97 protein-coding genes, 2 tRNA genes, 1 other RNA gene and 2 pseudogenes (2 of these 102 running past the window's edge) are annotated in these 114236 nt (G+C 65.1%); 51 read left to right on the top strand and 51 right to left on the bottom strand.

Features of this window, described 5'->3' with window-relative positions:
• A protein-coding gene (locus LPB260_RS08410; protein WP_208708241.1) for an amino acid synthesis family protein crosses the window boundary here: on the bottom strand, nt 1-26 show its start. The gene continues 565 nt to the left of window position 1, outside the view; only the first 26 of its 591 coding nucleotides appear in the window; it begins with the start codon at nt 24-26; its stop codon lies off the left edge, out of view.
• Nucleotides 27-447: 421 nt separating this feature from the next.
• On the opposite strand from LPB260_RS08410, the gene LPB260_RS08415 reads away from it, so the two are divergent.
• Nucleotides 448-1962 (top strand): BCCT family transporter, encoded by a 1515-nt coding sequence (locus tag LPB260_RS08415; RefSeq protein WP_256625550.1) that lies wholly within the window; start codon nt 448-450, stop codon nt 1960-1962.
• Between the two features lie 210 nt (nt 1963-2172).
• Nucleotides 2173-2946 carry a TSUP family transporter gene (locus tag LPB260_RS08420; RefSeq protein WP_208708242.1) on the top strand — a complete coding sequence of 258 codons (774 nt, stop codon included), beginning with the start codon at nt 2173-2175 and terminating at the stop codon, nt 2944-2946.
• Between the two features lie 7 nt (nt 2947-2953).
• Here the strand turns inward: LPB260_RS08420 and ada are convergent.
• The 3 genes and pseudogenes from ada to LPB260_RS08435 all read right to left on the bottom strand — a co-directional run bounded on the left by ada (nt 2954) and on the right by LPB260_RS08435 (nt 5051).
• Nucleotides 2954-3984: pseudogene (ada, locus tag LPB260_RS08425) on the bottom strand (bifunctional DNA-binding transcriptional regulator/O6-methylguanine-DNA methyltransferase Ada).
• Between the two features lie 90 nt (nt 3985-4074).
• Entirely contained in the window at nt 4075-4356 is a 282-nt protein-coding gene (locus LPB260_RS08430; protein ID WP_208708243.1) for a DUF2218 domain-containing protein, read from the bottom strand.
• A gap of 53 nt (nt 4357-4409) precedes the next feature.
• Nucleotides 4410-5051, bottom strand: a complete 642-nt coding sequence (locus LPB260_RS08435) for an NAD(P)-dependent oxidoreductase (protein ID WP_208708244.1) — start codon at nt 5049-5051, stop codon at nt 4410-4412.
• 102 nt (nt 5052-5153) lie between these two features.
• Between LPB260_RS08435 and LPB260_RS08440 the strand changes: the two genes are divergently transcribed.
• Together LPB260_RS08440 and LPB260_RS08445 are read left to right on the top strand one after the other, a co-directional pair.
• Nucleotides 5154-6044: a LysR family transcriptional regulator gene (locus LPB260_RS08440; protein ID WP_208708245.1), complete on the top strand. Its 891-nt coding sequence runs from the start codon at nt 5154-5156 to the stop codon at nt 6042-6044.
• Between the two features lie 108 nt (nt 6045-6152).
• Complete coding sequence (locus tag LPB260_RS08445; protein ID WP_208708246.1) at nt 6153-7040, top strand: PA4780 family RIO1-like protein kinase; 888 nt, start codon at nt 6153-6155, stop codon at nt 7038-7040.
• A gap of 46 nt (nt 7041-7086) precedes the next feature.
• Here the strand turns inward: LPB260_RS08445 and LPB260_RS08450 are convergent, their stop codons facing one another.
• A complete protein-coding gene (locus tag LPB260_RS08450) occupies nt 7087-8007 on the bottom strand; it encodes a LysR family transcriptional regulator (protein ID WP_208708247.1) in 921 nt (306 codons plus the stop codon).
• Nucleotides 8008-8130: 123 nt separating this feature from the next.
• Here LPB260_RS08450 and LPB260_RS08455 point away from each other — a divergent pair, with 123 nt between their 5' ends.
• From LPB260_RS08455 to LPB260_RS08465, 3 genes are all read left to right on the top strand, one after another.
• Nucleotides 8131-9477 carry an aspartate aminotransferase family protein gene (locus tag LPB260_RS08455; RefSeq protein ID WP_208708248.1) on the top strand — a complete coding sequence of 449 codons (1347 nt, stop codon included), beginning with the start codon at nt 8131-8133 and terminating at the stop codon, nt 9475-9477.
• A gap of 92 nt (nt 9478-9569) precedes the next feature.
• Nucleotides 9570-11066, top strand: coding sequence for a CoA-acylating methylmalonate-semialdehyde dehydrogenase (locus LPB260_RS08460; RefSeq protein WP_208708249.1), 1497 nt, complete (start codon nt 9570-9572; stop codon nt 11064-11066).
• 533 nt (nt 11067-11599) lie between these two features.
• Nucleotides 11600-12259, top strand: a complete 660-nt coding sequence (locus LPB260_RS08465) for a c-type cytochrome (RefSeq protein WP_208708250.1) — start codon at nt 11600-11602, stop codon at nt 12257-12259.
• Here LPB260_RS08465 and LPB260_RS08470 read toward each other — a convergent pair.
• A complete protein-coding gene (locus tag LPB260_RS08470; RefSeq protein ID WP_208708251.1) occupies nt 12234-13109 on the bottom strand; it encodes an alpha/beta fold hydrolase in 876 nt (291 codons plus the stop codon). The two genes, LPB260_RS08465 and LPB260_RS08470, sit on opposite strands and share 26 nt — an antisense overlap.
• Before the next feature lie 206 nt (nt 13110-13315).
• Here LPB260_RS08470 and pnuC point away from each other — a divergent pair, with 206 nt between their 5' ends.
• Both pnuC and LPB260_RS08480 read left to right on the top strand, forming a co-directional pair.
• Entirely contained in the window at nt 13316-13882 is a 567-nt protein-coding gene (gene pnuC, locus LPB260_RS08475) for a nicotinamide riboside transporter PnuC (protein ID WP_208708252.1), read from the top strand.
• A complete protein-coding gene (locus LPB260_RS08480; protein ID WP_208708253.1) occupies nt 13879-14421 on the top strand; it encodes an AAA family ATPase in 543 nt (180 codons plus the stop codon). The genes pnuC and LPB260_RS08480 overlap by 4 nt, the downstream gene beginning before the upstream one ends.
• A 163-nt stretch (nt 14422-14584) precedes the next feature.
• Here LPB260_RS08480 and LPB260_RS08485 read toward each other — a convergent pair whose 3' ends face one another.
• Nucleotides 14585-15403: an NYN domain-containing protein gene (locus LPB260_RS08485; protein WP_208708254.1), complete on the bottom strand. Its 819-nt coding sequence runs from the start codon at nt 15401-15403 to the stop codon at nt 14585-14587.
• 310 nt (nt 15404-15713) lie between these two features.
• Here LPB260_RS08485 and LPB260_RS08490 point away from each other — a divergent pair, with 310 nt between their 5' ends.
• Nucleotides 15714-17696: a diguanylate cyclase gene (locus LPB260_RS08490; protein WP_208708255.1), complete on the top strand. Its 1983-nt coding sequence runs from the start codon at nt 15714-15716 to the stop codon at nt 17694-17696.
• A 49-nt stretch (nt 17697-17745) separates the two neighbouring features.
• Here the strand turns inward: LPB260_RS08490 and LPB260_RS08495 are convergent, their stop codons facing one another.
• The 6 genes from LPB260_RS08495 to LPB260_RS08520 form a co-directional block, all read right to left on the bottom strand.
• Nucleotides 17746-18483, bottom strand: coding sequence for an ABC transporter substrate-binding protein (locus LPB260_RS08495; protein ID WP_208708256.1), 738 nt, complete (start codon nt 18481-18483; stop codon nt 17746-17748).
• Between the two features lie 126 nt (nt 18484-18609).
• The gene (locus LPB260_RS08500) at nt 18610-19335 is read right to left on the bottom strand and encodes an endonuclease (RefSeq protein WP_208708257.1); all 726 of its coding nucleotides are present in this window, start codon (nt 19333-19335) and stop codon (nt 18610-18612) included.
• A 130-nt stretch (nt 19336-19465) separates the two neighbouring features.
• The gene (locus LPB260_RS08505; RefSeq protein ID WP_208708258.1) at nt 19466-19810 is read right to left on the bottom strand and encodes a zinc ribbon domain-containing protein YjdM; all 345 of its coding nucleotides are present in this window, start codon (nt 19808-19810) and stop codon (nt 19466-19468) included.
• 97 nt (nt 19811-19907) lie between these two features.
• Nucleotides 19908-20282: a hypothetical protein gene (locus LPB260_RS08510; RefSeq protein ID WP_208708259.1), complete on the bottom strand. Its 375-nt coding sequence runs from the start codon at nt 20280-20282 to the stop codon at nt 19908-19910.
• A 120-nt stretch (nt 20283-20402) separates the two neighbouring features.
• Nucleotides 20403-21173 (bottom strand): phytanoyl-CoA dioxygenase family protein, encoded by a 771-nt coding sequence (locus LPB260_RS08515; RefSeq protein WP_208708260.1) that lies wholly within the window; start codon nt 21171-21173, stop codon nt 20403-20405.
• Between the two features lie 37 nt (nt 21174-21210).
• Nucleotides 21211-21840, bottom strand: a complete 630-nt coding sequence (locus LPB260_RS08520; protein ID WP_208708261.1) for a glutaredoxin — start codon at nt 21838-21840, stop codon at nt 21211-21213.
• Nucleotides 21841-22010: 170 nt separating this feature from the next.
• On the opposite strand from LPB260_RS08520, the gene LPB260_RS08525 reads away from it, so the two are divergent.
• Nucleotides 22011-22976 (top strand): mechanosensitive ion channel family protein, encoded by a 966-nt coding sequence (locus LPB260_RS08525; RefSeq protein ID WP_218281511.1) that lies wholly within the window; start codon nt 22011-22013, stop codon nt 22974-22976.
• A gap of 951 nt (nt 22977-23927) precedes the next feature.
• Here LPB260_RS08525 and LPB260_RS08530 read toward each other — a convergent pair.
• The 7 genes from LPB260_RS08530 to LPB260_RS08560 form a co-directional block, all read right to left on the bottom strand.
• Entirely contained in the window at nt 23928-24407 is a 480-nt protein-coding gene (locus LPB260_RS08530; protein ID WP_208708262.1) for an LEA type 2 family protein, read from the bottom strand.
• 59 nt (nt 24408-24466) lie between these two features.
• Nucleotides 24467-25309, bottom strand: coding sequence for a DMT family transporter (locus LPB260_RS08535; protein ID WP_208708263.1), 843 nt, complete (start codon nt 25307-25309; stop codon nt 24467-24469).
• Nucleotides 25310-25809: 500 nt separating this feature from the next.
• The gene (locus LPB260_RS08540; RefSeq protein WP_208708264.1) at nt 25810-27699 is read right to left on the bottom strand and encodes an AAA family ATPase; all 1890 of its coding nucleotides are present in this window, start codon (nt 27697-27699) and stop codon (nt 25810-25812) included.
• On the bottom strand, nt 27674-28186 hold the full coding sequence (locus tag LPB260_RS08545; protein ID WP_208708265.1) for an ABC-three component system middle component 5: 513 nt from the start codon (nt 28184-28186) through the stop codon (nt 27674-27676). The genes LPB260_RS08540 and LPB260_RS08545 overlap by 26 nt, the downstream gene beginning before the upstream one ends.
• Nucleotides 28186-28737: an ABC-three component system protein gene (locus LPB260_RS08550; RefSeq protein WP_208708266.1), complete on the bottom strand. Its 552-nt coding sequence runs from the start codon at nt 28735-28737 to the stop codon at nt 28186-28188. Before LPB260_RS08550 ends, LPB260_RS08545 begins: the two co-directional genes overlap by 1 nt.
• Complete coding sequence (locus LPB260_RS08555; RefSeq protein WP_208708267.1) at nt 28703-28888, bottom strand: hypothetical protein; 186 nt, start codon at nt 28886-28888, stop codon at nt 28703-28705. Before LPB260_RS08555 ends, LPB260_RS08550 begins: the two co-directional genes overlap by 35 nt.
• A gap of 77 nt (nt 28889-28965) precedes the next feature.
• A complete protein-coding gene (locus LPB260_RS08560; RefSeq protein ID WP_371926126.1) occupies nt 28966-29340 on the bottom strand; it encodes a DNA-binding protein in 375 nt (124 codons plus the stop codon).
• A gap of 15 nt (nt 29341-29355) precedes the next feature.
• Here LPB260_RS08560 and LPB260_RS08565 point away from each other — a divergent pair, with 15 nt between their 5' ends.
• The 7 genes from LPB260_RS08565 (at nt 29356) to LPB260_RS08595 (ending at nt 33423) form a co-directional block, all read left to right on the top strand.
• Complete coding sequence (locus tag LPB260_RS08565) at nt 29356-29574, top strand: DNA-binding protein (protein ID WP_208708268.1); 219 nt, start codon at nt 29356-29358, stop codon at nt 29572-29574.
• On the top strand, nt 29571-29735 hold the full coding sequence (locus LPB260_RS08570) for an Arc family DNA-binding protein (protein WP_208708269.1): 165 nt from the start codon (nt 29571-29573) through the stop codon (nt 29733-29735). Before LPB260_RS08565 ends, LPB260_RS08570 begins: the two co-directional genes overlap by 4 nt.
• Entirely contained in the window at nt 29732-29947 is a 216-nt protein-coding gene (locus tag LPB260_RS08575) for a hypothetical protein (RefSeq protein WP_208708270.1), read from the top strand. The genes LPB260_RS08570 and LPB260_RS08575 overlap by 4 nt, the downstream gene beginning before the upstream one ends.
• The gene (locus tag LPB260_RS08580) at nt 29940-30287 is read left to right on the top strand and encodes a hypothetical protein (RefSeq protein WP_208708271.1); all 348 of its coding nucleotides are present in this window, start codon (nt 29940-29942) and stop codon (nt 30285-30287) included. Before LPB260_RS08575 ends, LPB260_RS08580 begins: the two co-directional genes overlap by 8 nt.
• The gene (locus LPB260_RS08585; RefSeq protein ID WP_208708272.1) at nt 30280-30669 is read left to right on the top strand and encodes a hypothetical protein; all 390 of its coding nucleotides are present in this window, start codon (nt 30280-30282) and stop codon (nt 30667-30669) included. The genes LPB260_RS08580 and LPB260_RS08585 overlap by 8 nt, the downstream gene beginning before the upstream one ends.
• Nucleotides 30670-31114: 445 nt before the next feature.
• Nucleotides 31115-32398 (top strand): hypothetical protein, encoded by a 1284-nt coding sequence (locus LPB260_RS08590; protein WP_208708273.1) that lies wholly within the window; start codon nt 31115-31117, stop codon nt 32396-32398.
• Complete coding sequence (locus tag LPB260_RS08595; protein WP_208708274.1) at nt 32395-33423, top strand: tyrosine-type recombinase/integrase; 1029 nt, start codon at nt 32395-32397, stop codon at nt 33421-33423. The genes LPB260_RS08590 and LPB260_RS08595 overlap by 4 nt, the downstream gene beginning before the upstream one ends.
• Before the next feature lie 39 nt (nt 33424-33462).
• Here the strand turns inward: LPB260_RS08595 and ssrA are convergent.
• Nucleotides 33463-33819, bottom strand: a transfer-messenger RNA (tmRNA) gene (gene ssrA, locus LPB260_RS08600).
• Nucleotides 33820-33967: 148 nt separating this feature from the next.
• On the opposite strand from ssrA, the gene LPB260_RS08605 reads away from it, so the two are divergent.
• Entirely contained in the window at nt 33968-36499 is a 2532-nt protein-coding gene (locus LPB260_RS08605) for an ATP-binding protein (RefSeq protein ID WP_208708275.1), read from the top strand.
• Nucleotides 36500-36557: 58 nt separating this feature from the next.
• Here the strand turns inward: LPB260_RS08605 and LPB260_RS08610 are convergent, their stop codons facing one another.
• The 6 genes from LPB260_RS08610 to LPB260_RS08635 all read right to left on the bottom strand — a co-directional run bounded on the left by LPB260_RS08610 (nt 36558) and on the right by LPB260_RS08635 (nt 44626).
• A complete protein-coding gene (locus tag LPB260_RS08610) occupies nt 36558-36803 on the bottom strand; it encodes a hypothetical protein (RefSeq protein ID WP_208708276.1) in 246 nt (81 codons plus the stop codon).
• 146 nt (nt 36804-36949) lie between these two features.
• Nucleotides 36950-39757 carry an FAD-binding and (Fe-S)-binding domain-containing protein gene (locus tag LPB260_RS08615; protein WP_208708277.1) on the bottom strand — a complete coding sequence of 936 codons (2808 nt, stop codon included), beginning with the start codon at nt 39755-39757 and terminating at the stop codon, nt 36950-36952.
• On the bottom strand, nt 39754-40425 hold the full coding sequence (locus LPB260_RS08620; RefSeq protein WP_208708278.1) for a lactate utilization protein C: 672 nt from the start codon (nt 40423-40425) through the stop codon (nt 39754-39756). The genes LPB260_RS08615 and LPB260_RS08620 overlap by 4 nt, the downstream gene beginning before the upstream one ends.
• 103 nt (nt 40426-40528) lie before the next feature.
• Nucleotides 40529-41989 carry a LutB/LldF family L-lactate oxidation iron-sulfur protein gene (locus LPB260_RS08625; protein WP_208708279.1) on the bottom strand — a complete coding sequence of 487 codons (1461 nt, stop codon included), beginning with the start codon at nt 41987-41989 and terminating at the stop codon, nt 40529-40531.
• Nucleotides 41986-42810, bottom strand: coding sequence for a (Fe-S)-binding protein (locus LPB260_RS08630; RefSeq protein ID WP_208708280.1), 825 nt, complete (start codon nt 42808-42810; stop codon nt 41986-41988). The genes LPB260_RS08625 and LPB260_RS08630 overlap by 4 nt, the downstream gene beginning before the upstream one ends.
• Before the next feature lie 121 nt (nt 42811-42931).
• Entirely contained in the window at nt 42932-44626 is a 1695-nt protein-coding gene (locus tag LPB260_RS08635) for an L-lactate permease (RefSeq protein ID WP_208708281.1), read from the bottom strand.
• Nucleotides 44627-44928: 302 nt separating this feature from the next.
• On the opposite strand from LPB260_RS08635, the gene LPB260_RS08640 reads away from it, so the two are divergent.
• Complete coding sequence (locus LPB260_RS08640; RefSeq protein WP_208708282.1) at nt 44929-45696, top strand: FCD domain-containing protein; 768 nt, start codon at nt 44929-44931, stop codon at nt 45694-45696.
• A gap of 40 nt (nt 45697-45736) precedes the next feature.
• Here the strand turns inward: LPB260_RS08640 and smpB are convergent, their stop codons facing one another.
• Nucleotides 45737-46219 (bottom strand): SsrA-binding protein SmpB, encoded by a 483-nt coding sequence (gene smpB, locus LPB260_RS08645; RefSeq protein WP_208708283.1) that lies wholly within the window; start codon nt 46217-46219, stop codon nt 45737-45739.
• Between the two features lie 157 nt (nt 46220-46376).
• On the opposite strand from smpB, the gene LPB260_RS08650 reads away from it, so the two are divergent.
• From LPB260_RS08650 to LPB260_RS08660, 3 genes are read left to right on the top strand one after another with little or no spacing between them, the layout of a single operon-like run.
• A complete protein-coding gene (locus tag LPB260_RS08650) occupies nt 46377-47780 on the top strand; it encodes a sodium-dependent transporter (protein WP_208708284.1) in 1404 nt (467 codons plus the stop codon).
• 34 nt (nt 47781-47814) lie between these two features.
• Nucleotides 47815-48249, top strand: a complete 435-nt coding sequence (locus LPB260_RS08655) for a type II toxin-antitoxin system RatA family toxin (RefSeq protein WP_208708285.1) — start codon at nt 47815-47817, stop codon at nt 48247-48249.
• Nucleotides 48242-48562, top strand: coding sequence for an RnfH family protein (locus tag LPB260_RS08660; RefSeq protein WP_208708286.1), 321 nt, complete (start codon nt 48242-48244; stop codon nt 48560-48562). The genes LPB260_RS08655 and LPB260_RS08660 overlap by 8 nt, the downstream gene beginning before the upstream one ends.
• 61 nt (nt 48563-48623) lie before the next feature.
• Here the strand turns inward: LPB260_RS08660 and LPB260_RS08665 are convergent, their stop codons facing one another.
• Complete coding sequence (locus LPB260_RS08665; protein WP_208708287.1) at nt 48624-49142, bottom strand: outer membrane protein assembly factor BamE; 519 nt, start codon at nt 49140-49142, stop codon at nt 48624-48626.
• A 97-nt stretch (nt 49143-49239) separates the two neighbouring features.
• Here LPB260_RS08665 and fur point away from each other — a divergent pair, with 97 nt between their 5' ends.
• Nucleotides 49240-49644 (top strand): ferric iron uptake transcriptional regulator, encoded by a 405-nt coding sequence (gene fur / locus LPB260_RS08670; RefSeq protein WP_208708288.1) that lies wholly within the window; start codon nt 49240-49242, stop codon nt 49642-49644.
• A gap of 70 nt (nt 49645-49714) precedes the next feature.
• On the opposite strand, the gene recN is transcribed toward fur, so the two are convergent.
• Nucleotides 49715-51388: a DNA repair protein RecN gene (recN, locus tag LPB260_RS08675; RefSeq protein ID WP_208708289.1), complete on the bottom strand. Its 1674-nt coding sequence runs from the start codon at nt 51386-51388 to the stop codon at nt 49715-49717.
• 152 nt (nt 51389-51540) lie between these two features.
• Between recN and grpE the strand changes: the two are divergent.
• From grpE to LPB260_RS08715, 8 genes and pseudogenes are all read left to right on the top strand, one after another.
• Nucleotides 51541-52110: pseudogene (gene grpE / locus LPB260_RS08680) on the top strand (nucleotide exchange factor GrpE); the annotation flags it as partial.
• Nucleotides 52111-52210: 100 nt separating this feature from the next.
• Nucleotides 52211-54127, top strand: a complete 1917-nt coding sequence (gene dnaK, locus LPB260_RS08685) for a molecular chaperone DnaK (RefSeq protein WP_208708291.1) — start codon at nt 52211-52213, stop codon at nt 54125-54127.
• Between the two features lie 123 nt (nt 54128-54250).
• Nucleotides 54251-55378, top strand: coding sequence for a molecular chaperone DnaJ (gene dnaJ, locus LPB260_RS08690; RefSeq protein WP_208708292.1), 1128 nt, complete (start codon nt 54251-54253; stop codon nt 55376-55378).
• 89 nt (nt 55379-55467) lie between these two features.
• Nucleotides 55468-56271 (top strand): 4-hydroxy-tetrahydrodipicolinate reductase, encoded by an 804-nt coding sequence (gene dapB, locus LPB260_RS08695; protein WP_208708293.1) that lies wholly within the window; start codon nt 55468-55470, stop codon nt 56269-56271.
• Between the two features lie 193 nt (nt 56272-56464).
• A complete protein-coding gene (carA, locus tag LPB260_RS08700) occupies nt 56465-57601 on the top strand; it encodes a glutamine-hydrolyzing carbamoyl-phosphate synthase small subunit (RefSeq protein WP_208708294.1) in 1137 nt (378 codons plus the stop codon).
• A 36-nt stretch (nt 57602-57637) separates the two neighbouring features.
• Nucleotides 57638-60859: a carbamoyl-phosphate synthase large subunit gene (gene carB, locus LPB260_RS08705; RefSeq protein WP_208708295.1), complete on the top strand. Its 3222-nt coding sequence runs from the start codon at nt 57638-57640 to the stop codon at nt 60857-60859.
• A complete protein-coding gene (gene greA, locus LPB260_RS08710; protein ID WP_208708296.1) occupies nt 60856-61332 on the top strand; it encodes a transcription elongation factor GreA in 477 nt (158 codons plus the stop codon). The genes carB and greA overlap by 4 nt, the downstream gene beginning before the upstream one ends.
• A 10-nt stretch (nt 61333-61342) precedes the next feature.
• Nucleotides 61343-61741: a DUF4149 domain-containing protein gene (locus tag LPB260_RS08715; protein ID WP_208710141.1), complete on the top strand. Its 399-nt coding sequence runs from the start codon at nt 61343-61345 to the stop codon at nt 61739-61741.
• Between the two features lie 46 nt (nt 61742-61787).
• On the opposite strand, the gene yhbY is transcribed toward LPB260_RS08715, so the two are convergent.
• The gene (yhbY, locus tag LPB260_RS08720) at nt 61788-62099 is read right to left on the bottom strand and encodes a ribosome assembly RNA-binding protein YhbY (protein ID WP_208708297.1); all 312 of its coding nucleotides are present in this window, start codon (nt 62097-62099) and stop codon (nt 61788-61790) included.
• A 102-nt stretch (nt 62100-62201) separates the two neighbouring features.
• Here yhbY and rlmE point away from each other — a divergent pair, with 102 nt between their 5' ends.
• The 16 genes from rlmE to LPB260_RS08800 all read left to right on the top strand — a co-directional run bounded on the left by rlmE (nt 62202) and on the right by LPB260_RS08800 (nt 78997).
• Entirely contained in the window at nt 62202-62825 is a 624-nt protein-coding gene (gene rlmE / locus LPB260_RS08725; RefSeq protein WP_208708298.1) for a 23S rRNA (uridine(2552)-2'-O)-methyltransferase RlmE, read from the top strand.
• Nucleotides 62826-63032: 207 nt separating this feature from the next.
• The gene (gene ftsH / locus LPB260_RS08730; protein WP_208708299.1) at nt 63033-64946 is read left to right on the top strand and encodes an ATP-dependent zinc metalloprotease FtsH; all 1914 of its coding nucleotides are present in this window, start codon (nt 63033-63035) and stop codon (nt 64944-64946) included.
• A gap of 8 nt (nt 64947-64954) precedes the next feature.
• Nucleotides 64955-65806 carry a dihydropteroate synthase gene (gene folP, locus LPB260_RS08735; protein ID WP_208708300.1) on the top strand — a complete coding sequence of 284 codons (852 nt, stop codon included), beginning with the start codon at nt 64955-64957 and terminating at the stop codon, nt 65804-65806.
• A 19-nt stretch (nt 65807-65825) separates the two neighbouring features.
• Nucleotides 65826-67163, top strand: coding sequence for a phosphoglucosamine mutase (glmM, locus tag LPB260_RS08740; protein ID WP_208708301.1), 1338 nt, complete (start codon nt 65826-65828; stop codon nt 67161-67163).
• Nucleotides 67164-67228: 65 nt separating this feature from the next.
• Complete coding sequence (tpiA, locus tag LPB260_RS08745) at nt 67229-67984, top strand: triose-phosphate isomerase (protein WP_208708302.1); 756 nt, start codon at nt 67229-67231, stop codon at nt 67982-67984.
• A 4-nt stretch (nt 67985-67988) separates the two neighbouring features.
• Nucleotides 67989-68372, top strand: a complete 384-nt coding sequence (gene secG / locus LPB260_RS08750) for a preprotein translocase subunit SecG (protein ID WP_208708303.1) — start codon at nt 67989-67991, stop codon at nt 68370-68372.
• Nucleotides 68373-68398: 26 nt separating this feature from the next.
• A tRNA-Leu gene (locus LPB260_RS08755) sits at nt 68399-68484 on the top strand.
• A gap of 97 nt (nt 68485-68581) precedes the next feature.
• Nucleotides 68582-68658, top strand: a tRNA-Met gene (locus tag LPB260_RS08760).
• 129 nt (nt 68659-68787) lie between these two features.
• A complete protein-coding gene (rimP, locus tag LPB260_RS08765; protein ID WP_208708304.1) occupies nt 68788-69246 on the top strand; it encodes a ribosome maturation factor RimP in 459 nt (152 codons plus the stop codon).
• 47 nt (nt 69247-69293) lie between these two features.
• The gene (gene nusA, locus LPB260_RS08770) at nt 69294-70775 is read left to right on the top strand and encodes a transcription termination factor NusA (RefSeq protein WP_208708305.1); all 1482 of its coding nucleotides are present in this window, start codon (nt 69294-69296) and stop codon (nt 70773-70775) included.
• A 26-nt stretch (nt 70776-70801) separates the two neighbouring features.
• On the top strand, nt 70802-73285 hold the full coding sequence (infB, locus tag LPB260_RS08775) for a translation initiation factor IF-2 (RefSeq protein WP_208708306.1): 2484 nt from the start codon (nt 70802-70804) through the stop codon (nt 73283-73285).
• A 111-nt stretch (nt 73286-73396) separates the two neighbouring features.
• Nucleotides 73397-73789, top strand: a complete 393-nt coding sequence (rbfA, locus tag LPB260_RS08780; protein WP_208708307.1) for a 30S ribosome-binding factor RbfA — start codon at nt 73397-73399, stop codon at nt 73787-73789.
• Between the two features lie 4 nt (nt 73790-73793).
• The gene (truB, locus tag LPB260_RS08785) at nt 73794-74711 is read left to right on the top strand and encodes a tRNA pseudouridine(55) synthase TruB (protein WP_208708308.1); all 918 of its coding nucleotides are present in this window, start codon (nt 73794-73796) and stop codon (nt 74709-74711) included.
• 155 nt (nt 74712-74866) lie between these two features.
• Nucleotides 74867-75136 (top strand): 30S ribosomal protein S15, encoded by a 270-nt coding sequence (rpsO, locus tag LPB260_RS08790; protein ID WP_208708309.1) that lies wholly within the window; start codon nt 74867-74869, stop codon nt 75134-75136.
• Nucleotides 75137-75310: 174 nt separating this feature from the next.
• Nucleotides 75311-77416, top strand: a complete 2106-nt coding sequence (gene pnp / locus LPB260_RS08795; RefSeq protein ID WP_208708310.1) for a polyribonucleotide nucleotidyltransferase — start codon at nt 75311-75313, stop codon at nt 77414-77416.
• Between the two features lie 165 nt (nt 77417-77581).
• Complete coding sequence (locus tag LPB260_RS08800; RefSeq protein ID WP_208708311.1) at nt 77582-78997, top strand: hypothetical protein; 1416 nt, start codon at nt 77582-77584, stop codon at nt 78995-78997.
• A 75-nt stretch (nt 78998-79072) separates the two neighbouring features.
• Here the strand turns inward: LPB260_RS08800 and LPB260_RS08805 are convergent, their stop codons facing one another.
• From LPB260_RS08805 to LPB260_RS08895, 19 genes are all read right to left on the bottom strand, one after another.
• Nucleotides 79073-80527: a rhomboid family intramembrane serine protease gene (locus tag LPB260_RS08805; protein ID WP_208708312.1), complete on the bottom strand. Its 1455-nt coding sequence runs from the start codon at nt 80525-80527 to the stop codon at nt 79073-79075.
• A 21-nt stretch (nt 80528-80548) separates the two neighbouring features.
• Nucleotides 80549-80836 (bottom strand): DUF2845 domain-containing protein, encoded by a 288-nt coding sequence (locus LPB260_RS08810; protein ID WP_208708313.1) that lies wholly within the window; start codon nt 80834-80836, stop codon nt 80549-80551.
• A gap of 63 nt (nt 80837-80899) precedes the next feature.
• Complete coding sequence (locus LPB260_RS08815) at nt 80900-81199, bottom strand: DUF2845 domain-containing protein (RefSeq protein WP_208708314.1); 300 nt, start codon at nt 81197-81199, stop codon at nt 80900-80902.
• A 55-nt stretch (nt 81200-81254) separates the two neighbouring features.
• Entirely contained in the window at nt 81255-81542 is a 288-nt protein-coding gene (locus LPB260_RS08820; RefSeq protein ID WP_371926127.1) for a DUF2845 domain-containing protein, read from the bottom strand.
• 18 nt (nt 81543-81560) lie between these two features.
• Entirely contained in the window at nt 81561-84446 is a 2886-nt protein-coding gene (locus LPB260_RS08825; RefSeq protein ID WP_208708316.1) for a DUF748 domain-containing protein, read from the bottom strand.
• Nucleotides 84447-84550: 104 nt separating this feature from the next.
• Nucleotides 84551-85567: a class I SAM-dependent rRNA methyltransferase gene (locus tag LPB260_RS08830; RefSeq protein ID WP_208708317.1), complete on the bottom strand. Its 1017-nt coding sequence runs from the start codon at nt 85565-85567 to the stop codon at nt 84551-84553.
• 99 nt (nt 85568-85666) lie between these two features.
• On the bottom strand, nt 85667-86845 hold the full coding sequence (locus LPB260_RS08835; RefSeq protein WP_208708318.1) for an acetyl-CoA C-acetyltransferase: 1179 nt from the start codon (nt 86843-86845) through the stop codon (nt 85667-85669).
• A 227-nt stretch (nt 86846-87072) separates the two neighbouring features.
• Nucleotides 87073-88905, bottom strand: a complete 1833-nt coding sequence (locus LPB260_RS08840; protein ID WP_208708319.1) for a tetratricopeptide repeat protein — start codon at nt 88903-88905, stop codon at nt 87073-87075.
• A gap of 151 nt (nt 88906-89056) precedes the next feature.
• A complete protein-coding gene (locus tag LPB260_RS08845; protein ID WP_208708320.1) occupies nt 89057-92803 on the bottom strand; it encodes a hypothetical protein in 3747 nt (1248 codons plus the stop codon).
• A gap of 488 nt (nt 92804-93291) precedes the next feature.
• On the bottom strand, nt 93292-95229 hold the full coding sequence (acs, locus tag LPB260_RS08850) for an acetate--CoA ligase (protein ID WP_208708321.1): 1938 nt from the start codon (nt 95227-95229) through the stop codon (nt 93292-93294).
• Between the two features lie 121 nt (nt 95230-95350).
• Complete coding sequence (pgi, locus tag LPB260_RS08855; RefSeq protein WP_208708322.1) at nt 95351-97015, bottom strand: glucose-6-phosphate isomerase; 1665 nt, start codon at nt 97013-97015, stop codon at nt 95351-95353.
• 108 nt (nt 97016-97123) lie between these two features.
• On the bottom strand, nt 97124-97504 hold the full coding sequence (gene panD, locus LPB260_RS08860; protein ID WP_208708323.1) for an aspartate 1-decarboxylase: 381 nt from the start codon (nt 97502-97504) through the stop codon (nt 97124-97126).
• An 82-nt stretch (nt 97505-97586) separates the two neighbouring features.
• Nucleotides 97587-98447, bottom strand: coding sequence for a pantoate--beta-alanine ligase (gene panC / locus LPB260_RS08865; RefSeq protein WP_208708324.1), 861 nt, complete (start codon nt 98445-98447; stop codon nt 97587-97589).
• Nucleotides 98444-99244, bottom strand: a complete 801-nt coding sequence (panB, locus tag LPB260_RS08870; RefSeq protein ID WP_208708325.1) for a 3-methyl-2-oxobutanoate hydroxymethyltransferase — start codon at nt 99242-99244, stop codon at nt 98444-98446. Before panB ends, panC begins: the two co-directional genes overlap by 4 nt.
• A gap of 251 nt (nt 99245-99495) precedes the next feature.
• Nucleotides 99496-99978 carry a 2-amino-4-hydroxy-6-hydroxymethyldihydropteridine diphosphokinase gene (gene folK / locus LPB260_RS08875; protein WP_208708326.1) on the bottom strand — a complete coding sequence of 161 codons (483 nt, stop codon included), beginning with the start codon at nt 99976-99978 and terminating at the stop codon, nt 99496-99498.
• Nucleotides 99978-101378, bottom strand: a complete 1401-nt coding sequence (locus LPB260_RS08880) for a polynucleotide adenylyltransferase PcnB (protein ID WP_208708327.1) — start codon at nt 101376-101378, stop codon at nt 99978-99980. The genes folK and LPB260_RS08880 overlap by 1 nt, the downstream gene beginning before the upstream one ends.
• Nucleotides 101379-102074: 696 nt before the next feature.
• Complete coding sequence (locus LPB260_RS08885) at nt 102075-103499, bottom strand: sigma-54 dependent transcriptional regulator (RefSeq protein ID WP_208708328.1); 1425 nt, start codon at nt 103497-103499, stop codon at nt 102075-102077.
• A gap of 34 nt (nt 103500-103533) precedes the next feature.
• Nucleotides 103534-106488, bottom strand: coding sequence for a sensor histidine kinase (locus LPB260_RS08890; protein WP_208708329.1), 2955 nt, complete (start codon nt 106486-106488; stop codon nt 103534-103536).
• Between the two features lie 57 nt (nt 106489-106545).
• Nucleotides 106546-106722 (bottom strand): hypothetical protein, encoded by a 177-nt coding sequence (locus LPB260_RS08895; RefSeq protein ID WP_208708330.1) that lies wholly within the window; start codon nt 106720-106722, stop codon nt 106546-106548.
• A gap of 221 nt (nt 106723-106943) precedes the next feature.
• Between LPB260_RS08895 and LPB260_RS08900 the strand changes: the two genes are divergently transcribed.
• Genes LPB260_RS08900 through LPB260_RS08910 form a run of 3 tightly spaced genes read left to right on the top strand, consistent with a single transcriptional unit; the run spans nt 106944 to nt 113660 of the window.
• Nucleotides 106944-110234, top strand: a complete 3291-nt coding sequence (locus LPB260_RS08900) for a DUF2126 domain-containing protein (RefSeq protein WP_208708331.1) — start codon at nt 106944-106946, stop codon at nt 110232-110234.
• 25 nt (nt 110235-110259) lie between these two features.
• Entirely contained in the window at nt 110260-112752 is a 2493-nt protein-coding gene (locus tag LPB260_RS08905) for a circularly permuted type 2 ATP-grasp protein (RefSeq protein WP_208708332.1), read from the top strand.
• Nucleotides 112749-113660 (top strand): transglutaminase family protein, encoded by a 912-nt coding sequence (locus tag LPB260_RS08910; RefSeq protein ID WP_208708333.1) that lies wholly within the window; start codon nt 112749-112751, stop codon nt 113658-113660. The genes LPB260_RS08905 and LPB260_RS08910 overlap by 4 nt, the downstream gene beginning before the upstream one ends.
• A 6-nt stretch (nt 113661-113666) precedes the next feature.
• On the opposite strand, the gene LPB260_RS08915 is transcribed toward LPB260_RS08910, so the two are convergent.
• Nucleotides 113667-114236 carry the 3' portion of a TIGR00730 family Rossman fold protein gene (locus tag LPB260_RS08915; RefSeq protein ID WP_208708334.1) on the bottom strand. The gene runs 18 nt beyond the window's last position, so the window shows 570 of its 588 coding nt (coding positions 19-588); its start codon lies off the right edge, out of view — the gene reads right to left on this strand; it ends in the stop codon at nt 113667-113669.

Here is a 114236-nt window from a genome sequence, read left to right on the forward strand (position 1 = left end):
ACGATCTTGCGGATTTCAAAGCTCATGAGGCTCTCCTGGGCTGCGGATGGGGCGTAATCGCCGTAGTCGTATTATGGTATACCATAAGACCATTATGGCAAGTCAAGTGATCCGGTGGCCCTGCGCCGCCGGTGGCTTGGCTGGAAGCGGGAGCGATCAATGAGCGCTGATTTTTCTCAGGCCAAGTGCTTTGCTTCTGTATTCCGGTCTATGGTATACCATATGACAAGCGAATGTTGCTGCATCCACTGCGGTCGCATTCGGGCGCTGCCGGAGTGACCGAGGACGACTGCCATCGTCTGAGGAAACTCATCGCCCGAGCGATTGCTGGCGACATTGGCGACAAACACTTCGGTGTGTCCCATACAAAAATAAGGAGGAGGCGCGCTCGTGAGCGAACATCCTATGCAAGGCTCTCAACGTCTGTTCGCAGGCGTAAATCCGACGATGGCCATTTCATCCCTGGTGATGGTGCTGGTCTTCGTGCTGTTCACCGTGACCTACAGCGAGCTGGCCAACAGTCTCTACACCGGCGCCAAGCAGTGGATCGAAGGGTCCCTGGGCTGGTACTACGTGGCGGTGGTCAGTGCGGTGCTGTTCTTCACCTTCTGGGTCGGCCTCAGCCGTTTCGGCAACCTGCGTCTGGGCCGCGACGACGAGCGTCCCGAGTTCAGCAACTTCTCCTGGTTCGCCATGCTGTTCAGCGCCGCGGTCGGTACCGGCCTGCTGTTCTGGAGCATCGCCGAGCCGCTGATGCACATGCAGGGCAATCCCTTCATGGACATGGCCGGCGTCGCCGCCAATACCCCGGAAGCGGCGCAGATCGCCCTGCGCGTGACCATGTTCCATTGGGGCCTGCACGGCTGGAGCATCTACATCATCGTCGGCCTGATCCTGGCCTACTTCACCTATCGGCATAACCTGCCGCTGACCGTGCGTTCGGCGCTGTATCCGCTGATCGGTGAGCGCATCTATGGCCCGATCGGTCATGCGGTCGACCTGCTGGCGATCTTCAGCACCCTGTTCGGCACCGCCACCACCCTCGGCCTGGGCGTGTCGCAGATGAACGCCGGCCTGAACTACATGTTCGGCATCGAGATCTCCACCACCAACCAGCTGATCCTGATCTCCGCCACCGCGGTGGTCGCCACCCTGTCGGCCGTGTCCGGGGTGCGCAAGGGCATCCTCTGGCTCAGCGAGTGGAACATCCGCCTGAGCAGCATTCTGTTCCTGTTCCTGCTGCTGGCCGGGCCGACCGTGTTCCTGCTGGGCCTCTACGCCACCAGCCTGGGCGACTACCTGGCCACCTTCATCCCCATGGGCATGTGGACCGACTCCAACCCCGAGCGTCAGTGGCAGGGCTGGTGGACCATCTTCTACTGGGGCTGGTGGCTGTCCTGGGGCCCGTTCGTCGGCATGTTCATCGCCCGCATCTCCCGTGGCCGCACCGTGCGCCAGGTGGTGCTCGGCGGCATGCTCGCCTCGACCCTGGGCGCCTTCCTGTGGATCGTGATCATGGGCGGTACCGGCGTGTCGCTGCAGCTGTCCGGCGCCATCGACCTGAATGCCGTGGCCAACTCCGACGTGACCATGGTGCTGTACAAGACCATCGAGGGCCTGAACGTGTCCTGGGCGACCATGGCCATGGCCGGCCTGGCCACCCTGATGATCGTCAGCTGGTTCGTCACCTCGGCCGACTCGGCCACTCTGGTGATCTGCACCATCCTGTCCATGGGCAACCAGAACCCGCCGCAGCGCTTCCGCATCATCTGGGGCCTGGGTCTGGGCGCGCTGGCCGGCGTGTTGCTGCTGGCCGGCGGCCTCAAGGGGCTGCAGGCGGCCACCATCGCCGCGGCGCTGCCGTTCTCCGTGGTGCTGCTGGTGATCTGCTACAGCCTGGTGCGTGCACTGCACCAGGAAGAGCGCGAGTCGCTCTGCGTGCGGGAGGCCCAGGGCGCCTAAGTCCCGGAGTCTGTCGCGGTCGGCGCTAGGCTGACACTGGCGGCGCACGGCGTCACCGATCCTCGATCGATGGCACCGTGCGCCGCTTCGTTTGTGCGCCGTCCATGCTGCTGCGGCGCACACGTCTGAAAGAGGTAGGCCGGTGATTGCGATGCGCCCGCTCCGAGAATGCCAGCCAGCTAATCCTGCGACTCCGACGAGGACGCCGGCATGAGCCTGCAGCTCCACCTGCTGTTTCTTCTCTGCGTGGCCCTGGCCACCTTCGCCCAGTGCCTGACCGGCTTCGCCTTCGGCCTGATTCTCATCGGCCTGGTGGCGATCCTGGAGCTGATACCCCTCGGCGAAGTCGCGGTGGTGATCAGCATCCTCACCCTGGGCAATGCCCTGGTCACGGTGGCGGGGCCCAAGCCGCAGCTGGACCGCTCGATACTCGCCCCCCTGTTGATCAGCAGCCTGCTTGGCGTGTGCCTGGGCATCTGGAGCCTCGGTGCCCTGGATGGCCGGCAGATCGCCTGGCTGCGCCTGCTGCTGGGCGGCGTGATCATCCTCGCCAGCCTGATGCTGGTGGTGCAGAGCGAACCGCGCGCGCAGGTCTCTTCATCGTCGGCGTTCTGGCTGGCCGGAGGTCTCTGCGGGCTGCTCAACGGCCTGTTCTCCAGTGGCGGGCCGCCGATCGTCTATCACCTGTATCGCCAGCCCCTGGGCTACGAGTTGATCCGCAATACCCTGATCACCGTATTCGCCTGCAACGCGGCCATGCGCCTGGGCCTGGTGGCGGTGCAGGGGCAACTGACGCTGGATATCCTGTGGCTCAGCGCTGAAGCACTGCCATTGGTCATGCTGCTCAGCTGGCTGGTGCGTCGCTACCCGCCGAAGCTCTCGCTGCGCACGGTGCGCTGGCTGGTGTTCGTCCTGCTGCTGCTGGCCGGGACCAGCCTGATCGCCGAAGCTGTGCCGCAGCTGCTGGCCCTGTATCGGGGCTGAGCGCCGCTCAGTCCTCCCCGCGTTCGCGGCTCAGCAGCGCCGCCTTGCGTTCCACGCCCCAGCGGTAGCCGCCCAAGGCGCCGTTGGCGCTCACCACTCGGTGGCACGGCACCAGCAGGCCCAGGGGGTTGCTGGCGCAGGCCCGGGCCACGGCGCGCGGGTGGCTGCCGAGGGCGGCAGCCAGTTCGCCATAGCCACGGGTCTGGCCGGGGGGATCTGCCGCAGTGCGCGCCAGACCCGTTGCTGGTAGGCGGTGCCGCGCAGGTCCAGGGGCAGCTGGGCGGCGCGTTCGGGTTCATCGATCTGCCGCAGCACCTGTTGCAGCCAGTCGCCCAGGCCGGCGTCGTCGCGCTGCAGGCAGGCGGTGGCGAAGCGTTGGCGCAGTTCGTCCTCCAGCTGCGCCGACTCGTCGCCGAGCAGCACGGCGCAGACCCCCTTGGCGCTGCTGGCCAGCAGCAACTGGCCGAGCGGGCAGGGCGCGGTGGTGAAGCGCAGGGTTTCGCCGGCGCCGCCGCGGCGGCGTTGCGTCGGGCTCAGTCCATCGTCCTGTTCGTACAGCGCGCGGGTGCCGGAGTAGCCAGCGCTCAGGGCCGCCTGCAGCACCGAGTCGGCCGCGGGCAGGTGCGCCTCCAGCGCGGCGCGGCGGCGGGCCTGAAGCCAGGCCTTGGGCGTCAGCCCGGTGCGCGCCTTGAACGCGCGCACCAGGTGCGAGGAGGACAGGCCGATGCGTGCGGCGAGCTGTGCCAGGGTCGGCGTCGGTTCCAGCTCATCGAGCAGGCGACAGGCCGATGCCACCAATGCGTCGAGCTGCTCGGCCGGGCTGGCACCCTGGGGCGCGCAGCGCCGACAGGCACGGTAGCCGGCGGCCTCGGCGCTGGCCGGGTCGGCATGGTAGCTGACGTTGTCGCGTCGCGGCCGCCGCGCCGGGCAGCTCGGCCGGCAGTAGATGCCGGTGGAGCGCACGGCGAAGACGAACCGGCCGTCATAGGCGCCATCGCGGGTGCAGACGGCTTGCCAGCAGAGGTCAGGGTCGAGCATGGCGCGGCTCCGTGGGGTGATGCCTCGATTGTCGGCCCTTGGGCGCGCGCCGCCAATCCGAATCGCGCTTTCAAATCGCCTGCGGGTCGCTCACTGCCAGTCGAGCGTCAGCGCCTCCTGCCAGGCGAAGCGTTCGAAGTGGCTGGCCACCACGTGCTGGAGCTTGGCCAGCTGCTCCTGTTCCTCGGCGTGCACGCTCAGGCGCAGGCCATCGTCTTCGGCGGCGAGCAGCGCCAAGCCGAAGGCGAACTCGATACGACCCTGCTGTTGGTCGAAGCTGACCGGGATCTTGTGGGCGAAGTGCTTGCACAGGCGGCTGATATAGCGGGCCGGCGTGGCGGTGACGACATGGGTGGTGGCGGTCAGGGTCATGGGGTCTCCAGGTGTGGGCGGGACAGGCGCGCGGGGCCGCGCCTGTCGGGAAGTCAGTAGCCGACGGTAAAGCGTTGGCGGATGTGCTGTGGCTGTTCCAGTTCGTCGATGATGGCCACGGCCAGGTCGGCCACGCTGATGCTCGCCGGCGCCTCGCCGTTCATCAGCAACTGGTCGCCGCCGATGCGGAACTGGCCGCTGCGCGCGCCCGGTTGCAGCAGCGCTGGCGGCGAGATGAAGCTCCAGTCCAGCGCAGTTTCCGCCCGGATCAGCTCGAGGGCCTGGCGCGCGCCCTCGGCGCCTTCCTTGTATTCGGCGGGGAAGTCCGGGGTGTCGATCAGCTGCAGGCCCGGTGCGACATACAGGCTGCCAGCGCCGCCGACCACCAGCAGGCGCTGGATGTCGGCTTGCTGGGTCGCCGCATAGATCGCCCGGGTGCCCTGGACGAACCGTTCGCGAATGTTCGCCTGGCCCCAACCGGGGTTGAAGGCATGGACCACTGCATCATGGCCGCGCAGGGCCGCGGCCAGCGCCTCGGTGTCATAGGCATCGGCAGCCACGGCATTCAGCGCCGGGTGCGCGGGCAGATTCTGCGGCTGGCGGACCAGGCCGGTGACCAGGTGGCCCCGGTTCAGGGCTTCCCGCAGAACGGCGGCGCCGACGAAGCCGCTGGCGCCGATCAGGGCGATATTCATGGCTGTTTCCTCGGGTGATTTTCGTCGAGGGAGATAATCGCAGCTGGATAAAGGTCGGAAAAATCGGTTAAAAGCGCTTTAACTATTAAGCAGGGCTAATTAATGGAGCAGCTCAAACGTATGGCGATCTTCGCCACGGTGGTCGAGCGCGGTTCCATGGTCGCCGCCGCCGAGGTGCTCGGCATGACCCCCTCGGCGGTCAGCCAGCAGATCCGCAAGCTGGAGGACGGCACCCAGGTCAGCCTGCTGCACCGCACCACCCGCAAGCTGACCCTGACCGAGGCCGGCGCCGCCTTCTACCAGAGTTGTGCCCAGGTGCTGGCCCTGGCTCAGGAGGCCGAGCAGCGCCTGGCCGAGCTGCGTGATGCGCCGGTCGGCGAGCTGCGCATCGCCGCCCCGGTGGGCTTCGCCGGCGCCCCGATCTGCGCGGCCCTGGCGCCGCTGTTGCAGGCACACAGCGGGTTGAGCCTGCAGCTGTTCTTTCACGATGAGCCGATCGACCTGGTCGAACAGCGCATCGACCTGGCGATCCGCGCCGGCAGTCAGCCGGACTCCAGCCTGGTGGCGCGGCATATCGGCGACTCGCGCATGCTGCTGTGCGCGGCGCCGAGCTACCTGGCGCGGCGGGCGCCCATAAGCCTGCCCGCCGAGCTGATCGGCCTCGACTGGCTGACCTTGAACACCGACGCTCGCTTCAACACCCTCAGCCTGCAGGGGCCGGCGGGCGAGCAGGAGAAGTTGCGCATCGAAAGCCGGGTCGGCTGCAACAACATCCTGGCCGTACGCCAGTTCACCCTGGCCGGGATGGGCGTGTCGCTGCAGCCGGCACACGAGGTGCGCGAGGAGCTGGCGGCAGGTAGGCTGCGCGATGTGCTGCCGGGCTGGCGTTTGCCGCCCCTGGGGATCTACCTGGTCACCCCGCGCCGCGATGCCCAGCCGGCCAAGGTGCGCTATGCCCTCGAGGCACTGCGCCAGCATCTGTTGCGAGATTGAGCATGCGCGGCCGGGTAATGGTCGCCCCAGGGTGGGTTATGGACGCCGATTGCCGTATAACGGGCGGCACACGCGAATTGGGCAACACAGGACCCGCGATCAAAGCCGATGAAGACACCAAAACGTATTGAACCCCTGGTCGAGGATGGTCTGGTCGACGAGGTCATACGCCCGCTGATGAGCGGCAAGGAGGCCGCGGTGTTCGTGGTGCGCTGTGGCGAGGAGCTGCGTTGCGCCAAGGTCTACAAGGAGGCCAACAAGCGTGGCTTTCGCCAGTCCGTGGAGTACCAGGAAGGGCGCAAGGTGCGTAACAGCCGCGACGCCCGCGCCATGGCCCGGGGCTCGAAGTACGGCCGCAAGGGCCAGGAGGACGCCTGGCAGAACGCCGAGGTGGCGGCGCTGTTCCGCCTGGCCAACGCCGGGGTGCGGGTGCCCAAGCCCTATGACTTCCTCGAGGGTGTGCTGCTGATGGAGCTGGTCGACGACGGCGAGGGCGGCGTGGCGCCACGGCTCAACGACGTCGACCTGCACCCGGAGGACGCCCGCGAGTTCCACGCCTTCATGATCCAGGAAGTGGTGAAGATGCTCTGCGCCGGCCTGGTGCATGGCGACCTGTCCGAGTTCAACGTGCTGCTCGGTCCCGAGGGGCCGGTGATCATCGACCTGCCCCAGGCGGTGGATGCGGCCGGCAACAACCACGCGTTCAAGATGCTCGAGCGCGACGTCGGCAACATGGCCGCCTACTTCGGCCAGTTCGCCCCGGAGTTGAAGTACACCAAGTACGCCAAGGAGATGTGGGCGCTGTACGAGGAGGGCAAGCTGACTCCGGAGAGCCAGCTGACCGGCGAGTTCGCCGACCCGGAGGACGCCGCCGATGTCGACGCGGTGATGCGCGAGATCAAGGCCGCCCTGGCCGAGGAAGCGCGCCGCCAGGCCCTGCTCAATGCCGAGGATGCGCCGCGCGGCGAGGAACCGCCGCCGCCCTGGATGCAGTAATCCCCACCCCGCGCCCCGATGTCCGTCGGGGCGCGCTTTGCCTTGCTCAGCCGGTTGCCGCCAGGGCCTCGAGAAAACTCTCCAGCACCAGGTGTGGCCGGCGGCCCTTGCGCGTCACCGCCGCCAGGCTGAGGTCGTAGTAGCGCGTGCCGGCCTTCAGCGCGCGCAGGCGACCCTGCTGCACCCAGGCCGCGGCGTAGTGATCGGGCAGGTAGCCGATGTAGCGCCCGGTGAGGATCAGGAAGGCCATGCCCTCGCGGTCCGAGGCGCTGGCCGTGCAGTTGAGCTGCTGATACTGGCCCTGGACCTCCGGCGGCAGGCGGAAGGTCGGCGCGATGGCGTCCTGGGCGTCCAGGCGCGCGTCGGCCAGTTGCTGATCGTCGACATAGAACAGCGGGTGACCCACCGCGCAGTACAGCAGCGAGCGTTCGTCGTACAGGCTCTGGTACTCCAGCCCGGACAGCGCGCCGGCCTGGGGCACCACGCCGATGTGCAGGCGACCGTCCAGCACCCCCTGCTCGACCTCGCTGGGTGGCGTCATGCGGATATGGATGCGCACGTCCGGGCCGCGCTCCTTGAGCCGCGCCAGGGCGTTGGTGATGCGCATGTGCGGCACCGTCACCAGGTTGTCGGTGAGGCCGATGTTCAGCTCGCCGCGCAGGTTCTGGTGCAGGCCGTTGACCTCGGTGCGAAAGCTCTCCAGCGCCGCCAGCAGTTGCTGGGTCGACTGGTACACCTCGCGGCCTTCCTCGGTCAGGGCGAAGCCGGCGCGGCCGCGCTGGCACAGGCGCAGGCCCAGGCGCTGCTCCAGGTCGCTCATCTGCTGGCTGATGGCCGAGCGGCCGATGCCCAGCACGCTTTCCGCGGCGGAGAAGCCGCCGCACTCCACCACGCTGCGAAACAGCTTGAGCAGGCGGATTTCGAAGTCGCTGACCTGGGCCAGGGGTTCGGCGCGGCGTGTGCTCATTGTTTAGTTATCCATTAACTAAAGATAAGTAAAGTCGTGTTTTTGTGAATCTATCCCCGTGGCACCTTTACTGGCAACTGCTTATCCAAGCTAGAACCCGCCCTGCCACGCGAGGCCGCCCCCATGAACATGCAGCAGACCGCCCCCCTGCCAGTGGCCAGCCAGCTCAAGCTGGACGCTCACTGGATGCCGTTTTCCGCCAACCGCAACTTCCAGCGCGACCCGCGTCTGATCGTTGCCGCCGAAGGCAGCTGGCTCACCGATGATCGGGGCCGCAAGATCTACGACGGCCTGTCCGGCCTGTGGACTTGCGGCGCCGGCCATTCGCGCAAGGAAATCCAGGAGGCGGTGGCCAAGCAGCTCGGCACCCTCGACTATTCGCCGGGCTTCCAGTACGGCCACCCGCTGTCGTTCCAGCTGGCCGAGCAGATCGCCGACCTGATGCCGGGCGAGCTCAACCATGTGTTCTTCACCAGCTCCGGCTCCGAGTGCGCCGACACCTCGGTGAAGATGGCCAAGGCCTACTGGCGCCTGAAGGGCCAGCCGGCCAAGACCAAGTTCATCGGCCGCGCCCGTGGCTACCACGGCGTCAATATCGCCGGCACCAGCCTCGGCGGCATCGGCGGCAACCGCAAGATGTACGGCCAGTTCATGGACGTCGACCACCTGCCGCACACCCTGCAGCCGCACCTGGCCTACACCCCGGGCATGGCCGAGACCGGCGGCGTCGAGCTGGCCAACGAGCTGCTCAAGCTGATCGAACTGCACGACGCCTCGAACATCGCCGCGGTGATCGTCGAGCCGATGTCCGGTTCGGCCGGGGTGCTGGTGCCGCCGGTCGGCTACCTGCAGCGCCTGCGCGAGATCTGCGACCAGCACAACATCCTGCTGATCTTCGACGAGGTGATCACCGCCTTCGGCCGCATGGGCAAGTGGAGCGGTGCCGAGTACTTCGGCGTCACCCCGGACATCATGAACACCGCCAAGCAGATCACCAACGGCGCCGTGCCCCTGGGCGCGGTGATCGCCAGCCGCGAGATCTACCAGACCTTCATGAACCAGCCGTCGCCCGAGCACATGATCGAGTTCACCCACGGCTATACCTATTCGGCCCACCCGGTGGCCTGTGCCGCCGGCCTGGCTTCGCTGGAGCTGCTCAAGCGCGACAACCTGGTGCAGCAGGCCGCCGAGCTGGCGCCGCAGTTCGAGAAGGCCCTGCATGGCCTGAAAGGCGCCAAGCACATCCTCGACATCCGCAACTGCGGCCTGGCCGGCGCCCTGCAGATCGCCCCGCGCGACGGCGATCCGGTGATCCGCCCGTTCGAGGCCGGCATGGCCCTGTGGAAGGCCGGCTTCTACGTGCGCTTCGGCGGCGACACCCTGCAGTTCGGGCCGACCTTCAACGCCCGGATCGACGACCTCGAGCGAATGTTCGACGCCGTCGGCGAAACCCTCAACCAGCTCGACTGACCCGCTGGGTGGCCTGCGCCATCGCCCCCCATATCCCAGGTGGATGAGCTTCGCGCCATCCACCCTACGAATTCGATTGACGGAGAGATCCCATGACCAGCATCCCGCACCTGATCAACGGCGAGCGCATCAAGGGCCAAGGCCGCAGCGCCGACGTCTTCAACCCGGCCACCGGCGAGGTGACCAAGCAGGTCGCCCTGGCCGACCGCGACGTCATCCAGCAGGCCATCGACGCCGCCAAGGCCGCCTTCCCGGCCTGGCGCAAGACCCCGGCGGCCAAGCGCGCCCAGGTTATGTTCCGCTTCAAGCAGTTGCTCGAGCAGCACGAGGCAGAGATTGCCAAGCTGATCAGCGAGGAGCACGGCAAGACCCTGGAAGACGCCGCCGGCGAGCTCAAGCGTGGCATAGAGAACGTCGAGTTCGCCTGTGGCGCGCCGCAGATCCTCAAGGGTGAGTACAGCCGCAACGTCGGCCCGGACATCGACGCCTGGAGCGACCTGCAGCCGGTCGGCGTGGTTGCCGGCATCACCCCGTTCAACTTCCCGGCCATGGTGCCGTTGTGGATGTACCCGCTGGCCATCGTCTGCGGCAACTGCTTCATCCTCAAGCCCTCCGAGCGCGACCCCAGCTCCACCCTGTACATCGCCGAACTGCTGCACGAGGCCGGCCTGCCCAAGGGCGTGCTGAACGTGGTGCACGGCGACAAGGAAGCGGTCGATGCGCTGATCGAGGCGCCCCAGGTCAAGGCCCTGAGCTTCGTCGGCTCGACCCCGATCGCCGAGTACATCTACAGCGAAGGCACCAAGCGCGGCAAGCGCGTGCAGGCTCTGGGCGGGGCGAAGAACCACGCCGTGCTGATGCCCGACGCCGACCTCAACAACGCCGTCAGCGCGCTGATGGGCGCGGCCTACGGCTCCTGCGGCGAGCGCTGCATGGCCATCTCGGTGGCGGTGTGCGTAGGTGACCAGATCGCCGATGCCCTGGTGCAGAAGATCACCCCGCAGATCCAGGAACTGAAGATCGGCGCCGGCACCAGCTGTGGCCTGGACATGGGCCCGCTGGTTACCGCCGCCGCCAAGGAGCGGGTCACCGGCTACATCGACGCGGGCGTGGCCGCCGGTGCCGAACTGGTGGTCGACGGCCGTGGCCTGCAGGTGGCCGGCTGTGACAATGGCTATTTCGTCGGCGGCACCCTGTTCGACAAGGTCACGCCCGAGATGAGCATCTACAGCGACGAGATCTTCGGCCCGGTGCTGTGCATCGTGCGGGTCGACAGCCTGGAAGAGGCCATGCAGCTGATCAACGACCACGAGTACGGCAACGGCACCTGCATCTTCACCCGCGACGGTGAAGCGGCGCGCCTGTTCGTCGACGAGATCGAGGTGGGCATGGTCGGGGTCAACGTACCGCTGCCGGTGCCGGTGAGCTACCACAGCTTCGGCGGCTGGAAGCGCTCGCTGTTCGGTGACCTGCACGCCTACGGCCCGGACGGCGTGCGCTTCTACACCCGCAAGAAGGCCGTCACCCAGCGCTGGCCGCAGCGCGCCAGCCACGAGGCGGCGCAGTTCGCCTTCCCCAGCAATGGCTGAGCTTTGCTAGGGCGGTAACGAAAAAGGCCAGTCGTGAGACTGGCCTTTTTGTTTGCGGGCCGTGCTGGTCGTGGTCAGCGGGTAGGGTGGAGAACTGCGCAGCGTTTCCACCGCGTGTACCCGTGCGACTTGCCTCTCCTGGGCATCGCGTTTCGCTTTTGCGGCGAGTACCTTTTGCACTGCCCGGGTGAGCCTCCTTTAGGCTCGCCAGCGAAGGGCTTCGCGAAGCGAGGGCCCGTCGCAAGGGCGAATAACGATACGTCAAGGCAAGGTTAGTTTCGCGAGGTCGATGGTGGACAAGCTTCGCGTTGTCCACCCTACGGATACCCAGGCTACTTGCTCAGTCCTTGAACGGTACGTGTCCCGAACATACTGCGGATGCTGTCACGGCGCCATATGGAGCCTGTGGTTGCGGCGATCGATCGGCGGAATCTGCACTTTGCTTGATCTGTGTCGGGGTTTGCCCTGGCGCGGGGGCCTATAGTCCGGCGCTTAAATTTCAGCCCGGTATCAACGAGAAAAGGACTTCCCTCATGCGTGCGCTCGCCCTCGTACTGTTCTGTTGCCTCGCCGGCCTGGCCAAGGCCAGCAACGAGGCAATGCAGCGCTTCACCCAGCTCAATGCCGACCCGGTGCTGCGCCAGCAGGCCTACGAGGCCGGCCACGAACGCATCCGTTTCTGCGGCAATTGCCACGGCGAGAACGGCAACAGCCGGCGCCCGCACATCCCCAATCTGGCCCAGCAGAACCCGGTGTATCTGTTCAATGCCTTCGAGAAGTTCGCCAGCGGCGAGCGCAGCGACTATGTGATGTCCAAGCTGGCGCCAAACCTGAGCCTCGAGGATAGGGTCAACGTGGCCATCTATTTCGGCCAGCAGCAGTTGCAAGGGCATGAGGCGGCGGTCGACCCGGCGCTGCGCCAGGACGGCGAGGCGACCTTCAAGACGCTATGCACGGGCTGCCACGGGATGAACGCCGAAGGCCGCGACAATACCCCGCGCCTAGCCGGCCAGCCGGCCGAGTACCTGCGCCGTGCCCTGACCCGTTTTCGCGACAAGGATCCGCGCCGTGCCGGCTCGGTGATGATGAGCATCGCCGACGGCTTCAGCGACCGGCGCATCGCCGCGCTGGCCGCCTATCTGCAGCAGTTGCAGCCCCAGGCCGAGCTCAGCCTGGGGGAAGTACGCCGATAGCGCGCAGGCCCCGTTCGATCAGCAGGTGACAGCCGGCGGGATTTTCCAGCGGCAGCAGGTGGCCGTGCTGCAGATCTTCCAGGAACCGGGTCTGCGGGCAGCGCCGTTGCCATTCCTGCCACAGCTGCTCGCTGAAGAACACCGAGGGCTTGCCGCGGATCGCCACGCAGGGCATCGCCAGCTGTTGCAACTGCGCCATCACGTTCGGCGGCTGGGTGTAGTTGTGCGCCTCCCAGTGCTTGGGGAAGGCCAGTTGCAGCTGGCCGTCGGCGCCCTCCACCACGGCGTGCCGGGCCAGCGCCTGCAGGGCTTCGGCGCCGAAGCGCTTGTAGCCGCGGGCGTTCTGGCACTGCCGCAGGAATGCCTCACGGCTGGGCCAGCGGTCGGCCTTGCGCAGGGTGCTTCGGGCCGGGTCGGTGCGGTTCATCAGCGCCTTGGGCAGCCAGCGCACCAGCCGCGCCAGTGTCGGGGAGACCATGGCCGGCTCGATCAGCACCAGGGCCTTGAACAGCTCCGGACGTTTGGCGGCGGCGAGGATGGTGCAGGTGGCGCCCAGGGAGTGGCCGATGCCGACGATCGGCTGCTGGTATTCCTGCTCGATGAAGGCGATCAGGTCGTCGGCATACAGCTGCCAGTCGCGCCGACGCGGCGGCGGGCCAATGTCCGGCCAGGTCGCGCGGCAGGCCAGGCCACTGAGTGCCAGGCTGCCGCTCAGGCGCTCGAGCAGGGGCTCGTAGACCCGCAGCGGGAAACCGTTGGCGTGGTAGAAGTGCGCCGGCACGCCCTGGTCGCTGCAGTGCAGCCATTGCGCGTTGGCCGGCAGGCGCGCGGTAGTGCGGGTGCGCGTCATGATCTTCCTCATGGTCTGGCGAATCGTCCGGATTACAGTAGGGATTGGCCGAGGCCGAGGCAAAGGGCGATCGCGCCACAATGCAGGGGCAACTGCCCGGGCGCGGCGATTCGGCGGCCGGTCTGCGCCGGTGCCTTCGATTGGGTACAATTCGCCGCTCTTTTTTATCCGCGCCACGCCCGGCGCGCCGCACACCGAGGTTGTCCATGTCCCTCCTTGAACTCATCGCCGCCACCCTCGGGGTGATCGCCGTCTGGCTGACGGTCAGGCAGAACATCTGGTGCTGGCCCATCGGCCTGGTAATGGTGTCGATGTACAGCTGGATCTTCTTCGAGGTGAAGCTGTATTCGGACATGCTCCTGCAGCTGGTCTACGCCGTGCTGCAGCTGTATGGCTGGTGGCAGTGGAAGCGCGGCGGCGAGCGCCATCAGGGCCGCGAGGTCACGCGCCTGAGCGCCTATGGCCTGGCCCTGAGCCTGGCCATAGGCGGCGCCGGCAGCCTCGGCCTGGGCTATGCGATGGCCACCTACACCGACGCCGCGGCGCCCTGGCTGGATGCCGCCCTGACCGGCTTCAGCCTGGTGGCCCAGGTGTGGATGGCGCAGAAGCGCCTGGAATGCTGGCCGCTGTGGTTCACCCTGGACGTGCTGTTCGTCGGCCTGTTCGTGCACAAGGAGCTGTACCTCACCGCCGGCCTCTACGGCCTGTTCTGCCTGCTGGCGCTGCACGGCTGGCAGAGCTGGCGCCGCGCCCCGGAACTGGCCCGCGCATGAAGGTGCTGGTGCTGACCGGCCCGGAGTCGAGCGGCAAGAGCCGCCTGGCCGAGGCCCTTCAGGCGCGCTTCGGCGGCCTGCTGGTCGGTGAGTACGTGCGTCACTTCATCGAGCAGCAGGGCCGCGACACCTGCTACGCCGACATCGAGGCGATCGCCCGCGGCCAGCTGCAGTGGGAGGATGCGGCCCGCGCGGCGGCGCCGCCGCTGCTGATCCTCGACACCCACCTGCTGAGCAACCTGCTGTGGAGCCGGACGTTGTTCGGCGACTGCCCGGCCTGGATCGAGCAGGCCCTGCTGGCGCGCCGCTACGACCTGCACCTGCTGCTCGACCCGCACGGCGTGCCCTGGGTCGACGATGGCCAGCGCTGTCAGCCGCAGCTGGACGAGCGTCTGCGTTTTCACCAGGCCTGCCGCGATTGGCTGCAGACCCACCAGCAGCCGCTGCGTCAGCTGGGCGGCGACTGGGCGCAGCGCGAGCGGTGGGCCCTGGAATATATTGCTGAGTGGCTGACTGAGCCCCCGCATCGCGACCGTTGATCGATGCCTGGGTTGCCTGCTGCCGATAAGCGAATCGAGAAAGGCCAGTCCTGCGACTGGCCTTTTCGTTGAATGCACCGCCAGGCTTCCATCTGACCTGCGGGGTGTGCACGGGCAGAGGCGCTGAGGGCAGCGTCCGGTCTGGTGAGCGCTGCCGCTCGGCCTATTTGCCCGCCTTGCGATTGCGCACATACAGCGCCTCGCCGCCGGTGGCACTGCTGCCGCGCACCTGCAGTTCGAAACGCTTGGCCTGGCCCTTGATCAGCTCGCTGAGCTTCTTGAAACCATAGAGGCGGGCGTCGAAGGCCGGGCGCAGCTTGCTGATGTTCTGCCCGAGCACACCGAGTTCGACCCAGCCGTCCTCGTCGTCGATGTCGTCGATCAGCTTGGCGATAAAGTCCACCGGCACCTTCTGCGGCTTCTTCCTGGCCGTTGCCTTGGCCGGCTCGGCGGGGGGGCTGTCGCCGGCGGCGGCCTTGTTCTTGTCGCCGTTGCCGGGCTGCTCGTCCGTCGCGTCTGCCGCGTCGGCACGGAGGATCTCGGTGTAGATGAACTTGTCGCAGGCCGAGACGAAGGGCGAGGGCGTCTTCTCCTCGCCGAAGCCGTACACGGTCAGGCCTTCCTCGCGCAGGCGCGCGGCCAGGCGGGTGAAGTCGCTGTCGCTGGAGACCAGGCAGAAGCCGTCGAAACGCCGGGTGTAGAGCAGGTCCATGGCGTCGATGATCAGCGCGCTGTCGGTGGCGTTCTTGCCGCGGGTGTAGGCGAATTGCTGGATCGGCTGGATGCTGTGGTCGAGCAGCACCTGTTTCCATTTGCCCAGGTTGGGCTGGGTCCAGTCGCCGTAGATGCGCTTGACGCTGGCCACGCCGAACTTGGCGATCTCCTCGAACAGCCCCTCGACGATGGCGGCCGAGGCGTTGTCGGCGTCGATCAGTACGGCGAGCAGCTTCTGTTGCCGGGTTGAGCTGGGTTTAGTGGCCATGGCTCGTCCTTGATCTGAAGGTGCCTCGACCATACTGCGGATGCCACCTCGGCGCCAGGGCCGGGCGGGCGTGCACCTGGTCGGCTGGCGTGGCGAACAGTGGAACGGCCCGGCTGGCGGGGCTTGCGCCCTTTCCGGGTTGATGGCTAACTGCTTGCAATGTCGGCTTTCGTCCGCGTCCTGCGGCAGCGGCGCGTCTCGATGGGCCCCTGACAACCGAACTGCTGTCCGCGATGGATTTCCGATAGCCAATGCTGCGCCGGCATCGAGGCGAGATCCGAACCTGTGGCGATATAGCCGAGACACCCCGATGACCGTCGACAAAGCCACTGGCGTGCCTGCGCGAACCTCCCTGCGAACCCAGATCATCGTGCGCGGCGCCCTGCGCAGCCTGGTGATCGCCGCGCTGTTGTGCCTGGCCAGCTACTACCATGTGGCGGGCATGCTCGAGGACGGCGTGGTCGAGCAGCTCGAGCAGTTCATCGCCGAACGTGGCCGGCGCGATTCGGAGCCGTTCCTGCAGACCGAACGCCACCATCGGGCCGTCGAGCAGGCCTTGCTCGAACAGCTGCAGTCGGTGCCGCTGGCGACCGGTGCGGCATTGTTCGATGACTATTTCGAGCCCTGGCCCGACGGTACCTGGCGCACCCGGACCGGCTGGTACGAGGGGCAACTGTTCAAGGATGGTCTGCAGCACCGCGGCTTCACCGGCTTCATCGGCCGCGACGTCGAACTGACGCCCCAGTTGCGCCACCGCGCGGCGCTGATCGCGGCGCTGCTGGACTGGTATGGCAGCGCCTGGACGTCCACGGGCCAGTACATCAACTACTTCGTCTCGGCGCCGGAAAACCTGCTGGTCGGCGAATTCATCGGCGTCCCCTATCTGCACCAGGTACCGGCCGACACCTATTTCCCCGATGAAATCTTCGTCGCCCGCGCCAACGAAGCGCAGAACCCCGAGCGGCAAGCGGTCTGGACCCATTTCTATTTCGACGCCACCGCCAAGATGTGGATGCTCAGCAGCCTCAAACCGGTCTATCTGCAGGACCGCCTGGTGGCCACGCTGGGCCAGGACATCCTGCTCGACGACTTCATGCAGCGCACCCTCAAGGATGCCCTGGACGGCACCGAGAACATCGCCTTCAGTGCCGACGGCAGCCTGATCGCCTACGAGCCGTTGTTGGCGCAGATCCAGGCCGCTGGCGGCACGCTGAAAATCGACGGCGACCAGCCGCAGTTGCAGGGCATCTTCGCTGCCGTCACCGGGCAGCAGCGCCGCAGCGGCGTGACCGAGACCGACGAGGCCTTTCTTGCCTACACCCGCATCGACGGCCCGGACTGGTACCTGGTCAACATCTACCCCAAGCAGTTGCTGCAGAACAAGGCCATGGCAGCCGCCACGATCATCCTCGGCATCGCCCTGCTTGGCCTGCTGTCGGAGTTCGCCGTGCTCTGGCTGCTGATCGAGCAGTATGTGCTGGCGCCGCTGCGGCGCTTCATCCGGGTCACCGAAAAGGTCGGCGAGGAAGGCCTGAGCGCGCTGCAGGGCAGCGAGCTGCCGCGCCGGCGCGACGAGTTCGGCCGGCTGGCCAGCCGCTTTCGCGAGACGGCGAGCGAGCTCGAGGCCTCGCGCCAGGCATTGCTGGCGGCCAACCGCGACCTCGATGCCCAGGTGGCGGCGCGCACCGAGGCGCTGACCCAGGCCAACCAGCGCCTGGCCACCCTGGCGATCACCGACGAGCTCTCGGGGCTGCACAACCGCCGGCAATTCCAGTTGGTGGTGCCGCAGGAGCTGGCGCGCCTCGCCCGCCTGCAGTCGACGCCGCTGTGGGCGACTCTGGCGGTTCTCGATATCGATCATTTCAAGCAGATCAACGACCGTTATGGCCATGCGGTCGGCGATCAGGCGATTCGCCAGCTCGGCGCGTGCCTTTCTGCGCTGCATCGGCGCGCCGGGGATCATTGCTTTCGCCTGGGCGGCGAGGAGTTCGCCCTGTTCGCCAGCGCCGAGCAGGTCGACGGCGGCAAGCTGCAGGCCTTCGCCGCTCACCTGCTCGAGGCGGTGCGCAGCCTGGCCATCGAGGTTTCGCAGCCGGAGCAGACGGGGCGCCTGACCGTGTCGGTCGGCATCGCCTGCGTCCAGGCCGGCGCCGCGCTGAGCCTGGAAAGCCTGTACAAGCTGGCCGACGACGCGCTCTACCTCGCCAAGCAGAGTGGCCGCGACCAGGCCAGGATAGTCCTGCTCAGCGGCAGCGGCGAGCAGGCGACAACGCTCGAGCTGAGCGTGCACTGAGCGACAACAGGCGTCTACGCTCGGACTGCGGTCGATAGAGGTGGCGCCTTCAACTTTGCGGCGGCTGCCCCCAGCGCTGATAGATCGCCTCCAGCCTGCCGAGGCGCTGCAGGAGGTGCAGCGCCGCGGCGAAGCGTGCCGCGCGCTCCTGGTCGTTCTTGGCGAAGGCGACGAAGCGCGGCATGTGCGCCAGTGGCCGCGGCAGGATGCGGACCTTATCTTCGGCCCCGAGCTCGCGGGCGTAATGCAGCAATTGAACCCGGTCGCCGACGATCAGGTCGACGCGTCCGGCCAGCAGCATGGACACCAGCTGCCGCGGGCTCTGCGCGCTGCTGTCGCGCTTCAGCGGGGCCTGGTCGTAGTCCGTGTCGTAGGCGTAGCCCTTCACCTGGCCGATTACGTAGGGCTCCAGATCGCTGAGTTGCTGCCAGTCGCCCAGTGCGCTCTTGTGGGCTGCCATGAACACGGTGGAGCCGGTGCGGATCGGGCCGACCAGCAGGTATTGGGCGTGGCGTTCGGCGGTGCCGGCGAACTGGAAGGCCATGTCGACGCCGCCCTGTTCGAGCATGCGCTTGACCCGCTGCCAGGGGTACAGGCGCAGCTCGTAGTCGATCCCGGCGGCCTGCAGCACCGTGCTGACCAGTTCGACATCCAGACCCTGGGGCGTGGCATCGTGGCTCGCGGCGAAACTGTAGGGGGCGAACTGTTCGTCGCCGACCACCTTCCATGGCTCGGCCATTGTTGCCGGGCCGAGGGTCAGGAGCAGGCATAGCAGCAGATAGCGCATGGGGTGTTCCGTTTGAGCTTGGAGTGCAGCATGGCACCTGGAGGGTGACTAGGCAAACGCCGGAACGGGGGCTCGATGGGCGGTAGCGATGGGCTCGAAACCTAGTCCCTTGCCGCCTGCCGAGGCTCAGCCGCTGCTCGGTCGCGCGCCGCCGGCACGCTGCTGGATTGGGCAGGCCTGGCGATCGAGCTTCTCGACATAGGGATTGCCATGGCCCATGACGCAGCCGACCTGCTGGTTGCGCCAGCGCTCCCACTGGCTGACCGGGTACTGGCGGTGCCAGGCCTCGTAGGTGCGGCGATCCTGACGCGACAGGCGCAGCCGATAATGATCGGCCATGTACAGGTAGATGCGCGCCGCGGCGCCACGCGCCTGCTCAGGCGGCATGGCGGTCCTGGCCTTGAAATCGACGCGCATCGGGCAGGCTCCATACTGTGCGGGCGCGGCGGGGAGCATGCCGAGGGCGTAGTTGGAGCGGTCGCCATTGAGCTCGCCGATGCTCGGCACCAGGTTGTGCAGGTCGGCTTCGGCGGCGCGGAACACCGGGTCGTTGCGGCTGCAGTTCTTGCGCCCGCCGTGCTGCCAGCACTGGCGCTGATGGCCGATCACCCAGGCCGGCACCACATGCTCCCACTCCAAACGTTGCGCACGACGCAGCTGCTTGCGCGGCTTGTAGCCGCAACTGGCCAGATCCACCTGCTTGCCCTGGTAGGCACAGCCGCAATAGAAGGTGGTCTGCCGCTGGGCATAGAGCTTCCAGGCGACCTTCTTGGCGGCGGCAAAGGACTGCGGGGCGTCGGCGTGGGCGGGCAGGGCGAATAGCAGGCACAGCAGGGCAAGCAGGCGGGACATGGGCGGCTCGGGCAAAAAGCCGCGCATGATAGCCGTTTTGGAGGGCCTGAGGGTGCGCCTATTGCGCAATTTTTACTTATGGTTCAATGGCTTGCGCGGACGACCAGGAAAAGCCAGGAGCCCGGCTGGATCAGACCTTCCTGACGAACTCGGACTTGAGCTTCATCGCGCCGATGCCATCGATCCTGCAATCGATGTCGTGGTCGCCGTCGACCAGGCGGATGCCCTTGACCTTGGTGCCGACCTTGACCACCAGCGACGAACCCTTGACCTTGAGGTCCTTGATCACGCTGACGCTGTCGCCGTCTTGCAGGGTGTTGCCTACCGCATCCTTGATCACCTTGGCCTCGTCGCCGGCGCCGGGCGCCTCGGCGTTGGCGGACCATTCATGGGCGCATTCCGGGCAGACCAGCAGCTGGCCGTCCTGGTAACTGTATGGGGAATGACATTGGGGACAGGGTGGCAGGGTGCTCACTGAGGCTCCTCGGCGACGTTCGGGCGAAAGGCCGCGCAGTGTATAGGGATTGCCGCCCGTGCGGGCACGCCTCGGTCGGGCGCGCCCGCGCTGGCGGCTACCAGCGCGGCTCGTAATGGCCGTGATGGTGATGGCGGCGGTAGTGCTTGTGATGGCGATGCTTGTAGTGGTGCGGGCGATGGAAATGGTGCGGCACCAGCACCGGCTGATACGGCCGGTAGTAAACCGGCGGTGGCGAGTAGTAGCGCGAATGGGGCTGCTGGTAGTAGATGACGCGCGGCGGTGGCGGACCGATCTCGACATACAGCGGTGCATGCTCGTAGCGGCTGTTGGCGACGATCGCGCCGCCGATCACCGCGCCGACCAGCACCCCGGCGATCGCGGCATCACGCCGGGAGCCGTCTGCCGAGGCGGCGCCGCTCAGCATCAGGCTGGCGATCAGCGCGCTCAATAGAGTAATGCGGCCAAGCATGGTCAACCTCCTTCCGCGGAACGCTCGGGTCTGGTTATTTTTTGACCATGCCTGGCGCCGGATATCCGCGGCACCGAGGTAAAACTTGTGTAAAGGCGCCGCTGTTTACTGGCCGGCGGCTCAGTCGTACTCCGCCTCCTGGTGTTCGCCCAGCAGGCGCCGCTGGCGCGGGGTGCAGGCGGCCAGCACGGCGGGATTGAAGCGCCAGGCCAGGTAGGGCGAGAACTTCTGCGCGACCATGCGCCGGCCGTAGTGCACCTGCAGCAGGTAGCGGCAGCGATCGTTGCTGCGGTTGCGGCTGCCGGCGTGCCACAGCTCGCTGCGAAACATCAGCACATCGCCGGCCTGGCACAGCACCGGCTGCGCGGGCCGGCCCTGCCAGCTGCGCTCGCCCGCTCGCGGCGCGCGTCCGGCGCGGTGGCTGCCGGGCACCACCAGGGTGGGGCAGAGGTCGGCGTCGACGTCGTCGAGGTAGAGGTGGGCGGTGCAGATCTGCATGGGCAGCTCGAACGCCGGGTCGGCCAGCAGCGAGCTCGGCAGCGGCATCACCAGATAGTCCAGATGCAGCTCGGCGCCGACGAAGCCGGGGTGGCAGCGCCAGGCGGTCTGGCCGATGACATGGCAGTCGCTGCCGAGGGCCGCCTCGGCCAGCTCGATCACCCCTGGCGGGTCGAGGTAGGGCAGCCACAGCGGGTCGCGGTTGAACACGCACTTGTACTGGTCGAGCAGGCCGCTGTAGTCCCAGTGCTGCGCTTGCAGGCGGTCGATGGCTTCGCGCAGCTCGGCGACCTGCGGCGGCGCCAGCACGCCGGGCAGCAGGACGAAGCCGTGCTCGTGCAGCGCGCGCAGCTGCACGGCCGTGATGGCGGGATCGACTCGGTGTTGCGGCATGCGGGCGATCCTCGGGTTGCGCCGTTTGCCGTCCGCCTCAATGGCGGCGGGTCAGGTCATGGAGCCCCAGGGACGACTGGCCGCGCTCGGGGTTGGGGTCCACCGCGCTGTGCAGGCGCGCGCTCAACTGGTCGGCGCCGCCGATGTACTGGCCGTCCAGCCAGATCTGCGGCACGGTGATCGGCGTGCTCGGTCCCACCAGCGGTTTGACCCGGGCCAGCATCTCGTAGAGAGCACGGGCGTCCTTGACCACATCGTGATAGCGGAAGTCGATGCCGGCGTGCCCGAGGTAGTCCTTGGCGCGCTGGCAATGGGGGCAGCTGGCCTTGCCGAACAGGTGGTTGCCGCTGACCGGACTGCGCCCGGCGTGGTGGGCGATCACCGCTTCGGTCAGCACCCCGCGGTTGAGCGCGTTGCCCTGACTGATCACCCGCCCCTCGACCATGACGATGGGGGCGTGCCAGCCGCCCTTGAGCAGCGGCTGCCACCACTGGCTCAGCCAGTCGCGTAGCTGCAGCTCCACGGGGATGCCCGCCAGCTCGTTGGCCAGGGTGTCCTCGATCACATCGCGGGTCAGGGCGCACTCGCCGCAGGGGATCTTGATCCTCAGCGGGCCGAAGCGGCCGGCCCAGCGGTAGAGGGTGATACGAACCACGGCCGTGCTCATGGGCCTCCTGATAACTCGGGGTAGGGCTTGTCCTTGAGCATAGTAAAGCCGCTGCCGCGACCGCCCCGTGCGTCGACGGCCTGGAAGAAGGTGGCGGACGGCTATTCTCAACAAGGCGATGACGGCCCGGGCCGTGATCCGCGACCCTACCCGCAGCACAGGCGCCGAGCATGGAACTGGACAAGCTTACCGACGACATCCTCGAAACCCTGTGGCGCTGGGCGACCACGCCCTGGCTGCAGATCGGCGAGACCGACCTGCACCTGGCGCGCCTGATCGGCCTGGGGCTGATCCTGTTCTTCGCCTGGTGGTTCTCCTCCCTGCTCGAGCACGGCCTGCACAACGTGGCGGCGCGCGGCAAGGGCACCCATATGAACTCCTCGGGGATGTATGCCCTGACCCGCATCATCCGTTATGCGGTGTGGATCATCGGCACCCTGGTGGGGCTGCGCTACCTGGGCCTGGATCTGACCAACATCGCCCTGGTCGGTGGCGCCATCGGCGTGGGCATCGGCCTGGGCCTGCAGAACATCTTCAGCAATTTCATCTCCGGGCTGATCCTGCTGCTGGAGAAGACCCTCAAGGTCGGCGATTTCGTCGACCTGCAGTCCGGGGTGATGGGCCGGGTCACCGAGATCGGCATGCGCTACACGCGCATCACCACCAACGACCTGGTCGACATCATCGTGCCCAACTCCGAGTTCGTGAACGGCCGGGTGACCAATTGGAGCTTCGACGAGAAGTACCGGCGCATCCACGTGCCCTTCGGCGTGGCCTACGGCAGCGACAAGCACAAGGTCAAGGCAGCGGTACTCAAATCGGTGGAGGCCGTGCCGGGGTGCATCACCAGCCTGCCCGGGCGCCAGCCGGACGTATGGTTGACCCGCTTCGGCGACAGCAGCCTGGAGTTCGAGCTGGTGGTGTGGGTCGAGCACGACCTGATGGTCTCCCCCGGTGCCACCCAGGCGCGCTTCATGTGGGCCATCGAGGACCAGCTGCGCCTGGCCGAGGTGGAGATTCCCTTTCCCCAGCGCGACCTGCACCTGCGTTCTGGCAGCCTGCGCCTGGATCTGGGCGAGGACCCGCGCCTGGCGGTGGGCGAGCCCCGCCCGCGGCAACCCGACCCCGAGGGCTAATTGCGCTGGCGGGGCCGGTTTCGCCCGAGGGCTGGCGCGTGCTAATGCGGCGAACGGGTCAGCACGTTATGGCCGTCCAGCCTTGAGGGCGAGGATGCGCCCAGTTGCGCCGCAAGGCGCCTGCACCTGTCGGCGCTGCGCTTGATTCGCCGATGGAGCCGGGCGGCTGCTGGCCCAATCAGGGGCGCGCCCTGCAGATGTACGGCATTACTTATTTGCTATAAGGGCCGCGGTGTATTTCTTATGTTTTTTAAATTCGCTTAATTTCAATGGCTTACTGGTGGAAGAGGCCATTGTCTGCCGATTGTCGGAGTCTTGACGTTCGCCGGTGGCGCAACTAAACCAATAAAACGGTAGGGGTGTTGGCAGCTGTGCTTGCGTCCACCGTTGGCGGAGAAGAAGCGGCATCGGCTGGGAAGCCTGAGCATGAGAGTGGTCGCCTTGTCGGCGATCCGATGGTTCTCACGACAGGGCGGGACGAGTGATGGACAGCAAGAGCAGTACCGGGATGCCGGCAGGCTATCCACGATCGTCACGGGCGATGCCCAGTCGCTATCCGGGGGACGATGCTACGCACTGGTGCGATGCCGATGCGCCGGTGATTGCCGCGAACTACCTGGCCCGCCTGCTGCAGTCCCAGGGCAATTCCGGCAAGGCCCCGCTCGACAGGGGAACGGGCCGCGGCGCTCGGCATTGGTCATCCGGTCTGGCCGCTTACCGCATTTCCTTATCGGCGAAACTGCGCTGCGCTTGGCTCGCGCTCAAGCGCCACGCTTCCGGCTCCACCCGCCACCTGTTCCCATCCTGGGGCAGCGTTGCGCCCCTCAAGCGCCCGAGCGTCGGGCCGAGCAGACGCGGCCCCAGGCCGCGCTGAGGCAGCGGGTCGAAAGACCAACACGTGGGTGCGGGGTCGCGGAACCTGCAGTCGGTGTCTCCAAAGCAGGGTGGCCTTCAGCGTGCGGTCGAGGGTTCCGGCCAGTTCAGCACGCCTTGATCCTTGAAACGCATGGTTCCGAACAGTCCTCCCGCCAGCTTGCCACTCAGCTCATAGGGCAGGCCCTGGCCGGGCCGGTAGCCGGCGGCGCCCCAGGCCTGACGAATTGCCGAAAAGGCGGAAATACTCACCGGCACGTTGAGCAGCGCCTCGCCGAAGCGCGGCACCTGACCGCGCTGATCACTCACCCCGCTGGCCAGTGGCTGGCCATTGACCTCCAGCTCCAGGGCCACGCCGTTATAGTCGAACGGGGCGTCGTTCGGGTTCTGCACACGCAGCTTCAGCGCAAAACGCATTTCTAGCTCCTGGCCGGGTAGCGGCTCCAGGCCGACCAGGTCGATACGCAATGGGTCGCGCAGGCTGGCGCACGCGGCGAGTCCGCAGGCCAGCAGGAGGACGGACAGCGGGCGCAGAAGCAGGCGTGAACGCGAAGGCATGGTTCGATATTCCGTGGCGGACTCCAGGTAGAGGATAGAAGACCAGCGGGCGATGACCTCTAGCGTCCGTGCTGCCTGGCGCCCAGCACCAGGGCAATGCCACCGAGCACGGCCGCCGCGCTCAGCGCCAGGCGCAGGCTCAATGCTTCATCGAGCAGCAGGCTGCCGGCCAGGGCGGCGAGGATCGGCACGCTGAGCTGCACCGTGGCCGCCTGGAAGGATTGAAGGCCGCGCAAGGCGGTGTACCAGATGGCATAGCCGATACCGGAGGTGAGCGCGCCGGACAGCACGGCATAGATCAGCCCCGGCAGGTCCCAGCTGGCCTGGCCCAGCAGCACTGCGCTGATCAGCAACGCCAGGGGCGTGGCGCGCAGGAAGTTGCCGGTGGTGGCCGCCAGCGGATCGGTGACGCCGCGACCGAGCAGGGAATAGGCGCCCCAGGCGGCGCCTGCCAGTAACATCAGCAAGGCTCCGCCCAGCGGTGGCGCGCTGGCGCCCGGCAACAGCAGCGCCAGCAGGCCGCCGATCGCCAGCAGCAGGCCGGCGCTGGCCTTGCGGCCGAAGCGCTCGCCGCGCCACAGGCCCCAGCCGATCATGCTCAGCTGCACCGCACCGAACAGCAGCAACGCGCCGACCCCGGCATCCAGGCTCAGGTAGGCGAAGGAAAACGCGGCGGCATAGACCAGCAGCGCCACGGCGGCGAACCAGTTGCCGGTCGCAGCGGCGTTGGTCGGACGCAGGCGCAGCAGCAGCCACAAGGTCAGGGCGCCGGAGAAGAGACGCAGACTGGTGAAACTGGCGGCGTCGATCTCCGTCTCGCGCAGCGCCAGGCGGCAGAGCAACGAATTACCGGCGAAGGCGAGCATGGCCAGGGCGGTCAGCAGCAGGGTTCGAGTGGTCATGGTCTATCCGCAGCGGTGGGCAGTGGCCAGTCTAGGCGCGGCTGGGCGGCAACTCACTATGTCCGGCGCGGCGGGCCGTGCGCCGATGCCCGAACAGTGCCCGGAAAAGGGGACTGTGCGCGGGAAAGCGCTTTGCTCCACGCCATTCAGGTCGATGGCATTGCTTGACCAGCTCGTCGGCGGTTTCGGTATTCCAAGAATTACCAGTGAATGAGCTGGAGTACTGCTTGGAATACCAAACTGCGTAGATATCGACTGCAGCATCGTGGGCGCCGGTGGCGCTGAAAGTCCCGTACTTACTGGATTTCAGGCACAAAAAAAGACGTCCGAGGACGTCTTTAGATGTTTGTTTGGGGGCCGGGGGGATTTGAACCCGTCACATGCTCTCTGCAAAACATGGCAATTTTCAGCTTTTGTATATAAAACAACAATTTGTCGAGCAGGCTACCACGCAATGTTCTGCTAGTCACAGCAATGCTTGTGACACTAAATTGGCATTCCTACATCTTTAAGCTCTTTGCTTCTTTGGTGAAGTGATCGCCTACCCTTACTTCTGGATTGTTTAAGTCTGGATGGATGGTTTTTGTGGCAATAATTATTTGGTGCTCCGCCTGCTCTTCTGCGAAGTAATTTTTTATGCTCATTTGAAAATTTTGTGAGCGCTGGTCTTCTAATCCAAAGTTTTCAATGCCGTCTAATATGAGAAGCCTTGGGAAACGAGCATAGTCCTTGGCTAGAGATAGTTTTAGTAGGGCAAGGTGGAAGGCGTTGTTTAAGTATGAGATAGAGCTTTCTGAGAAGTATGTCTTTCCGTTTACAGAGACTCTGCTGGCGGCAAAGTCATACTCTATCTCGCTTGCTTCTTGGAACTCCTTTTCACTCCCTGAGTCGGACTTTAAGAATGATACGACGCATTCGGATATTATCTTGTGGACTTCGCCGGGGCGAATTCTGGCAAGACTTTCTTTTAGTTCTATTGAATTTTTAAGTGCAGAGACTTTGTCTTGGATTTCTTGTCGCCTTGTAGATAAGGCGTTTATTGCATTCCTTAACTCTTCTGTGCGCTCGAGGTCGGCTATCTTTTGTTCTAATTCGCCAGTTTTTGTGTAAAGTGCAAAGAGCTCCTTTTCCCTCTGGCTGTTCTGTACGGCCACGGTTGCTACTGTTTTAGTTATGCTCTTTCTAAGCTCTGTTTCGAGCTCTTTCTTTTTCTTTCCGATATCGTCTAGTGTTTGTGACTTTCTTTCGTAAATCTTATGTGATTCTTTTAGTTGTATGCTTATCTCGTTTTTCATTCTAAGCATGTTGGTGTTTCTACGTTCTAGATAGTCGCTGCTGCCGCAGAGCGAGCATGCACCTTCAGTCGACTCAGGTAGCTCGGAAAAGCAGCAGGGGCAAACTTTAAATGCTATGGATGATAGGGCGTTTCCAGCATCCATAGAATCATTAATTTCTTGTAGCTTTTGATTTAATTCGCTTAGGAAGAGCCGGATGTCTTCTACTTCAAATTCAAGGTCACGTTGTGTTACTTCAGTGTCGTAGAGGGATTCTTTGATCTTAGTGATATCGTTGGCGGATTGGTTTGTTGCCTGTTTTTCTTCTTTGTAGGTTGCTCGATTTTCTTCCTGTTTAGCCATTATCTCAGCTTTTATGGACTTAATTTCATCGAGATATGAGTTTCGAAGTTGGTCGGTGGTGAATAGCTCTGAGGATATTTCGGTCTTCCCTAGTATGTTTGTAATTGCTCTTATTTCGGTGATTATTTTGTCTAGGGATTTTTCACTAGTGCTGAGTTCTATTTTTTCGTTGTAGAGATCGTTGTCATAGAGGCCGCACAGATATTTTCCTATTGCCTCTCTTTTGAAGGCAGAGTCAAATGCTTCTATGTTAAATATGCTCGAAGGTGGGTTTGCTTGGTTGCTATATATGAGCCTTAACAGTTGATGCATTGTTAAGTTCTCACTTGCGTCGAGCTTTACCTCTGGTATTCCTAATATTTCAAATAGCTTTTGTGAGAAGCTTTCTTTAGTGCCGGTGTTGTAAGGGTACGAGAACCATTCGCCTCGGCCGGCCTTTAGCCCTGCATCTAGGTTGCCATAATAGAGTTGCATGCTAGCTCTTTGAGTTTGCAGTGCACGATTCAGCGTCACGCTTTGTCCGTTTAATGAGCATTCAACGAATACCTCGTCACAAGAGCCTGCCTCTTCCTTCCAGTTTTGGACTTCATATCCAAGCCCATAGACAAGCAGCTGTATAACGGATGTTTTTCCCCCGCCATTGCAGCCGGAAAGAATGTTTAGACCTGTGTGAAACCTTTCGTCATATACAAGGTTGCCTGACTTTGCCGCAAGGAGGCGGTTAATCTTAATTGTCGGCTTGCGGATAATCATATTTATAATCCATTAGTTTACTTGCCGCTTTGAGTCCTGTTTTTCCAAGTATAGGCATCTTTGAAAGATGACCTATTTCAAAGTCTAAGGCTTCCCTGGATATGCTGCTGACTTCGGCGCGTGTGATGGAGTTTAGCTCAGTGGGGATGAGTTCTTTGTTTAGTTGAATCGTGCCATTGTCTTGTACATGTAAGAATCCAATATTTTCTGCCATTTGAAGCGAGGCAAAAAATGTTGGATTCATTCTGTTGAATAATGTGTACGGTTCAAAGTTGTTGTAAGGGGATCGATACTTCTTGAACTTGTTCTTTGCTTGCAGTAGCTCTCGAGGCAAGGGCATGTCCGCAATGTGGGCAGGAAAGGCAAGCAGAAAATTGAAAATTTGCAGTCGCTCTAATTCTATCTGATCGGTACGGCTGTTTTGGCAAATTGCTGCCAGTCGGAGTATGGTGTGGATTGGATCAAATGCCTTGTTATATAAGAGCATTACTTCCACTCCAAATGGCAGTTTCCAGTTAAGAAAAAAAGCATTCCTTTTATCTGTCGATTATAAATTTCTAGTACGTTTTCACCCAGGTGCTTGCGTACTTCTGTTTCTAGATGCTGTGAAATTAGCTGCTCTGCTGCTGCTCTTGTTATGTCGCAGGTTATATGTGGCTTGATTTTGCTATTGAAGATGCTTGCCACTTCGTCCAGTAATAGAGTAATAATTTTCTGTGCTGATTTGTAGTTTTGATTTTTTAAAATCAGCATTGATATTAGCTGTTTGAGCTCTTCGGCGTCTTTTATTAGTTCTTCTAGATTTACTTCGGTCAGCTTTGTCTCTAGATTTCTGATTTCGTATTTTTTGCTGTTGTAGTGCATAAGCTCGTCGATTAGGCTTTGCACTTCTTTCCCGTTTTTGACCTCGTCTTTATATACGTCGATCAGCAAGTCCATTTGTGTGGGTTTGGGTAGGATGTTTTGATTGATAATATCTCGGCCTGCATATGGGCCAAAGAAATTAGCGTTCCGTATCTTGTTTAGAATCCATCCCACGGTTATCCCTCCCCGCATACGGCCCATGAATGGTGACATTCTTAAGGTTGTTCTTAGTGCCACCTTTATAGTTTATAGCTATTTTTACCCCTAGTCCGGCTATTGCGAGTGCTCCTAAAGCAATAAGCCCATAAATGGCAAGATCATTCATTTTAATTTCCTATGGCGAGTGAAACTATTCATCCTTGTTTCGGGCATACCAGCGCCTAGTTGCTTCCTGAGTGATCGCTATCCCGCGTTGGGTTGGCTCAAGTTTCGGTTGGCCTCGTCGTAGGCCGGGCTGGTTTGGCCGATCTCCGGTGCGATCTGGCCGCTAGCCAGCCATAGGGCGTACTGAGGGTAAATTTTCACCAGCACGTCTATTTCCTCAGCGCCTACTCGTACAGCGCCTTTGCTGACGTTTCTCCAGCGTTCGTAAGCACCGCCTTCTTCGCTTGCTCTCTTTGGACCCACCAGCTTGATCAATGTGCGTGCTCTATCAGCAGTGCTTGCCATATAGAAAATATTTCCTGAGTAGTAATTGCTCCATTGTGGGGAATGGGTAACAATCACTCCATGGGTATCTATTACCCATTCTGTTGGTTGGTAATCACTGCTGAACATAGTGGATTAAAGCTTATGGATACGGAAGGTCTCGACCCGCAAAAGCTGCACGGCGCCCCGCCCTTGATGCCGTGGCAGAAGTTCGCCGAGTGGATCGGCATGGGTAATGAACCCATCGTGGTTCGCACTTGGGTGGAACGGAACTACCTGCCTTCGCAGAAGGTGGGCAAACGCACCATGGTCAACGTTGCCCTGCTGACCCAGCAGCTGCTTGAGCAGGAGTGGACGCTGTGAGCCGAACTGACCCGCAATTCAAGCTGCGCGTGCCGCCCAAGCTGCGCTCCAAGATCGAACAGTCCGCCTTCGCGGCCCGCCGTTCGATGAATTCGGAAGTCGTCATTCGCCTGGAAGCGAGCTATGCCCAGGAGAAAACTGCCAAGGAGGGCAACCAATGAGCACCACTGACGAAAGCCTGGACCTCTGTAGCGTCATCACCTTCGCCGAGATGAGCGGCATATCGGTTGAAGAGGCCATCGACTGGGTGGACAACGGCACCATTCCCAGCCTGCGCTTGGCGGACTTTCGCATGGTCAATCTCGCTCGCCTGCGCGCGGACCTGGAGAAGGGCAAGACCGAGTTCAAGGAAGGAGATTACGCCCATGTCTAGCCTGGCTCCCTCGTTCGATCCGATCACCGCTATCAGCTACATCGGCCGAACTGTCCTCGTCGAACTGTGCTGGGACGACGACAACGAAATGCTCTGGCGCTGCTACCACGTGATTGGCGTCGTATTACCGGTGCCGGGCGTATTTGAAGACGGCTACTTCCTCACCGTGCCCTTCGGCGGTAGCGACGACTTCCCGGTCGAAATCTACTTCGACAGCATCAATACCATCCGGGCCATTCGCGACCGTAGCGCAGCCAGCAAGGTGCTGGGCAGCCTGCCACTGCCTCATCTGATCCAGAGCCAAGTCGGACCCAAGGAAGGAGAGCGCCGCCATGCGTAAGCCTCGTATCGCAATCGATGCCGCCAAGGCCCTGAGCTATGTCGGCCAGACCGTCTTGATCGAAATGGCCTGGGATGCTGAGCCGGAGTCCTTCTGGCAATGCACGCACATCGTTGGCGTTCTCCTGCCCACGGCGGACATGAAAGGCTCGCCGTATTTCTTGGGCGTGGAGCTCAGTTCCAGCACGCGCACTCCCAACGAAATCTACTTCGACGATATTTGCACTATCAGGGCTATGCGGTACCGCGACCGGCAGGGTTCCGGCAACGTACTGGGCCGCATGACTCTGACCCATTCGGAAGGGTCAGGGGCCGCGCTCCCGGCTCATCGTGACGGCTGTTTTGTCGCGATGAACGGAAGCACGGGCGAAGCGCACCCTTGACCCCGCGCCATGATGAGCAGCCTGACCGCGGGAGAGTGGGGCAGCTTCACCGCCCCGCGCTCCCGAGCCCTCGGCGGCAAGAGCGGGATGACAAGGGCAGAGCCCTTGGTGTGCATAGCTTCTGCCCACCACCCGCGCCAAGCCACTGCTTGCCTTGCTGATCCTTCCCGCCTGCTGCATCTGCCGGTCGTGCCGGATGCTCGTCCAGTCCTGCTCGGGCTCCTTCTGCTACTGACCCTCGCCGCGCCCTGGAGTGAACCAGTGGCCAGCCATAAACCGGAAAAACCTCAATTGAGTGGTTGGCCCTACGACGCGGCGGCCTGCGCACGCGAAAGCGCGGCTCGGTTCAGAGCGCCCTCGCGCGCGCAGGCCGCCGCGCGACGTCCCTGTAACACGTCAGATAAAAGCCAAGAAACTTCCGCATTAATCGGCAATAGGTGAAGAAATGACAAAAGCAATTGACCATATGCGTTTGGATGCTTTGACCGCAGTGGAAGACAAACGCGGTCGCTTGTTTGTCGATCCGGGTAACTACACGTTCACCGACCTGTCGAAGGTCCGCCTGCTGCGCTGTGGCGTCGATACGGTGCGTCAGCTGTACCGGGGCATGATCCGCCCGGAAGTGATGGCGCTGTTCGAGACTCCGGGCGTCATGGTCGACTTCGCCGGCCAGCGCTGGCACTCGGGACGAGTAGGGCGCGACTCGGGCTACCAGTACAAGCTGCAAAACGCTGACTTGGGCCTGATTCTGCTCATCAAGAACTTCAACGCCAAGATCGACAGCATCGGCCCGCACCTGAAAATCGAGGTGTCACCGCATGCCATCGACGCGCTGTCGCCGGAGCGGCTGCAAGAGCACCTGGATCACTACGCCGACGCCGTGTTGACCCACCTGGAAATCAACCAGTGTGCGGTCCATCTGGCGTTGGACCTGCAAGGCTGGACGCCTCCCAGCGACCTGGTGGCGCGCATGCACTGCAAGGCCCGTACACACCGGGATATTTCCGGCATCAATGAGATTTCCTGGGCGAGCAAGTCCAGTGTCTACGGCCGGGGCGAAACCTCGATGTTCGGTTCGGCTGCTGGCGTACAGCTGGCCATCTACAACAAGACCGAACAGGCCCGCGCCACCGACAAGCTCGACTACTGGGAAAGCGTCTGGAAACGGCGCGATAGCTTCGACGCAGCGGACTCGGACAACTACGACCCGACGCAAGACGTGTGGCGGGTGGAGCTGCGCTATCACCACTCGATAATCCAGCAGTTCGCTAGCGGCTCAATTGACGTGAAGACGGGTGAGGCCATCGACACCCGGTCGTTTGCCGCATTCTCGGGCCATCTGGACGGCCTGTGGCGTTATGGCCTGGGTCAATTCAAGCTGCTAGTCCGTCCCGGTCATTTTGAGCCTATCTGGACCCTGATTCGTGAAGATGTGCGGGTCGATCTGCCGGTGGACTCCCTGCTGGATCAGACCGAATACAAGCGCTACTACAAGACCTCGCGGGGCTTCTCGGGCAAGAACGTGGAGCTGTTCCTGGGAAACTTCGTAAGCCTGCTGGCAAGGGAGCGGGTGGGCGCAAAAAAGGCGTTCTCCACCCTAAAACAATGGGACTGTTGGCCCGTTATACGGGATCACTACGCGGCCAAGGAAAAGACTGAGCGGGACATCTACCGGCACATCAAAGACCTGTTGGAAGAACGGCAGGTCAGGTGGGGCAGGGCGGTATGACAGTAAAGAAGCGCCCTGATGGCCGTTGGCTTGCAGATGTTCAGCCAATCCGTGGTCAGCGTTTCCGTAAGCTGTTCTCGACCAAGGCGGAAGCCCTGCGCTACGAACAGTACATCATCACCAACAAGGCGGCCGACCCTGCCTGGAACCCCAAGGCCAAGGATCGGCGTCGACTTTCGGAGCTGGTTGGGCTCTGGTTCGACCTGCATGGTCACATGCTCAAGGATGGCGAGCGAAGAAAGGCCAAGCTCGACGCCCTGTGCGTGCGCCTGCGTGACCCCATCGCGATGAAGCTCGACCCGGCCAGCTATGCCCATGACCGCCGCTTGCGCGCTGAGTCAGGCATCACGCCCAAGACGTTGAACAACGAACTGGGCTACATCCGTGCCGTGTTCAATGAGCTGCGAGGCTTGGGTCAGATCGACTATGCCAACCCGCTGGAGCTGATGAAGCTCTACAGGATTGAGGAACGGGAACTGTCCTGGCTGACCCAGGAACAGATAGCCCATCTGCTGACTGCCATTCGTGAAGGCTGCGACAACCCGCACGTCGAACCTATAGTGCTGCTCTGTCTGGCCACTGGTGCTCGATGGTCGGAAGCGGAAGGACTCATGCCGGCGCGATTGCGGAACGGCGCTGTCACGTACAGCAAAACCAAGTCGAGCAAGGTTAGGACGGTGCCAATTTCGGCAGAGCTGGAAACGTTGATCCGCAACCACTGGAAGCAGCATGGCCCCTTCACTGGGGCGATAACGTCATTCCGGCGTGCATTGAAGCGGTCAGGCATCGAGCTGCCCAAAGGGCAGGCCAGCCACGCGCTGCGCCACACCTTCGCCAGCCACTTCATGCAGAAGGGCGGCAACATCCTCACGTTGCAGAAAATTCTGGGGCACTCGAGCTTGGCCATGACGATGCGCTATGCACACCTTGCGCCCGAGCATCTGGTCGAGGCGGTCAAGCTGAGCCCGTTGGCAGGTGTGACACTTTCGGGACAGTTGATGCCCCTAGAAAGCAAAAACCCTTGAAAATCTCTAGGATTATCAAGGGTTTAGGCTGTTTTCATTTGGTGGAGCCGGGGGATTTGAACCCCCGTCCGCCAGTTCTCCGCTATCGGTTCTACATGCTTAGCCATCTCTATTGAGTTAACTCATCGCGGCCCGAGTGGCAGGGCGCTTTGAGCGAGCTGTATGAGTTTTAGCCGTTACGTCTACAGCGAACTTGGCGGCGATCCTGTTCTATATGACTGACCAAATCTTCGGGTTTACAGGCATCCCCTAGGGTCAGCTAGCGGCACTTAGGCGGCTAGAGCGTAGTTGTCGTCGTTGGCAACTATAAGTTTGCAGCAGCGAATTTACGAGTTCTGCTACCAGCTCGGCATGCCCCTCAAGTTTTGCTACCGGCGTCGAATCCTAATCGGCCCCAAAACTGTCATGGGTGAAGCTAGGCCGAAGTGTACGGCATCGGCTGCCTGGCGTCGACCTTGCAATCTCGGCGCGGACGCCGGGCGCGGAGTGCGGCTATGATTAGACACCTGAGCTGCAGTCATGTCTTTGGGACGAGACCTTTTCTATGTCGCGCACGTCGCGTTACCCCCTGCGTCAGTGGATCTGGCGCGCCTTTGTACAGAGTGCGTTGATTCCGCTGATTCTCGTCGAGTCGGTGCTGATTACCGTCTACCTGCTGAGTAACGCGGCGATTCGCGATGCGCAGATCGGCTATCTGCAGCGCAGCGCGCTGGGCGATTTGTCGGCGGCGGTGGCTCGTGAGGGGCAGGTGATCGACAGCCGCCTGCGTGCCGTCGAGGCGCAGGTGCAGATTTTCCGCGACGCGACGCTGCAGGCACTGCAGAACACCGAGTTCCAGCCCGATCAGCTGGAGCGCCAGCGCCATGCCGCCACCCCCAGCGGGGTGTACTACACGCGCAGCGACGATGGTCGCGCGGCATCCTTCTACGCCAACAGCACGCCGCCCGAGCGTCAGGACCGTGCCAAGGCGCTGCGTCTGTCGCAGGTCGATCCGCTGATGCGTTCGATCCGCGCGGCCAATCCGCTGGTAGCGGCGGTCTACTTCAACAGCTGGGACAGCTACAACCGCATCTACCCGTTCTTCATGACTCCCGAGCAGTATCCCCACGACATGGTGATACCCGATTACAACTTCTATTACCTGGCCGACGCCAAGCACAACCCGCAGCGCAAGGTGGCCTGGACCGATGTCTACCTGGATCCGGCCGGGCTCGGCTGGATGATGTCTGCCGTCGCCCCGGTGTACCGCGATGACTTCCTCGAGGGCGTTGTCGGCCTGGATATCACCGTCGGCCAGATGCTCACGGAGATCGGTGAGCTGGATGTACCCTGGCAGGGCTATGCCATGCTGGTCAGCCGCGACCACAACATCATGGCCCTGCCGCAGGCCGGCGAGCGCGATTTCGGCCTGCGCGAGCTGACCGAGTACTCCTATGCCGAGGCGGTGCGCCGCGAGGTGCTCAAGCCGGAAGATTTCCGCCTGGACAAGTACGCCGATATGCAGCCCCTGCTGCAGGCCATGGCGGCCGGGCAGGGCAATGTGCAGGAGGTCCAGCTGGGCGGGCGCAATCGCCTGGTGGCCTGGAGCGAGATTCCACAAACCGGCTGGCGTCTGCTGCTGGTGGTGGACGAGGAGCAGATCTTCAGCGAAACCAATCGTCTGGCCGAACGCTACCTGCAGATCGGCTACCTGCTGATCGCCGGTCTGGCGCTGTTCTATCTGCTGTTCTTCGCCTGGATGTGGATGCGCTCGCGGCAGCTGAGCGACCAGCTGGCGCAACCCATCGCCGGTATCGGCGGCATGATGCGGCGGATCGGTCAGGGGGATTTCCATCCCAGCGCGCCGACCAGCCAGATCGCCGAGCTGACCTCCATGGCGCAGGCGGTGCAGCACACCGGCGAGCAGTTGCAGGCGAGCGAGACCGAGCGCCGCGAGGCCCAGCGGATTCTCGACCTGGTGCTGGAGAGCACCACGGAGAGCCTGTGGGAGGTGGACTCGCCGAATGCCACCATCAAGCTCAGTGGCCGCTTCCTCAAACGCTTCGGCCTGGCCCGGGAGTGCATGAGCCTGAGCGAGTTCAACCAGCGCATGCACCCCAATGATCTGGAGCGCATTCGCCACCTGCGCGAACAGTTCGTCACCAGCGGCGAGGACCAGTTCGAGGCCGAGTACCGCTATGCCGACGCGCGCGGCGAGTACGCCTGGCTGCTCAGCCGCGGCAAGGTGCTCGAGCGCGATGCGGCCGGCCGCGTGCTGCGCATCGCCGGCACCCATGTCGATATCACCCGGCTCAAACAGGCCCAGGAGGAGCTGCGCCGCGCCAGTCTGGAGGCCCAGGCGGCCAGCCAGGCGAAGAGCCGTTTCCTCTCGAGCATGAGCCACGAGCTGCGTACGCCGCTGAACGCGATCTATGGCTTCGGCCAGTTGATCGAGATGGAGGCGCAGGACAAGCCCGACGCCCAGCAGGAGGCGGACTACGCGCGGGAGATCGTCAACGCCAGTCGTCACCTGACTTCCCTGGTCGACGATATCCTCGACCTGTCGAGTATCGAGAGTCGCCGTCAGCAGCTGCAGCTGCAACCGGTCGCGATCGGCGAGCTGCTCGCCAGCTGTGCCGAGCTGGTGCAGCCGGAAGTGCAGCAGCGGCACCTGCAGCTGGAGGTGCAGGCGGAGCTCGAGGCGCCGCTCTATGTGCAGGCGGACCTGCGCCGTGTACGCCAGGTGATGCTCAACCTGCTGTCCAACGCCATCAAGTACAACAGCCCCCGGGGCGTCATCCGCATGGGCTATGAGCTGCTCCCTGGCGGCGTGCGCCTGTGGGTCGAGGACAATGGTTCGGGGCTGACCGAGGAGCAGCAGGCCCAGCTGTTCCAGCCGTTCCAGCGTCTCGGTCGGGAGAACTCCAGTACCCCCGGCACCGGCATCGGCCTGGTGCTGTGCCGCGAGCTGGCCAGCCTGATGGGCGGCGAAATGGGCTTCGAGAGCCGCGCCGGGCATGGCAGTCGATTCTGGATCGACCTGCCCAGCGCCGCTGCGCCCCAGACGACAGTTCAGCCCGCCGCTAGCGAGGATTGAGCGGCACCTGAGGGCCGTTCACGGCTCGCCAGGGCACATCGCCCTGGCGAGCAGGCTGTTACTCGCTGGCTTCGAGCAGTTGCAGCGCCTCGCCGAGGACCTGCACGGATTGGCCGTGGTCGCCGCTCTTGTGCAGAGCCTCGCCCTCGGCACGGAGCTTCTGTACCTGCGCCAGCACCGCCGCATCGCTGGGCGGGTTGCTGGCCAGCATGGCATCTATCTTGGCCATGTCCGCCGGGCAGTGTGCGGCCCAGAGCGGGACGCTGAGCAGGGCGGCGGCGAGGAAAACGGCTAGGCGGCGCATGGCATCGCTCCTTCAGGGGGGGATTTTTCAGTATAGAAAGCAGCGGGCGGGGCCAATGGCCGCCGGTCCGCTTTCTGCCGGCAGAGGTGTGAGCCGGCGCGGGCTTGAGCCCGCGCCAGCTGCCCGCTGCGGCCGCGGGCAGTGCGTCAGACTCTAGGCCGGGAGACCCGATCGACCAGGTAGACCAGGCCGTGGTAGTCGATGCCGGCATGCTGGCTCAGGCCGATCTCGCAGGTGCGGCTGGTGGACAGCCCCTCGCTGCAGTGCTGCACCGCATCCTGCAGCGTGCGCAGCGCATGGGCGTTGAGCTCCGGGGTGGTGAAGCCCTTGTCGCCGGCGAAGCCGCAGCAGTGGATGCCCTCGGGGACAATCACCTCGCGGGCGCAGCGGCGGGCGATGTCGATCAGTCCCTGGGCCTCGCCCAGGTGCTGGGTGCTGCAGGTCACGTGTACCGCCACGGGCTGCTGCTGCGGGGTGATCTGCAATCTATCCAGGAGTTTCTCGCGGATGAACTTCACCGGGTCGAACAGCTTGAGCCGTGGGTCCAGGCCGTCCTGTAGCAGGCGCAGGGTGCAGGGGCTGGTGTCGCAGTAGACCGGGTCCAGGCCGCCGCGGCTGGCCTCGAGCAGCGTGTCGAGCAGTTCCTGGCGCTTGCGTTCGGCCTGTTCGGCATAGCCCTTGGAGGCGAAGGGCTGGCCGCAGCACAGGTTGTCCTGGCCCTCCGGAAAGACGACCTGGAAGCCGGCCTTTTCCAGCAGGGCGCGGGTCTTGTCGATCAGCGGCATCTGCTCCCGGTCGGCGAATGCCGGGCCCATGACCCGTGAGACGCAGGCGGCCAGGTAGACCACCCGCGGTCGCGCGTCGTCGGTCGCCGCGCCGATGCGGATCTGCTGCACGGCCTGGGGCATGGCGCTGCTCCACTGCGGTAGGCGCTGGCCCGAGGCCGTGTGCAGGCCGCTCGAGACTTTCGTCAGCAGCGGCGCGCCGAGCAGCCGGCGGGCGCCGTCGGCGGCGCGCAGAGTCAGGCGCGCGGCGCTGAGGGTGGCGGCGAAATGCGTGGCCAGCCAGTTGGCGCGCCTCTGTTGGCTGGCGTCGCGACCGCGCAGCTTGCGCACCAGGTCGCCGGTGTTGATGCCCACCGGGCAGCGCTGGGCGCACAGGCCGGTGGCGGCGCAGGTGTCGAGGCCCTGGTACTGGTAGCGGCGCTCGAGCTCGCGGGTGTCTTCGCCGCGCCGCTGCCTGGCCTGGATGTCGCGCCAGATGACGATGCGCTGGCGCGGGCTCAGGGTCAGCTCCTTGGACGGGCAGACCGGCTCGCAGAAGCCGCACTCGATGCACTTGTCGACCAGCTCGTCGGCGGCCGGCAGCGGCTTGAGGTGTTTCAGGTGGATCTGCGGGTCTTCGCTGAGCACCACGTCCGGGTTGAGGATGCCCAGGGGGTCGAGCAGGCGCTTGATCCGCCACATCAGCTGGTAGGCGTCCGTGCCCCACTCCAGCTCGACGAAGGGCGCCATGTTGCGTCCGGTGCCGTGCTCGGCCTTGAGCGAGCCGCCGAACTCCACCGCCACCAGCTGCGCCACCTCGTCCATGAAGGCCTGGTAGCGCGCCACCTGCTCGGGGCTGTCGAAACCCTGGGTGAAGACGAAGTGCAGGTTGCCCTCCAGGGCATGGCCGAAGATGATCGCCTCGTCGTAGCCGTGCTTGTCGAACAGCGCCAGCAGGCGGTTGACGCCCTCGGCCAGTTGCTCGACCGGGAAGGTGACGTCCTCGATGATCACCGTGGTGCCGGTCTCGCGCACCGCGCCGACGGCGGGGAAGGTGTCCTTGCGGATCTTCCACAGCTGGTTGTAGACCGCCGGGTCCTCGCTGAAGTCGACCCGCTTCTCCAGCGTAAAGTCGGCGAGCGAGTCCATGATCTGCGCCAGCTGTTCGTGCAGCAGGCTCTGGCTGGCCGCCCGCGCCTCGATCAGCAGGGCGCAGGCGCCGGCCGACAGGCCCCTGACCCATTCGGGCATGCCCGGCTTGTTCTCGACCGAGCGCAGGCTGCGGCGGTCCAGCAGTTCCACCGCCGACACCGGCTGGCTTTTCAGCACGCTGACCGCGCGACAGCAACTGTCCACGTCGGGGAATACCAGCAGGGCGCTGGCCTTGTGCGGATGGTCCGGCACGGTGTGGTAGGTCACCGAGCTGATGAAGCCCAGGGTGCCCTCGGAGCCGACCAGCAGGTGGCTGAGGATGTCCAGCGGCTGGTCGAAGTCGACCAGGGCGTTGAGCGACAGCCCGGTGGTGTTCTTCAAGCGGTACTTGTGGCGAATGCGCGCGGCCAGCTCGGAGTCGGCGCGGGTCTGCCGGCCGAGGCGGGCGAGCTGCTCGAGCAGCTCGCCATGACGGGCCTGGAAGGCGGCGACGCTGGCGGCGTCCTCGGTGTCCAGCACGCTGCCGTCGGCCAGCACCAGGCGCATGCCGGCCAGGGTGTGGTAGCTGTTCTGCGCGGTGCCGCAGCACATGCCACTGGCGTTGTTGGCGACGATGCCGCCGATCTTGCAAGCGTTGATCGAGGCCGGGTCCGGGCCGATCTTGCGCTGCCAGGGCGCCAGCGCGACGTTGGCCTGGGCGCCGATGACCCCCGGTTGCAGGCGGATCTGCGCGCCCTGGTTGCGCACCTCGCGGCCGTTCCAGTTGTCACCCAGGACGATCAGCAACGAGTCGCTGATGGCCTGGCCGGACAGGCTGGTGCCGGCGGCGCGGAAGGTCACCGGCACGCGCTCGGCGCTGGCCAGCTGGAGCAGCTGCACCACTTCCTCCTCGGACTCGACGCGCACGACCAGCTTTGGGATAAGGCGGTAGAAGCTGGCGTCGGTGCCGAAGGCCAGGGTCGACAGCGGGTCGTCGAAGCGCCGCTGGCGCGGGATCAGGCGTTCGACCTGCTGGAGAAAAGTCGCCGGCAGACTCATGCATCCTCCAGGATCAGTACGATCAGATCCTTCGGGCCGTGGGCGCCATAGGCCAGCACCTGTTCGATGTCGGCGGTCTTCGACGGCCCGGACACCAGCAGGGCGTTGGTCGGCATGCCGGTGGCCCAGCCCATTTCCCGCTGCACCTGGTAGAGGTTGTCCCGCACCTGGCTGGCCTTGAGCAGGGCGATGTGCAGCGGCGGTACCAGGCTCATTAGGCGCGGTTCCTCGCGGCTTGGCCAGAGGATCAGGCTGCCGGTGGAGGCGATGGCGCCGAGGGTGCCGGTCAGGCTGGCCGGGGTGTCGTCGAACAGCTCGGCCTTCCACTGCTCGATGGGCCGGTCGTAGGCCTTGAGCGCGAGTGGGCTGCCACTCTGCTGGCAGTGCTCGGCGAGCTGCTGGCCATGCACGGTGCCCGGGGCGATCAGCAGGCTGGCGATGCCGCGCTCGGCCAGCAGGCGCTCGACCAGCGCCGGCCACTCGGCCTGGCGGCACAGGTGGGTCTCGGTATGCACCGCCTCCATCAGCTGGCGCAGGCGCGGGATGCGCTGTTCGGCCGGGTAGCTCCAGGGCTGGGTCACCAGCGCCTCGTCGAAGTCGTCGGCGAGCGGCGTGGTGCCTTCCAGGCTGCGCTTGAGCTTGGCGAGGATATTGGCTTTGGCGCTCATGCTGATGCTCCCGTATATGCAGCAACGGTAGGGTGCGCCGAGCGCACCTCGGGCGTTCCGGTGATGGTGCGCGTGGCGCACCCTCCGGTGATTCGAGCACTCATCATTTGCCCTCCAGGTGCTGACGGGCCAGTTCATGCAGCGAGCGCTTGGCCGGAACCGGTGCGCTGTGGTGCTCGGTCCAGGGGCCGAGCTTGCTCGGCGTCAGGCCGCCCAGGCGGGTGGCCAGGAAGCTGAACAGGCGGTACAGCAGCGGCGTGGTGTAGAGCGTGCGCCAGGTTTTCCAGGCCAGGCGTTCGCCCGCCGAGTACTTGCTGCCCTGGCCGCGCATGACCCGCTGCGGGTCGTCGGGTTTTTTCACGTTCTCTTCGCGCAGGCGCCGCAGCAGCGAGGGGATGGGGATCTTCACAGGGCAGACCTCGCCGCAGGCGCCGCACAGCGACGAGGCGCTGGGGTGCTCGGGGACCTTGTTCAGGCCGACCAGGTGGGGGGTGATGATCTTGCCGATCGGCCCAGGATAGACCTCGCCGTAGGCGTGGCCGCCAATGCGCGTGTACACCGGGCAATGGTTCATGCAGGCGCCGCAGCGGATGCAGTTCAGGGTCTGGCGCAGTTCGCTGTCGGCGAAGGCCTGGCTGCGGCCGTTGTCCAGCAGCACCAGGTGGACTTCCTCGGGGCCGTCCAATTCGTCGGCCTGGCGCGGAGCGGAGATCATGTTGACGTAGGTGGTGATCGGCTGGCCCAGGGCCGAGCGGGTCAGCAGCGACAGCAGCGGCACGGTGTCGCGCAGGTTCTCCACCACCTTCTCGATACCGGTCACGGCGATGTGCACCCGGGGCACGGTGGTGCTCATGCGGCCGTTGCCTTCGTTCTCCACCAGCAGCAGGGTGCCGGTCTCGGCTACCGCGAAGTTGACCCCGGACACGCCGATGTCGGCCTCGAAGAACTTCCGGCGCAGGGTGCGCCGGCCGATCTGAATGAGTTGGTCGACGTCCTTGGTGTATTCCACGCCAAGTTTGTCGTGGAACAAGGACGCGACCTGACCGGCATTCTTGTGGATCGCCGGCATAATGATATGAGAAGGCTTCTCGTGGTCGAGCTGGACGATGTACTCGCCCATGTCCGATTCCAGGCATTCAATGCCCTGGCCTTCGAGGAAATGGTTCATCTCCATTTCCTCGCTGACCATCGATTTGCCCTTGATCACTTGTCGCGCCTCGTGAGCGCGGGCGATCTGCAGGACGATGGCGTTGGCCTCGTCCACCGTTTCCGCCCAGTGCACCTTCACACCGTTGCGAATCAGGTTCCGTTCCAGTTGCTCGAGCAGCTCGGGCAGCTTGGATAGTGCGCGGGCGCGAATCTGGTTGCCCAGGGCGCGCAGCCGCTCGCGTTCGTCGGCATCGCTGAAGGCGCTGGCGCGCTTGGCCATCAGCGAATCCATGGCGGTGCGGAAGTTCTTGCGCAGCTGGGCATCGCCCAGCGCGTCATGGGCGCGCTGTTTGAAGCCCGGTGCGACGGATTCGTCACCCAATTGCACGCTGGGAATGCGTTGCTCGCCGTTCATCGCTCGCTCCTCGTGCGCTGCCAGAGGAAACTGGCCAGGTGCTGGCCGCGCAGGGCGGCGCGCTGCTTCTCCAGGGCACCGTTGATGTTCATCAGGCAGCCGCAGTCGGCGCTGACCACCTGGGCGGCACCGGAGTCCTGCAGGGCGCGGGTCTTGTCCGCGACCATCGCCCCGGAGATGTCCGGCATGCGCACGCTGAAGGTGCCGCCGAAGCCGCAGCACTCGCTCTCGTGGTCGTGCTCGACGCGCTCCACCTGGCTCAGTTGCGCCAGCAGGGCGCGGCCGTGCAGGTGGGTGTTCATCTCCCGGCGCGCGCTGCAGGAGGTGTGCAGGGCCACCTTGGTCGGCGTGCCCTGGTCCTGCAGCTGCACCTTGCATACATGGAGGAGAAACTCGGCCAGTTCATAGGTGCGCTCGGCCAGGGCCTGGAGACGGGCGTGCAGGTCGGGCTCGTCCTTGAACAGCTCGGCATAGTGCTCGCGCAGCATGCCGGCGCAGGAGCCGGACGGCACCACCACCGGCCAGTCCTCGCGGAACAGCTGCAGCTGCCGGCGCGCCACCTCGCGCGCCTCCGCGGTGTAGCCGGAGGTATAGGCCGGCTGGCCGCAGCAGCCCTGGTCCTGGGGGAAGTGCACGCGGATGCCCTCGCGCTCCAGCAGGTGGATCGCGTCCATCCCCGCTTCCGGGAAGAACAGGTCGACCACGCAGGTGCCGAACAGGTAGACCTGCTCGGGCTTGTGCGGCGGATACTGGCGCGGTTGCGGCAGGGGCGGCGCGACGCGGGTGGCGTTGGGCGCGGCGTTGTGGAACAGCTGGCTCATGGTTGTGCGCTCCGGGTGGGCCCGGTGGTCCGCAGAACCCGGCGGCGATATCGGCGCCGGGTTCTGCGGGTTGTGGATACGGCCGCGCCGCGGGTCAGCGGGGCGCGGATTCAAGCGTGCTTCAGCGGGCCACCAGCGGGTCGCTGATGCCCAGCAGGTAGATCGCGATGAGGGCGATCAGCCCGGTGAACAGCACGTAGTACAGGGTAGGCCAGACGGTCTTGCGCAGGGTGCTGCCCTCGCGGCCGAGCAGGCCGACCGTGGCCGAGGCGGCGACCACGTTGTGGATCGCCACCATGTTGCCGGCTGCCGCGCCGATGGCCTGCACCGCGACGATCAGCGCCCCGGAGATCCCCAGGCTGTGCGCGACGCCGTACTGGAACTGGCTGAGCATCATGTTGCTGACGGTATTGGAGCCGGCGATGAAGGCACCCAGGGCGCCGACGCTGGGCGCCAGCAGCGGGTAGACACCGCCGACGCTGTCGGCCACGTAGCGGGCCATGGCGATCGGCATGCTCGGAAGGTCGGCGGCGTTGACCCCGGAGTTGATCAGGATGCGCACCATGGGCACGGTGAACAGCAGGACGAAGCCGGCGCCGAGCAGGACCTTACTCGATTCGCCGATCGCGGCGGTCAGTTCGCGCAGCTTCATGCGGTGCAGGAAGAAGGTCGCCAGCACCACCGTCACCAGGATGCCGCCGGGCAGGTACAGCGGCATGAAGTCGGCCTTGATGCCGCTCTCGCCGAGGATGTCGGGGAATACCAGTAGCACCGACTTCAGCGCCGCGCTGACGTCCGGGAAGACCCGGCTGATGACCAGCAGGGCGCCGACCAGCACGTAGGGGAACCAGGCGCGCAGGCTGCTCATCGGCTTGGCGCTCAGCGCGTCCAGCTTCATCTCCACGCTGCCCAGCCACTCGCTCGGCCAGTCCTGCGCCGGGGCGAAGTCCCAGGTCTTCTTGGGCACCAGGAAGCCCACGCGGGCGGCACAGGTGACGATGGCCAGGCCGATCAGGCCGCCCGCCAGGGACGGGAACTCGGGGCCGAGGAATACGCCGGTAGCCATGTAGGGCAGGGTGAAGGCCAGGCCGGCGAAGAGGGCGAACGGCAGCACCTCGAAGCCGGCCTTCCAGCTTTTCTGCTGGCCGAAGAAGCGCGTCAGCATCAGCACCATGATCAGCGGCATCAGGGTGCCGACCAGGGCGTGGATGATCGCCACGTTGCTGGTTATCAGCTGCAGGAAAATCTCCCAGCTGGAGCCCTGGGCGCTCAGTTGCGCACCCAGGGCGGCGCTGTCCAGGCCGCTGTTGATGCCGATGATGATCGGCGTGCCGACCGCACCGAAGGACACCGGCGTGCTCTGCACCAGCATGCCGAGCATCACCGCGGCCATGGCCGGGAAGCCGATGGCTACCAGCAGGGGCGCGGCGATCGCCGCCGGCGTGCCGAAGCCCGAGGCGCCCTCAATGAAGCAGCCGAACAACCAGGCAATGATGATCGCCTGGATGCGACGGTCCGGGCTGATGGTGGCGAATCCGGCGCGGATCTTGGTGATCCCGCCGGAATGCTTGAGGGTGTTGAGCAGCAGAATCGCGCCGAAGATGATCCACAGCACGCCGGCGGTGATTACCAGGCCTTGCACGGTGGAGGCGAGTACGCGGTTGAGGCTCATGTCCCAGGCGTACAGGGCGATGCCCGCCGTGAGCAGGTAGACCAGCGGCATGGCGCGTTTGGCGGGCCAGCGCAGGCCGATCAGCAGGATGGCGGCGAGCAGGATGGGGGAGAAGGCGAGTAGTGCGAGCAGACCGGATGACATGGCGGGACCTCCGGTCAGTGGCGCGCGGGACGCGATGGATTCGGCAGATGGAATGCAGCAAGCGGCGTGATGGACATGACCGACATGGGAAGACCTCGGCGTGGCTATTTTTGGAATTGTTGTTTGTTGTCGGGCTGTATTGGTAAGACCAATTTACAAGGCGACCGTGTCAGGTTAAAAGCCTGCGGCCGTTGCTGTCAAATTCCGGTGCTGCGACTTTGGTAGGAGGGGGCGGCCTTGTGTGCCTATGCGGTGCGCTATAGGCTTGCTGGAAAGCTGGTAAAACCAATGGAGAGTGGGGAATGGAAGTAGATCAGGTGCGCCAGCGGCGCTTGTCGGACACCATCGTCGAGCAGCTGGAAACCATGATTCTCGAGGGCTCGCTGAAGGCAGGCGAGCGCCTGCCGGCCGAGCGGGTGCTGTCCGAGCGCTTCGGCGTATCGCGGCCATCGCTGCGTGAGGCGATTCAGAAGCTGGTGGCCAAGGGGCTGCTGGTCAGTCGCCAGGGCGGCGGCAACTATGTCGCCGAGTCGCTGGGTTCGACCTTCAGCGATCCGCTGCTGGAACTGCTGGAAAACAACCCCGAGGCGCAGCGCGATCTACTGGAGTTCCGCCACACCCTGGAGGGTTCCTGCGCCTACTACGCTGCATTGCGCGCCACCGAACTGGACCGCGAGCGCCTGAGCGAGGCCTTCGCCGCGCTGCAGGACTGCTACAGCCGCAGCGGCAAGGTCACCCGCGCCGAGGAGGGGGCGGCCGATGCGCGATTTCATCTGGCCATCGCCGAGGCCAGCCACAACGCGGTGCTGCTGCACACCATTCGCGGCCTGTTCGACCTGCTCAAGCGCAACGTGGTGACCAATATCGGCGGCATGTACGCCCAGCGCAGCGAGACCCGGGACATGCTGATCACTCAGCACCGGGCCTTGTTCGAGGCGATCATGGAGGGGCGTGCCGAAGAGGCGCGGGAGCTGTCGAACCAGCATATCGACTATGTCCGGGAGGTGCTTTCCGAGGTGCAGCAGGAGGTGCAGCGGGTGGCGCGGGCGCAGCGGCGCAGTCTGCGCTAGTAGAGGCCAGCAGCGGGGCGGGAGCGCTTGGCTCCCGAGCTCACTCGTCCTTGCCTTTGCTGCGCATGGCGCGCTGCACTTCGCGGTCGGCGTCGCGCTCTTTCTCGGTGTGACGCTTGTCGAAGTCCTTCTTGCCCTTGGCCAGGGCGATCTCGCACTTGACCAGGTGCTGCTTCCAGTAGAGCGACAGGGCCACGCAGGTGTAGCCCTTCTGCTGCACCGAGCCGAACAGCTTGTCCAGCTCGCGCTTGTTCAGCAGCAGCTTGCGCGTGCGGGTCGGGTCGGCGATCACGTGGGTGCTGGCGGTCTTCAACGGGGTGATGTGGCAGCCCATCAGCCAGGCCTCGTCGTCCTTGAGCAGCACGTAGCTGTCGACCAACTGGGCCTTGCCGGCGCGCAGGCTCTTCACTTCCCAGCCGGCCAGGGCCAGGCCCGCCTCGAACTTCTGGTCGACGAAATAATCGTGCAGCGCCTTCTTGTTCTGCGCGATGGTGCCTTGAGGGTGTTTCTTTTGTTTAGCCATAGGGCGCGCATTATAGGGAGTCGCCTGCGCGGACGCCATGCGCTGCGCAGGGCAAAATCACGGATATTCACCGGCCCGCGGCGGCTGCGCTTGAGCCGATTCGGTGAATCCCCGACAATGCCCGATCTTTTTTCCAATCAGAACGGGCGAGTCGCACATGGCGAACGACAAGGTCTCGATTCACGGCGCCTGGGCCAGCCGCTGGGTCTTCATTCTCGCGGCGACCGGCTCGGCCGTGGGGCTGGGCAATATCTGGAAGTTCCCCTACATGACCGGCGTCTACGGCGGCGGTGCCTTCGTCGCCATGTACCTGATCTGCATCGCCTTGGTCGGGGTGCCGATCATGCTGGCGGAAACCCTGATCGGCCGTCGCGGCCGGCAGAGCCCGGTCAACGCCATGAAGAACCTGGCCATCGAAGCGGGGAAGTCCCGCGGCTGGTCGCTGGCCGCGGTGATGGGGATGATCGCCGCGCTGCTGATCCTGTCCTTCTATAGCGTGGTCGCCGGTTGGTCCCTGGACTATATCCTCGGCATGGCCGGCGGCGACTTCGTCGGGATCAGCGGCGAGGGGGCCGGCGCCGCATTCGGCGGGCTGACCAGCGACCCCTGGCGCCTGACCCTGTGGCATACGCTGTTCATGTTCCTCACCGCGCTGGTCATCGCCCGCGGCGTGGTCGCCGGCCTGGAACGCAGCCTGCGCATCATGATGCCGCTGCTGTTCGTCCTGCTGCTGGTGCTGCTCGGCTACAGCCTGACCACCGGGCACTTCATGCAGGGTTTCGACTTCCTCTTCCATTTCGACCCGAGCAAGGTGCGCGAGGGCATCCTCGCCGCCATGGGCCACGCCTTCTTCACCCTCAGCGTGGGTGTCGGCTCGATCATGGTCTACGGTGCCTATATGCCGAAGAATTCGTCCATCGGCGCGACGGTGATCGCGGTCGGGCTGCTCGATACCCTGGTCGCCCTGACCGCCGGCCTGGCGTTGTTCCCGATCGTGTTCGCCGCCGGCCTGGAGCCGGGCGCCGGTCCCGGGCTGATGTTCGTCACCCTGCCGATCGCCTTCGGCAATATCGCCTTCGGCCAGTTGATGGGCCTGGTGTTCTTCGTGCTGGTGGCGGTGGCGGCCTGGAGTTCGTCGATCTCCATGCTGGAGCCGGCGGTGGCCTATTTCGTCGAGCGCAGTGGGCGCAGCCGGACCACGGTCACCGCGCTGCTGGCGCTGCTGTGCTGGGTGATCGGCATGGGTACGGTGTTGTCGTTCAATGTCGGTGCCGAGGCCAAGTTCTTCGTCTTCGCCGAGGATGGCTTCCATCTGTTCCAGTGGGGCGCCGAGGGCGGCAAGACCTTCTTCGACAGCATCGACTACCTGACCAGCCGCATTCTCCTGCCGCTCGGTGGCCTGGCCTTCGCCTTGTTCGCCGGCTGGGTGCTGAGCCGCGAAGCGGTGCGCGAGGAGCTGGCGATCAAGAGTCCGCTGCTGTTCAATCTGGCTTACTGGCTGATTCGCGTGGTGGCCCCTGTCGGCGTGCTGGTGGTGTTCGTCGCCGAGTTGAGCAAATGAGGGCACGCAAGCTGATGAGTGAAGTCGCCGGTCTATGAGTACGCATATCCACCGCTCGGCCCTGTTGCCCTATCCGGCGCAGGCGCTGTACGACCTGGTCAACGACGTGGCCAGCTACCCGCAGTTCCTGCCCTGGTGCTCGGCCAGCGAAGTGCTGGAGCTGAGCGAGACCCACATGCGCGCCAGCCTCGGCGTGGCCAAGGGTGCGCTGCGCCAGCGCTTCGTTACCTGCAACACGCTGGTTGCAGGGCAGTCCATCGAGCTGAACCTGGAAGAGGGGCCGTTCACCCAGCTGCAGGGTCGCTGGGAGTTCAAGGTGCTGGGGGAGAAGGCCTGCAAGATCAGCCTGGATCTGACCTTCGACTACGCCGGACCGCTGGTGCGTGCGACCCTAGGGCCGTTGTTCAACCAGGCTGCCAACACCCTGGTGGATGCCTTCTGCCAGAGGGCCAAGGAGTTGTATGGATAGCAGAACCATAGTGGTCGAGGTGGTCTATGCCTTGGCCGACAAGCAGAAGCTGCTGCGTCTGAGCCTGCCTTATGGCACCACGGTGCGGCAGGCGGCGTTGCAGTCCGGAATGGATGTGCACTTCCCGGACCTGGACCTGGCGAGCAGCCCGCTGGGAATCTTCGGCAAGGCGGTGGCCAAGCCCGATGAGCGTGTGCTGGAAGATGGAGAGCGCGTGGAGATCTATCGTCCGCTGATTGCCGATCCGAAGGAGGTGCGCAAGCAGCGGGCCGCCCGAGCGGCCAAGGCCAAGGCCGACGAGCAGGGCGTTTGATGTCTAAGCGCCGACCACAAAAAAAGCCCGGAGATCTTCCGGGCTTTTTTGTTTCTAACGGCTACTGCGGCGAGCTTTCCAGGGGCTCGGGAACCGGCACTGGTACGGTTCTGACTTCGTCGACCTCGCGCTGGATCTGCTCGAGCAGCGAGCCCGGAGCCGGCGCGGCGTCCTCGATCTGCGGCTCAGCGCTGACCGGCGTGGTCGGATCGCCGTCCTCGCCGAGGATCGCCTGGTCGCGGCTGACGCCCGGCATGAAGTCCCCGGACAGGCCGGCCAGTTGGTCGTTGCCATCGAAGACCAGGCTGACGCGCTCCTGCAGGCGCTGACCGCCCCCCGGCTGGATGCTGTAGAGGTAGTCCCAGCGGTTGCTGTGGAAGGTGTCGGTGAGCAGCGGGTTGCCCATGATAAACCGCACTTGGCGGCGGGTCATTCCAGGGCGCAACTGGTCTATCATGTCCTGCGTCACGACATTGCCCTGTTGGATGTCGATTTTGTAAACCCCGGGGAATGAGCAACCGGCGAGTGCGAAGAGCCCCGTTAAGGTGAGGCTGGTCAGCAGGATCTTGGCATTTTGCATCGGTGGGTGACTTCCACTATCTTGGCTGGGCAACGTAAACCCGGATCATACCCGTAATAAGGGAAGCTGCAAAACCGCTTCCACGAGAAAGCAGACCATGGTTGAAAATAGCGAACTACGCAAGGCTGGCCTGAAAGTGACCCTGCCGAGGGTCAAGATATTGCAGATGCTCGATTCCGCCGAGCAGCGCCACATGAGCGCAGAGGATGTTTACAAGGCGCTGATGGAGGCGGGCGAGGATGTCGGTCTGGCCACGGTGTATCGCGTGTTGACCCAGTTCGAGGCGGCTGGTCTGGTGGTGCGGCACAATTTCGATGGCGGCCATGCGGTGTTCGAGCTGGCCGACAGCGGCCATCACGATCACATGGTCTGTGTCGAATCCGGCGAGGTGATCGAGTTCTTCGACCCGGAAATCGAGAAGCGGCAGAAGGAGATCGTCCGCGAGCACGGCTTCGAGCTGGTCGATCACAACCTGGTGCTCTACGTGCGCAAGAAGAAGTAGGCGCACTGGCGCGGCATGAGAAAGGCGACCCTGGGGGTCGCCTTTTTTGTTGCTTGGCGCCGCTACTCGCTCAGGCCTGGGCGCTGGCGACCATCTGCCGGGCGTGGGCCAGGGACTCCTCGGTGAGGTCGACGCCGCCGAGCATGCGGGCGATCTCCTCGACCCGCTGGTGACGCTCGAGCTTGCTCACCGCGGTGCGGGTCGCGTCGCTTTCCCGCACCTTGTGCACGAACAGGTGCTGGTGCCCTTGTGCCGCCACCTGCGGCAGGTGGGTGACGGTCAGGACCTGGCCGCGCTCGCCGAGGCGGCGCAGCAGCTGGCCGACCACCTCGGCGGTCGGCCCGCCAATGCCGACGTCGACTTCGTCGAAGACCAGGGTCGGCACCCGTGAGGTCTGGGCGGTGATCACCTGGATGGCCAGGCTGATACGCGACAGCTCGCCGCCGGAGGCGACTTTGGCCAGGGCCTTGAGCGGCTGCCCGGGGTTGGCGCTGACCAGGAACTCGACCTGCTCCAAACCGTTGGCCTGCGGCTCGTCGCTGCTGTTGCCGCGCAGCTGGATAGTGAAGCGCCCGCCAGGCATGCCCAGGCTGTGCATCTCCGTCTCCACGGCCGTGGCGAGGCGGTTGGCGGCCTCGTTGCGCAGGGCGCTCAGCTCCGCGGCCTTTTCCTGGTAGTGGCGGGCATAGGCGTCGAGCTCTTCGCCGAGGCGCTCGACGGCCTGGTCGTCGGCGTTGAGGCTTTCCAGTTCCTCGAACAGCTGCTGCTGCAGCGCGGCCATCTCGCTGGGCTGGATGCGGTGCTTGCGCGCCAGGGTGTAGATGATGTCGAGGCGCTCCTCGAGCATCTGCAGGCGCTCGGGGTCGGCGTCGAAGTGGTCGAGAAAGCGATTCAGCTCGCCGACCGCCTCTTCCACCTGGATCTGCGCACTGGCCAGCAGGTTGATCGCCTCGTTGAGGGCGCCGGGTTGGCCCTGGAAGCCGCTGAGGCGGTTGAGGCTGCCGGTCAATGCCGACAGCACGTTGCCGGCATCATTCTCGCTGCATTGCTCGATCACCAGGCGGCAGGCGCTGAGCAGGCTTTCGGCGTTGGTCAGGGTCTTGTGCTCCTGCTCGAGCTGTTCCAGCTCCTGTTCGCCGAGGGCCAGGTTGTCCAGTTCCTCGAGCTGATAGCTGAGCAGCTGATGGCGGGCGCGCTGCTCGTCGCCGAGGCCGGAGAGGCGTTCCAGTTCGCTCTTGGTCTGCTTCCAGCGTTGCGCGGCCAGCTGTACCTGGCGCGCCAGTTCCTGGCTGCCGGCGTACTCGTCGAGCAGGCGGCGATGGGTGTCGGCCTTGAGCAGGGACTGGTGTTCGTGCTGGCTGTGGATGTCGATCAGCAGCTCGCCGAGGGCCTTGAGGTCGCCTTGCGGGCAGGGCGAGCCGTTGATATAGCCGCGCGAGCGGCCTTCGGCAGTGATCACCCGACGCAGGATGCACGGGCCGTCGTGCTCCAGGTCGTGCTCGGCTAGCCAGGCCCGCGCTTCGGGAATGTCGCTGAGGTCGAAGCTGGCGAGGATGTCCGCCTTGTCCGCGCCGGGGCGCACCACGCCGCTGTCCGCACGGTCGCCCAGGCAGAGGCCGAGGGCGTCGAGCATGATCGACTTGCCGGCGCCGGTTTCGCCGCTGATCACGCTCATCCCGCTGTCCAGCTCCAGGTCGAGATGTTCAACGATGGCGTAGTTGTGTACGGACAGGTGCACCAGCATGGCGAGGCCTCTCGAGGTTGAAGTCTGGTTATTTATACAGTGTTTGTTTTGCCGCTGACAATCCTCCCGCCGCCCTTGAAGCGTGAAATTTAGGCCCCATATAGGCGGCAGGTGCGCAGGTTCCGACCTGTGCCGAATTATCAGAGGAGAGTTGCATGGCAGACGAACAGACCCAAGATAACCAGCTTCCTGAGGTTTCCGCCGAGGTCGAGGCGGCGGGCGGCGAGTTGGATGCCCGTATCCAGGTTCTCGAGGAGGAGTTGGCTGCCGCTCAGGACAAGGCCCTGCGCATGGCCGCCGACCTGCAGAACGTGCGTCGCCGCGCCGAGCAGGATGTCGAGAAGGCGCACAAGTTCGCCCTGGAAAAGTTCGCCAGCGACCTGCTGCCGGTGGTCGACAGCCTGGAGCGCGGGCTCGAGCTGTCGAGCCCGAACGACGAGGCGATCAAGGCGGTGCGCGAAGGCATGGAGCTGACCCTCAAGCTGTTCCAGGACACCCTCAAGCGTCACCAGCTGGAGGCGGTCGACCCGGAAGGCGCACCGTTCGACCCGGAGCAGCACCAGGCGATGGCCATGCAGGAGAGCACCCAGGTGGAGCCCAATAGCGTGCTCAAGGTGTTCCAGAAGGGCTATCTGCTCAACGGTCGGCTGTTGCGCCCGGCCATGGTGGTGGTCAGCAAGGCCCCGGCCGAAGCGCCGCCGTCCATCGACGAGCAGGCTTGAAATTCGCCGGCGAGCCCCCATTTGTTGAATCAAGCGTTTTAGTGCTACCGCGGCCGGTCAAGCAAGGCGGCGGGGAAATCGAAATTTCGGGAGAGTGAATATGGGCAAAATCATCGGTATCGACCTGGGGACTACCAACTCCTGCGTCTCCATTCTGGAAAACGGCAGCGTCAAGGTGCTGGAGAACGCCGAAGGCGCTCGCACCACGCCGTCGATCATCGCCTACAGCAACGACGGCGAGATCCTCGTCGGTCAGTCGGCCAAGCGTCAGGCGGTGACCAACCCGCACAACACCCTGTACGCGGTGAAGCGCCTGATCGGCCGTCGCTTCGAAGAAAACGTGGTGCAAAAAGACATCCAGATGGTCCCGTACAAGATCGTCAAGGCTGACAACGGCGACGCCTGGGTGCAGGTCAAGGACCAGAAGATGGCGCCGCCGCAGATCTCCGCGGAAGTGCTGAAGAAGATGAAGAAAACCGCCGAAGACTACCTCGGCGAGCCTGTGACCGAGGCGGTGATCACCGTACCGGCCTACTTCAACGACAGCCAGCGTCAGGCCACCAAGGACGCCGGCCGCATCGCCGGTCTGGACGTCAAGCGCATCATCAACGAGCCGACCGCCGCGGCCCTGGCCTATGGCATGGACAAGGCCAAGGGCGATCACACCGTGATCGTCTATGACCTGGGTGGCGGTACCTTCGATATTTCGGTGATCGAGATCGCCGAAGTCGATGGTGAGCACCAGTTCGAAGTGTTGGCCACCAACGGCGACACCTTCCTCGGTGGTGAGGACTTCGACCTGCGCCTGATCGACTACCTGGTGGAAGAGTTCAAGAAAGAAACCGGCATGAACCTCAAGGGCGACCCGCTGGCCATGCAGCGCCTGAAAGAGGCGGCGGAGAAGGCCAAGATCGAGCTGTCCTCGAGCCAGCAGACCGACGTCAACCTGCCGTACATCACCGCCGACGCCAGCGGTCCCAAGCACCTCAACGTGAAGATCTCCCGCTCCAAGCTGGAGTCGCTGGTCGAGGACCTGGTGCAGCGCACCATCGAGCCGTGCCGCATCGCCTTGAAGGATGCCGGTATCGACGTCGGTTCGATCCATGACGTGATCCTGGTCGGTGGCCAGACCCGCATGCCGCTGGTGCAGAAGACCGTTGCCGAGTTCTTCGGCAAGGAAGCGCGCAAGGACGTCAATCCGGACGAAGCCGTGGCCATGGGCGCCGCCATTCAGGGCGCGGTACTGGCCGGCGACGTCAAGGACGTGCTGCTGCTGGACGTCTCTCCGCTGACCCTGGGTATCGAGACCATGGGCGGGGTGATGACCGCACTGATCGAGAAGAACACCACCATCCCGACCAAGAAGTCCCAGGTGTTCTCCACCGCCGACGACAACCAGAGCGCCGTGACCATCCACGTGCTGCAGGGCGAGCGCAAGCAGGCCGCGCAGAACAAGTCGCTGGGCAAGTTCGACCTGGCCGAGATTCCGCCGGCTCCGCGTGGCGTGCCGCAGATCGAGGTGACCTTCGACATCGACGCCAACGGCATCCTGCATGTCGGCGCGAAGGACAAGGCCACCGGCAAGCAGCAGTCCATCGTGATCAAGGCCAACTCCGGCCTGTCCGAGGAGGAAATCGAGCAGATGGTCCGCGACGCCGAGGCCAATGCCGAGGAAGACCGCAAGTTCGAGGAACTGGCGACCGCGCGCAACCAGGGTGACCAGCTGGTGCATGCCACCCGCAAGATGCTCACCGAGGCTGGCGACAAGGCTACCGAGGATGAGAAGGCGGCGATCGAGAAGGCCCTGGGCGAGCTGGAAGTGGCAGTGAAGGGTGACGATAAGGCGGCCATCGAGGCCAAGATGAATGCCCTGTCCGAGGCGACCACGCCGCTGGCGCAGAAGATGTACGCCGAGCAGCCGCAGGCGGGTGCCGCAGCGGACGCCGGTGATCAGGCCAAGAACGCTGGCGACGACGTGGTCGACGCCGAGTTCGAAGAGGTCAAGGACAACAAGTAAGCGCAGGCTTGCTGCTGCTCCATCCGCTCGTGGCGCGCGTCACGGGCGGGATGAATCGCCGCGCGGGGGCTTGCTCCCGCGTTGGCGTGTCTGGAGGAGGCGATTTGAGGGTGTTGAGGATCTATGTCTAAACGTGACTATTACGAGGTGCTGGGTGTCGAGCGCGGCGCCAGCGAGGCGGAGCTGAAGAAGGCTTACCGGCGCCTGGCGATGAAGCACCACCCGGACCGCAATCCCGACGACAAAGCGTCGGAAGAGAAGTTCAAGGAGGCCAACGAGGCCTACGAGGTGCTGTCCGACGCCAGCAAGCGGGCCGCCTATGACCAGTACGGCCACGCCGGCGTCGACCCGAGCATGGGTGGCGGCGGTGGCGCCGGCTTCGGCGGCGCGAACTTCTCCGATATCTTCGGCGACGTGTTCAGCGACTTCTTCGGCGGAGGTCGTGGTGGTCAGCGCGGTGGCGCCCAGCGGGGCAGCGACCTGCGCTACACCCTGGAGCTGGACCTGGAAGAGGCGGTGCGCGGCACCACGGTGACCATTCGCGTGCCGACCCTGGTCAACTGCAAGAGCTGCGATGGCTCGGGCGCCAAGAAGGGCACCAGCCCGGTGACCTGTACCACCTGTGGTGGTATCGGCCAGGTGCGCATGCAGCAGGGCTTCTTCTCGGTGCAGCAGACCTGTCCACGCTGTCATGGCAACGGCAAGATGATCACCGACCCCTGTGGCAGCTGCCACGGCCACGGCCGGGTCGAGGAGCACAAGACCCTGTCGGTCAAGGTGCCGGCCGGCGTCGACACCGGCGATCGCATTCGCCTGTCCGGCGAGGGCGAGGCGGGTGCCATGGGTGGCCCGGCGGGCGACCTTTACGTGGTGGTCAATGTGCGCGAGCACTCGATCTTCCAGCGTGACGGCAAGCACCTGTATTGCGAGGTGCCGATCAGCTTCGCCGACGCCGCCCTGGGCGGCGAGCTGGAAGTGCCGACCCTGGATGGCCGGGTCAAGCTGAAGATTCCGGAAGGCACCCAGACCGGCAAGCTGTTCCGCCTGCGCGGCAAGGGCGTGGCGCCGGTGCGCGGCGGTGGTGCTGGCGACCTTATGTGCCGGGTCGCGGTGGAGACTCCGGTCAATCTGGATCGGCGTCAGCGCGAGCTGCTCGAGGAGTTCCGTCAGTCCCTGGCTGGCGACAGTTCCCACTCGCCCAAGGCCAGTGGCTGGTTCGAGGGCGTCAAGCGCTTCTTTGGCGATTTGTAACGAGTCGGCCGGCCGGGCGCTCGGGCTGATGATGGTATGAGTCAGCCCTCTATACCCGGCGGCGGACCTGCAGCTTGGAGTTTCTAGATATGCAACGAATTGCCGTGATGGGCGCCGCGGGGCGCATGGGCAAGACCCTGATCGAGGCGGTGCAGCAGGCCGAAGGCGCCAGCCTGAGTGCCGCGGTCGATCGCCCGGACAGCAGCCTGGTCGGTGCCGATGCCGGCGAGCTGACCGGGCTGGGCAAGCTGGGTGTGCCGTTGTCCGGCGACCTGGCTGCCGTGCTGGACCAGTTCGATGTGCTGATCGATTTCACTCACCCCTCGGTGACCCTGAAGAACCTGGAGGTCTGCCGTCAGGCGGGCAAGGCCATGGTCATCGGCACCACGGGCTTCAGTGTCGCGGAGAAGCAGCTGCTGGCCGAGGCGGGCAAGCAGATCCCGATCGTCTTCGCCGCCAACTTCAGCGTCGGCGTCAACCTCTGCCTGAAGCTGCTGGATACCGCGGCGCGGGTGCTGGGCGACGAGGTGGATATCGAGATCATCGAGGCCCACCACCGGCACAAGGTCGATGCGCCCTCCGGGACTGCTTTGCGCATGGGCGAAGTGGTGGCCAATGCCCTGGGGCGTGATCTGCAGAAGGTCGCGGTCTACGGCCGCGAAGGCCAGACCGGCGCTCGCGCCCGCGAGACCATCGGCTTTGCCACCGTGCGCGCCGGCGACGTGGTCGGCGACCATACCGTGCTGTTTGCCGCCGACGGCGAGCGGGTGGAGATCACCCACAAGGCCTCCAGCCGCATGACCTTCGCCAAGGGGGCGGTGCGCTCCGCCCTGTGGCTGCAGGGGCGGGATGCCGGGTTGTATGACATGCAGGACGTTCTGGGGCTCAACTGAGCCCCGCGCAACTGGGCGGAGGCTTATCTGGATGTGGACCAAAAAGTCACTTTCCTGTAAGCTTCCCGCTTTAGTGTGTCCACTAAAAGTTACGCAGAATGAATCAGATAAAAAAGCGGGGTGACGGTCGATACGTCATCCCGCTTTTTTACAACCTGCGTTTGCTTCAAGCCTTGATCGACGGGAGGTCTTCTTGACTAAGCCAGCCATACTCGCCCTTGCTGACGGCAGCATTTTTCGCGGCGAGGCCATCGGTGCCGATGGCCATACTATTGGAGAGGTGGTGTTCAATACCGCCATGACCGGCTATCAGGAAATCCTTACCGATCCCTCCTATGCCCAGCAAATCGTTACCCTGACCTATCCGCATATCGGCAACACCGGCACCACCCCGGAGGACGCCGAGTCCAATCGGGTCTGGGCTGCCGGCCTGATCATTCGTGACCTGCCGCTGACCGCCAGCAACTGGCGCAACAAGCAGTCGTTGCCCGACTACCTGAAGGAAAACGGCACCGTTGCCATCGCCGGCATCGACACTCGCCGCCTGACCCGCATCCTGCGCGAGAAGGGTTCGCAGAACGGCTGCATCCTCGCCGGCGCAGACGCCACCGAGGAAAAAGCCCTGGAACTGGCGCGCAGCTTCCCCGGCCTCAAGGGCATGGACCTGGCCAAGGTGGTCAGCTGCTCCGAGCCCTACGAGTGGCGCGAAAGCACCTGGAACCTGAAGGACGACAGCCACCCGCAGATCCCGGCCGGCGAGCTGCCCTATCACGTGGTGGCCTACGACTACGGGGTCAAGCTGAACATCCTGCGCATGCTGGTGGCGCGCGGCTGCCGCCTGACCGTGGTGCCGGCACAGACCCCGGCCAGCGAAGTGCTGGCGCTGAATCCCGATGGCGTGTTCCTGTCCAACGGCCCGGGCGACCCCGAGCCGTGCGATTACGCGATCCAGGCCATCAAGGACGTGCTGGAAACCGATATCCCGGTGTTCGGCATCTGCCTTGGCCACCAGCTGCTGGCCCTGGCGTCCGGCGCCAAGACCCTGAAGATGGGCCACGGCCACCACGGCGCCAACCACCCGGTGCAGGACCTCGATTCCGGCGTGGTGATGATCACCAGCCAGAACCACGGCTTCGCCGTGGACGAGGGCAGCCTGCCGGGCAACGTCCGGGCCATCCACAAGTCGCTGTTCGACGGCACCCTGCAGGGCATCGAGCGGACCGACAAGGTCGCCTTCAGCTTCCAGGGTCACCCCGAGGCGAGCCCCGGCCCGCACGACGTCGCGCCGCTGTTCGACCGCTTCATCGAAGCCATGGCCAAGCGCCGCTAAGCCACGCCGACTGACCCAAGGATTCGAGTAAGAGACATGCCAAAACGTACAGATATCAAAAGCATCCTGATCCTCGGCGCCGGCCCGATCGTCATCGGCCAGGCCTGCGAGTTCGACTACTCCGGCGCCCAGGCCTGCAAGGCCCTGAAGGAAGAGGGTTTCCGCGTCATCCTGGTGAACTCCAACCCGGCCACCATCATGACCGACCCGTCGATGGCCGACGCCACCTACATCGAGCCGATCAAGTGGCAGACCGTGGCCAAGATCATCGAGAAGGAGCGCCCCGACGCCCTGCTGCCGACCATGGGTGGCCAGACCGCACTGAACTGCGCCCTGGACCTGGAGCGCCACGGCGTGCTGGAGAAATTCGGCGTCGAGATGATCGGTGCCAACGCCGACACCATCGACAAGGCCGAGGACCGCTCGCGCTTCGACAAGGCGATGAAGGACATCGGCCTGGCCTGTCCGGTTTCCGGCATCGCCCACAGCATGGAAGAAGCCTACGGCGTGCTGGAGAAGGTCGGCTTCCCCTGCATCATCCGGCCGTCCTTCACCATGGGCGGCACCGGCGGCGGCATCGCCTACAACCGTGAAGAGTTCGAGGAAATCTGCGCCCGCGGTCTCGACCTGTCGCCGACCAGCGAGCTGCTGATCGACGAGTCGCTGATCGGCTGGAAGGAATACGAGATGGAGGTGGTCCGCGACAAGAAGGACAACTGCATCATCGTCTGCGCCATCGAGAACTTCGACCCGATGGGCGTGCACACCGGCGACTCCATCACCGTCGCCCCGGCGCAGACCCTGACCGACAAGGAATACCAGATCCTGCGCAACGCCTCCCTGGCGGTGCTGCGCGAGATCGGCGTGGAAACCGGCGGCTCCAACGTGCAGTTCGGCATCTGCCCGAACACCGGGCGCATGGTGGTGATCGAGATGAACCCGCGCGTGTCGCGCTCCTCGGCCCTGGCTTCCAAGGCTACCGGCTTCCCGATCGCCAAGATCGCCGCCAAGCTGGCCGTGGGTTACACCCTCGATGAGTTGTCCAACGACATCACCGGTGGCCGCACCCCGGCCTCGTTCGAGCCGGCCATCGACTACGTGGTGACCAAGATCCCGCGTTTCGCCTTCGAGAAGTTCCCCAAGGCCGACGCCCGCCTGACCACCCAGATGAAGTCCGTGGGTGAAGTCATGGCCATCGGCCGCACCTTCCAGGAGTCCCTGCAGAAAGCCCTGCGCGGCCTGGAAGTCGGCGTCGCCGGTTTCGACGAAAAACTCGACCTGAACGATCCGGAAGCCGAAAGCACCCTGCGCCGCGAGCTGACCGTGCCGAGCGCCGACCGTATCTGGTACGTGGCGGACGCCTTCCGTGCGGGCAAGACCATCGAAGAAGTCTTCGAGCTGACCCGTATCGACGAGTGGTTCCTGGTGCAGATCGAAGACCTGATCAAGGACGAAGAGCGCATCAAGACCCAGGCGCTGTCGGCCATCGATCGTGACCTGATGTACAAGCTCAAGCGCAAGGGGTTCTCCGATATCCGCCTGGCCAAGCTGCTGGGTGTGACCGAGAAGACCCTGCGCAGCCATCGCCACAAGCTCAAGGTGCTGCCGGTCTACAAGCGTGTGGATACCTGCGCGGCCGAGTTCGCCACCGACACCGCGTACATGTACTCGACCTACGAGGAAGAGTGCGAGGCCAATCCGTCGAGCCGCGAGAAGATCATGATCCTCGGCGGCGGCCCCAACCGCATCGGCCAGGGCATCGAGTTCGACTACTGCTGCGTACACGCGGCGCTGGCCATGCGTGAAGATGGTTACGAGACCATCATGGTCAACTGCAACCCGGAAACCGTCTCCACCGACTACGACACCTCGGACCGCCTGTACTTCGAGCCGGTGACCCTGGAAGACGTGCTGGAAATCGTCCGCGTCGAGCAGCCCAAGGGCGTGATCGTGCAGTACGGTGGCCAGACCCCGCTGAAGATCTGTCGCGCCCTGGAAGAAGCCGGCGTGCCGATCATCGGTACCAGTCCGGATGCCATCGATCGCGCCGAAGACCGCGAGCGTTTCCAGCAGATGGTCCAGCGTCTCGGCCTGCGCCAGCCGGCCAACGCCACCGCGCGCAGCGAAGACGAGGCCCTGGCTCACTCCAAGACCATCGGTTATCCGCTGGTGGTGCGTCCGTCCTACGTGCTGGGCGGCCGGGCCATGGAGATCGTCTACCAGGAAGACGAACTCAAGCGCTACATGCGCGAGGCGGTGAAGGTCTCCAACGACAGCCCGGTGCTGCTGGATCACTTCCTCAACTGCGCCATCGAAGTCGATGTCGACGCGGTGTGCGACGGCGAAACCGTGGTGATCGGCGCGATCATGCAGCACATCGAGCAGGCCGGCGTGCACTCCGGTGACTCGGCCTGTTCGCTGCCGCCTTACTCGCTGCCCAAGCACATCCAGGACGAGATCCGCGACCAGGTCAAGAAGATGGCCCTGGAGCTCGGCGTGGTCGGCCTGATGAACGTGCAGATGGCCGTGCAGGGCGAGGATATCTTCGTGATCGAAGTGAACCCGCGCGCTTCGCGTACCGTGCCGTTCGTCTCCAAGTGCGTCGGCGAGTCGCTGGCCAAGGTGGCGGCCCGCGTCATGGCGGGCAAGTCGCTGGCCGAGGCCGGCTACAGCGAGGAGATCATCCCGCCGTTCTTCAGCGTCAAGGAAGCGGTGTTCCCGTTCGCCAAATTCCCCGGCGTCGACCCCATCCTCGGCCCGGAGATGAAGTCCACCGGCGAGGTGATGGGCGTGGGCGACACCTTCGGCGAGGCCTTCGCCAAGGCGCAGATGGGCGCCAGCGAAGTGCTGCCGAACAGCGGCTGTGCCTTCATCAGCGTGCGCGACGACGACAAGCCCCTGGTGGCCGAGGTCGCTCGCGACCTGATCGGCCTGGGCTTCGAGGTGGTCGCGACCGCCGGTACCGCCAAGCTGATCGAGGCCGCCGGACTGCCCGTGCGCCGGGTCAACAAGGTTACCGAAGGCCGTCCGCACGTGGTCGACATGATCAAGAATGATGAGGTCACCCTCATCATCAACACCACCGAGGGGCGTCAGTCGATCGCTGACTCCTACTCGATCCGTCGTAACGCCCTGCAGCACAAGATCTACTGCACCACCACCATCGCGGCGGGTCAGGCGATCTGTGAGGCGCTCAAGTTCGGTCCCGAGAAGACCGTGCGCCGCTTGCAGGATCTCCATGCAGGAATCAAGGCATGATCAAATACCCCATGACCGTCCAGGGCGCGCGCGCCCTGGAAGAAGAGCTGGCCCACCTGACCAAGGTCGTGCGTCCGAAGCTCAGTCAGGATATCGGTACCGCCCGTGAGCTGGGCGACCTCAAGGAGAACGCCGAATACCATGCCGCCCGCGAGCAGCAGGGCATGGTCGAGGCGCGTATCCGTGACATCGAGGGACGTCTGCAGAATGCGGTGGTCATCGATGTGACCACCATCGCCCATACCGGCAAGGTGATCTTCGGCACCACGGTGGAGATCGCCAACGTCGAAACCGACGAGAGCGTGACCTACAAGATCGTCGGTGAGGACGAGGCGGACATCAAGCAGCGCAAGCTGTCGGTCAGCTCGCCGATCGCCCGTGCCCTGGTGGGCAAGGAGGAGGGTGATGTGGTGGCGGTAAAAACCCCGAGCGGCGTGGTCGAGTACGAGATCGTCGAGGTTCGCCATATCTAAGCAACCGACCCTGAGTGCCGGGGCGATCAGCTGGCTGCTGGCCCAGACCCTGTGGGTCGGCGGCCTCTGGCTCCTGCAGTTTCTGGTGCTGCCGGCCCTGGTCAAGCTGGGGCTGGCGCCATTGCTGCTCGCAGAAATCGACGCGCTGCTGGGTTCGCTGCTGATAGGCCTCACGGCCTGCTGTGCGCTGCTGCAGATTGTCGTGCTGGTGCGTTTCGAGCGGCTGGCCAGTCTGTGGCGGGATCTGCGCGGTCAGCTGCTGCTGACCGTGCTGCTGATCGCCGGCAGCTACTTGCTGGTGCGCCAGTGGTGGCCGGAGGCCCAGGGCTGGCTGCTGTTCAGCTATCTGGTCCTGGCGTTTTGCGGGCTGTTGCTGGTATTGCAGCCGGTGCCGGCTCGTCGCGCCTGAGCGGCGAGGCAAGCCGACAGTCTGGCGGCGGTCGGCTGGTGCCGGCTCAGCCCTGGTAGCGGCTGATGTTGGAGAGGTTCTTGTTCGGCTTGGGGTTCTTGCGGTAAATCAGCGCCATCTTGCCGATGACCTGCACCAGTTCGCCCTTGGCCGCCTTGCACAGTTCGTCGATCGCGGCGAGGCGATCCTCGCGTTCGGTGATGCGTAGTTGCACCTTGATCAGTTCGTGATCGTTCAGTGCGCGTTCCAGTTCGGCCAGAACGCCCTCGGTCAAACCATTGTCTGCCACGATCAATACCGGTTTCAGGTGGTGGCCGATAGATTTGTATTGTTTCTTCTGCTCCTGAGTGAGCGGCATAATCTGACCCCTGCGTCTGATCTGGTAAAAAGCGGCGGCTAGTTTACCCGAGCGCCTTCGGACCCGCCCAGTTATTCACGACTTGTAAAATCGAGGTGCCGTGTGGCTCGCTCCAAGACCAGCCCCCGTTGGCTGAAAGAACACTTCGACGATCCCTACGTCAAAATGGCGCAGAAGGACGGCTACCGTTCGCGCGCCAGCTACAAGCTGCTGGAGATCCAGGAGAAGGACCGCATCCTGCGCCCGGGCATGACCGTGGTCGATCTCGGCGCCGCGCCGGGCGGCTGGTCGCAGGTGACCAGTCGACTGATCGGCGACAAGGGCACGCTGATCGCCTCCGATATCCTGGAGATGGACAGCATCCCGGACGTCACCTTCATTCAGGGTGACTTCACCGAGGATGCGGTGTTCAGCCAGATCCTCGAGGCGATTGGCGGCAACCCGGTGGACCTTGTGATTTCCGACATGGCCCCCAATATGAGTGGAGTAAGGGCGGCCGACCAGCCGCGCGCCATGTACCTGTGCGAATTGGCCCTGGATCTGGCGGGGCGCGTGCTGCGTCCGGGTGGTGATTTCCTGATCAAGATCTTCCAGGGCGAGGGCTTCGACCAGTACCACAAGCAGGTGCGCGAGATGTTCGACAAGGTGCAGATGCGCAAGCCGCTGTCCTCCCGCGATCGTTCCCGCGAACAGTACCTGTTGGCCCGCGGTTATCGCGGCGCCTAGGTCGATGCAACCAAGGGCGGGCTTGTCAGTCCAAAGGGCTGCATGCATTGTGCGTTCTCGTCGGCTCCGGCGACGCAAATAAAGGGTTACAGACCGCGTCTGCCAGCTGCAGGCGTTGTGTAGTAAGTTAGATCGGTACATAACTGGTCGTCATGCGAAGCACGCTTGCGCACGGGGCCTGCTTCAGAGGGTAGTTAATTGAACGACATGGCAAAGAATCTGATCCTGTGGCTGATCATCGCTGCTGTTCTGGTCACGGTGATGAACAATTTCTCCAGCCCGAGCGAGACGAACAAGCTCAACTACTCGGACTTCATCGAGCAGGTTCAGGATGGTCGGGTTCAGCGGGTTACCGTTGACGGCTACATCATCAATGGTGAGCGGATCGACGGCACGCGCTTCGAGACCGTGCGTCCCGCCATTCAGGACAACGGCCTGATCAAGGACCTGATCGACAACAATGTCGAGATCGTCGGCAAGCAGCCGGAACAGCAGAGCATCTGGACCCAGTTGCTGGTCGCCAGCTTCCCCATTCTGGTGATCATCGCGGTGTTCATGTTCTTCATGCGCCAGATGCAGGGCGGCGCCGGCGGCAAGGGCGGGCCCATGAGCTTCGGCAAGAGCAAGGCGCGCCTGTTGTCCGAGGATCAGGTCAAGACCACCTTCGCCGATGTCGCCGGTTGCGACGAGGCCAAGGAAGAGGTCAGCGAACTGGTCGAGTTCCTCCGCGATCCCGGCAAGTTCCAGCGCCTCGGCGGGCGCATTCCGCGCGGCGTGCTGATGGTCGGCTCGCCGGGTACCGGTAAGACCCTGCTGGCCAAGGCAGTCGCCGGTGAGGCCAAGGTGCCGTTCTTCACCATTTCCGGCTCCGACTTCGTCGAGATGTTCGTCGGTGTCGGCGCCTCCCGCGTGCGCGACATGTTCGAGCAGGCCAAGAAGCACGCGCCGTGCATCATCTTCATCGATGAAATCGACGCCGTCGGCCGTCACCGTGGCGCCGGCATGGGCGGCGGGCATGACGAGCGCGAGCAGACCCTCAACCAGTTGCTGGTGGAGATGGATGGCTTCGAGATGAACGACGGCGTGATCGTCATCGCTGCCACCAACCGTCCCGACGTGCTCGACCCGGCGCTGCTGCGTCCGGGGCGTTTCGACCGTCAGGTGGTGGTCGGTCTGCCGGATATCCGCGGTCGCGAGCAGATCCTCAAGGTGCACATGCGCAAGGTGCCGATGGGCGAAGATGTGCAGCCTGCGCTCATCGCCCGGGGAACCCCAGGCTTCTCCGGCGCCGACCTGGCCAACCTGGTGAACGAGGCGTCGCTGTTTGCCGCCCGAGCCGGCAAGCGTCTGGTCGAGATGAAGGAGTTCGAGCTGGCCAAGGACAAGATCATGATGGGCGCCGAGCGCAAGACCATGGTCATGTCCGAGAAGGAGCGCCTCAATACAGCGTTCCACGAGGCCGGCCACGCCATCGTCGGTCGCCTGGTGCCGGAGCATGACCCGGTCTACAAGGTGTCGATCATCCCGCGTGGTCGTGCCCTGGGTGTGACCATGTTCCTGCCTGAAGAAGACCGCTACAGCCTGAGCAAGCGCGCGCTGGTCAGTCAGATTTGCTCCCTCTTTGGCGGCCGTATCGCCGAAGAGATGACCCTGGGCTTCGAGGGGGTCACCACCGGTGCGTCCAACGACATCATGCGAGCGACCCAGTTGGCGCGGAACATGGTCACCAAGTGGGGCCTGTCCGAGAAGCTCGGTCCGCTGATGTACGCCGAGGAAGAGGGGGAAGTGTTCCTTGGTCGCAGCATGGGCAGCCAGCACACCAACGTCTCGGCCGACACGGCGAAGATGATCGACCTGGAGGTGCGCAGCATCATCGACCAGTGCTATGGCACCGCCAAGCGTCTGCTCGAGGAGAACCGCGACAAGCTCGATGCCATGGCCGAGGCGCTGATGAAGTACGAGACCATCGACGCCGAGCAGATCGACGACATCATGAATGGTCGTGCGCCGCGTGAGCCGAAGGGCTGGGGCGATGACGGCGGAGCGGGCAAGCCATCGGCCAAGACCGACCAGGCCGATAGTCCCGAGAAGCCAATCGGTGGCCCCGCCGCCGAGCATTAAGGTTGCCAATGCCTCTCTCGCTTGAACAGAACCGGCTGCCCTGTGGCAGCCGGTTTCTTGATTTGGCCCGTCCGCAGGTGATGGGCATTCTCAACGTAACCCCCGACTCGTTCTCCGACGGTGGCCGCTATCGCCAGCGTGATGCAGCGCTGCGCCATGCGGCCGAGATGGTGTGCGCCGGTGCAACGCTGATCGACGTCGGCGGCGAGTCGACCCGGCCCGGTGCGCAAGTGGTCTCGCCCGCTGAGGAACTGGAGCGGGTCGCTCCGGTGGTCGAAGCCATAGCCGCCGAGCTCGACGTGATCATTTCCGTGGATACCTCGACGCCGGCGGTCATGCGCGAGGCTGCGCGACTGGGCGCCGGGCTGATCAATGACGTGCGCTCGTTGCAGCGAGAAGGGGCGCTTGAGGCCGCTGCGGCCAGTGGGCTGCCGGTGTGCCTAATGCATATGCGCGGCGAACCGAGCACCATGCAGCAAGACCCTCATTACGCCGATATCCTGAATGAGGTGCGCGGCTTCCTCTCGGAGCGACTGGACGCCTGCGCGCGCGCCGGAATTGCCGCCGAGCGGGTGATGCTCGATCCGGGCTTCGGTTTCGCCAAGACCTTGGAGCACAATCTGAGGCTGTTCAAGCACTTGGAGTCGCTGCATGCCTTCGGGCGGCCGTTGCTGGTCGGTGTTTCGCGCAAGAGTATGATCGGCCGGGTGCTTGGTCACGAGGTCGGTGGGCGTCTCTATGGCAGCCTGGGGCTTGCGGCTCTCGCGGTGACCAAGGGTGCGCACATTCTCAGGGTTCACGACGTGGCCGAGACAGTTGATGTGGTACGCATGATTGCCGCAGTCGAAGCGGCCGAATAAGTCAGAAGGAAGCGTGGTTATGGTTAGAAAATATTTTGGTACTGATGGTATTCGCGGGCGCGTTGGTGAGTTTCCCATCACCCCGGATTTCATGCTCAAGCTCGGCTGGGCCGCCGGCATGGCATTTCGCAAGCAGGGTAAGTGCCGCATCCTTATTGGGAAAGACACACGAATATCCGGCTATATGTTCGAGTCGGCCCTCGAGGCCGGCTTGCTAGCAGCTGGCGCCGATGTAATGTTGCTGGGCCCCATGCCGACCCCGGCGATCGCCTATCTGACGCGCACTTTTCATGCCGAGGCGGGCATCGTCATCAGCGCCTCGCACAATCCTCACCATGACAACGGCATCAAGTTTTTCTCCGGACAGGGCACAAAGCTCCCGGACGAAGTCGAGCTGATGATCGAGGAGCTGCTCGATGCGCCGATGACGGTGGTCGAGTCGGAGCGGCTCGGCAAAGTGTCGCGTGTGCATGATGCGGCTGGCCGCTACATCGAATTCTGCAAGAGCAGCGTGCCGACCAGCACCGATTTCGCCGGTTTGAAGATGGTGATCGATTGCGCCCATGGCGCCGCCTACAAGGTGGCGCCCAGCGTGTTCCGCGAGCTCGGTGCCCAGGTGTCGGTGCTCTCGGCGCAGCCCAACGGGCTGAATATCAACGATGCCTGCGGCTCCACCCATATGGAGGCGCTGCAGGCCGAGGTGGTTGCCCAGCAGGCCGATCTGGGCATCGCCTTCGATGGCGACGCCGATCGGGTGCTGATGGTCGATCATACCGGCGCCTTGGTCGATGGCGACGAACTGTTGTTCATCATCGCCCGTGATCTGCAGGAGCGCGGCAAGCTGCAGGGGGGCGTAGTCGGGACCCTGATGAGCAATCTCGGACTGGAACTGGCGTGCGCCGACCTGGGGATACCCTTCGTCCGCGCCAAGGTCGGCGACCGTTACGTGATCGCCGAATTGCTTGCGCGCAACTGGCAGCTTGGTGGGGAGAACTCGGGCCATCTGGTGTGCTTCCAGCACACCACTACCGGAGATGCGGTCATCGCTGCATTGCAGGTCCTGCTGGCGCTCAAGCGGCGCGGGCAGAGCCTGGCCGAGACGCGCCAGGGCATGCAAAAGTGCCCCCAGGTACTGGTGAATGTGCGCTTTTCCGGCGGCGAAGACCCCCTCGAACACCCGGCCGTGCAGGACGCCAGCGCGCGTGTCACCGAGCGCATGGCGGGGCGTGGACGTGTGCTGTTGCGCAAGTCCGGCACCGAGCCGCTGGTCCGCGTAATGGTCGAAGGCGACGACGAAGCCCAGGTTCGTGGCTATGCCGATGAATTGGCTAAAGTTGTTGCCGAAGTATGTCCTTGATTCGGCTTGCCAGGCTAACGGCTGTTGGGTAATATCTGCGCCCTCTTTGACCGACGAGGTAAAGCATGCGTCGCCCAATGGTTGCTGGTAACTGGAAGATGCACGGTACCCGCGCCAGCGTCGCAGAGCTGATCGAAGGTGTTCGGCGACAGGCGTTGCCTGTCGATGTGGAGGTTGCGGTATTCCCGTCTTGTCTGCATGTGGCCCAGGTCGTGGAGGGTTTGAGCGGCCTGCCGGTGATGGTTGGCGGGCAGGACTGCGCGGTCGAGGCATCGCAGGGTGCGCTGACCGGCGAGGTGGCTGCCAGCCAGTTGCGGGATGCCGGTTGTGCCCTGGTGCTGGTAGGTCATTCTGAGCGTCGCCTGCTGCTGGCGGAGTCCGACGAGTGGGTGGTGCGCAAGTTCGCTGCGGCTCAGTCGTGCGGCTTGGTGCCGGTGCTCTGTGTGGGGGAGACCCTGGCGCAGCGTGAAGCGGGCGAGACCCTCGAGGTAGTGGGTCGCCAGCTGGCTGCTGTGATAGACGCCTGCGGCGTCGCAGCCTTCGGTCGGGCGGTGGTGGCTTACGAGCCGGTCTGGGCGATTGGTAGTGGGTTGACCGCTTCGCCGGATCAGGCGCAGGAAGTGCATGCTGCCATTCGGGCGCAGCTGGCGGCAGCAGATGCCGAAGTGGCGCAAGGGGTAAGAATTCTGTACGGCGGCAGTGTCAAGGCCGTCAACGCGGCCGAGTTGTTTGGCATGCCGGATATCGATGGGGGGCTTGTGGGTGGAGCCTCTCTGAATGCGGATGAGTTCGGTGCGATCTGTCGCGCCGCGGGAAGCTGAAAAGATGCTGGAAACAGTCGTAGTAGTTCTTCATCTGCTGGGTGCGATCGGCGTGGTTGCGCTGGTTTTGTTGCAGCAGGGTAAGGGTGCCGATGCGGGCGCGTCTTTTGGTTCGGGTGCTTCTGCTACCGTGTTCGGTAGTCAAGGTTCCTCTACCTTTTTGAGTCGCGTTACTGCTATACTCGCCACCGCATTTTTCTTAACCAGCCTGGGCTTAGCGTTCTTTGCTAATGAAAAGGCTGATGCGCTGAGTCAGGTAGGTTTGCCGGCTCCGGCGGTCGAGGAAGTGCAGCAAGAAAAGCCGGCGGCAGAAGATGTGCCGGTGCTCGAAGAGCAAAAGTCAGCGGTGAATACAGCTGACGTACCTCAGGCTCCAGAGCAGCAGTAACAGCGGTAAAAGTTTCAAGCGTTTTTGCCGAGGTGGTGGAATTGGTAGACACGCTACCTTGAGGTGGTAGTGGCCATAGGCTGTAGGGGTTCGAGTCCCCTCCTCGGTACCAATTTACAAGAAGGCCCGCTACATGCGGGTCTTGTTGTTGCTGGAGCTTCGGTTGACCCTTTCGGGTGTTCGGCCGTATACTTCGGCCCCAGCTTTGACGCGGGGTGGAGCAGTCTGGTAGCTCGTCGGGCTCATAACCCGAAGGTCGTTGGTTCAAATCCAGCCCCCGCAACCAGTAGTAGCGGAGCCCCTTTCAAGGGGCTTTTTGCTAGCTGGGAGACAGGTTTTTCGGCCTCTTGAGCCGAATCGAAGGGATGGGCGTTTCGCCCATTTTTTATTTGCACAGCATGCGCGAGGGGTTCAGGTGTCGAGCAAGCTAGAACAGTTGCAGGCCTTGGTGGCCCCGGTAGTCGAAGCACTCGGCTATCAATGCTGGGGTATCGAGTTCCTGTCGCAAGGGCGGCATTCGTTGCTGCGTATTTATATCGATCATGCCAACGGCGTTCTGATTGACGATTGCGAGAAAGTCAGTCGGCAGGTCAGTGGTGTCCTCGATGTCGAGGATCCGATCAGTGCGGAGTACACCCTGGAGGTGTCGTCGCCGGGCATGGATCGGCCGCTGTTCACGCTGGAGCAATTTGCCAGCTATGTCGGTGAGCAGGTGAAAATCAAGCTGCGCACGCCTTTCGAAGGGCGCCGCAACTTTCAGGGTCTTCTCCGAGGTGTGGAGGAGCAGGACGTGGTGGTGCAGGTGGATGACCACGAGTTCCTGTTGCCGATCGATTCGATCGACAAGGCCAATGTCATCCCCCGGTTTGATTGAGACGCGGATCCCGCGGATCCAATGGATTGCGAAAGGCGAGGCGTACGATGAGCAAAGAAGTACTGCTGGTTGTTGAGTCGGTGTCCAACGAAAAGGGCGTGCCGGCCAGCGTGATTTTCGAGGCGCTGGAGTTGGCCCTGGCCACGGCGACCAAGAAGCGATTTGAAGACGAAGTCGAGTTGCGAGTGGCGATCAATCGCCTCACCGGCAACTACGAGACCTTCCGCTGCTGGACAGTGGTGGAAGAGGAAGATTTTGAGGACCCTGCGCATCAGTTGACCCTGGATCTGGCCCAGGCGCGCAAAGCCGATGCGAAGATCGGCGATGTACTCGAGGAGAAGATCGAATCCATCGAGTTTGGCCGCATTGCCGCCCAGACTGCCAAGCAGGTCATCGTGCAGAAAGTGCGCGAGGCCGAGCGTGCCCAAGTGGTCGAGGCCTATCGTGGGCGTCTGGGCGAGATCATTTCCGGTACGGTCAAGAAGGTTACCCGCGACAGCGTCATCGTCGACCTGGGTAACAATGCCGAAGCGCTGCTGGCCCGCGAAGACATCATCTCCCGCGAGACCTTCCGGGTCGGTGCCCGCCTGCGTGCGCTGCTCAAGGAAATCCGCACCGAAAACCGCGGCCCGCAACTGATCCTGTCGCGCACTGCCCCGGAGATGCTGATCGAGCTGTTCCGCATCGAAGTGCCGGAAATCGCCGAAGAGCTGATCGAAGTCATGGCTGCCTCCCGGGATCCGGGTTCGCGGGCCAAGATCGCGGTGCGCTCCAAGGACAAGCGTATCGATCCGCAGGGTGCCTGTATCGGCATGCGCGGTTCACGTGTGCAGGCCGTTTCCGGCGAGCTGGGTGGCGAGCGGGTGGATATCGTCCTGTGGGACGAGAATCCGGCGCAGTTCGTCATCAATGCCATGTCCCCGGCGGAAGTGGCAGCAATCATCGTTGATGAGGATGCCCACGCGATGGACATCGCCGTCGGCGAAGACAACCTGGCCCAGGCCATCGGCCGTGGCGGTCAGAACGTTCGCCTGGCCAGCCAGCTTACCGGCTGGACGCTGAACGTGATGACCGAGGCGGACATCCAGGCCAAGCAACAGGCCGAAACCGGCGATATTCTGCAGCGCTTCATCGACGAGCTGGAAGTCGACGAGGAGCTGGCCCAGGTGCTGGTGGAAGAAGGTTTCACCAGCCTGGAAGAGATCGCCTATGTGCCGATGGAAGAGATGCTCAGCATCGACGGTTTCGATGAAGAAATCGTCAGCGAGCTGCGTGCGCGGGCAAAAGATCGCCTGCTGACCAAAGCCATCGCCACAGAAGAAAAGCTGGCAGACGCCCACCCGGCCGAAGACCTGCTCTCGCTCGAGGGTATGGAGAAGGGCCTGGCGCAGGAACTGGCAGTGCGCGGTGTGATTACCCGCGAAGACCTGGCCGAGCAGTCGATTGATGACTTGCTCGACATAGACGGCATCGACGAAGAGCGTGCCGGCAAGCTGATCATGGCCGCCCGAGCCCATTGGTTCGAGTAAGTTTTACGGCCTGAGGAGAGAAATGCATGTCGCAAGTCACGGTGAAAGAACTGGCCCAAGTGGTCGACACACCGGTAGAGCGCCTGCTGCAGCAGATGCGTGAGGCGGGTTTGCCGCACAGCAGTGCCGAGCAAGTTGTCACCGATAACGAGAAGCAAGCCCTGCTCGCCCATCTCAAGAGCAGCCACGGCGATAAAGTAGAAGAGCCGCGCAAGATTACCCTGCAGCGCAAGACCACCAGCACCCTGCGTGTTGCTGGCAGCAAGACCATCAGCGTTGAAGTGCGCAAGAAGAAGACCTTCGTCAAGCGTAGCGCCGAAGAGATCGAGGCCGAGAAGCAGCGCGAGCTCGCCGAGCAGCGTGCCGCTGCCGAAGCAGCACGCTTGAAGGCCGAAGAAGAGGCCAAGCGCCGCGCCGAGGAAGAAGCCAAGCTCAAGGCCGTCAGTGCCAAGACCGAAGAAAGCGCGCCTGCGCCGGCTTCGGCGACCGTGGTCGAACTGCCGGTCGCCGCGCCGGTGGTCGAGGAGCGCAAGAAGGACGAGCCGCGTCGCCCCGACAAGGTGCGCAGTGACGACGACCGTCGCGGCGAGCGCAAGACCACCCAGCACCGCCCGACCGTCAAGGAAAAGGCTCCGGCGCCGCGCGTCGCGCCGCGCACTGTCGACGAAGAAAGCGATGGTTTCCGTCGCGGTGGTCGTGGCAAGTCCAAGCTGAAGAAGCGCAACCAGCACGGCTTCCAGAGCCCGAGCGGGCCTATCGTCCGCGAAGTGGCGATCGGCGAGACCATCACCGTCGGCGAGCTGGCTCAGCAGATGACGGTGAAAGCCGCCGAAGTGATCAAGTTCATGTTCAAGATGGGCACCCCGGTGACCATCAACCAGGTGCTCGATCAGGAAACCGCACAGCTGATCGCCGAAGAGCTCGGCCACAAGGTCAAGCTGGTCAGCGATAACGCGCTCGAGGAGCAGCTGGCTGCGTCCCTCAAGTTCGAAGGTGAGGCGATTTCCCGTGCGCCGGTGGTGACCGTGATGGGTCACGTCGACCACGGCAAGACTTCGCTGCTCGACTACATCCGTCGCGCCAAGGTGGCGGCGGGCGAAGCCGGTGGCATCACCCAGCACATCGGTGCCTACCACGTGGAAACCGACCGCGGCATGGTCACCTTCCTCGATACTCCAGGCCACGCCGCCTTTACCCAGATGCGTGCCCGTGGTGCCAAGGCCACCGATATCGTCATCCTGGTGGTGGCAGCCGACGACGGCGTCATGCCGCAGACCCAGGAAGCCGTGCAGCACGCGAAAGCGGCTGGCGTGCCGATCGTGGTCGCGGTGAACAAGATCGACAAGCCCGACGCCAACCCGGACAACATCAAGAACGGCCTGGCCGCGCTGGATGTGATCCCCGAAGAGTGGGGTGGTGATGCGCCCTACGTGCATGTTTCCGCCAAGCTCGGTACCGGCGTCGACGAACTGCTCGAGGCCGTACTGCTGCAAGCCGAAGTCCTCGAGCTCAAGGCCACGCCTTCGGCACCTGGCCGTGGCGTGGTGGTCGAGTCGCGTCTGGACAAGGGCCGTGGCCCGGTGGCAACCCTGCTGGTCCAGGACGGTACCCTGCGCCAGGGCGACATGGTGCTGGTCGGTTCCAACTACGGCCGCATCCGCGCCATGCTCGACGAGAACGGCAAGCCGGTTAAAGAAGCCGGTCCGTCGATTCCGGTCGAGATCCTCGGCCTGGACGGCACGCCGGAAGCCGGTGACGAGATGACCGTGGTGGCCGACGAGAAGAAGGCCCGCGAAGTGGCCCTGTTCCGTCAGGGCAAGTTCCGCGAGGTCAAGCTGGCCCGTGCGCATGCCGGCAAGCTGGAAAACATCTTCGAGAACATGGGCCAGGACGAGAAGAAGACCCTCAACATCGTCCTCAAGTCCGACGTTCGCGGCTCGCTGGAGGCCCTGCAGGGCTCGCTCGGCAGCCTGGGTAACGACGAAGTGCAGGTGCGTGTGGTCGGTGGCGGCGTCGGTGGTATCACCGAGTCCGATGCCAACCTGGCGCTGGCCTCCAACGCCGTGCTGTTCGGCTTCAACGTGCGTGCCGATGCCGGCGCCCGGAAGATCGTCGAGCAGGAAGGTCTGGACATGCGTTACTACAACGTCATCTACGACATCATCGAAGACGTCAAGAAGGCCCTCACCGGCATGCTCGGCAGCGACGTCCGGGAGAACATCCTGGGTATCGCCGAGGTGCGTGACGTGTTCCGCTCGCCGAAGTTCGGCGCGGTGGCCGGTTGCATGGTCGTCGAAGGCGTGGTGCACCGTAACCGTCCGATCCGCGTGCTGCGCGACGACGTGGTGATCTTCGAGGGCGAACTGGAATCCCTGCGCCGCTTCAAGGACGACATGTCCGAAGTGCGGGCCGGCATGGAGTGCGGTATCGCGGTGAAGAGCTACAACGACGTCAAGGTCGGCGACAAGATCGAAGTGTTCGAGAAAGTCCAGGTGGCTCGCAGCCTGTAAGGCAGCGAGTTGCAACATGCAACGCCCGGCCCCGCTTTTCGCGCGGCCGGGCGTTTGCCGCTTTTGAGCCCGATGCCTTCCAAGCGTCGCGGCGAGTGAAAGGTAGTAGAGATGGCAAAAGACTATAGCCGGACCCAGCGTATCGGCGACCAGATGCAGCGCGAGCTGGCGCAATTGATCCGCCGTGAGGTCAAGGACCCACGTCTGGGCCTGGTGACCATCACCGCCGTTGAAGTCAGCCGCGACGTCGGTCATGCGAAGATCTTCATCACCGTGATGACCGCCGACAATGGCGTCGATCATGTCACCCAGAGTCTCAAGGTGCTCAACGACGCCAGTGGCTTCCTGCGCATGCAGCTGGGCAAGGCGATGAAGCTGCGCAGCGTGCCGCAGTTGCGCTTCCACTACGACGAGAGCGTCAGTCGTGGCGCCCACCTGTCGGCGCTGATCGATCGTGCGGTGGCCGAAGACAGCCAGCACGACGCCGGCAAGACCGAGGAGTAAGCCCGTGGCCCAGGTAAAGCGTGTGCGTCGCCAGGTCAACGGCATCATCCTGCTGGATAAGCCGCGTGGTTTCAGTTCCAACGCGGCCCTGCAGAAGGTGCGCTGGCTGCTCAATGCCGAGAAGGCCGGTCATACCGGCAGCCTCGATCCGCTGGCCACCGGGGTACTGCCGCTGTGCTTCGGTGAGGCGACCAAGTTCTCCCAGTACCTGCTGGATGCCGACAAGGGCTATGAAACCCTGATGCAGCTGGGAGTTACCACCAGCACCGGGGATGCCGAAGGCGAGGTGCTCGAGCAGCGTCCAGTGACCGTTGGTCGCGCCGAGATCGAGGCCCTGTTGCCGCGTTTTCGCGGTGAAATCAGTCAGATACCGCCGATGCACTCGGCCCTCAAGCGCGACGGGCAGCCGCTGTACAAGCTGGCCCGTGCCGGCGAAGTAGTGGAGCGCGAGCCGCGTTCTGTTACTATTGCGCGCCTGGAATTGCTGGCCTGCGAGGCAGAGCAGGCGCGCCTGGCGGTGGATTGCAGCAAGGGCACCTATATTCGCACCCTGGTTGAAGACCTCGGTCAGCTGCTTGGCTGTGGCGCCCATGTCGCCGAGCTGCGCAGAACCAAGGCCGGTCCTTTTGAACTGGCCCAGACGGTCAGCCTGGAAGAGCTGGAGCAGGCCCACGCCGAGGGCGGCAACGAGGCCCTCGACCGCTTCCTGCTGCCGGTGGACAGTGGCCTGCTGCACTGGCCGCTGTTGCAGTTCTCCGAGCACAGTGCGTTCTATTGGCTGCAGGGGCAGCCGGTGCGCGCGCCGGAGGCGCCGAAGTTCGGCATGGTGCGGGTGCAAGATCACACCGGTCGCTTTATCGGTATCGGTGAAGTGAGCGAAGACGGGCGCATCGCGCCGCGTCGTTTGATTCGGTCGGCATGACCGTAGCGCGGGACCGGGGTTTCGGCTCCGACCCGCGTGTATCGAGGGTGGCTGTTAATAGGCACGGTCATACCTCACTTTAAAACACGGGAAGCGATTCCCGGCCTATTGAAACTGTTGTTCTGCAGCAGTTTCCTAACTGAGAGGATGCCCACATGGCACTCAGCGTTGAAGAAAAAGCCCAGATCGTAAACGAGTACAAGCAAGCTGAAGGCGACACCGGTAGCCCGGAAGTGCAGGTTGCACTGCTGTCCGCCAACATCAACAAGCTGCAAGGCCACTTCAAGGCCAACGGTAAGGACCACCACTCGCGTCGTGGCCTGATCCGTATGGTTAACCAGCGTCGTAAGCTGCTGGACTACCTGAAGGGCAAGGACACCACTCGTTACAGCGCCCTGATCGGTCGCCTGGGTCTGCGTCGCTAAGCAATGCTGGCGCGCAGCTGAATGCCGAAGCTGGAAGTGGGGCTGGTCCCCGCTTCCAGCTTTTGCGTTTCAGCCTGCTGCATTTTGGACAGGCGCGGGTCCGACTCCCGTAGCTGCCCACGAATTTTGCTACATCCAGATTTCCCCAAAGGCAACAGAGAGAAGGAAAACACCGTGAACCCGGTAATCAAGAAATTCCAGTTCGGTCAGTCGACCGTTACCCTCGAGACCGGCCGTATGGCCCGTCAGGCCTCCGGCTCCGTGCTGGTCACCGTCGACGACGACGTCGCCGTGCTGGTCGCCGTGACCGGTGCCAAGACCGCGGACCCGAGCAAGGGCTTCTTCCCGCTGTCGGTGCACTACCAGGAAAAGACCTACGCAGCCGGCAAGATCCCCGGCGGTTTCTTCAAGCGTGAAGCGCGTCCTTCCGAGAAAGAGACCCTGACCTCGCGCCTGATCGACCGTCCGATCCGCCCGCTGTTCCCGGAAGGTTTCCAGAACGAAGTGCAGGTCATCTGCACCGTGGTCTCCACCAGCAAGAAGACCGATCCGGACATCGCGGCGATGATCGGTACCTCTGCTGCCCTGGCGATCTCCGGCATTCCGTTCAACGGTCCGATCGGCGCCGCGCGCGTGGCCTTCCACCCGGAAACCGGCTACCTGCTGAACCCGACCTACGAGCAGCTCAAGGCCTCCAGCCTGGACATGGTCGTGGCCGGTACCAAGGACGCCGTGCTGATGGTCGAGTCGGAAGCTAAGGAGCTGACCGAAGACCAGATGCTGGGCGCCGTACTGTTCGCCCACGACGAATTCCAGGCCGTGATCCAGGCCGTCACCGAGCTGGCTGCCGAAGCCGGCAAGCCGACCTGGGACTGGCAGCCGAAGGCGGAAAACACCGCTCTGCTCGCGGCCATTCGCAGCGAATTCGGCGAGGCGATTTCCCAGGCCTACACCATCACTATCAAGCAGGATCGCTACGCGCGCCTGGGCGAGCTGCGTGATCAGGTCGTGGCCAAGTTCTCCGGCGAAGAAGGTCAGCCTTCTGCCGGTGAAGTGAAAGAGGCTTTCGGCGAAATCGAATACCGCACCGTGCGCGAGAACATCGTCAACGGCAAACCGCGTATCGACGGTCGCGACACCCGTACCGTGCGCGGGCTGAACATCGAAGTCGGCGTGCTGGCCAAGACCCACGGTTCGGCGCTGTTCACCCGTGGCGAGACCCAGGCCCTGGTAGTTGCGACCCTGGGCACCGCCCGCGATGCGCAGCTGCTCGACACCCTGGAAGGCGAGAAGAAAGACCCCTTCATGCTGCACTACAACTTCCCGCCGTACTCGGTGGGCGAGTGTGGCCGCATGGGCGCCACCGGTCGCCGCGAAATCGGCCACGGCCGCCTGGCCCGTCGCTCCGTTGCCGCCATGCTGCCGAGCCCCGACGAGTTCCCGTACACCATCCGCGTGGTGTCGGAAATCACCGAGTCCAACGGCTCCAGCTCCATGGCCTCGGTCTGCGGTGCCTCCCTGGCGCTGATGGATGCCGGCGTGCCGATGAAGGCGCCGGTGGCCGGTATCGCCATGGGCCTGGTCAAGGAAGGCGAGAAGTTCGCCGTGCTGACCGACATCCTCGGTGACGAAGACCACCTGGGCGACATGGACTTCAAGGTTGCCGGTACCGCCAAGGGCGTGACCGCGCTGCAGATGGACATCAAGATCCAGGGCATCACCGAAGAGATCATGGAAATCGCTCTGGGCCAGGCCCTGGAAGCGCGCCTGAACATCCTCGGCCAGATGAACCAGGTGATCGCCGAGTCGCGCAGCGAACTGTCGGCCAACGCGCCGACCATGATCGCGATGAAGATCGACCAGGACAAGATCCGCGACGTGATCGGCAAGGGTGGCGCGACCATCCGCGGCATCTGCGAGGAAACCAAGGCTTCGATCGACATCGAAGACGACGGCACCATCAAGATCTTCGGCGAAACCAAGGAAGCTGCCGAGGCCGCGCGTCAGCGTGTACTGGGCATCACCGCCGAGGCCGAGATCGGCAAGATCTACGTCGGCAAGGTCGAGCGCATCGTCGACTTCGGCGCCTTCGTCAACATCCTGCCGGGCAAGGACGGTCTGGTGCACATCTCGATGCTGAGCGATCAGCGTGTCGAGAAGGTCACCGACGTACTGAAGGAAGGCCAGGAAGTGAAGGTACTGGTACTGGACGTGGACAACCGCGGCCGTATCAAGCTGTCGATCAAGGACGTCGCGGCTGCCGAAGCCTCGGGTGTCTGATAGCGGGCAACAGCCACGCTGAAACGGAGGGCCGCATTGCGGCCCTCTTTTTTTGTCTGGACAATAGTGGCCGCGCGCCAGCCATCCGAGCGGATCGGTCGGTGGCCGCAGCCAGCCGTGCGCCCACCCGCCGGCTTTCGTCAGCCGTTCCAGGATTCTTCGCTTATGGACAAGACCCTCTGCCGCTACCATCCCGCCCAGCCCGCCACCTGGCAATGCCAGCCCTGTCAGCGGGCCTATGGCGACTGTTGCATCCCGTTGAATGCCGATGCCCCCGACGATACGCCGGCTTGCCCGCTGTGCGCCGGGCCGTTGCAGTTTCTCGGCGCGGCGAACAGCGCCCAGCCGTTCTGGGAGCGTATCCCCGGCTTCTTCACCTACGCCCTGCAGGCGGGCCCCCTGGCGTTCGCCGCCTTGCTGGCGCTGGCGAGCCTGTTCATGCCGCGCTGGATCGTCCTGTGGATCGTCCTGTTCAGCGTGGCGACCAAGTACTTCCACAGCGTGATCGAGGCCAGCAGCCAGGCCGACCGACAGGCGCCGAGCCTGGCTAGCGCCTTCAGCGGCGAAGGCTTCAGCCTGTTCTGCAAGCAGCTGGCGGTATTTCTGATCGCCTTCGCCGCGCTCTGGCTGGCCAGCGACTTCGACAGCGAGGCGCTGTACTGGACGGTGAATATCGGCCTGCTCCTGGTATTGCCGGCCAGCATCATCCGCCTGGCGCTGGACAAGGAGCTGGGCGCGGCGCTGAGCCCGGAGCAGGTTGGCCAGGTGATAGGCGCCATGGGCTGGAGATACCTGATCCTGTGCGCCTTCCTGTTCATCCTCTGGCAGTCGCCGGGCTGGGTCACCTACATGCTCTCCAGCGGCCTGCCGCGGGTGGTGCTGATGCCTGTCGCGGCCTTCCTGTTCGGGTACTTCGGCGTGGTGATGTGCGCGATGATGGGCTATGCGGTGTTTCAGTATCAGGGCGCCCTGGGCTACGTGATCGCCGACGATGAGGGCGCGGCGGCCTACCCGGCGCCGGAATACCTGCGGCGGCGCGCCTTGGCCGAGGCGCAGATACGCCTCAAGGAAGGGCAGAGCGCGCAAGCCCTGGACACCCTGAGCAAGGCCCTGCAGCGTGATGGCGACGACCTCGGGCTCAACGAGCGTTATCACCAGCTGCTCTTCGGCCTGAATGACCGGGTGCGCTGCCAGCGCCATCTGGCCCATTACCTGCCATTGGCCGCCCGTTTGAACCCCTCGCTGGCGGCCAGTGCCCTGCTCAACGCGCGGCAGCTCGGCGTCGACTACCTGCCCGATGACGCCCTGGTCTGCGAGCGAGTGGCCGAATCGCTGTTGCAGCGCCACAAGACCCGCGAAGCGCTGGCACTGTTGCGCAACCTGCACCAGCGCTTCCCGGACTACCCGCACATTCCCCGCGCCTATCTGCTGGCCAGCCGTGGCTTCGCCGAGGGGCTCGGGCAGATCGAGCCGGCCCGCAAGCTGCTGGCCTTTATCCGCCTGCGCTACCCGCAGTCGCCCCTGTTGGGCGAAGTGGCGAGCCTGGAGGCGACCCTGGACCGACTGGCCAGTCTCGCCTGAGGCTCGTTCAAGGGCTGTCTGCAGTCCGCCCAGGAGCGTGATGCCCGGCAGGCCAGCACCTGCCGGGGTGGGCTGTCAGCGGGCCAGATGTTGCCGGAGCAGGCCCAGTTGGGCGGTCTGCTCGGCTTGCGGGTAACGCTGTTCGAGGAACTGGGCGAGCTCGGCCAGGCCGCCCATGTCCTGTCGGCGCCCCAGCTGCTTGGCCAGGCGCAGGGTCAGCGCCGGCAGCTCGGCCGGCTGTTTGGCGGCTCGGCTGAGTCGGCGCCAGGCGGCCAGGGCCAGGGCGTGCTGGTCGGTCTGCAGCAGGCGTTGGAGCAGGTGCAACTGCACGGCCGGGAGCTGCAGCAGCGGCTGCGCGGGGGCGGCACTGTCCTCGGCCAGGCGCAGCAACAGCGGCAGCTGGGAGGGCTGCGCCGGCAGGCCGAACAGCTGCCGCAGCACGCCGCCGAGCAGGGCCTTGTCCTGGCGGGTGCGGGCCAGCGGGTAGAGGCGCTCGAGCAGCTCCAGGCGCCCAGGGTAGCGTTCGAGCAGCTCCAGGCCGCGGCTGGCGGCCTGGTCGAGGGCGAAGCCGCCGATCGCGCGATCCAGGCCATCCAGCTCGCGCTTGAACGGCGCGTCCGGGTCTTCCTTGTGCAGGTAGGCCTGGTCGACCCGCAGCCTGCCGCCCAGGCGCGGCAGCCACACGGCGAGGAAGCCGGCGCCCAGGCCGCCGAGGTGGGCGTAGTAGTTGACGTTGTCGTCGGCCAGCAGCAGGCCGTAGAGCTCCTTGCCCATCCACACCGGCAGTATCCACAGCGCCGGCGCCCGGAAGTAACCGAACAGCGGCCCGAGCCAGTAGAAGAAGTTGATGCGGCGCAGGCCGTAGACCCCCAGGTACATGCCCATCAGCCCGGAGATCGCCCCGGAGGCGCCGACTCCGGTGATCCAGACCGGGTCCATGATCCACCACAGCAGGTGCGAGGCCACGCCGCTGAGCAGGTAGAGACCGAGGTACAGCCAGCGGCCCAGGGCGATTTCCAGGGCGAAGCCGAAGATGAACAGGAACAGCATGTTGCCGGCCAGGTGGCCGAAGTCGCCGTGCAGGAACATGGCGCCGAACAGCCCCTCGACACTGAAGCGGGCGGGGATGAAGCCGAAGCGCATGCTGCTGATGCGATCGCGCGCCGCCTCGGCCCGCTGGCGTGCCGCCTGCCAGGACGGGTCGGCCAGGTAGTCGGGATTGTGCCGCAGGCGGCTCTCGAACTGCAGGTCGTAGAGCACCAGGCGGGCCAGGTCACTGCGACGCATGCTGTCGACGTAGCGGCGCTGTTCGGCGTCCAGCTCGCGGCGCTCGCTGAAGGCCTCGAGAAACAGCGCGCGCTCGCGGTTGAGCAGGCCGCCATCGAGGTAGGTCTGCACGGCCTGGGCTTCGCGCGCCTGGTCGCCGCCCTGGTAGCCGAAATAGATCAGTACGTTGAGCAGGATCAGCAGCAGGGTGGCGACCGGCGGTTTCTTCCAGTCCAGCGGGTGTTCGGCGGGGAGGATGAGCATGTGCTGGTGATCCTGCCGGCGTCAGTTGCCGCGCTTGCTGTCGATGCGCAGCAGGCGCCCGCCCTGGAAGGTCAGGTAGTAGTACATGCCGCTGCGCGGGCCATAGACCCACTCTTCGATCGGCAACTCCTGATCGCCGTTGGCGTTCTGGGTGTAGCCGACCAGGGCGCGGCTGGCGGCTTCGCCACATTTGGCCTGGACCTCGACGCTGCGGTCGCCCTTGCTGGCGATGCCGTTGTCACAGCGCAGCGAGGCCTCGGCGCAGGTGACGCTCAGCAGCAGGGCGATGGACAGAGAGAGTTTGCGCATGATGGAGCTTCCTTGTTCCAGGTAGAGAAGAAGCGGCGAGACTAGCAGCCGCCTGAAAAATTGTCAGTTGCCACGTTCGCTGTCGATGCGGTCCAGGCGATTGCCCTCGAAACGCAGGAAGTGATACATGCCATTGCGTGGCCCGTAGGTCCATTCCTCGACGCTCACCTCGTGGCGAAAACCGTAGTAGTCCAGCACCTCGCGGTAGCCGAGGAAGTCGCGGCTGACCGGCTCGCCGCATTTGTCGAGGACCTCGGCGGTGCTGTCGTCGCGGCTGACCAGTGCGCTGCCGCAGCGCAGGGTCGAGGCGGCGTCGACGGCGCTCGCCAGGCTCAGGGCTGCGAGCAGGATGGGGATTCTCATCGTGTACCTGGGCAGTGTCATGGAGCCCCCAGCCTATACCCTGGGCGCGTGAACGTCAGCGCTGGCGGCGCCTTTCGATGCGGGTCAGGCGGTTGCCTTCGAAGGTGAGGATGCTCAGCGCGCCATTGCTCGGCCCGTAGACCCACTCCTCGATCTTGAACTCGCGCCGGTCATAGGGGCCCAGGGTGTAGCCGACCAGGTCACGGAAGGCCGGCTCGCCGCACTTCTGCTGCACCTCGAAGCTGCGATCGCCGAGGCTGACCAGCTGGCTGCCGCAGCGCAGGGTGTCGGCCTGGGCCCAGGCGGCGCAGCCCATAAGCAGGGCCAGGCTGATGGTTTTCATGCTCATCACCGCTTCAGCTTATTCGCTATCCAGGTGCAGCGGGGTGGCCACTCGTCCGTCGGCGCCGGGTTCGCCCAGGCCGACGTCGAGCAGGTAGATGCGCTCCTGGGCCAGGCTGGTCTTGTCGACCAGGTAGTCCTTGATGCGGGCGGCGCGTTCCTGGGCCAGCTGGCGCAGCAGCAGCTTGCTCTGCGCCCAGGACTGCAGCACGGCCTCGCGCAGCAGGTCGGCGCGCTGTGGCCCGTCCAGTTCGGCCCACTCGCCTGGTGGTGGCTGTTTCAGGCGGCTGCGGTAGATGTCCTCGAGCAAGGCGCTCTTCTCGTCTTCGGGCACCTGCAGCTGCGCCGGGTCGTTCGGCACGGCTTCGCCACGGCCCTGCAGGAGCTTCTGGTAGCTGGCCTGGTAGGCGCGCTGCAGGCGCTGTTCGGCCAGCGGCGGACCGTCGCTGCTTGGCGCGCTCAGGCCCTCGATCTCCAGGCGCAGCGCCGGGCGCTTCTGCAGGGCCCCGGCGAGGGTGTCCAGGCTGCTCTGGGCGGCGACGTCGAGCTCGGCGCTGCCCGGGGCGAAGGGCACATGGCCGAGGTCCATCTGCGTGCCGCCGCTGACCAGTCCGCCGAGCAGCTTGAAGGGCGCCTTTACGGCGCGCAGCACCAGGCCGCGCAGGGTCTTCCAGACGATCGGCATGACATCGAAGTCGGGATTGTTGAGGTTGCCCTGCACCGGCAGCTGGATGGCGATCTTGCCGTTGGCGTCCTTGAGCAGGGCGACGGCCAGGCGCACCGGCAGATCCACGGCGCTGGGGCTGTCGACCTGCTGGCCGAGCTGCAGCTGTTCGACCACCACGTTGTTCTCGGCCTGCAGCTGGCCCTTGTTGATGCGGTAGTGCAGGTCCAGGTTGAGCCGGCCCTTGCGGATACGGTAGCCGGCGAACTTGCCGGAGTAGGGGGTCAGGGTGGTCAGTTCGACCTGCTTGAACTGGCTGGTGAGGTCCAGGCTGTCCAGCGGGTTGAAGGGGTTGAGGCTGCCCTTGATGCTGACCGGGGCATAGCGATCGACCTTGCCGCTGATGGCCACGCTGGCCGGCGCGCCGCTGCGGCTGTCCAGGGTGCCGATACGGCCATTGAGCTGCTGGATGGCGGTGGCGAAGTTGGGGGTCAGGCTGAAGTCGGCGAAGTTGGCCGAGCCCTCGGCGATGGTGATCTCGCCGATACGGATCGCCAGCGGTTCGCCGGCGCGCGCGCCCGTTTCGGCCGGGGCCTCGGGCGCCGCCGCTTGGCTGATGATCAGGTCGTTGAGGTTGGTGCTCAGGTCCTCATTGACGATGAAGCGCCCATAGGGTTGCTGCAGCCTTACCTTGTCGATGCTCAGGGCCTCGCCATGCTGGTAGTTCAGGCCGTCCAGGTCGAGTTGCTCCCAGCGCACGAAGTCGCGCTCCTTGAGGGTGTCCAGGCTGTGCAGGCGATTGACCTGGGCGCTGCCGGTGATGCCGAACGCCAGCGGTGTTGTGCCGCTGAGGTTGAGCTTGAGGTCGCTGGCCAGCTGGCCGCTGCGCAGCTCCAGGCGAAGCAGTGGAGTGAGGTAGGCCTGGGCCAGGCGCAGGTCGATGTCCTGGCTGCTGATCTGCAGAGTGGCCGTGGTGGGGCTCAGCTGCGCCTGGCCCTCGGCCTTGAGCCGGCCCTTGGCGCCCAGGCCGGTGTCCAATTTGAGGCGGAAGGGCGTGGTGCCGCGGCTGTCGAAGTCCTGCAGGTCGAGATCCAGCGGGCCCAGCTGCAGTTCGACCGCCTGTTGAGGGACGCGGTCGGCCAGGTGGATGCGGTAATCGCGCAGCTGCGCATCGGCCAGCAGCACCTGCCAGGCCTTGGTCGGCGCGGCCTGGGTGGGTGCCGGCTTGGTTGGTGAGTCGGCTTTGCTCGCCAGCAGCTTCAGCCAGTCCAGCTGGCCGTCGGCCTCGCGCGCCGCCCAGGTTTCCAGTTGCTGGCTGCGTAGCGTGCCGATGCGCACCTGGCGCTTGCCCAGGTCCACGCGGGTGTCGGCGATCTCCAGGCTTGCCAGCTTGAGCAGCGGGCGGCCATCGGGCGCCTTGAGGGCAAAAGGTGCGAGGCGCGCCCGGGCCTTGTCCAGTTGCAGGCGCAGGCCGTCGGCCAGCTGCAGCTGGTAGTCGCCGGACAGGTCGATAAGGCCGTCTTCCAGTACCAGCGGCAGGACGTCGCGGACATAGGGCCAGACGCTCCTCAGGTGCGCCTTGCGCAGCTGCAGGTGGCCGCTGGAGCTGAGCGGCGCCAGGCTCAGCTGTCCGCGCCAGTCGACGCGCGCCCCTTGCGCGTCGCTGGCTTTCAGGGTCAGCGTGGCGCTGTCGCCCGCCAGGGTGCTGAGGTCGCGCAGCTCGAGGTTGAGGTCGTCATAGTGCAGCTCGACCGGCTCGCTTGGGCGCAGGTCCTGAAACCTGAGGTTGCCGCCGTTCAGCGTCAGCTGATCGATACGCAGGGCCATCGGCTCGCGGGTCTCCTCGCTGGGCTGTGCAGGCTCCGGCAGCCTGAACAGCTGGACGAGGTTGAGCTGGCCCTGGCGATCGAAACGCACCTCGGCGCGGGGGTGCTCCAGTTCGATGCGCGCCAGGTGCACGGCGCCGCGCCACAGGCTGTCGATCTCCAGGTCGGCGCTGAGCCGGCCCAGCGCCAGCTGCTCCTGCTCGGCTGCGCCGACCCGCAGGCCCCACAGGCTGAGCTCCAGGCTCAAGGGGTTGAACTGCAGGCGCTCCAGGCTGGCGGGCTGGTTGCTGTACTGCGCCAGTTGCTGGTTGGCGACGCGCAGGGCGACCCCGGGCAGGATCAGAAAACCCAGCAGGCCGTAGAACAGCGTGGCGATCAACAGGGCGCCGGCGGCGCGTTTCAATCCTTTGTGCATGGTGAGGCGACAACTTTCCCGAGGAGAAGTGCCTTGGAGTATGGCATGCGTCGCTGGTTCCAAAATGCCAGCTGTGGCGGCTTTTGCGTCGTCCGAACGGCTATTCAGAAGCTCAGGATCAGGGTCTTCAGCGGTGACTGGCCGTCCTGCGAGGGGAAGTCGGCGGCCGGCGTCAGCACCTGGCAGTCGCGTACCGGGCGGCCGAGCTTGGCGGCGCAGCGCAGCACCTGCTCACGCCAGTCGGCAAGGGCGACCTTCGCCAGGTTGTTGCAGCAGACCAGTACGCCGTCGGCGGCGGTGGCGAGAATCGCCGGCTTGAGCAGGCTCTGGTAGTCGCGCAGCAGATCGACGGTGCCGAAGGCGCTCTTGGCCCAGGCCGGCGGGTCGAGGAATACCAGGTCGAACTGCCGCGCGTCCAGGCGCGGGTAGCTGGGCAGCTTGTGGCCGCGGCGCTGGGCCACCGGCAGGCCGGCCAGCTGACGGATCGCCGGGAAATAGTCCGACTGGATGAACTGCATGGGCGGCAGTTGCGGGTTGAGTGCGCCGTTCTCGCGGCCGACCGCCAGGTTGCCTTCGGCGAAATCCAGGTTGAGCGACTCGCGGGCGCCGCCGGCGCTGGCGGCGAGGCCGACGCCGCAGGTGTAGGCGAACAGGTTGAGCACGGACTTGCCGGCGCTGTGCGCCTTGATCCAGCCGCGGGCATTGCGCAGGTCGAGAAACAGCAGCGGGTCCTGACCGGGATGGCGGCCACGTACCCGATACGTGAGGCCCCATTCGTGGCCGAGCAGATCGTCCAGGGCAGCGTCCTCGGCGCGGTAGACCGGGTCCTGCCGGTCGACTCGCGAGTTGCCCTGGGAGCGGTCGTTGTAGACCAGCAGCAGGGGTTCGTTGAGGTGCTCGCGGCACTGCTCGGCCAGGCGCAGCAGTTGAGCGCGCTCGAGGCTCTGGTGAAAACTCTGTACCAGCAGTTGCGGGCCGTAGCGGTCGAGGGTCAGGCCGCCGGCGCCCTCCTGGCTGCCGTGGAACAGGCGATAGCAGTCGGTGCCCTGCTGGTGCAGCTCGGCGAGCAGTGCCTGGCGGTTGTCGAGGGCGGCGCGCAGCGCCTGATCGAGAGAGGTCATGCGCGGCGACTCGGAAAAAGGAGGCGCGCAGTCTAGCAAGAAAAACGCCGGCGCCTGCTTGCGAAGCGGCGCCGGCGTTCAGTCGCGCGGTGGCAGGGCCTAGCGTTCGATGGCCAGGGCCACGCCCTGGCCGCCGCCGATGCACAGGGTGGCCAGGCCCTTCTTGGCGTCGCGTTTGATCATCTCGTGCAACAGGGTCACCAGCACCCGGCAGCCCGAGCCGCCGATCGGGTGGCCCAGGGCGATGGCGCCGCCGTTGACGTTGACCTTGTCGGCATCCCAGCCCAGCTCCTTGCCGACCGCCAGGGCCTGGGCGGCGAAGGCCTCGTTGGCCTCGATCAGGTCGAGTTGCTCCAGGCTCCAGCCGGCCTTGTCCAGGCAGCGACGGGTGGCCGAGACCGGGGCGATGCCCATGATCGCCGGATCGACCCCGGCATTGGCGTAGGCGGCGATGCGCGCCAGCACCGGCAGGCCGAGGGCCTCGGCCTTGGCCGCGCTCATCAGCAACACCGCGGCGGCGCCGTCGTTGAGGCTGGAGGCATTGCCGGAGGTGACGCTGCCGTCCTTCTTGAATGCCGGCTTGAGCGCGGCCAGGGACTCCGGGGTGGTGCCGGCGCGCGGCTGTTCGTCGGTGACGAAGGCCTTCGGCTCGCCCTTGCGCTGGGGGATCAGGATCGGGGTGATCTCCTCCGCGAAGCGGCCGGACTCGATGGCCGCGGCGGCCTTGCGCTGCGAGGCGGCGGCGAAGGCGTCCTGCTCCGCGCGGCTGATGCCGTACTTCTCCACCAGATTCTCGGCGGTGATGCCCATGTGGTAGTCGTTGAAGGCATCCCACAGGCCGTCATGGATCATCGTGTCGATCAGCTTGCCGTGGCCCATGCGCAGGCCGCTGCGCATGTTGGGCACGACGTGGGGCGCCAGGCTCATGTTCTCCATGCCGCCGGCGATGATCACCTCAGCGTCGCCGCAGCGAATCGCCTGGGCGCCCAGGTGCAGGGCCTTGAGGCCGGAGCCGCAGACCTTGTTGAGGGTCAGCGCCGGCACCGCGTGGGGCAGGCCGGCATGGATCGCCGCCTGGCGCGCTGGGTTCTGCCCGGCACCGGCGGTGAGCACCTGACCGAGGATCACCTCGTCGACCTCGGCGCCGTTCAGGCCGGTCTGTTCGAGCAGGCGGCGGATCACCGCGGCGCCCAGCTCGACGGCCGGAATGCCGGCCAGCGAGCCCTGGAAGCTGCCGATGGCGGTGCGGGTGGCGGCGACGATGACGACTTCTTGCATGAAACTATCCTCACAAAGGCGAAAACGCAGTCAGTGGATGATCCGAATGGCGGCCATGGTCGCACAGCGGGGGGCTGGCTAACAGTCTGCGGCCGGATGCGCTGGCGCCGGTCGCCGGCTTGCCGCGGCAAGCGACCGCGGTCGCTGTCCGGGGCGGCAGTGCCGCCGTCGGCGCGCCTAGTGGAGAACTGCCGGCTCGGGGCGAGACGGCAGTGCGCCGAGAGGCCTCAGGCCAGCTCGGCGTGCAGCGTCTTGAACTGCTTTTCCAGATTGCGCGTGAGGCGCGGGGTGTCGAACAGCGCGCCCTGCTCGCGGGTGTGCTGCAGATGAGCGCGCAGGCGCTGGCATTCGCGGGTCGAATTGGCCAGTGCCACGGCCTTTTCCTCGTAGCTGGCCAGGTCGTAGGTGATGAGCTCGTCCAGGCCAGCGGCTGTGAGCAGGGCGCCGGCCATGCGCGAGGCAAAGGTCTGGCCGCTACGCGTCAGTACCGGCAGGCCCATCCACAGGGCGTCGTTGGCGGTGGTGCCGCCGTTGAACGGGTAGCAGTCGAGGAACAGGTCGGCCACCCCATAGCGTGCCAGGTACTGCTCCGGGAGGGTGCGCGAGGCGAAGATCAGCCGTTGCTCATCGATGCCGCAGGCCAGCGCCTCCTGCCTGAGGTTGGCCTCGGCCCAGGGGTTGTCGGCCAGCAGCCAGAGCACGCTGCCCGGTACGCGGCCGAGGATTCTCATCCAGGTGCGGAACATTTCCGGGGTGTATTTGTAGTTGTTGTTGAACGAGCAGAACACGAAGGCATCAGGCGGCAGGCCACAGCTTTCCCGTGACGGCACCGGCGCGCTCTGGCGCTGGCGGTCGCTCACCTGATAGACGTCCGGCAAGTACAGCGGCTTCTCCGAATAGAACGCCACGGCCGATTCCGGAATCAGGAAGCGATCGGCGATCACGTAGTCGATCGACGGTAGGCCGGTGGTGGCCGGCAGGCCCAGATAGGTGATCTGAATCGGCGCGGGGCGATACGCCAGCATGCCGGCGCGGGCGCCCAGGGTCTGGCCCTGCAGGTCGATGAGGATGTCGATCTCATGCTGGCGGATCAGCTGGGCGGCGGCCTCGTCGCTCAAGGCATGGATGTGCTCGAAGTGGTCCATGGCCTTGATGACGCGCTGGCGCAGCGCCGAGCCGTCTTCGCGGCTCCAGTCGAAACCGTAGATCTCGAACTGGTCGCGGTCGTGCAGCTCGAAGAGCTCGACGGTCAGCATGGCCACCGGGTGCAGGCAGAAATCCGACGAACAATAGCCGATGCGCAGCTTGCGGTGACCATAGCCATGCTTTGGCGCGAGCCGGGGTACCTGGGACTGGACCTTGCGGCTGACGTACTGCCGGGCTGCCTCGAGCTGTGCCTGTGGGTCTTCCGAGAGGCTGATCATCGCCAGGGCCGAGGTCGACTGCTGGAACATCTGTTCACTGATGCCGTCGATGCTCTGGTACACCGGCCAACAGCATTGTTTGGCGCGCAGAAAGACCCAGTGGTGAATGACATCCGGCTGGTTCGGTTCGATCCTCAGGCTCTTGGTCAGGGCCGAGAGGGCCTCGGCATAGCGACTCTTTTCTTCGTAATGGCGTCCGAGGTTATTCAGCGCCAGCAGCAGCAGGGGGCGCTGCTCGCTGTCGGTCGGGTTGGCATGTGCCTCGATCCACAGCCATTGAGCGGTCGCGGCATCATGCTGGCCCTGGCGCTCATAGACCAGGCCCAGATTGAAGCGCGGCTGGAGGAACTGCGGTGCCAACCCCAGGGCATGGCTGTAGGCCTCCTTTGCCCCTGCTAGGTCGCCCTCGCTGAACAGGATGACGCCCAGGTTGAAGTAGGCCAGGTGGTTGTGGGTCGTTTGATTGCGCTTGAGCCAGGTCTGGTAGAGCACCGCAGCCAGGGCGTTGCGGCCCTCGGCGGAAAACTGCCCGGCGATCTCGAGCAGTTGCAGCAGGTTCAGCCGGCCTTCCCAGGCCTGCTGAGTGGCCTGGGTGAAGTCGAGGCCGGCAGGCGCGTTCTGATTCTTCTTGGGCATGGTTTCTCGCCATCTGATCGGTTAGACCCACGAGCGCGCGAGCGCCCCACCGAGGGCGAGTCTACTCGAGGTCCGGCTCCGCTGGAGTAGGGGCGGAGCCGGACAAACCCGTGGGTATTCTCGATGGCCAGGAAGACCTGGCCATTGAGGCTTAGGCGAATACGGTGTCGTAATCCGTCTGGCCCAAGTGCGCGAGCAGTGCCTCCTTCTGTTCGCCCGACATGTTGGTCTTGACATCGTTCATCGCCTGCAGCTGGGCCACCGAGAAGGCCGTGACCTGGCTGAGGGTGAACTCGCTGAGATTGCTTGCCGAAATCGCGCCCAGCTGGCCGTTGCTCATGTTGCCCAGCTGAGCATTGCCGAACGACCTGATCTGCGAAGCGGTCAGGCTGCCGAACTGGCTGTTATCCAGTTTAGTGACGTCGAGGGCGGCAATCTGGCTGTTCTGCAGGGCGGCGATATTGCCCCCGATGTCCTTGAGGGTATCGGCGGTGGCCATGGCGGACAGTTGGGTCGCATCCAGGGCGCGCAGTTGTTGGGCGGTGAGGGCACCGACCTGGCTGCCGGTCAGCTTGTCGATGTCGCCGGCCAGGCCGCTGATCTGGGCGACCGAGAGCTGATCGACCTTGCTGCCCAGGACCTCGAGCAACGACTTGGTTTCGGCGGAGAGGTCCGTGGTCAGCTGAGCGCTGTTAAGCGCGCCCAGCTGGACGCTGCTCAGGCCGCCTACCTGATTGCTGGTCAGAGCTGCGATCGAGGTAGTGCTCAGGCTGCCGACCTGGCTGGTGGAAAGCTCCTGCATGTCGCTGGCCGCGAGCTTGGGCAGGATGGCCGCCACTTGCGGATTGCCCAGCGCCTGCATCTGGTCGGAGCTCAGCGCCTTGACCTGGTTGCTGGTCAGGCCTCCCAGCACGCCCGTGCTCAGGCTCGCCACCTGGGCGGTGGTCAGGGCGCTGATGTCGCTGGCATACAGGTCCTTGAGCACTGCAAGCTGGTCGGTATTCAGCGCGCGCATCTGGCCGGTGGTCAGCTTGGAAATCTGCTCGTTGGTCAGGCTTTGCAGCTGGCCGGCACTCAGGTTAGCGACTTGGTCGGTGCTCAGGGCCTGGATCTGCGAGGTGGACAGGTTGCTCAGCACTGCGCCCAACTGTGTGTTGTCCAGGGCTTTGACCTGAGTGCCGCTCAGGCTCTGCACCTGGGACGACGACAGGAACTGCAACTGGCCGGCGCTCAAGGCGGCCAATTGGTTGGTCTGCAGGGCCTGCAGGTCCTCGGTTTCGATTCTACCGATCTGGTTGCCGGTGAAGGCCTGCAGCTGGCTGGTGCTCAGAGAGCGGACTTGGGCGGTGCTCAGCGCCTCGACCTGCTGGTAGGTCATGGCGGCGATCTGGCTGGCCTTGAACGCGCGCACCTGGGTAGTGCTCAGTGCACCGATACCCGCGGAGGTGGCGGCGAGCTGGCGGACCTGATCGTCGCTGAGGGCCTGAATCTGATCGGTTTGCAGGTTGCCCTTGAGCTTGCCCAGGTCGTATGCCTCAAGGGCTTTGACCTGGTCGGTGCTCAGCGACTGGGTCTGGGTGGCGCTGAGGCTATCGATCTGAGCGTCGCTCAGTGCACGCAATTGCTCGGTCCCCAGTGCCTTGACCTGATCGGTACGCAGCGCGGCGATGGCGCCGGTGCTGCCAGTCGTCAGCGCCGCGATGGCGTCTGTGCTCAAGGCGCGAAGCTGGCCGGTGGTCAGGGCGCGAACTTGTGCGGTGCTCAAGGCTCCGGCCTGGCTGGCGCTCAGGGCCGCCACCTGGGTGGTGTCCAGGGACTGGACTTGCGCGGTGGTCAGCGCCGCGATTTGGGCCGTGGCGAGCGACTGAACCTGCTCGGTGCTCAATGAGCCGATCTGGCTCGCCTGGATCTTGCTGGCCAGGGCGACCAGGTCCTGTTGCTCGAGTGCCTTCAACTGACCTGCATCGAGCGCACGCACTGCTGTTGCGCTTAGGCCGGCGGCCTGGGAGTCGGTGAGGCTGCGGATCTGCTCGGTGCTGAGAGCGCGCACCTGTTCGGTTTTCAGTCCGGCGATTGCAGAAGTTTTTAGCGCGGCAATCTGCTCATTGCTCAATGCCTTGATCTGTCCGGTCACGCCGTCGCTGCTCAATGCACGCACTTGCGTGGAGCTCAACGCCGCAATCTGATCGGTTTTCAGCGCGGCGATCTGCTCGCTGCTCAGGGCGGCGATCTGCCCGGTGGACAGAGCGCCGATCTGCGCGGTACTGAAGGATTGCACCTGGTCGGTGCTCAAGGCCGCGATCTGGTTGGCTTGCAGGGTCGGCGCCAGTGCCTGTACCGCGCTGTAGGCCATGGCCTTCAGCTGGTTGCCATCGAGCTGGCGGACCGCCGTGGAACTGAGCTTCTGGATCTGCCCGTCGGTCAGGGCCTGCACCTGGTCGGTGCGCAGGGCCTGAATCTGCGTGCCGGTCAGCGAGCGAATTGCCGCAGTGGAGAGTGCCGCGACCTGGTCGTTGGTCAGGTTCTGCAACTGGTCCGAGCTCAAAGCACGCACTTGAGACGAGGTGAGGGCGCCGGCCTGGCCGGAGCTGAGACTGCCAAGCTGAGAGGTTGACAGTTGCTGGACCTGGGCGGTGGTCAGGGCCGCCACGGCGGAGGTCGAAAGCGCCGCCAGTTGGCTGCTGCTCAGTGCCTTGATCTGCCCGGTCACGGCGTCGGCTGTTAGGACTCGCACCTGGGCGGAGGTCAGTGCCTTGACCTGATCGCTGCTCAGGCTCTTGAGCTGGTCGCTGCTCAGCTGCTGTACCTGGGCGGTGGTCAGCGCGGCGATCGCCTCGGTCTTGAGGGTGGCGATCTGGTCGGTGCTCAGGGCACCAAGCTGGTCGGTTTTCAACGAGCTGACCTGGCCGGCCAGCAGCGAACCGACCTGAACGTCGGACATCTGGCCGATCTGGCTCGCCGACAGCGCGCGGATCTGGGTGGTATTCAGCACGCTGATCGAGTCGGTGCTGAGTGCACCTATCTGTTCGCTGGTCAGTGCGCCGATCTGGGCGGTGGTGAGGGACCTGGCCTGGTTGGCGCTCAGGCTCTTGATCTGGGTGTCGGACAGCGCCTGAATCTGCGTGGTGGTCAGCGCCTTGAACTGCGAGCCGGTCACCGCGGCCAGCTGGCTGGTTTCGAGTGACTGCAGTTGGTCTGCGTTCAAGCTGGCAATCTGCGCGGTCGTCAGGGAGCTGATCTTGCTGCCGAGAACGTCGATGGCGTCGAACTGGCTACCCTTGAGCGCCTGCACCTGGGTCGAGGTCAGTGCGTTGATCTGGTCGCTGCTCAGGCCGCGCAACTGATCCGCCGAAAGCAGTTGCACCTGCTTGGTGGTCAAGGCCTGGATCTGCTTGGTGCTCAGCTCCTGCACGGCATCCAGCTGGCCTACGGTAAGTGCCTGGATCTGGGCGTTGCTGAGTTGGTCGCCGGCGCCATCTTCCAGGGCTCGGATCTGCTCGGCGGAGAAGGCCTTGAGCTGGTTGGCCGAGAGGCTGCCAATCTGCGCTGTGTTGATGGCGTCGACCTGCTGATAGGTCATCACGGCCAGCTGCGCGGTGGTCAGTGCCTTGAGCTGAGTCGCGCCGAAAGCGCTGATCTGATCTTCCTTGAGACCGTACTGCACCTGATAGGGGTTGAGCGCGGCCAGTTGAGTGCCGCTCAGCGCGACGATGACATCGGGCTTGTAGTTCCCCGAGTCGTCCAAGCCGATGGCGGAGATCTGATCGGGTGACAGGGCCTGGATATGCGACGCCGTCAGCGTCTTGATTGCGCTGGCGTCAGCGGACCTGATCTGGTCGGTCGTCAGCGATGAGATCTGGTCGACGGTATAGCTCTTGAAGGATGAGATGATGGTCATTTGCCCTAGTCCTCTGCCCGGAATTTGCTGGTTATTCCCGTCGCCGGATGCCGCACAGATCCACGTCTGACGCGATCTGCCAGTGCCTCAAAATGCGCAGGATGGTACCAGGGGGCCACATGGTCGTGGCCGAAATCGGACTGGTGGCGTTGTGCCACGTCTCAGTGGCGCTACATCTCGCTTCCCAGAGCTGCCTACTGCGTCAAGAATGCTCGCACTCTGGCTCGTCGAGACCGGCAGATGGTTGGGTATCCCTGCCTTGGACGTTCCTTGTGGGCATTACCTGCCGGCTCGCTTTTTCCTGGTTCCGACAAATGTGTCGTCGCGGCAAGAGAAAGCTTTAGGTCCTCGCGCAAGTATTTTTCGCGGTCAGTCGTGCGGGCTGATGGGGGCGGTCGCGAACGGCCCTTGCCTGGGCGGTTGCCGGCGCCAACACGGCGCTGGGCGCGCAGTGTTGGCGGCTTTCGGTTGGGCGGGGCTGAGCGTGCTCAGCGATTGAGGCGTTGGTCGATCAGGCCGTCGACCACACTCGGGTCGGCCAGGGTCGAGGTGTCGCCGAGGGTGTCCAGCTCGTTGCAGGCGATCTTGCGCAGGATGCGTCGCATGATCTTGCCGGAGCGGGTCTTGGGTAGGCCGGGGGCCCATTGCAGCAGTTCGGGTTTGGCGAAGCTGCCGATTTCCTTGCCGACCAGGGCCAGCAGTTCCTTCTTCAGCGCGTCGCTTGGTTCCACCCCGTTCATCGGCGTGACAAAGGCGTAGATGCCCTGGCCCTTGACGTCATGGGGGTAGCCGACCACTGCCGCTTCGGCCACGGCATCGTGCAGCACCAGGGCGCTTTCCACTTCGGCGGTGCCGATGCGGTGGCCGGAGACGTTGATCACGTCGTCGACCCGCCCGGTGATCCAGTAGTAGCCGTCCTCGTCGCGGCGCGCGCCGTCGCCGCTGAAGTAGTAGCCGGGGTAGGGCTTGAAGTAGGTGTCGATCAGTCGCTGGTGATCGCCATAGACGCTGCGGATCTGGCTCGGCCAGCTGGCCTTGATCGCCAATACACCGCTGGCCGGGCCGTCGATTTCCTTGCCCTGCTCATCCAGGAGGACCGGTTGCACGCCGAAGAATGGCAGGGTCGCCGAGCCTGGCTTGAGGTCGGTGGCGCCGGGCAGCGGGGCGATCATGATGGCGCCGGTTTCGGTCTGCCACCAGGTGTCGACGATCGGGCAGCGCTGGTCGCCGACCACGTTGTAGTACCACTCCCAGGCTTCCGGGTTGATCGGCTCGCCGACCGAGCCGAGCAGGCGCAGGCTCGTCCGTGAGCTGCTCTTGACCGGGCCCTCGCCTTCGCGCATCAGCGCGCGGATGGCGGTCGGCGCGGTGTAGAAGATGTTCACCTGGTGCTTGTCGATCACCTGCCAGAAGCGCGAGGCGTCCGGATAGTTCGGCACGCCCTCGAAGACCAGGCTGGTGGCGCCGTTGGCCAGCGGGCCGTAGACGATGTAGCTGTGCCCGGTGACCCAGCCGACATCGGCGGTGCACCAGTAGATGTCGCCGTCGTGGTAATCGAACACGTACTTGTGGGTCATCGCCGCCATCAGCAGGTAGCCGCCGGTGGTGTGCAACACACCCTTGGGCTTGCCGGTGGAGCCGGAGGTGTAGAGGATGAACAGCGGGTCCTCGGCCTCCATCGGCTCGGGCGCGCAGTCGTCGCCGGCGCCGCGCAGCGCGTCGTGATACCAGATGTCGCGTTCGGCGTGCCAGTCGATCTCGCCCTGGGTGCGTTGCACCACCAGTACGGTGGAGACGTCCGGGCAGCTCTGCAGCGCCTTGTCGACGTTGGCCTTGAGCGGCACGTACTTGCCGCCGCGCACGCCTTCGTCGGCGGTGATCACGGTGCGGCAGTCGGCATCCAGGATGCGGTCGCGCAGGGCATCGGGGGAGAAGCCGCCGAACACCACCGAGTGCACCGCGCCGATGCGCGTGCAGGCGAGCATGGCATAGGCGGCTTCCGGAATCATCGGCATGTAGATGCACACCCGGTCGCCCTTCTGCACGCCGCGGCTCTTCAGGGCGTTGGCCAGGCGGCAGACCTGCTGGTGCAGCTTGCTGTAGGTGATGTTGGCCGATTCGCTGGGGTCGTCGCCCTCCCAGATCAGCGCCACCTGGTCGCCACGCTGCGCCAGGTGGCGGTCGATGCAGTTGTAGCTGACGTTGAGCTGGGCACCCTTGAACCAGGTCGCCTGGCCCTTGTACATGTCGACGTGGTGCACGCTGAGCCAGGGCTTGAACCAGTCGAGAAAGGCCTTGGCCTGTTCGGCCCAGAAGGTCTCCGGTTGCTCGATCGACTGCTGATAGAGGCGCTGGTAGTCGGCGCTGTCGAGGTGCGCGCGCTGGCGCACGGCGTCAGCCACGGGGTGGCGGGTGATCTCAAACATGGCGGGTCCTTTTGTCTGGTTGTGTCCGCGATGTCGGTAAGGTTAGCACCCCCGCGGCGCCCCGGATCAAGCGCCGCAACCCCGTGCCTGCGCCCCGACCTGAGCCAGGGCGCGGCTGGGCTCAACCGCGATGGCGGGCGCGGAAGAAGTCGATCAGGCCCTGGGTGGAGGGGTCCTCGGCCGGCCCCGGCTCGGTGCTGAGCAGGCGCGAGTAGACGTTCTTGCCCAGCTCCTTGCCCAGCTCGACGCCCCACTGGTCGAAGGCGTTGATGCCCCAGATGGCGCTCTGGGCGAACACCTTGTGCTCGTACAGCGCGACCAGAGCGCCCAGGCGGCGCGGGCTGACCCGTTCCATCACCAGGGTGTTGCTCGGGCGGTTGCCGGGGATCACCTTGTGCGGCGCCAGGCGCTGCACCTCGTCCTCGTCCAGGCCCTTGGCGCGCAGCTCCGCCTCGGCTTCGGCCTGGGTCTTGCCGAGCATCAGCGCCTGGCTCTGCGACAGGCAGTTGGCATAGAGCCACTGGTGATGGTCGGCCACCGGGTTGTAGCTGACCACCGGCACGATGAAGTCGGCCGGGATCAGCGCGGTGCCCTGGTGCAGCAGCTGGTGATAGGCGTGCTGGCCGTTGCAGCCGACCCCGCCCCAGATCACCGGGCCGGTGGCGCAGGGCACGGGGCGGCCGTCCTGCAGCACGCGCTTGCCGTTGGACTCCATGTCCAGCTGCTGCAGGTGCTTGGTGATGTTACGCAGGTAATGGTCGTAGGGCAGGATCGCCTGGGTCTGGGCGCCCCAGAAGTTGCCGTACCAGATGCCCAGCAGGGCCATGAGCACCGGCATGTTCTGCTCGAACGGGGCGTTCTGGAAGTGCTCGTCCATGCTGTAGGCGCCGGACAGCAGCTCCTTGAAGTTGGACATGCCGATGGACATGGCGATCGGCAGGCCGATGGCCGACCACAGCGAGTAGCGCCCGCCGACCCAGTCCCACATCGGCAGGATGTTCTCCTCGTGGATGCCGAAGGCCACCGCCGCCTCGCGGTTGCTCGACACGGCGATGAAGTGGCGGTGCAGTTCGCCCTCGGTGCCGCCCTGGGCCAGGTACCAGCTGCGCGCGGCCTGGGCGTTCTTCAGGGTTTCCAGGGTGCTGAAGGTCTTCGAGGAGACGATGAACAGGGTGGTTTCGGCGCGCAGCTTGGCCGCCAGCTCGTGGAACGAGCTGCCGTCGATATTGGCCAGGTAGTGACAGCGCACGCCGCGCTGGGCGAACGGCAGCAGCGCCTCGGAGACCAGCTGCGGGCCGAGGAAGGAGCCGCCAATGCCGATGTTGACCACGTCGGTGATGGGCTTCTCGCTGTAGCCGCGCCACAGGCCGTCGTGCACCTTGCCGACCAGTTCGGTCATCTGGTGCAGCACCCGGTGCACCTCGGGCATCACGTCGACGCCATCGACCAGCACCTTGTCGCCGATCGGCCGGCGCAGCGCGGTGTGCAGGGCCGGGCGGCCCTCCGAGGCGTTGAGCCGTGCGCCGTCGAACAGCGCGCCAATCGCCTGCCGCAGGCCACACTCTTCGGCCAGACGCACCAGCAGGTCGCGGGTCTTGTAGGTGATCAGGTTCTTCGAGTAATCGAGAAACAGGCCACAGCTGCTCAATGACAGCTGATCGAAACGCTGCGAATCCGCTTTGAACGCCTCGCGCATGCTGAAGTCCTGCAAGCCGGCTCTATGGCTTTGCAGTGCCTGCCAGGCGGGCAGGGCGGTGACATCGAGCGGGTGCTGGTAGTACGCCATTGCGGGGCTTCCTTCTGCTTGTGCGTTCTCTGGATATCGATAGGGGCAATAAAAAGCCCGGAGCACTGTCTGTGTCCGGGCTTTGAGTGTAACCGGCGGGGCGCCGCCTCAGGCCACCTGCAACGGAATGGCGTTGCTGGTGTGGCTCAGTTCGTTGCCCGGCGCCATGTACAGCATGCGCGGCTTGAAGCTGGCCAGCTCGGCCTCGCTGTATTGGGCATAGGCACAGATAATGACCCGGTCGCCGACCTTGGCCTTGTGCGCCGCCGCGCCGTTCACCGAGATCATCCGCGAGCCGGCTTCGCCGCGAATCGCGTAGGTGGTGAAGCGCTCGCCGTTGTCGATGTTGTAGATCTGAATTTGCTCGTACTCATGGATGCCGGCCAGGTCCAGCCACTCACCGTCGATGGCGCAGGAGCCCTCGTAGTCGAGCACGGCGTGGGTGACTTCGGCGCGGTGCAGTTTGGCCTTGAGCATGATCGCGTGCATGGCGTTCTCCTAAGCGGTTGCAGTGGCTGTGCGAGCCGGTGCGCAGCAGCCCAGGGCGCCGGCGCACGAGCCCGCTGGCGGGTTACGGGGTGGCGTCGAGGTCGAGCGCCAGGTTGTCGATCAGCCGGGTGTTGCCGATGAAGGCGGCGACCAGGATCACCAGCTGGCGATCCTGAGCCGTGGCCGGGCGCAGGCTGTTGGCTTCGCGAACTTCCAGATAGTCCGGGCGGAAGCCGGCGGTGAGCTGCTGCTGCTGGGCGGCGGCGATCAGCTTGGCGAAGTCGCGGTCACCCCCGCGCAGCGCCGCGGCGATCTGCTGCAGGCTGCGATACAGGGTGGGCGCCACGACACGCTGTTCAGGGGTCAGGTAGCCGTTGCGCGACGACAGCGCCAGTCCGTCCTCGGCGCGCACGGTGGGCTCGCCGATGATCTGGATCGGCATGTTCAGGTCGCGGACCAGGGCGCGGATCACCGCCAGCTGCTGGAAATCCTTCTGGCCGAATACCGCGAGATCCGGCTGCACCATGTTGAGCAGCTTGGTCACCACGGTGGCGACGCCCTCGAAGTGCCCCGGGCGGCTGGCGCCGCACAGGCCTTCGGAGACCCGCGGCACGCTGACCCGGGTCTGGTCGTTCATGCCGTCCGGGTACATCTCCTCGACGCCGGGGGCGAACAGCAGGTGGCAACCGGCTTCGAGCAGCTTGTCCTGGTCTTCGGCGAGGGTACGCGGGTACTTGTCGAGGTCTTCGCTCGGGCCAAATTGCAGCGGGTTGACGAAGATGCTCGCCACCACGAAGTCGGCGCGCTGGGCCGCCTTGGTCACCAGCGCGGCATGGCCGGCATGCAGGTTGCCCATGGTCGGCACGAAGCCGATCTGCTTGCCTTCGGCGCGCGCCTGGGCCACGGCGGCCCGCAGGTCGCGAATGGTCTTGACCGTGTTCATAGGGAGAATCCGTGTTCGGCGGCGGGGAAGGTCTGCGCCTTGACCGCCTGGACGTAGGCGCCGAGCGCCGCCTGAATGTTGTTCTGACCGGCCATGAAGTCCTTGACGAACTTCGGCGTGCGGCCGCTCAGGGACAGGCCGAGCATGTCGTGCAGGACCAGCACCTGGCCGTCGGTGGCGCTGCCGGCGCCGATGCCGATCACCGGGATCTTCACCGCCTGGCTGATCTCCGCGGCCAGTTCACTGGGCACGCACTCGAGCAGCAGCATGGCCGCGCCGGCCTGCTCCAGGGCCATGGCGTCGGCGCGCATCTGGCGTGCCTGGGCCTCCTGGCGGCCCTGGACCTTGTAGCCGCCGAGCAGATTGACCGCCTGCGGCGTCAGCCCCAGGTGCACACAGGTCGGCACGCCGCGCTCGGCGAGCAGGCGGACCGGTTCGGCGAGCCAGCCGGCGCCTTCCAGCTTGACCATGTGGGCGCCGGCCTGCATCAGGGTGGCGCAGTTGGCCAGGGTCTGTTCGGGGGTGGCGTAGGCCATGAACGGCAGGTCGACGAGGATCAGCGCACCCTGGTTGCCGCGCTTGACGCTGGCGGTGTGGTAGGCCATGTCGGCGACACTGACCGGCAGGGTGCTGTCGTGCCCCTGCAGGACCATGCCGAGGGAGTCGCCGACCAGCAGCACCTCGACCCCCGCCTGGCTGGCGACCTGGGCGAAGGTGGCGTCGTAGCAGGTCAGCATGGCGATTTTCTCGCCGCTCTGCTTGAGGCTCTGCAGGGTGGTCAGGGTAACGTCAGGCATGAGAATCGTCCTCAATCAGGCGTCGAGCCAGCAGCCGTGCTGCTTCAAGTTGGCCTGCATTGGCCTCGGTTTTCACCGGTGCGGGGCAACGGGACGCATATAGTCCTGATGGGGCGGCTTGAAGTCAATTGCGGGTGTTACCGGCACGTTACTGGCGTTACCGTGCGGCGCCGGCGTGCGGGGCGCGGACGCAGCATCCGTGGTGCCGTCGCGGCGCGCCCGGGCGCTTGGCGACGGAGCGACGAGAGGCTCTAGGCCAGGCGCTCCAGTCCCTGGAAGGGGCAGGCGTCGAGCAACTGCTGCAGCGCGCGACCGTCCGGCAGCACCAGGTCCGGGGCCAGTTCGGCCAGGGGATAGAGGACGAAGGGGCGGGCATGCATGTGGTAATGCGGCACCGTCAGGCGCGGCTCATCGAGGCGGCGCTGGCCGAACAGCAGGATGTCCAGGTCGAGGGTGCGCGGCCCCCAGCGTTCGGCCTTGCGCGTGCGGCCCTGGTTCAGCTCGATGGCCTGCAAGGCGTCGAGCAGGGCCAGGGGGGCGAGCGCGGTATCGAGGGCAGCCACGGCATTGACGTAGCGCGGCTGGTCCGCCGGGCCGAGCGGGTCGCTGGCATAGAAGGACGAGGTGGCGCTGAGCTGCGACTGCGGCAGCTCGGCCAGCGCGGCGAGGGCGCCATGCAGTTGCTGCAGGGGCTCGGCCAGGTTGCTGCCGAGGCCGATATAGACCCGTTCCATCAGTCGTTGCTCGGCTTTGCCGCGCCTTCGCCGCTGCGCTTGCGCCGGCCGCCGCTGCGCTTGCGCTTGCGCGGGGCGCCGGGGCCGTCGTCCTTGCTGCTGAGCTCGCGGATCATCGCTCGTCGCTCGCTGTCGCTGGCATCCTGATAGGTGGTCCACCAGGCGCCAAGGCCGCCGGTCTGCTCGCCCGCGCTCTCGCGCAGCAGGAGGAAGTCATAGCCGGCGCGGAAGCGCGGATTCTCCAGCAGCAGGTCGGCACGCTTGCCGCTGCGCCGCGGCAGGCGCTCCTGCATGTCCCAGATCTCGCGGATGGGCAGGGTGAAGCGCTTGGGCACGGCAATGCGCTGGCACTGCTCGCTGATCAGTTCGTGGGCGGCTTCCTGCATGGCTGGGATCGGCGGCATGCCACGTTCCTGCAGCTTCAGCACGCGGGCGGGCAGCGCCGGCCAGAGCAGCGCGGCGAAGAGGAACGCCGGGGTCACCGTCTTGCCCTGCTGGATGCGCAGGTCGGTGTTGGCCAGGGCGTTGTGGATCAGGGTGTCGGTGTAGTCCGGGTTCTGCTTGAGCGCCGCGGCGCTGGCCGGGAACAGTTCGCCGAACAGGCCGTAGTCGACCAGCAACTCGTAGGTGTAGACCGCGTAGCCGGCGAGAAACAGCTTGAGCACTTCCTCGAACAGGCGCGCCGAGGGGATCTCGCGCAGCATCGGCGCCAGCTTGTAGATGGGCGCGGCGCTGTGTTTCTCGATTTCGAAGTCCAGCTTGGCGGCGAAGCGCACGGCCCGCAGCATGCGCACCGGGTCTTCCTGGTAGCGCTGGGTCGGATCGCCGATCAGGCGGATCAGGTGGTTGCGGATGTCGTGCACGCCATTGGCGTAGTCGAGGATGCGCTCGCTGCTCGGGTCGTAGTACAGCGCATTGATGGTGAAGTCGCGGCGCTGGGCGTCGTCCTCCAGGCTGCCGTAGACGTTGTCGCGCAGGATGCGTCCGCTCTCGTTGCGCGAGGCCAGGTTGCTGTTCTCTTCCTCATCGCCCTGGGGATGGTTGGCGCGGAAGGTCGCGACCTCGATGATCTCGCGGCCGAAGTGCACATGGGCCAGCTTGAAGCGCCGGCCGATCACCCGCGCGTTGCGGAACTCGGCGCGCACCTGTTCGGGGGTGGCGCTGGTGGCGACGTCGAAATCCTTGGGGTCGATGTCCAGCAGCAGGTCGCGGACGCAGCCACCGACCAGGTACGCCTGGTAGCCGGCGTTCTGCAGGCGCTCCACCACGCTGGTGGCGTAGCGGCTGATTTCCCCGCGCTGGATCGGGTGCTGGCTGTTGTTCAGCACCTCGGGGGTGCTGTGCGAATGCTTGGCGCGGCGAAGGGGAGAGCGTAAAGACTTGAACAGCTTTTTCAGCATGGGATGCACTGTTTGACGGAATGACTGGCCAGAATACGTGATGGCCGCAGGATTGGCGCGGATTCTAGCATCGAGTCGGGAGATGGTGTAGGAAGCGGCGGGAGATAGTCAGGCTGGCCGGGGCTGAAGCTACTGGGGGAGCCTAGGCTCCCCCTCAAGTAGGTGCGTGCTTTGTTTTTATTGTTATGGCGAGCTTGTTGTTGTTTTCGTCTTGCTCGTTCCGCCGAGTCAATGACCCGTGGAAAACCTCCCAGTGTGGGAGCCAATAGCAAACGGATTACTTTGGATGCTGACGCTGCCATGGTCCTTGCGTGACCCAACCAGTACAGGAGCTGCCTCGTGGCAGTTTTATTGTTCTCGGCCTGGCTGTGGGGCGAACCCCAAAGGCAATTCCTTTCCAAAATGATCAGTTAGCTGCGCCTCCGTCTTGTTGTTCTTGTTGTTCTGGAGTCGTTACGTCTTGTTTTTATTGTCGTGGGTGCTGCTTGTTATTGTTGTTGTGCCAGCGATAAAGCAGATGCCGTGCCAGTTTTGAGAATGTCTTTTAAAACAAGGGCTTGAGGATTTCTTGTGGTGCGAGACGGGGACAAAAAAGCCGGGCTGTCGTTACCGATAGACCCGGCTTCTGTTACGCGAGACTGATTGGGTAACAGCTCGGGGAACCTTTGCTCGGCGCACCTGTCGCGCCCTGAGCACTCAGGTCCCGGTCGCCGCCCCCGACTTGCGCCGCGGAATGCCCAGGCGCTGGCGCCGTTCCCACAGGCACTTGCGGCTGATACCGAGCTTGCGCGCCAGTTCGGTCTCGGTCATGTGGTCCTGGTGTTCCAGTACGAAGTGCTGGAAATAGTCTTCCAGTGACAGGTCTTCGGTGGGCTCCAGGCTGCTGTTGCTGGCCTGGGGCGCACCGCTGGAAGGGCCGTCGTCGTCTTCGTCGAGGTCGTCCAGCTCGATGTCGATGCCCAGCAGCTCGGCCGTGATGCTGCTGTTCTCGCAGAGGATCACCGCGCGCTCGATGGCGTTCTCCAGCTCGCGCACGTTGCCCGGCCAGGAGTAGTGACGGATCGCCTGCTCGGCGTCCTGGGCGAACTGCAGGTCGTCGCGGCCCATTCGGGTGCACTGGCGCAGCAGGAAGGCGCGGGCGATCTCCAGCACATCGTTGCCGCGTTCGCGCAGGGCGGGCAGCTTCAGGGCGATCACGTGCAGCCGGTAATAGAGGTCCTCGCGGAACTGGCCGATCTTGGCCAGGCCCTTCAGGTCGCGGTGGGTGGCGGCGATCAGGCGCACGTCGACCTTCTGCGACTGCACCGAGCCGACCCGGCGGATCTCGCCCTCCTGCAGCACCCGCAGCAGGCGGGCCTGGGCCTCGAGCGGCAACTCGCCGATCTCGTCGAGGAACAGGGTGCCGCCATCTGCCGCCTCGACCAGGCCGGCCCGGCTGGCGCTGGCGCCGGTGAACGCGCCTTTTTCATGGCCGAACAGCTCCGACTCGATCAGGGTTTCCGGGATGGCCGCGCAGTTGACCGAGATCAGTGGCGCCTTGGCGCGCTTGGACAGGTTGTGCAGGGCGCGGGCGACCAGCTCCTTGCCGGTGCCGGACTCGCCCTGGATCAGCACATTGGAGTCGGTCGGCGCGACCTTGCGGATCTTGTTGTACAGCTCCTGCATCGGCGCGCAGGAGCCGATGATGCCGATCTCGCCGTTGCCGCTGTCCTTGTCGCTGGCGGCCCGGCCGCTGCTGGCGGCGGGCTCGCCCGGGGCGCTCTTGGCCGTCTGTCGGTCGCGCAGGATGCGCGCCACGGCCTGGAGCATCTCGTCGTGGTCGAAGGGCTTGGCGATATAGTCGACCGCGCCCATCTTCATCGAGTCGACGGCCGAGCGCAGGCTGGCGTAGCTGGTCATGATCAGCACCGGGGTGCCCTCGGCCAGCTTGATCATCTCGGTACCCGGCGCGCCCGGCAGGCGCAGGTCGCTGACGATCAGGTCGAAGCCGGGGATGCTGTAGCGTTCCTGGGCTTCCTGTACCGAGCCGGCTTCGCTGACCTGGTACTGGTTGCGCTCGAGCAGGCGGCGCAGGGCAGAGCGGATAATGGTTTCGTCTTCGACGATCAAAATATGGGGCATTAATCTGTTCTCTCGACGGTCTCAGGTCGCAGGTTCAATTCGCTTTGGACGTCGCCTCGACATGCCGTGGCAAGGTCACCCGGATGCGGGTGCCGCGTTGGTGCTCGGGATCGGCCGGGCTGTCGATTGTTATCTGTCCATAATGCTCTTCCACGATGGAATAGACCAGCGCGAGGCCGAGCCCCGTGCCCTTGCCGACCTCCTTGGTGGTGAAGAAGGGCTCGAACAGGCGGTCCATGATCGCCTTGGGAATGCCGCTGCCCTCGTCTTCGACGATCAGGTCGACGGTGTGTTCGCTGGCCTCGCTCTTGACCCGGATGGCCGCGCCCTGGGGCGAGGCATCGCGCGCGTTGGACAGCAGGTTGATCAGCACCTGGGCGAGGCGCTGGGGGTCACCCTCGGCCCAGTGCTCCGGGTCGCACAGGTTGAAGAACTGCACCTCGGTGCCGAGCCGGTTGAGCGCCAGCAGGCCGATGGCGTCCTGCGCCACCTGGGCCAGGGACACCGGTTCGTCGGCCTGCTGGTGGCTGCCGGAGTGGGCGAAGCTCATCAGTGACTGGACGATGCGCGAGACCCGCTTGGTCTGTTCGAGGATCTGCCCGCTCAGCTCGACCATCTCCTCGTCCTGCTCGCGGTCCTCGCGCAGGTTCTGCGCCAGGCAGGCGATGCCGGTGATCGGGTTGCCGATCTCGTGGGCCACCCCGGCGGCCAGGCGACCGATGCTGGCCAGGCGCTCGGAGTGGACCAGCTTGTCTTCCAGCATCTGGGTTTCGGTGAGGTCCTCGACCAGCAGCACCAGGCCGCTGTTGCCCGGCGCCAGCGGCTCGTCGATCGCCGCCTTGTGCAGGTTGAGCCAGCGGGTCTCGCCATCCAGGTCCAGCTGCTGCTTGTGCAGGTGCTGGTCGGGCAGCTCGATGAAACCGCTGAGCAGGCCGTGCCAGGGCTCGCCGAGGGTCGCCAGGCGTGAGCCGACCACGCGCTGCGCGGGGATCTCGGTGAGTTCCTCCATGGCCTTGTTCCACATCAGGATTTCCTGGTCCTTGGCCAGCGAGCAGACGCCCATGGGCAGTTCCTGCAGGGTCTGGCGGTGGTAGCGGCGCAGGGTGTCGAGTTCGGCGGCCAGGCCGGTGAGGCGCGAGTGGTAGTCCTCCAGGCGGCTCTCGATGAAGTGGATGTCCTCGGTGACATAGGTTTCGCTGCCGGCCTTATAGGGCAGGAAGGTCTCGACGATGTCCTGGGCCACGCTTGGCCCCATCAGGCCGGACAGGTTGGCCTCGATGCGGTCGCGCAGGCGGCGCAGGGCATAGGGGCGGCCCTCGTCGAACGGCAGGTGCAGGTCGCGCAGGGCCTGCTCGACCTCGCGCTGGGCGGTCTTGGCACCCAGCGGCTTGGCCAGCTGGGCGGCGAATTCCTGGGGCGACAGGGCCAGCAGCTCGCGGCGTTGCGGGCGGCGCACGTTGTCCACCGCGCAGGCCTCGGCGGCGCTCTTCTCCTCGTCGCTGGCCTCGGTGAACAGCGAGACCAGGGTGAACACCAGCACGTTGGCCGCCAGCGAGCCGATCGCGGCGAAGTGCCAGCTGCTGTCGTCCAGCACGTAGACCAGGTTGAACATCGGCAGGTAGAAGCCCTGCAGGTTGCCGAGCATCGGCAGCAGCATGCCCACCACCCAGACGCCGATGCCGGCCAGCAGGCCGGCGATGAAGCCGCGGCGGTTGGCGGTCGGCCAGTACAGCACCGAGAGCACCCCGGGGAGGAACTGCAGGGTGGCGACGAAGGCGACGATGCCCAGGTTGGCCAGGTCCTGCTCGGCGCCGAGCAGGTGATAGAAACCGAAGCCGGCCATGATCACGGCGAAGATCAGCACCCGCCGGGTCCACTTCAGCCAGCGGTAGATGTTGCCTTCGGTCGGCGGCTGGTACAGCGGCAGCACCACATGGTTGAGGAGCATGCCGGACAGCGCCAGGGTGGTGACGATGATCAGCCCGCTGGAGGCCGACAGGCCGCCGACGTAGGCGATCAGCGCCAGGGTCTGGCTGTTCACCGCAATGCCCAGGCCGAGGGTGAAGTACTCCGGGTTGGTGGTGGCGCCCACGCGCAGGCCGGCCCAGAGGATCAGCGGCACCGCCAGGCTCATCAGCAGCAGGAACAGCGGCAGGCCCCAGCTGGCGCTGACCATGGCCCGCGGGTTGAGGTTCTCGGTGAAGGTCATGTGGTACATGTGCGGCATGACGATGGCCGAGGCGAAGAACACCAGCAGCAGGGTGCGCCAGGGGCCTTCCTGCAGCGGCGTGTGCAGGCTGGTCAGGGCGGCCTGGTTCTGCACCAGCCAGGTCTCCAGGGCCTGCGGCCCGTCGAACACCCCGTACAGGGCGTACAGGCCGATGATGGCCAGGGCGCCGAGCTTGACCACCGACTCGAAGGCGATGGCGAACACCAGCCCCTCGTGCTTCTCGCGGGTGGCGATATGGCGGGCGCCGAACAGGGTGGTGAAGAGGATGATCAGGCCGCAGAAGGCCAGGGCCACGCGGTCCTTCACCGGCTCCTGGGTGAGGATGCCGATCGAGTCGGCCACCGCCTGGATCTGCAGCGCCAGCAGTGGCAGCACGCCGATCAGCATGAACACCGTGCTCAGCGCGCCGGCCCAGGTGCTGCGAAAGCGGAAGGCGAACAGGTCGGCCAATGACGACAGCTGGTAGGTGCGGGTGATGCGCAGGATCGGGTAGAGCAGCACCGGCGCCAGGAGGAAGGCGCCGGACACCCCCAGGTAGCTGGCGAGAAAGCCGTAGCCGTACTGGTAGGCCAGGCCGACGGTGCCGTAGAAGGCCCAGGCGCTGGCATACACGCCGAGCGACAGGGTGTAGGTCAGGGGGTGGCGGATGATCCAGCGCGGGATCAGGCCGTGCTCGCTGACCCAGGCGACGCCGAACAGCACCAGCAGGTAGGCGGCGCTGATCAGGATCAGCTGGCTCAGGCTAAAACTCATCAGCATCGGTTCGGCTCGGCGAATAAGGAGTAAAGGGCGGTCGCTGCAGTTCGCCGCTGCGCATCAGAGCTCATCGGTGTCTCGCTGGCTCTGCAGGATGAAGGTCACCACGATCAGGATCAGCCACAACAGGTACGGCCGGTACCAGGCGCCGTTGGGGTCGGTCCACCAGTCCATGATGGCCGGGGAAAACAGGTAGATCCCCACAACCAGGATCAGAACCAATCGATAGATATACATGCGCAGCTCTTCTGGGATGTGGCGCGATGGTAACGGATGCGCGACGGCCTGCGTAGGGCGCCAGGGCGCACGGCCGGCCCGGGCTGCACGGAGATTGTGCAGCGTTGCCGGTCGCCTGGTGCTGCGCGCTGCCGGGTGGGAGGGGCTAGAGTCTCTATAGCAGAGCACTGGCACAAGACTTGCGCGGGATGCGTATCGCCCAGGCTCGCAGGAGGTTTACCGTGTCGATCCATATCGCCTTGCACCACGTCAGCCACTACCGCTACGACCGCGACGTCCAGCTCGGGCCGCAGATCGTGCGCCTGCGTCCGGCGCCCCACAGTCGCACTCGGGTGCTGTCCTACGGCCTGAAGGTCGAGCCGGGCGGGCACTTCATCAACTGGCAGCAGGACCCCCAGGGCAACTACCTGGCGCGCCTGGTGTTCCCGGAGAAGACCCGCGAGCTGAAGGTGGAGGTCGACCTGGTCGCCGAGATGGCGGTGTTCAACCCCTTCGACTTCTTCCTCGAACCCTATGCCGAACAGATCCCCTTCGCCTACACCGAGGGCGAGCGGCGCGAGCTGGCGCCCTATCTGGTGCAGCTGCCGGCGACGCCGCTGTTCGCCGAGTACCTGGCCGGCATCGACCTGACGCCGACGGCCAGCGTCGACTTCCTGGTGGCGATCAATCAGCGCCTGTCCTGCGACATCGCCTATTTGATCCGCCTGGAGCCGGGGGTGCAGACGCCCGAGGAAACCCTGGAGAACGGCTCGGGCTCCTGTCGCGACTCGGCCTGGCTGCTGGTGCAGCTGCTGCGTCACCTGGGCCTGGCCGCGCGTTTCGTCTCCGGCTACCTGATCCAGCTCACCGCCGACGTCAAGGCGCTGGACGGCCCGTCGGGCACCGAGGTGGACTTCACCGACCTGCACGCCTGGTGCGAGGTCTACCTGCCCGGCGCCGGCTGGATCGGCCTGGACCCGACCAGCGGCCTGTTCGCCGGCGAGGGCCACATTCCCCTGGCCTGCAGCCCGGAACCGTCGTCGGCGGCGCCGATCAGTGGCGGGGTGGACGAGAGCGAGTGCGAGTTCTCCCATGAGATGCGCATCGAACGCATCTGGGAGGCGCCGCGGGTCACCCGGCCCTACAGCGAGGCGCAATGGCTGGCGATCGACGCCCTCGGACGGCGCGTCGACGAGGACCTGCAGCGCGACGACGTGCGCCTGACCATGGGCGGCGAGCCGACCTTCGTCGCCCTCGACTACCCGGACGAGGAGGAGTGGAACACCGCCGCCCTTGGCCCGCACAAGCGGCGCCTGGCCGCCGAGCTGTTCCATCGCCTGCGTGCCCACTACGCGCCGAAGGGGCTGGTGCACTTCGGCCAGGGTAAGTGGTACCCGGGCGAGCAACTGCCGCGCTGGTCGCTGAACTGCTACTGGCGCCGCGATGGCGAGCCGCTGTGGCACGAGCCGCTGCTGTATGCCGACGAGCAGAGCGACTACGGCGCCGACGCCGACCTGGCCGCGCGCTTTCTCGCCGCGCTGGCGCCGCGCCTGGGGCTGAGCGGCGAGCACTGCTTCGCCGCCTACGAGGACTTCCTCTATTACCTGTGGCGCGAACGCAAGCTGCCGAGCAACGTCAGCCCGGAGGATTCGCGGCTGAGCGACCCGCTGGAGCGCGAGCGCCTGTGCAAGGTGTTCGAGCAGGGCCTGGGCAAGGTGGTCGGGCATATCCTGCCGCTGGCCCGCAGCGCCAGCGAAGACGCCTGGCAGAGCAGCGCCTGGTTCCTGCGCGACGAGCGCTGCCGGCTGCTGCCGGGCGACTCGCCGCTGGGCTACCGCCTGCCGCTGGAGTCGCAGCCCTGGGTCAGGGAGGCCGATTATCCCTATGTCAACCCGGTGGATCCGTCCCAGCTGCTGGCGCCACTCCCGCCGGCAGGGCAGATCGCCCGCCAGTTGCGCGGCGGCATGCCGGCGAGCCCGAACACGACGAGCGAGCGCCCGCGCCGCGGGCAGTCGGCCGACCGCGTGGTGCGCACCGCGCTGTGCGCCGAGCCGCGGGAAGGGCGCCTGTATCTGTTCATGCCGCCGCTGAGTCGCCTGGAAGACTACCTGGAGCTGGTCGCGGCCATCGAGGCCACCGCAGTCGAGCTGGACTGCCCGGTGCTGCTCGAAGGCTACGAGCCGCCCCAGGACCCGCGCCTGCAGTTTTTCCGGGTCACCCCGGACCCGGGGGTGATCGAGGTGAACATCCACCCGGCCGCCAGTTGGCCGGAGCTGGTCGAGCGCACCGAGTTCCTCTACGCGGCGGCGCGCCAGTCACGCCTGTCCAGCGAGAAGTTCATGATCGATGGCCGTCACACCGGCACCGGCGGCGGCAACCATTTCGTCCTCGGCGGCGCGACCCCGGCCGACTCGCCCTTCCTGCGCCGCCCCGATCTGTTGCGCAGCCTGATCAGCTACTGGCACAACCACCCGTCGCTGTCCTACCTGTTCTCCGGCCTGTTCATCGGCCCGACCTCCCAGGCGCCGCGGGTCGACGAGGCGCGCAACGATTCGCTCTACGAGCTGGAGATCGCCTTCGCGCAGATCCCCGAGCCGGGGCAGCCTTGCCAGCCGTGGCTGATCGACCGCCTGCTGCGCCACCTGCTGGTGGACGTGACCGGCAACACCCACCGGGCCGAGTTCTGCATCGACAAGCTGTATTCGCCGGACTCGGCCACCGGCCGCCTCGGTCTGCTCGAGCTGCGCGCCTTCGAGATGCCGCCCCACGGGGAAATGAGCCTGGCCCAGCAGTTGCTGCTGCGCGCCCTGATCGCGCGCTTCTGGCAGCAGCCCTACGCACCGGCGCGGCTGGTGCGCTGGGGTACCGAGCTGCACGACCGCTACCTGCTGCCGCATTTCGTCGAGCAGGACTTCGCCGATGTGATGCAGGAGCTCTATGCCTTCGGCTATCCGCTGCGGGCCGAGTGGTTCGCCCCGCACTTCGAGTTCCGCTTTCCCAAGGTCGGTGACTTCAACGTCAAGGGCATCGAGCTGGAGCTGCGCCAGGCCCTGGAGCCCTGGCACGTGCTGGGCGAGGAGGGTGCCACCGGCGGCACCGTGCGTTACGTCGACTCGTCCCTGGAGCGCCTGCAGGTCAAGGTCGACGGCATGCCGGCCGACCGCTATGTGCTGACCTGCAATGGCGTGCCGGTGCCGCTGCAGCCCACCGGTACGGTCGGCGAGTTCGTCGGTGGCGTGCGCTTCCGTGCCTGGCAGCCGGCCTCCTGCCTGCAGCCGAATATCGGCGTGCATGCGCCCCTGGTGTTCGACCTGATCGACAGCTGGATGAACCGTTCCCTGGGCGGTTGCCAGTATCATGTCGCCCATCCCGGCGGGCGCAACTACGAAAGCCTGCCGGTCAATGCCTACGAGGCGGAGAGTCGGCGCCTGGCGCGCTTCTTCCGGCTCGGTCACAGCCCAGGCCTGCGTGAGGTGGGCCCACTGCAGATTAACCCCGAGCTGCCGATGACCCTGGACCTGCGTCGTCATTAGACGGCCACCTTTTCTCGAGTGACTCATGCCCGACCTGCTAGCCGACTACCCGCTGAGCGATGCGGCCTACCACGAACTGGTGGATGCCAAGGGGCGGGTGCGGCCGCACTGGCGCCGCCTGTTCGAGCGCCTGCAGGGCGCCAGCCCCGAGCAGTTGGCCCAGCGCCAGGCCCTGGTGGCCCGGCAGATCCAGGAAAACGGCGTGACCTACAACGTCTACGCCGACCCCGAAGGCGCCGACCGGCCCTGGGAGCTGGACCTGCTGCCGAACCTGATTCCCGCCGATGAGTGGCGCCAGATCGCCGCCGGCGTGGCCCAGCGGGCGAAGCTGCTCGACGCCGTGCTGGCCGATATCTACGGGCCGCAGCAGCTGATCGCCGATGGCCTGCTGCCGGCCGAGCTGGTATTCGGTCATAACAACTTCCTCTGGCCGTGCCAGGGCGTGAGGCCGGCGGGCGACACCTTCCTGCACCTGTATGCGGTGGACCTGGCCCGCGCGCCGGATGGCCGCTGGTGGGTCACCGACGACCGCACCCAGGCGCCGTCCGGTGCCGGCTACGCCCTTGAGAACCGGCAGATCGTCTCGCGCACCTTGCCCGAGCTGTACCGCGAGCTGAACGTGCAGTACCTCGGCGGCTTCTTCCGCACCCTGCAGGAGACCCTGGCGCGCCAGGCCCCGGCCGACGGCGAGACGCCCCTGGTGGTGCTGCTGACGTCCGGGCGCTTCAACGAGAGCTACTTCGAACACCTGTATCTGGCCCGCCAGCTCGGCTACCCGCTGGTCGAGGGCAGCGACCTGACGGTGCGCGACGCCACCCTGTACCTGAAAACCCTGGCCGGCCTGCGCCGCGTGCACGCGGTACTGCGCCGGATGGACGACGACTTCTGCGACCCGCTGGAGCTGCGCGCCGATTCCGCCCTCGGGGTGCCCGGCCTGCTCGAGGCGGTGCGTCGCGGCCGGGTGCTGATCGCCAATGCACTGGGCAGCGGGGTGCTGGAGTCGCCGGGGCTGCCCGGTTTTCTCCCGGCCATCGCCGAGAAAGTGCTCGGCGAGAAGCTGCTGCTGCCGAGCATCGCCAGCTGGTGGTGCGGCGAGGCGCCCGTGCTCCAACAGGCCCTGAAGAAACTGCCGGAGCTGCTGGTGCGCCCCAGCTTCCCCTCGCAGAGCTTTCCCCCGGTATTGGCCCGCGACCTCGACGAGGCCCAGCGCTCGGCGCTGGCCGAGCGCCTGCGGGCGCGGCCCTATGCCTATGTCGCCCAGGCCCGCCCGCAACTGTCCCAGGCGCCGGTATGGCTGGGCGAGGCGGATGGCTTGCAGTCCCGGGCCATCGGCATGCGGGTGTTCGCCGTGGCCAGCGCCGAGGGCTACCGGGTGATGCCCGGCGGTCTGACCCGGGTGGCCGCCGCGGCCGATGCCGAAGCGGTGTCGATGCAGAGCGGCGGGGCGAGCAAGGACACCTGGGTGCTCGGCGAGCGTCATCCCGGCGGCGAGCCCTGGCAGTGGTGGCGCGCCCTCGGCGTGGCCGACCTGGTGCGCAGCGACCCCTTCCTGCCGTCGCGGGTGGTGGAGAACCTGTTCTGGTTCGGCCGCTACAGCTCGCGCTGCGAGGATGGCGCGCGCCTGCTGCGCATCATGCTGGCGCGCTATGTCGACGATGACGACGATCCCCAGGCCCTGGAGAGCGCCCTGGCCCTGGGCGAAAGCCTCGGCCTGCTGCCGGAGGCGGCCAGCGGCGAGCTGGAGCAGCGTCTGCTGCAGGCGCTGCTCGGCGCCGACTGGCCGGCCAGCCTGCGGACCAACCTGCAGCGCCTGCAATGGACCGCCGGCAGCGTGCGCGGCAAGCTGTCCCAGGGCAACTGGCAACTGCTGCTGGAGCTGCAGCGCGAGGCCCATCGGCTGGATGCCGAGGCCGCGGACTTCGGCGAACTGCTGGATTACCTCGACGGCCTGCTGATCTCCCTGGCGGCGCTGTCCGGCTTCGCCCTGGACGACATGACCCGCGACGATGGCTGGCGTTTCCTGCTGGTCGGGCGCAGCATCGAGCGCCTGCACTTCATGGCCGAGAGTGTCGCCGCCTTCCTGCGCAGCGATGCGGTCGGCGACTCGTCGGCCCTGGCCTGGCTGCTGGAGCTGGGCAACAGCAGCATCACCTACCGCACCCGCTACCTGGCCTCGGCGCAACTCATCCCGGTGCTCGACCTGCTGCTGCTGGATGAGCAGAATCCCCATGCCGTGCTGTTCCAGCTGCGCACCCTGCTGCGCGCGCTGGGCCGTCTCGGCGAACGCTACGAGCTGCCGGACGAGGTGCCCTTGCGCCAGCTGGAGCAGCAGCTCAGCGACTTCAGCCTGGCCAGCCTGGAGAACCCGCTGTTCGGCCCGAGCAGCGTCAAGGCGGTGCTGCTGGGCCTGGCCGATCTGCTGGAGCGCATCGCCGGGGCCGGCGAAGATGCCTCCGAACACCTCGGTCTACGCTTCTTCGTGCACGTCGACCCCAGCCAGCGGACCCAGTCGACATGAACAGCGCGGCCTATCAGATCATCCACGACACCCACTACCGCTACTCGGCGCCGGTCTCCCTGGCCCAGCAGCTGGCGCACCTGTGGCCGCGGCCCTGCGCCTGGCAGCGCTGCGACGAGCGCGAGCTGCAGGTCAGCCCGCGGCCCTGCCAGCGCCGCGACGAACTGGACGTGTTCGGCAACCCGCTGACCCGACTGGTGTTCGAGCGCCCCCATGATGCCCTGGTGGTCGGCGCGCGCCTGCGCATCGAGGTATTGGCCCGGCCAGCGCTGGCGCTGACGGACTCGCCGCCCTGGGAGAGCATCAGCGGCGCGCTCAGCTACAGCGGTCGTGCGCTCTCGCCGGCCTTGCTGGATGCCGCCCGCTACCGCTTCGAGTCGCCCTATGTGCGCCTCAAGCAGGCCTTCGTCGATTACGCCGACGACTGTTTTCCGGCCCGCCGGCCGCTGCTCCTGGCGGTGCAGGCGCTGATGGGCAAGATCTTCGAGGAGTTCACCTTCGATGCCGTGGCCACCCAGGTGGCCACGCCGCTGCTGCAGGTGCTGGAGGAACGCCGCGGCGTGTGCCAGGACTTCGCCCACCTGATGCTCGCCTGCCTGCGCTCCCGTGGCCTGGCCGCGCGCTACGTCAGCGGCTACCTGCTGACCCAGCCGCCGCCCGGCCAGCCACGGCTGATCGGCGCCGACGCCTCGCACGCCTGGATCTCGGTGTATTGCCCGCGCCAGGGCTGGGTGGACTTCGATCCGACCAACAATATCCGGCCGGCGCTGGAGCACATCACCCTGGCCTGGGGCCGCGACTTCGCCGACGTCTCGCCGCTGCGCGGGGTGATCCTCGGCGGCGGCAGCCACGACCCCGAGGTGCAGGTCACCGTGCTGCCGGTGGCCGAGGCGGTGGCGCCGAGCTGAGGCTACTCAGTCGGGCTTGCGATCGACCCACTTCGGCGCCGCATTCGGCTGCCACTGGCGCAGCGCCTGCAGCAGTTCACTGGGAGACTCGCCGAGCTGCAACATGGCGCGGTGCTGGGAGCGGACGAAGCGCTCGGTCACCAGGTGGTCGAGAAAGTCGCCGAGCTTGGTGTAGAAACCTGCGACGTCCAGCAGGCCCAGGGGCTTGCTGTGGTAGCCGAGCTGGCCCCAGGTCCACACTTCGAACAGCTCCTCCAGGGTGCCGAGGCCGCCGGGCAGGGCGATGAAGGCGTCGCTGAGCTCGGCCATCCGCGCCTTGCGCGCGTGCATGCCGTCCACCACCTCCAGGCGGGTCAGGCCCTGGTGGCCAATCTCCGCGCGCTCCAGGCTCTGCGGAATGATGCCGACGACTTCGCCGCCGGCGGCCATCGCCGCGTCCGCCACTACCCCCATCAGACCGACCGCGCCGCCGCCATAGACCAGGCGCAGGCCCTGTTCGGCCAGGTGCCGGCCGAGGTGCTCCGCCGCCTGGCGATAGATCGGCTGGGCACCGGGGCTGGCACCGCAGAATACGCA

The organism is Pseudomonas sp. LPB0260 (assembly GCF_013388395.1).

Bases quoted from the DNA above. Each gene is read 5' to 3' on its own strand.
- LPB260_RS08430 (WP_208708243.1), bottom strand. From the start codon at position 4,356: ATGACCCTGACCGCCACCACCCATGTCGTCACCGCCACGCCGGCCCGC.
- LPB260_RS08890 (WP_208708329.1), bottom strand. From the start codon at position 106,488: ATGCTGATGAGTTTTAGCCTGAGCCAGCTGATCCTGATCAGCGCCGCC.
- LPB260_RS08580 (WP_208708271.1), top strand. From the start codon at position 29,940: ATGTCTAGCCTGGCTCCCTCGTTCGATCCGATCACCGCTATCAGCTAC.
- LPB260_RS08895 (WP_208708330.1), bottom strand. From the start codon at position 106,722: ATGTATATCTATCGATTGGTTCTGATCCTGGTTGTGGGGATCTACCTG.
- LPB260_RS08585 (WP_208708272.1), top strand. From the start codon at position 30,280: ATGCGTAAGCCTCGTATCGCAATCGATGCCGCCAAGGCCCTGAGCTAT.
- LPB260_RS08540 (WP_208708264.1), bottom strand. From the start codon at position 27,699: ATGATTATCCGCAAGCCGACAATTAAGATTAACCGCCTCCTTGCGGCA.
- LPB260_RS08530 (WP_208708262.1), bottom strand. From the start codon at position 24,407: ATGCCTTCGCGTTCACGCCTGCTTCTGCGCCCGCTGTCCGTCCTCCTG.
- LPB260_RS08440 (WP_208708245.1), top strand. From the start codon at position 5,154: ATGGAGCAGCTCAAACGTATGGCGATCTTCGCCACGGTGGTCGAGCGC.
- folK (WP_208708326.1), bottom strand. From the start codon at position 99,978: ATGGAACGGGTCTATATCGGCCTCGGCAGCAACCTGGCCGAGCCCCTG.
- LPB260_RS08555 (WP_208708267.1), bottom strand. From the start codon at position 28,888: ATGAATGATCTTGCCATTTATGGGCTTATTGCTTTAGGAGCACTCGCA.
- LPB260_RS08885 (WP_208708328.1), bottom strand. From the start codon at position 103,499: ATGCCCCATATTTTGATCGTCGAAGACGAAACCATTATCCGCTCTGCC.
- LPB260_RS08840 (WP_208708319.1), bottom strand. From the start codon at position 88,905: ATGCCCAAGAAGAATCAGAACGCGCCTGCCGGCCTCGACTTCACCCAG.
- LPB260_RS08460 (WP_208708249.1), top strand. From the start codon at position 9,570: ATGACCAGCATCCCGCACCTGATCAACGGCGAGCGCATCAAGGGCCAA.
- infB (WP_208708306.1), top strand. From the start codon at position 70,802: ATGTCGCAAGTCACGGTGAAAGAACTGGCCCAAGTGGTCGACACACCG.
- LPB260_RS08435 (WP_208708244.1), bottom strand. From the start codon at position 5,051: ATGAATATCGCCCTGATCGGCGCCAGCGGCTTCGTCGGCGCCGCCGTT.
- LPB260_RS08660 (WP_208708286.1), top strand. From the start codon at position 48,242: ATGGATAGCAGAACCATAGTGGTCGAGGTGGTCTATGCCTTGGCCGAC.
- LPB260_RS08415 (WP_256625550.1), top strand. From the start codon at position 448: ATGGCCATTTCATCCCTGGTGATGGTGCTGGTCTTCGTGCTGTTCACC.
- dapB (WP_208708293.1), top strand. From the start codon at position 55,468: ATGCAACGAATTGCCGTGATGGGCGCCGCGGGGCGCATGGGCAAGACC.
- glmM (WP_208708301.1), top strand. From the start codon at position 65,826: ATGGTTAGAAAATATTTTGGTACTGATGGTATTCGCGGGCGCGTTGGT.
- LPB260_RS08610 (WP_208708276.1), bottom strand. From the start codon at position 36,803: ATGCGCCGCCTAGCCGTTTTCCTCGCCGCCGCCCTGCTCAGCGTCCCG.
- LPB260_RS08825 (WP_208708316.1), bottom strand. From the start codon at position 84,446: ATGCACAAAGGATTGAAACGCGCCGCCGGCGCCCTGTTGATCGCCACG.
- yhbY (WP_208708297.1), bottom strand. From the start codon at position 62,099: ATGCCGCTCACTCAGGAGCAGAAGAAACAATACAAATCTATCGGCCAC.
- LPB260_RS08525 (WP_218281511.1), top strand. From the start codon at position 22,011: ATGGAACTGGACAAGCTTACCGACGACATCCTCGAAACCCTGTGGCGC.
- LPB260_RS08500 (WP_208708257.1), bottom strand. From the start codon at position 19,335: ATGTCCCGCCTGCTTGCCCTGCTGTGCCTGCTATTCGCCCTGCCCGCC.
- dnaK (WP_208708291.1), top strand. From the start codon at position 52,211: ATGGGCAAAATCATCGGTATCGACCTGGGGACTACCAACTCCTGCGTC.
- LPB260_RS08595 (WP_208708274.1), top strand. From the start codon at position 32,395: ATGACAGTAAAGAAGCGCCCTGATGGCCGTTGGCTTGCAGATGTTCAG.
- LPB260_RS08665 (WP_208708287.1), bottom strand. From the start codon at position 49,142: ATGCAAAATGCCAAGATCCTGCTGACCAGCCTCACCTTAACGGGGCTC.
- LPB260_RS08590 (WP_208708273.1), top strand. From the start codon at position 31,115: ATGACAAAAGCAATTGACCATATGCGTTTGGATGCTTTGACCGCAGTG.
- LPB260_RS08615 (WP_208708277.1), bottom strand. From the start codon at position 39,757: ATGAGTCTGCCGGCGACTTTTCTCCAGCAGGTCGAACGCCTGATCCCG.
- LPB260_RS08465 (WP_208708250.1), top strand. From the start codon at position 11,600: ATGCGTGCGCTCGCCCTCGTACTGTTCTGTTGCCTCGCCGGCCTGGCC.
- LPB260_RS08835 (WP_208708318.1), bottom strand. From the start codon at position 86,845: ATGCAAGAAGTCGTCATCGTCGCCGCCACCCGCACCGCCATCGGCAGC.
- LPB260_RS08810 (WP_208708313.1), bottom strand. From the start codon at position 80,836: ATGCGCAAACTCTCTCTGTCCATCGCCCTGCTGCTGAGCGTCACCTGC.
- LPB260_RS08490 (WP_208708255.1), top strand. From the start codon at position 15,714: ATGACCGTCGACAAAGCCACTGGCGTGCCTGCGCGAACCTCCCTGCGA.
- LPB260_RS08655 (WP_208708285.1), top strand. From the start codon at position 47,815: ATGAGTACGCATATCCACCGCTCGGCCCTGTTGCCCTATCCGGCGCAG.
- LPB260_RS08575 (WP_208708270.1), top strand. From the start codon at position 29,732: ATGAGCACCACTGACGAAAGCCTGGACCTCTGTAGCGTCATCACCTTC.
- fur (WP_208708288.1), top strand. From the start codon at position 49,240: ATGGTTGAAAATAGCGAACTACGCAAGGCTGGCCTGAAAGTGACCCTG.
- carB (WP_208708295.1), top strand. From the start codon at position 57,638: ATGCCAAAACGTACAGATATCAAAAGCATCCTGATCCTCGGCGCCGGC.
- folP (WP_208708300.1), top strand. From the start codon at position 64,955: ATGCCTCTCTCGCTTGAACAGAACCGGCTGCCCTGTGGCAGCCGGTTT.
- LPB260_RS08605 (WP_208708275.1), top strand. From the start codon at position 33,968: ATGTCGCGCACGTCGCGTTACCCCCTGCGTCAGTGGATCTGGCGCGCC.
- LPB260_RS08815 (WP_208708314.1), bottom strand. From the start codon at position 81,199: ATGAGAATCCCCATCCTGCTCGCAGCCCTGAGCCTGGCGAGCGCCGTC.
- LPB260_RS08800 (WP_208708311.1), top strand. From the start codon at position 77,582: ATGGACAAGACCCTCTGCCGCTACCATCCCGCCCAGCCCGCCACCTGG.
- pnuC (WP_208708252.1), top strand. From the start codon at position 13,316: ATGTCCCTCCTTGAACTCATCGCCGCCACCCTCGGGGTGATCGCCGTC.
- panD (WP_208708323.1), bottom strand. From the start codon at position 97,504: ATGCACGCGATCATGCTCAAGGCCAAACTGCACCGCGCCGAAGTCACC.
- LPB260_RS08445 (WP_208708246.1), top strand. From the start codon at position 6,153: ATGAAGACACCAAAACGTATTGAACCCCTGGTCGAGGATGGTCTGGTC.
- LPB260_RS08880 (WP_208708327.1), bottom strand. From the start codon at position 101,378: ATGCTGAAAAAGCTGTTCAAGTCTTTACGCTCTCCCCTTCGCCGCGCC.
- LPB260_RS08520 (WP_208708261.1), bottom strand. From the start codon at position 21,840: ATGAGCACGGCCGTGGTTCGTATCACCCTCTACCGCTGGGCCGGCCGC.
- greA (WP_208708296.1), top strand. From the start codon at position 60,856: ATGATCAAATACCCCATGACCGTCCAGGGCGCGCGCGCCCTGGAAGAA.
- LPB260_RS08620 (WP_208708278.1), bottom strand. From the start codon at position 40,425: ATGAGCGCCAAAGCCAATATCCTCGCCAAGCTCAAGCGCAGCCTGGAA.
- secG (WP_208708303.1), top strand. From the start codon at position 67,989: ATGCTGGAAACAGTCGTAGTAGTTCTTCATCTGCTGGGTGCGATCGGC.
- LPB260_RS08830 (WP_208708317.1), bottom strand. From the start codon at position 85,567: ATGACCTCTCTCGATCAGGCGCTGCGCGCCGCCCTCGACAACCGCCAG.
- LPB260_RS08845 (WP_208708320.1), bottom strand. From the start codon at position 92,803: ATGACCATCATCTCATCCTTCAAGAGCTATACCGTCGACCAGATCTCA.
- LPB260_RS08805 (WP_208708312.1), bottom strand. From the start codon at position 80,527: ATGCTCATCCTCCCCGCCGAACACCCGCTGGACTGGAAGAAACCGCCG.
- panC (WP_208708324.1), bottom strand. From the start codon at position 98,447: ATGAACACGGTCAAGACCATTCGCGACCTGCGGGCCGCCGTGGCCCAG.
- dnaJ (WP_208708292.1), top strand. From the start codon at position 54,251: ATGTCTAAACGTGACTATTACGAGGTGCTGGGTGTCGAGCGCGGCGCC.
- LPB260_RS08535 (WP_208708263.1), bottom strand. From the start codon at position 25,309: ATGACCACTCGAACCCTGCTGCTGACCGCCCTGGCCATGCTCGCCTTC.
- pgi (WP_208708322.1), bottom strand. From the start codon at position 97,015: ATGGCGTACTACCAGCACCCGCTCGATGTCACCGCCCTGCCCGCCTGG.
- ftsH (WP_208708299.1), top strand. From the start codon at position 63,033: ATGGCAAAGAATCTGATCCTGTGGCTGATCATCGCTGCTGTTCTGGTC.
- LPB260_RS08510 (WP_208708259.1), bottom strand. From the start codon at position 20,282: ATGCTTGGCCGCATTACTCTATTGAGCGCGCTGATCGCCAGCCTGATG.
- LPB260_RS08565 (WP_208708268.1), top strand. From the start codon at position 29,356: ATGGATACGGAAGGTCTCGACCCGCAAAAGCTGCACGGCGCCCCGCCC.
- LPB260_RS08640 (WP_208708282.1), top strand. From the start codon at position 44,929: ATGGAAGTAGATCAGGTGCGCCAGCGGCGCTTGTCGGACACCATCGTC.
- LPB260_RS08630 (WP_208708280.1), bottom strand. From the start codon at position 42,810: ATGAGCCAGCTGTTCCACAACGCCGCGCCCAACGCCACCCGCGTCGCG.
- nusA (WP_208708305.1), top strand. From the start codon at position 69,294: ATGAGCAAAGAAGTACTGCTGGTTGTTGAGTCGGTGTCCAACGAAAAG.
- LPB260_RS08635 (WP_208708281.1), bottom strand. From the start codon at position 44,626: ATGTCATCCGGTCTGCTCGCACTACTCGCCTTCTCCCCCATCCTGCTC.
- LPB260_RS08450 (WP_208708247.1), bottom strand. From the start codon at position 8,007: ATGAGCACACGCCGCGCCGAACCCCTGGCCCAGGTCAGCGACTTCGAA.
- LPB260_RS08905 (WP_208708332.1), top strand. From the start codon at position 110,260: ATGCCCGACCTGCTAGCCGACTACCCGCTGAGCGATGCGGCCTACCAC.
- tpiA (WP_208708302.1), top strand. From the start codon at position 67,229: ATGCGTCGCCCAATGGTTGCTGGTAACTGGAAGATGCACGGTACCCGC.
- LPB260_RS08625 (WP_208708279.1), bottom strand. From the start codon at position 41,989: ATGAACGGCGAGCAACGCATTCCCAGCGTGCAATTGGGTGACGAATCC.
- acs (WP_208708321.1), bottom strand. From the start codon at position 95,229: ATGTTTGAGATCACCCGCCACCCCGTGGCTGACGCCGTGCGCCAGCGC.
- panB (WP_208708325.1), bottom strand. From the start codon at position 99,244: ATGCCTGACGTTACCCTGACCACCCTGCAGAGCCTCAAGCAGAGCGGC.
- LPB260_RS08650 (WP_208708284.1), top strand. From the start codon at position 46,377: ATGGCGAACGACAAGGTCTCGATTCACGGCGCCTGGGCCAGCCGCTGG.
- LPB260_RS08420 (WP_208708242.1), top strand. From the start codon at position 2,173: ATGAGCCTGCAGCTCCACCTGCTGTTTCTTCTCTGCGTGGCCCTGGCC.
- LPB260_RS08910 (WP_208708333.1), top strand. From the start codon at position 112,749: ATGAACAGCGCGGCCTATCAGATCATCCACGACACCCACTACCGCTAC.
- LPB260_RS08485 (WP_208708254.1), bottom strand. From the start codon at position 15,403: ATGGCCACTAAACCCAGCTCAACCCGGCAACAGAAGCTGCTCGCCGTA.
- rpsO (WP_208708309.1), top strand. From the start codon at position 74,867: ATGGCACTCAGCGTTGAAGAAAAAGCCCAGATCGTAAACGAGTACAAG.
- LPB260_RS08470 (WP_208708251.1), bottom strand. From the start codon at position 13,109: ATGACGCGCACCCGCACTACCGCGCGCCTGCCGGCCAACGCGCAATGG.
- LPB260_RS08495 (WP_208708256.1), bottom strand. From the start codon at position 18,483: ATGCGCTATCTGCTGCTATGCCTGCTCCTGACCCTCGGCCCGGCAACA.
- rbfA (WP_208708307.1), top strand. From the start codon at position 73,397: ATGGCAAAAGACTATAGCCGGACCCAGCGTATCGGCGACCAGATGCAG.
- LPB260_RS08480 (WP_208708253.1), top strand. From the start codon at position 13,879: ATGAAGGTGCTGGTGCTGACCGGCCCGGAGTCGAGCGGCAAGAGCCGC.
- LPB260_RS08515 (WP_208708260.1), bottom strand. From the start codon at position 21,173: ATGCCGCAACACCGAGTCGATCCCGCCATCACGGCCGTGCAGCTGCGC.
- LPB260_RS08545 (WP_208708265.1), bottom strand. From the start codon at position 28,186: ATGCTCTTATATAACAAGGCATTTGATCCAATCCACACCATACTCCGA.
- LPB260_RS08820 (WP_371926127.1), bottom strand. From the start codon at position 81,542: ATGAAAACCATCAGCCTGGCCCTGCTTATGGGCTGCGCCGCCTGGGCC.
- smpB (WP_208708283.1), bottom strand. From the start codon at position 46,219: ATGGCTAAACAAAAGAAACACCCTCAAGGCACCATCGCGCAGAACAAG.
- recN (WP_208708289.1), bottom strand. From the start codon at position 51,388: ATGCTGGTGCACCTGTCCGTACACAACTACGCCATCGTTGAACATCTC.
- LPB260_RS08455 (WP_208708248.1), top strand. From the start codon at position 8,131: ATGAACATGCAGCAGACCGCCCCCCTGCCAGTGGCCAGCCAGCTCAAG.
- LPB260_RS08560 (WP_371926126.1), bottom strand. From the start codon at position 29,340: ATGTTCAGCAGTGATTACCAACCAACAGAATGGGTAATAGATACCCAT.